This window comes from Aerococcus suis (assembly GCF_900176325.1).
GTDB classification, from domain to species: Bacteria; Bacillota; Bacilli; order Lactobacillales; family Aerococcaceae; genus Aerococcus; species Aerococcus suis.
In genome coordinates this window covers 1-115,343 of the sequence record NZ_FWXK01000003.1, presented here as the reverse complement: position 1 = coordinate 115,343, position 115,343 = coordinate 1, and the positions used below count along the sequence as shown (strand labels likewise).

Genomic DNA, 115,343 nt, shown 5'->3' with positions numbered 1-115,343 from the left:
TAGGTTGATGTTCCCCGTCCTAATTCATCAAAAAGTAATAAACTATTATCAGTAGCTTGTTGTAAAGCATGATTAGCTTCCATCATTTCTACCATAAACGTACTTTGACCAGCTAATAAATCATCAGCTGCTCCAATCCGAGTAAAAATTTGATCAAAAATTGGCAACTTAGCTTCTTTTGCGGGAACAAATAACCCCATCTGAGCCATAATCACAATTAAGCCCAATTGACGCATATAAGTCGATTTCCCAGACATATTAGGTCCTGTAATCATTAGTATTCCTGTATCTTCAGGCATATTGATATCATTAGGAACAAATTGATGTTTCCCAATCACGCCTTCAACGACTGGGTGACGACTCGCTACTAAATGAATGTCGCGTTTATCCGTCAAAATTTCTGGACGGGTAAATTGATGACGTTCACTCACTTCAGCAAAACTTTGTATCACGTCAATTTGTGCAACCCCTTGTGCAATACGTTGTAAACTAGCTTTGGCTTCTTTAACTTGCTCACGGACTTGAGTAAATAACTGATACTCTAAAGATAACGAGTGTTCTTCAGCCTCTAAAATCGTATTTTCGACTTCTTTTAATTCAGGCGTAATAAATCGTTCCGCATTTGTCAGCGTCTGTTTTCGTTCATACCGTCCTTCTTCTAGTAAGTGTAAATTAGTTTTGGTGACTTCAATATAGTACCCAAATACTTTATTATAACCAATCTTCAACGAATTAATGCCGGTTTTTTGTCGTTCTTCTGCTTGTAAATTAGCAATCCAATTTTTTCCATTATGCATCGCTTCACGATAGGTATCTAATTGTTCATTAAAACCATCACGAATAACATTTCCATCTTTAAGCTGTGGTTTAGCCTCAGGATTAATGGCTCTTTCAATCAAATCAACAATTTCAGGGACCGTTTCTAATTGGTTTAAAATATTTTTCCAAGTCCCACTTTTGTTATCAATCGTCTCTAATTCTTCAATTAAATACGGCAACTTAGCTAATGATGTTTTTAATTGGATGAGTTCGCGAGGATTGACTGTTCCCATAGCCACTTTGGCAACTAAACGTTCCAAGTCATATACGCCATGTAGTTGTTCTTTGATTTCCATGCGGCTAAAATAATAATCAATCAGTGCTTCGACTTGATTTTGACGTTGAATAATTCCTGCTTTGGAAATTAAGGGACGGTCTAACCATTGTTTCAATAAACGAGACCCCATCGCCGTTTCCGTATGATTAAGAAAATGAAGTAAACTGCCTGATTTTTTCTCTTTTAATACAGATTGCGTTAATTCAAGATTTTTTTTGGCATAATAATCCATATGTAAATAGTGTGAGACTTCATAATGTTCTGGTTGTTGCCAATGGTCAATCGCATGAGGTTGAATAGTATCCACATAAGAAATTAATAATTGTAGGATGTTTCGTTCGCCTTCATCAGTAATCGCTTGTTTAAACTCTGTTGATAAAGCGGTTAACTCTCCATCATATTGTGACCTAGTAAAAGCATGAACATTTTCTAGCTGGTTAATAAAGGCATCTGGAACATTATCAGCAACTAGCAATTCATTAGCAGAAATTTGAGAAAATTCGGTAATGACACTATCTTCATCAGTTAAAGTCGTTACTTTTACTTCACCAGTTCCAATATCACTATAAGCAAACTGCCAATTTTCTTGATGAGATAAAGCGGCAATATAATTATTTTCCTGCATCCCAACCTCATCATTCATATAAGTTCCCGGAGTAATGACTTGGATAACGTCACGTTCTACCATTCCCTTGGCTTGTTTGGGATCTTCCATTTGCTCAGCAATTGCCACTTTGTATCCATGTTCAATTAAAACTTTGATATAACTAGATGCTGAATGATAAGGAACACCGCACATTGGAATAGGGTCATCAGCATTTTTATTACGACTGGTTAATGTTATTTCTAAAATTTGTGCAGCACGGGTAGCATCTTCATTAAATAGTTCATAAAAATCACCTAAACGGAAAAATAAAAAAGCATCACTATATTTGGATTTTAGTGACTCATATTGTGCCATCATCGGTGTTGTTTTCGTTTTTTGTGGCATAGAAGTCAAGATTCCCCTCTCACCAATAAAATTAATAGTTTAAAATTGATTCATCATTTATCTTACTATTTTAACAAAAAAATGAACTCACTTCAGTAATTTATCCACTATAAAAAAGGCCAGAACGACATGTTCTGACCTCTTAGTATTTATTTCTATTTTGCGTAGGCAACTGCGCGTTTTTCGCGTATTACCGTTACTTTAATTTGACCTGGATAGTCAAGCTCTGATTCAATTCGTTTTGAAACATCATGTGAAAGTTTAATTGCTTCAAGATCATCAATATCGTCTGGACGAACCATTACCCGAATTTCACGACCTGCTTGAATAGCAAAGGCATTGTTAACACCTTCGTATTCATTTGCAATTGCTTCAAGACTCCGTAGTCTTTGAATATAATTTTCCAATGATTCACTTCTTGCACCTGGACGTGCCGCTGATAACGCATCAGCAATAGCAACGATACTAGCAATTGTACTCGTTGCTTCAACATCTCCATGGTGACTGGCAATGGCATTAACAATCGTATCATTTTCATGATATTTCATTGCTAATTCAGAACCAATTTGAACATGTGAACCTTCAATTTCATGATCTAAAGCTTTACCAATATCATGTAGTAAGCCTGCACGTTTAGCTAAACTAATATCTTCGCCTAGTTCAGCAGCCATTACACCGGATAATTTTGCTACTTCAATTGAATGATTTAATACATTTTGACCATAACTTGTTCGATAGTTCAAACGACCAATAATCTTGATTAAATCTGGATGTAGGGAATGAATACCTAATTCAAAAGTAGCTTCTTCACCAGCTTCACGAATGGTTGAATCCATTTCTTTTCGTGCTTTATCCACTGCTTCTTCAATCTTAGCTGGATGAATTCGACCATCAGAGATTAAACGATCTAAAGCAATTTTCGCAATTTGTCGTCTAATAGGATCAAATCCACTTAATACGACTGCTTCTGGTGTATCATCAACAATTAAGTCGATTCCCGTTAACGCTTCTAATGTTTTAATATTACGTCCTTCTTTACCGATAATACGTCCTTTCATATCATCATTAGGTAAATGAACAACAGTCACAGAATTTTCTGAAACCGTATCTGCACCACTACGTTCGATTGCTTGTAAAATAATATGTTTGGCAATACGTTCAGATTTTTCATGCGCTTCTTGTTCAGACTGACGAATCATCACAGCTTTTTCATGTGCCAAAGTCTCGTCCATTTCTTTCAGCAAGAGATTTTTAGCATCTTCACGTGACATTGCTGCGACTTCGACAACTTTTGCTTCACGCTCATCAACAAGTGATTCAGCTTTCGCCTCTAACTCTTCCAAGTTTTTTTGGCGATCACGAAGAGATTGCTCGCGTGAGTCTAAGTGCCCTTCTTTATCAGAAAGAAGGTTATCACGACGTTCAATATTTTCTTCTCTTTGATTTAAGCGATTCTCTTGTGCTTTAACTTCACTACGGCGTTCTTTTAAGTCATCCTCCACATCATTGCGGTAATGTTGCGCCTGCTCTTTAGCATTAATAATAATTTCTTTACTTTGTGCATCCGCATCACGCTTAGCTGTCTCAATAATTGATTGTGCAGAATATTTTGCCTCATCAATCTCCTTAGCTTGTTGCGCTTTTAGCTTCTTAACACCAAAATAGGCACCTAATACTAGGCCAATAATTAAAGTAACGATAGCGAAGGCAATTTCCATAAAACCCATAGTTTCACCTCCGTATCTATTTAATTGTTAAAAGATTTATTTAATCACTATATGTCGTAACATACAATTACAATTGTATATTTGTCGTCATAGAATGTCAATGTGTAAGCAAGGGAACACGAAAAGTGTCATACCGTAATTACGCACCTAATTTCAATAAATAAAAGCCATTTGAATCTAATTCTACTCACAAATTTCTCTAAAAATAAAACAGACGCTATGAAATTAACGTCTGTTTTAAATCATTATTCATCTTCAGCTAAGTCTAAATGACTTTGGCCTGCTTCTTCGTTATTCTCATTTTGCATCGCTTCGAGCTCTTCAGGTGTTAATTTACCATCTGCACCGATACCGAAGTTTAAGCGAACTTGACGATCGACTTCAGCTAAAATTTCTGGATTATCTTTTAGATATTGTTTCGCATTTTCACGACCTTGGCCAATTCTATCTTCTCCGTATGAATACCAAGATCCTGATTTTTTAATAATATCTAAGTCAGCAGCTAAATCTACAAGTTCTCCTTCTTTAGAAATTCCTTGTCCATACATAATATCAACTTCAGCCACTTTAAATGGTGGAGCTACTTTATTTTTGACAATTTTAATCTTAGTTCGGTTACCAATGACATCGCCAGACTCTTTAATTTGTTCCGCACGACGAACTTCTAAACGAATTGTGGAATAGAACTTCAATGCCCGTCCACCTGGTGTGGTTTCAGGATTTCCAAACATAACCCCAACTTTTTCACGAATTTGGTTGATAAATAAGGCAATTGTCTTTGTTTTATTGATTGAACCTGATAATTTACGAAGGGCTTGTGACATCAAACGCGCTTGTAATCCAATATGTGAATCACCCATTTCGCCTTCGATTTCAGCACGTGGAACTAATGCCGCAACCGAGTCCACAACCACCATATCAATGGCTCCAGATGACACTAAGGCATCAGCAATCTCTAACCCTTGTTCACCAGTATCCGGTTGAGACAATAATAGTTCATCAATATTGACGCCTAAATTAGCTGCATACTCAGGGTCTAATGCATGCTCAGCATCAATAAAAGCCGCAATTCCACCACGTTTTTGAACTTCAGCAATAGCATGTAAAGCTACCGTCGTTTTCCCAGATGATTCTGGTCCGTAAACTTCGATAATCCGTCCTTTAGGATAACCTCCTACACCAAGTGCAATATCTAGGGAAAGGGAACCTGAAGGAATCGTCGATACTCGCCGATCTCCTTGTTCACCTAAACGCATAATTGATCCTTTTCCATAATTTCGTTCAATTTTTTTCATTGCTTCGTCAAGTGCTTTTCTGCGGTTTGCATCATCTGAATTTGTACTCATTAATCGTACCTCCTTGAATAATCATAAATCTCATGTAGTCCATTGTAGCATAATCATTTCCAAAAAGCGAACAAACGTTCTAGTTTGTTATATGTAAAAAAGCGGTATAAATAATTCGTTTGCGAACGGCTTCTCGATTACCTGTTAGTTGATACTTTATGACCTCTGTCGGTTTATGACGAAAAGCATAGCCTACGTAAACCGTTCCTGGCTTATGTCCCTCCATTTTACCTGGTCCAGCTACACCAGTAAAACTAATCGCTACATCTGTATCCAATTTCTCTAAGGCTGATTCAGCCATTGCTTTGGCACATGGTTCACTTACCATACCATCAGTATCTAATATTTCCTGAGGAATTCCTAAAATTTGATGTTTAATTTGGCTTGAGTATGCCACAATACTACCTGCTAAAACTTTTGAGGCTCCTGGGACATTCACCAATGTGGCACTTGCTAATCCTCCTGTTAAACTTTCCGAAAAACCAATTGTTTGATTAGTATCCACTAAGTAATTTTTGAGTGCATCAGCCGGTGTCATTTCTTTTCCTTCCGCAAATAAATACTCTCCAACTCGCGATTTTATTTGCTTAACGGCTGTTTCTAATAAATCTGTCACTTCTACTAAATGGTTTCCACTTGCTGTTACTCGTACCATGTTTATATAGTCACTAGCATAAGTGGCTACTGTTGGATTGTCTTGAATCGTTAAATCATCTAACTTATCGGCTAATAGAGATTCGCCTATACCAAAAAAACGTAAAAAACGCGATTTAATCACTTTAGTTTCAGATTCTTCAAGTAAATAATCTCTCACATACTGCATAAACATCGGGCGCATTTCACTAGGAGGTCCTGGTAAAATAATATATTTATGTTTTCCTTTTTCAATTATCGATCCGATAGCTTGTCCACTATGATTAGGTAATGTCGTTCCATGAGTAAACGCTAGCGCCATTTTTTTATTGCTATCGACCATTATCCGTCCTTTAAAAGACGCTTGAATCGATTGCCAAGCTTCTTCATCTATTGCTAAAGGTTCATCAAGATACTGAGCAAGAGTTTCTTTAGTTAAATCATCACGAGTAGGACCGATTCCACCAGTATAAATAATAATATCAGAGCGTTTCTCTGCTTGCTTCGTTACTTGAATTAACCGTTCAGGATTATCCCCAATTACAGTTTGAATATAATGACTAATTCCTAGTTCATTCAACTGTTCGGCAATAAATTGGGCATTAGTGTTAGAAATTTGTCCCATCAATAACTCTGTTCCTACAGCAATAATTTCTGCTTTCATATCTGGCTCCTAACTATACATACGTAATATATTCTCAATTTAAAAGTTTAGAGCCGAGAATAATTCTCGGCTCTAGTCGACTATTGGTTTTTTAATTATAAACCATCTTTAAACACATGTGTATTTTTAATAAAGTAATCAAATCCTGAATAAAGTGTAAAAATTAAAGCGATATATAATAAAACTGTTCCAATTGAAAATGAGAAATGACCAAATGGAAAGTCTCCAGTTAATAGAAAAATAATCGCTAACATTTGGGTAAATGTTTTAATTTTTCCTGGCCATTTTGCTGCCATAACTTCGCCAGATTGCACAAGTAATAAACGCAATCCTGTGACTGCTAATTCACGCATAATAATTAAACTCACTACCCATGCAGGCGCCTGATCTAACGCTACTAGTTGAATCAATGCCGTAGCCACTAACATTTTGTCGGCCAACGGATCAGCAAATTTCCCAAAATTTGTGACGATTTGATCACGACGAGCAATATAACCATCAAGCCAATCCGTAATACTAGCCACCGCAAAAATAAGTGCTGCTACAACCATTGGAATATTCATTGAACTACCAAACACGAGATAAGTATTCGCAGCTGCTCCCCATTCAGCAAAAATACAAAAGATTGGAATCATAATAATCCGAATAACTGTTAATAAATTGGGCAAATTCATCCTGCCACTCCGTTCTATATAATCTTTGTTACAGTTTACCATTATTAAGCAGTTTTATAAACTTTTTAACTTTCCGACTCTTCGTCATTAATTAAGACCTGACGAGGTTTACTTCCATCTTGAGGGCCAACATAACCATGGTTTTCTAAATCATCAACTAATCTTGCCGAGCGATTATACCCGATTCTAAATTGACGTTGGAGCATAGATATTGAGACAGTATCCCGACTTTTAATAAATGTTAGAACCTCATCCCATAAATCATCTAAGTCCTCTCCTTGAACTGTTTGAGGTGCTTCTTTAGGCATCATTGCCTCAACATAATTTGCTTCTTGTTGATTTTTAACAAAATTAACAACTTTCTCTACTTCATGATCAGAAATAAATGCCCCTTGAACTCGAACTGGTTTTCCTTCACCCATCGGCATAAAGAGCATATCTCCACGGCCTAATAATTTTTCAGCGCCATTTTGATCAATAATTGTTCGTGAATCGGTACCGCTTGAAACAGCAAAAGCAATTCGTGATGGCACATTAGCTTTAATAATTCCGGTAATAACGTCTACTGATGGTCGTTGAGTAGCTAAAATCATATGGATTCCTGCAGCCCTTGCCATCTGTGCTAAACGCATAATAGCAGCTTCTACCTCTTTAGAGGCAACCATCATTAAATCTGCTAATTCATCAACGATGACAACAATATAAGGTAATTTAGGCAATGGTTCATTGGTTTCAGCATTGTGTTCTCTAATATAATCATTATATCCATCAATATTTCGCTGTGATGTCGTTGCGAATAATTCATACCGACGTTCCATTTCTTCAACTACTTTATTCAAAGCTTGAGCGGCTTTTCTAGGGTTAGTAACAACTGGCGTTAACAAATGAGGTATCCCATTATATACATTCAATTCTACTTTTTTAGGGTCAATCATCATTAATTTCACTTCATTAGGCTTAGCTTTCATTAATAAACTAATAATCATGCCATTAATCGCCACAGATTTACCAGATCCAGTCGATCCTGCGACTAATAAATGTGGCATTTTAGTTAAATCAGCACTTTGAATATTTCCTGAAATATCTCGTCCTAATGGAACAGTTAATAAACTATCTATTTTTGCTTGATTTTCAATAGAATCTCTGAACGAAACCAGACTGACTTCTTGATTCGGAACTTCTATCCCAATAAAAGATTTGCCTGGAATTGGCGCTTCGATTCGAATATCTTTAGCTGCTAAAGCGAGAGCAATGTCATCAGCTAGATGAACGATTTTACTAACTTTCACCCCAATAGCAGGCTGAACTTCATATTTTGTTACTGCTGGGCCTAAGTTAGCTTTAATTACTTTAGCATCAACATTAAAACTATCGAACGTTGCTTCTAACTTTTTAACATTTTGTTTAATCACATCATATTCACTACTTTGATCAAACGATTTAATAGGATCTAATAATTTAGCAGTTGGCAACCGATAATCAGGATTATCATGTTCAGCGTCCATAGAAATAGTTGCTAACTCTGAAGCACTTAGTTCATCATTCTCATCATCTTTGGAGTCATTGTCATCAGTCTCTGGGCGAGGTTTAATGCGATTTTTTTTAACTGGAATGTCGTCAACTTCATTCAATGTCTCTTCAGAATCTTCATTTATATTTTCAGTCGGATGTGGCGATTGGGGACCAATAATCTCAAAGTCATCATGATCACCATTGTTTTCTTGAGGTGCTGCTTCCATTTCTTGAACAGCTTGTTGACGTTTTGAACGCCGTTTTGAAGATGAAGATTCGCTTTTTTTACTTTGTGTTTGCCGTTGTTCTCGATAATCAACCAATTGATCTTTCGTTGCTTTAAAAAACTCTTTCCCAAACTGGCTAATCGTAGCTCCTATCATCCGAAAACCATCCATTAAATCCTGCCATGTAATGGCTAATAACAAGCATAAGATAAACACAAAACCGATACCTAATAAGATATAAGTTCCTAATTGACTAACAGTAAAGTAGGTAATCAAATAAAGTAAAGCGCCAAGTAACCCCCCACCTAGAAACAAGGTTGGCTCGGTGGTAATAAAATTAGCAATTCCTCGTTGCCAAGTCACATAAAAGACGTTTTCATTGCCTTGAGCCACTTCATAATATGTCCAAGCATGTAGTAACAAAGCGACTAAAGGGACACCAAAAGCAATCGCTAAAACTAGCCGATTACGAAGTTTTGGTGGACGCCCTTTGAATAAAAAATAGACAGTCATTATAATCATTAACACGAATAATATGAGGGCAAGTTGCCCCACCAATAATTCCGCTAAATGAAAAATAAACCGTCCAATAAAACCTAATTTAGCTATACCAAGAATACTTATGAACAGCAATAATCCGGCTGTCAATTCTTTAGAAAAGTTAGGTTTTCTAGACGTTTTCTTATTCGTTTTTTTCCTAGTCTTTTTCCTTTTTGCCATATCATAACCTCTTTAATCATTTAAATATTGGAGTGTTTGCAAGTCTTCATCAGATAGCGTGCCTTGGTCAGTTTGAATAAAAATTCCTGTATATAATTGCTCATCATTTTCACAAGGGATACAATACGCGACATCCCCTTTATTCCAATAAGCCGCCATATGATTATTTCGTTCTGAACAATGCGTATGTTGTTGGCTAAGTCGACTCTTTTCCACTGTATACTGGTGATAGGCTGCCTCTAAGGTAGTAAACTGTTGAACATCTAAAATATTGTTCTTCCAATCATCATTTAACCACCATGGTTCTTCAAACCCTTTTGTTTTATAGACACAATAAGTCATAGTTTCCTCCAATCAGTAGCTAATTATAGCAAAAATAGCCCATTTTTTCATTAGTAGGTGGTTGGCTTTACCATTTGATAATAAGAAATTTTTGGCATCAGATTAAACAATCGTTATAATAGGTAAGAAACGAGGTGAAAGTATGGAAACTGAAAAATATTTAATTTCTGGACGTGTACAAGGTGTTGGCTTTCGAGCAACCGCGCAATCGATTGCTAAACAAATGGGGTTAAGTGGCTCAGTCGCTAATTTATCTTCAGGTGATGTCGCTATAGAATTACAAGGGAATCGTCAAGAACGTGATGACTTTTTTAAAAACTTAAAAAATTCTCAACAAAATCGAGCATTGCAAATCGACACCATTGAATCACAAGGTATCACTGACAAAGAAGACTACCGACGCTTTCTGATAAAACATTGATATTTTAAGGATAATCCGCTAAAATATCACTATTGCTTTATCGCGAAAAAATAAATGAAGGAAGTGAATGTGTGTCAACTAAACACAAAAACTCACGTGGTCTTTTCTATACCATGTTGATGGGTCTTGTTCTTGTACTCGGCGGTTGCGCCAATCCAAATAATCCAGATGGTATCGTCTATCGGACAATTGGTGTTCCAATCGAAAGCTTAATTGAATGGTTAGCCGAAACCTTCAATGGAAATTATGGTATTGCGATTATTGTTGTGACGTTACTTATTCGTTTATTGTTACTACCGTTAACACTTAAACAACTAAAAAGTACTACGAAACAATCAATCAAGATGCAAAAATATCAACCTTACTTAAAAGATATTCAAGAGCGTCAAAAAAATGCTTCGACTCAAGAAGAAAAAATGGAAGCCGCTATGGCTCAACAAGAATTCTTTAAAGAAAATAATATTAGTATGTTCGGTGGTATGGGATGCTTGCCATTAATTATCCAATTACCGTTCATTACCTCTTTATATACGGCAATTAGAGTAAGTGATTCCATTAATAATGCTAGTTTCCTTGGCATGCCATTAGATTCACCTAGTATCATTTTAGGAATTTTAACCATTTTACTTTACTTTGTTCAGTCTTGGATTTCTGTTCAAGCTATGCCACAAGAACAACGTAAACAAATGTCTATGTCCATGTATATGATGCCTATTATGATGGCATTCATTGTCTTTACGACACCCGCTGGATTAACGCTTTACTTCTTTACTGGAGCAATCTGGGCAATTGGTCAATCAATGTATACCACATATATCTATCGTCCAAAAATTGCTTCTGAAGTAGAAGAAGAGCTAGCTAATAATCCTGTCAAAGTAAAAAATAAAACACGTAAAGATGTGACAAATACTGGCCAAAAACCAGCCAATGAAAAAGCTCAAAAAACCATTTCACATCAAAAAAATCGTAATCAAGGTAAACAACATAAATAATAAAAAAAGACGCCTAGTCAACAATAATAACTAGGCGTCTTTTTTATTCATCATTTAATCGTAATATAGGCAACCGCACATGGAAATTAGACCCCGCTCCAGGAGCACTTTCTACAAAAATGCTTCCTTTATATCCATTAATCAATTCTTGAGCAATGGATAAACCAAGGCCATTTCCCCCGCGTTCTCTAGAACGTGCTTTATCTACACGATAAAATCGATTAAAGACTTTTTTTTGATCTTCACGGCTCATCCCTTCACCAAAATCTTGAATCGCAATTTCAATATAATCAATGGCTTCAACAGAAACCGTAATATGAATTTCCTTCCGATCTAAGGAATATTTCACCGCATTATCTAATAATATCACTAAGATTTGTTCTAAATGATTTCTGTAAATCTGGATTTGATATTCTTGTTTTAAGTCATCTTCCAAAAAGAAATTAAAGTCTGGATATAATATTTGGAAATTTTGATACACACTTTGAACAACATCTCTAACTGGGGTTTGTTCGTCAGCAAATTGAACATCTACTTGACCAGCTCGAGTTAAGTCAAGCATTTCCTGAACCAGTACTTTCATTCGCTGAATCTCATGTAACGATGCCGTTAGCGATTCATCTAAAACTTCTGGGTCTTCTTTCCCCCAACGATTCAATAATTTCAAATGACCTTCAATAACCGCAACAGGGGTGCGCAACTCATGAGAGACATCTTCCACAAAACGCGTTTGATGCTCAATAAACGCACTCATTTTATCAAGAAGAACGTTAATACTTTCAGATATTTCCGTCATTTCTCCTTGGTAGTGATTCCCATTTAATCGTAAATCACTAATATTGTCGGCATTTATTGTTTTTAATAACCGTTTCATTTTTTGCAACGGGCTCAAAAAACTTAAAGCAACAATAAAAGCAACGATTAAGCAAATAAAAAGTAAACACCCTAGAGTAATGAGCAAGTGTTTAATTAAATTTTGCTTCACTTCTGACAGATAATTTCCTGACGTTTTTCTGACATAATATAAAAATGGTTGGTCTTCATGATAAATTGTCTCAACGCGTACCGACTGGTTTTGCGTCTTTTCAAGAGCTTCGGCTCCCTTATCTATTGCAGGTTTGAGATTTTCATTAAAACTGTGATATCGCTGTGTTTGATTTTCGGAAAATACCTGAACATTCATATCTTTATTGTGTAACTCATCTTGTAATGATTCTTCCGTAATCGTCACTTTTTTTTGAAAAAGGTCTTCGATATCCGATTGACTATCTTCTGATAATTGATTGAGACGTTGGATGATATATTGATCAATTTGAGAAACGTCTTCTTCATACTGATTTTTATCTTGCTGCCATGAATTATAAGTTGTCGCTATCGGCCAAATAGCTGCTATTAAAAATAAAATAATTGTTAATAGGAAACCCCATTTCCAAACTAATGAAAAGGGGTTTCGATATTTATTAATTTGCTTTTGAATAAATTTTTTCATTAGACTGACGTCCTCATGACATAACCAGTACCACGTACCGTTTGAATATAACCGACTTCATTAGGAACATCAATTTTATTACGTAAGTACCGAATGTAAACATCTACCACATTCGTTTCGACTTCAGCTGAATATCCCCAAACTTTATTGAGTAATTCAATACGTGGTAAAACGACATTGACATTTTCCATTAACATAACTAATAATTCATACTCACGTTTGGTTAAATTAATGATTTCATCCCCACGACGCACAATCCGATTTTCTTTTTCTACTGTTAAATCTCGGAAAGTTAAAACAGTTTGTTTTTGACTTTGTTGCGTCTCTTCAACTGAGATGCGACGTAATAAGGCACGAATTCTAGCTAATAATTCTTCAATGGCAAAAGGTTTTACAATATAATCATCAGCCCCATGGTCTAATCCTGACACACGGTCAATCACTGAATCACGGGCTGTCATTATAATAATTGGAACATCTGAAGTTGGACGCAATCGACGACAAACTTCTATCCCATTTAATTCAGGTAACATTAAATCTAATAAAATTAAATCCCAGTCACCTTCTAATGCTCGTTCTAACCCTTTACGTCCATTGATAGCAATTTCAGTTTCATAACCTTCATGTTGCAATTCCAGTTCAACAAACCGAGCTAAGTTTTTTTCATCCTCAATGATTAATATCCGTTGTTTTGTCTCATCTTCCATACATATTCTCCTATTCTATTAATCACTAGTGAAAAATGGTTTAGGCCTCTTCTTCTATTTCTTTATCCCATAAGAAGTGATAAGAGCCTTCGTTATCCACACGTTCATAAGTATGTGCTCCAAAGTAGTCCCGTTGTGCTTGAATCATATTCGCTGGCAACGTTTCACTACGATAACTATCATAATAAGCAAGAGCTGATGTTAATGCTGGAACTGGAATTCCATGAGTTAAAGCTTCAGCTGCCACTTCTCTAGTTGCTTTTTGATAGTCTTTGGCAACATCAATAAAGTAGTCATCAAGTAAGATATTATCTAAATTAGGATTTTTATCATAAGCATCCATAATTTTTTCTAAGAATTGTGCACGAATAATGCATCCTGCTCGGAAAATTTTAGCAATTTCTTTATAGTCTAAGTCCCAACCAAACGTTTCACTTGCCACTCGGTATTGAGCGAATCCTTGGGCATAAGACATAATCTTACTAAAGTATAAAGCTTGGCGAATTTTTTCAACAAATTCGTCTGCTTCCACTGGTGTTTTTTCAGCATTTGGTCCAGCCAAAATTTGACTAGCGTGGATACGTTCATTCTTAAGTGCTGAAATATAACGTGCATAAACGGATTCTGTAATAGTTGGTAATGGAACACCTAAGTCTAATGCACTTTGAGATGTCCACTTACCGGTTCCTTTATTGCCCGCACGGTCTAAAATAACATCAATCATAGGTTGTTTAGTTTGTGGATCTTTTTTTGTTAAAATATCAGCAGTAATATCGATTAGGAAACTATCTAACTCACCTTTGTTCCATTCTTGGAAATAATGAGCGATTTGATCCACTGATAATTCCACATAGCGACGCATTAAATCATAGGCTTCAGCAATCAGTTGCATGTCTCCGTATTCAATCCCATTATGTACCATTTTAACAAAATGACCTGCACCATTTGGTCCAATATAAGCAACACATGGTTCCCCATCTTTTGAAGCTTTTGCCGCAATTTGTTTCAAAATAGGTTCGACGAGGTCATACGCTTCTTTTTGTCCACCTGGCATTAAGCTTGGTCCTTTTAGAGCGCCTTCTTCTCCACCAGAAACACCCATACCAATAAAATGAATGCCTGATTCCGCTAATTCTTCTTGACGACGCATCGTTTCTTTGAAGAAGGTATTTCCGCCATCAATTAAAATGTCTTCTTTATCCAATAATGGTAAAAGATTTTGAATCATTTTATCTGTTGGTGCTCCAGCTTTAACCATTAAAATAATTCGACGAGGACGTTCTAATGTTTCCACAAATTCTTCTAATGAACGAGTGGGAACAAAATTCTTATCCGGATGCTCTTCAATCACTGCTTCCATTTTAGAAGTTGTTCGGTTATATATCGCCACATCATAACCCCGACTTTCAATATTTAAAGCCAAATTTTTTCCCATTACTGCCATACCCACTACACCAATTTGTACTTTGGACATATATGTTCCTCCTTGTTAAAAAACGATTATAAATACTTCATCTATAGTATCAAAAAATAAGAATGTTTAAAAGTTTCTATTCTTGATTTAATACTATTATAGCATCTATCTCAGAATAATTATGATATACTAGTCGTGAGCTTTTAAGGAAAGGAAAATATTATGGCTAAACGTCAAAAGAAACAATTGACTCAAACAAAAACAAAGAGTCAACGAAAAAAAGAAAAACGTGAAAAAAGAGGAAAAGTGTTTACTTGGGTGATGCTAATTGCGATTTTAGCACCTATCTTAATTAGTGCCTTCTTCGCATTAGCTGGTTATTTCAATATTCTTTAATACAAAAAACGGTTAGGAAAAATCCTAACCGTTTTTTAGTCATTCTTATGAAAACTATTTAATATCATCAACAGCTGCAAAGGCTTCATCATAATTCGGTTCATCTGTTCCTTCAGCAACTAATTGTTTATAAGCTAATTTTCCTTCTGCATCCAAAATAAAAATTGAACGTGCTAATTTATCCATATCTGCCATGTAGACACCGTATTTTTCACCAAATTCTTGGGCATCATTATATAATGGAATATTCGCATCATTGGCTTCAGCCCAAGCTTTCAATGCTTCACGTTCATTATTAGCAATTGTAACTACGGCTACTGAATCATCAACGCCTTTAGCCCAATCATTCACTTTGTCAGATTGAATCGAACAAACGCTAGTATCAATATCAGGAACTACTGAAATAAATAATGTTTTGCCAGCAAAATCTTCTTTAGTGACATCTTTACCTTCTGCATCTTTTACTGTAAATTTAGGAGCATTTTGGCCAACTTCTGGTAATTGTCCAGTTAATTCGACCGTTTCTCCACCAAATGTAATTGTTGCCATAATTTGCATCACTCCTTCTAATAATTACGTTTAGTATAACAAGATTTCACAAATCATGCGAATAAATCGATTATAATAAGTGATCAAATGAAGAAGCTTCTTGCTTAGCGTTATCGTGCAATCTTAAACGTTCGGTTTTGATACCTTGTACCGCTCTATTCACAAGACCTTCAATATCTAAGCGTTCTTCGAAATACGCAATTTCATCTAACCGTGGCTTCGTCTTTGGCGAAGCAGGAGCAAACACGGTACAACAATCTTCAAATGGTTGGACAGATAAGTCAAACGTATCAATTTTTTGGGATAGTTCAATAATTTCTAATTTATCCATGGTAACTACTGGACGAATAATTGGTGTTGATGTTACATCATTAATTGCATACATGCTTTCTAATGTTTGTGAAGCTACTTGTCCAATAGACTCCCCATTGACAATCGCTAATGCTCCAAATTGATCACGTAGCGCATCAGCAATTCGCATCATCATTCGTCGCGTAATCGTCATCAAATACCGATCTGGAACGTTTTCTTTGATAGCTTCCTGTGTTTCGGTAAATGGAATTTCCACAAAGTCTAACCAACCACTATAATGGGTCAATTTATGCGTTAAATCTTTGGCTTTTTGTAAGGCTTGCGGACTCGTATAAGGTGGTGAAGCAAAATGGATAGCTGTAAGTCGGATCCCACGTTTCATAGCTAAGTATCCAGCTACTGGAGAATCAATTCCCCCTGATAGCATTAATAAAGCATGTTGGGAAGTGCCCACTGGTAGTCCACCACTTCCTTTATGCCAATCAAAACTAACAATAAACTCATCAAATCGAACTTTTACTCTCACCGTTAAATCCGGTTTTTTCATTTTAACAGCTAAATGTGGAAAGGCTTCCGATACTGCCGCTCCCAAATCGCGATTAATTGCCATTGTGTCTCGTTCATATTGATTATCAGAACGAGAAGCCGCTATTTTAAATGATTGAATGTCGGGACGAGCTTCCAATTCTTCGGCAACTAGTTGATTCACTTGTTCAATCAAAACGTCAAAATCACGAGGTATCTCGTAAGCCACAGAATAGCTTTGAATACCAAAAACTCGTTGCAACCGTTGCTCAACTAAATCAACATCGGCTCCATTTAAATTAATAAACATAAAGTCATGTTCCCGATGAATGGTGATTTCAGGAAAATCACTTAAATGCATTTTTATATTTTTTTGTAAGGATTTCGTAAAATCTTTTTTATTCTTTCCTTTAGTCGATAATTCACCATATCGAATCAGTATTTTTTTATCCATAATTCCTCCTATTGTATCCGTTCAAAATGTTCGAGATGTTTCGCTAGAATGTCTAAAAATTCTTCCATTTCTGAAATGGTATTATCCGTTCCTAAACTGACGCGCACTGCATTTTGTGCCCATTTTCCATCAATATGCATCGCTTCTAATGTGGTAGAATTTTTACCTGTTGCCCGACTAGAACATGCAGAAGTCGTTGAAATATAGATGCCATCTTCTTCTAGAGCATGAACCATTACTTCGCCTCTAACACCTTTCGTCGCGAAGCATAAAATATGCGGAGCTGCATCAACAGGACTAAAGATTTGACAAGCTGGTTGTTGACTCAAAAAGTCACGTAACATCGTCATCATTTTTTGATGTCTTGCATTCTCTTCAACACTACGATCAAGAGTTAAGCGAATCGCTTTGGCAGTGGCGACGATACCTGCTAAATTTTCCGTTGAACTCCGTTGTTGTTTTTCTTGGCCACCACCCGTTAACAATGGATCTAATACCCGATTGGCTTTTTTGTATAAAATCCCCACACCACGAGGGCCATTAAATTTATGAGCACTCAATGATAAAAAGTCAACACGTGGGTGAATAAGTACCGGATTAAATTTTCCTAAACTTTGAACGCCATCAACATGAAAATGAATTTTTGGATAGTCATTTAATAAATCTCCAATTGCTTCAATAGGTTGAATCGCACCAACTTCATTGTTAATTGCCATAACACTGACTAAAATGGTATCTGGTCTAATGGCAGCTTGTAAATCCTTAACTGAAATTTTTCCTTCTTTATCAACCGGTAGATAGGTCACTTCAAACCCTAATTCTTCCAACGCATTCATCGTATTTTGAACAGAGGGATGTTCCACTTGAGTCGTGATAATATGTCTACCAAACTCTCTCTTAGCTGTTGCTGTGCCTCGTAATACCCAGTTATTGCTTTCAGTCCCTCCGCTAGTAAAATATATTTCATCTGCTTCACATTCAAAAGCATCGGCAATTTGTTGTCTAGCTGCTTGTAATAATTGATTCGCTTCAGTCCCTAATGAGTGCAAACTAGAGGGATTGCCGTAATAATTTTCCATTGTCTCGACCATTGACTGAATCGCTTCAGGAAAAATTTTAGTTGTGGCACTATTATCAAAATAAATATTTGTCATTATATGAATCCTTTCCATTGTGTTTGAAACGAAACAACCCTTCTGCTAACTGCATAAGGGTTGCTCTAATTTTAAATTTGGTTATTTGCTTTAGCTTCTTGATAAAATTGAATAATACGTTCCCGGGCACCCGGTTCAAATTTTTCAATCTCATCGGTAATGCAATTAAATGCTTCTTCATATTGGAAATCGCGATGAAATAGCTCACTCGCCTGACCAATCGTACGTTCAATTTCTGGATGATCTGGACGATAACGATTAGCATATTGGATAGCATCTTCAGTTAAGATAGCATAATCAATAAAGGCATCAGCTTCTTTATCTAATTGATCAATATCCTCAGCAATTTGTTGAGATATTTTTTCAATATCATTTATATCTAAACGAACACGATTTAATTTTTTGCTTAGATCAAGAACCATATCCTCAGTATAGAAAAATCGGTCCAAATACTCATCAGGTAATCCAGGTAAATGATATTTTTCTACAGAACGTTTAATATTACGTAAATCTAATTCATAAACATCTAAATCATCTTTGGCATCTCGTTCACGTTGTTTTAAATCAGATAACGAAATAACAATTTGAGTTTGTCCTTTCTCAATAGTATCTAAACGGCTATCGATAGCTTTGTAACGAGATTCCATATCAGAATAGGCAATTTGATGCTCTGCTATTGCTTGATTCGTATCATCAAGTAAATTCTTTTCACGTTCGATTTGATCAGTATACTCCTGCATTTTACCCATTTCATTTTCATAAAGCAGGTAACTTTGTGACACACGATCAACTTCTAAAATACCGTAACGATTACTTTCCATAATTTTATCAACTTTACGTTGAAGTGCGCCCTGATGTTTACCGATATAATCACGAGCGTAGATTTCTTGTTCCATTAAAGAATATGTTTTATCAATTTGAACTTCTGCTTTATTCATTAATGTTTTGGCTTCAGATAAATCGACGTCTGTCACAGCTTGTTTCGATTGTTTAACAAACTTTTCAGATTTTTCAATTTCGGCAGGAATGTCCATATCATTAGGGAAAACAAATTGTTCATCTAACATTTGTTCATAGCCAGCTTGCATATCTTCTAATTGTTCGACATATTCTTCTGATATCGTATGCTGTAAATCTGGAATTTCATCCATCATGACTTCAAGTTCATCAATATCTTCATTCACCTGAACTAAAATTTCCTTAGCCTCTAAAAAATCACCGTCATTCATTGTTTGATTAAATTTTGTAAAATCTAATTCAATATAAGAGAGGTTTTTTTCTAGAATTTCAACTGAAGAACCGTAATTGTAACTGTGAGCCAATAGCTGTTTTCTGATAGCAGCATACCGATCATAAGTTGTGCTATAAGCTTCCTCATTCGCTTTTTCACTGGCTAGAATATCTTCTAAGCGTTGATTAATACCTGATACAGTATCTTCTGTTTCATCCAACAGAGATTCCACTTTATTAGCCGTTTGGCGGGCTTTAATTAAGCTATACTTCTCAGCATCAGCTTGAGCAGATACCAAAGCTGCTTCAATTTCAGGAAGTTTATACCGGGTAATTGTTTGCCAATTAGCTTGTTCTGTCTCAAAGCTGCGTCGTGTTTTACCACTCACATCTTTGTTTTTTAAAGTATATAGCTTATCAGAAACCGGGATAGCCATTATTTCCTGTTTGCGTTCATCTAATTCCATATTGGTTTTGGTTTGCTTGCGACCTAAATAATAAAGTAGTCCATAACCAATCAACACAATTAAAATTAAGATGAGCAATGCAATTAAAAAGTCCACATACGCTCCTCCATTTCCTTTATCAACTTTTCTATACTGATCATTAATAATCAATAAAAAAGCTTTTTAAATGTATGTATACAGGCTTAATTATAGCATACTGTTGTCATAATATTAATATAATGATTTAGATTTTGCCTTACTTGAAAACTCATTAAGCCATACTTTTTATCGGTTAACAAACTATTTGTTACACTGAATACAACTACTCAATATAATTTTAGATAGGAGCTAATTATGAGATTATGGCATGAAGATTTATTGTCTAATTTACCCAGACAACAACTTTTAGGTCAACATCGAGAATGTGCCGCTTTAAGGGGTAATGGGTGGGGAAAACCGCACGCAACGATTAATTATATTTTTGATTACTCTCCTTATAAACTCTTCCAATATCATATGCTAGTTATCACTGAAATGGAAGAAAGGGGTTATCATCCTGATACCCTATGGAAAAATGCAAATTATCGTGGGAAAAACTGCCTACCTTTCCATGATTTACAACCTCTTCAACTTACTCATCCCATTTACCCCGAACACAATGATGCTTACCTTAGTGAATGTATTCAAAATTTGAAAACAAAAGGTATTTTTCTCTAATACATTAGAGAAAAATAAAAAACACTCCATAATACTGGAGTGTTTTTTAATCTGATTATGTATAAATTAGCCTAATTTGTTGTAGTATTCAACGATTAGGGCTTCATCGATTTCTGGATGCATTTCATCACGTTCTGGTAAACGAGTTAATGATCCTTCTAATTTATCTTCATCGAATTGTACGTAAGGAACATGTCCATAAAGTCCTTCAACAGAATCTTTAATAACTTGTAATTCTTTAGATTTTTCACGTACACCAACTGTTTGTCCAACTTGTACTGAATAAGATGGAATATCAACACGTTTACCATCTACAGTGATATGTCCATGGCTTACTAATTGACGTGCTTGACGACGAGTTGATGCTAATCCTAAACGGTAAACAATGTTGTCTAAACGTTGTTCTAGTAAAATCATGAAGTTAACACCGTGTTTACCTTCTTTAATTTTACCAGCTTTAATGAATAAGTTAGCAAATTGTTTTTCAGTCATACCATATAGGTAACGTAATTTTTGTTTTTCTTGTAATTGAGTACCGTATTCAGATAATTTTCCACGACGACCATTTCCATGTTGTCCTGGTGCGTATGGACGACGAGCTAATTCTTTACCAGTACCAGAAAGTGAAATACCTAAACGACGTGAAACTTTCCAGCTTGGTCCTGTATAACGTGACATAAAATAAATTCCTCCATATAAATAAATTTTGGAGTAAAATAATTTATCAGTATGACCGCATTCGTGCAGTTCTGCTTGACTTTCCCCTATTGCAGCCGCAGGGTACTCGTTCACCAATTAGGTGCCTAACTGTTGACGAGCTTGCTTCATACTTGCTGCATTATTTTACACAACGACTATCATACCAAATCAGACCAATAAAGTCAATATTTATCCTTTAATTAACTCCAGTGTGGCTTCTCCACTTATTTTACCAGCTTTTTCGATAAATTCATCAAACAATACAGCAGCATCCATTTGTGCTGTGTCAGAAATAGCCCGTACAATTAAGCAGGGAAGATTAAATTGATAAGCTACTTGAGCAATAGCTGCTCCTTCCATTTCTGTACATTGAGCCTCAGGAAACTGTTCGGCTAACTGTTCAACTTTTTGGGTGTCAGCGACAAATTGATCAGCAGTTAAGACTAATCCGGAAACTGCTTGATAACCCTTTGCTTCATAAATTCGTAATAACTTATCTGACCACTCTTGAGCACTAGGATAGACAAATGGCATCTGTGGAATCTGCCCAACTTCGTAGCCAAAAGCGGTGGCGTCCGCATCATGGTAAATGGCACCATCACTAACGACAACATCTCCAATTTCACGATCAGGATGGATAGCTCCAGCTGATCCAGAATTAATGATTAAATCAGGTTTTTCCAAACTCATAATTGTTGCAGCAATAGCAGCATTTACCTTCCCTATTCCTGCTTGTGTAATCAATAAGTGATGATTTTTATATTCAGCTTCCCACCACTCAACTTGTGCAACTTGCTTATGAGCGGTAATGGTTAATTGTTCCAGATAATAAGCAACTTCTGGCTCCATAGCGGCTATTATTGCTACCTTCATAATTCCTCCTAAATAAAAAATGCTATCAATGTTAAAATGACAATTCCAATAAGCAAAGATGTGATTCCAATATTTAAAAAACGTTCAACTTTTGTTTTACCCCAAAAATCACTAACTGTATCTTGTGTCGGTTCTGGTTGTTCATCTTGTTTTTCTAATGTATCAGGTTCTTGTTTTTGACGTCCCCATTTCAATTGCCAAAAATGATTATTATTGTTTTTTGAGTCAGTTACTGTTTCTTGATCATTCGTGTCAGTTGAATCAAATGTATGAACTGGATTTTCATGCATTTCATTATGACTCGTTTCGTCATGCTGTTGCATACGTTTTAAATGTTCTTGAATTTCATGTTGATCTAACTTGATTTCCCGAGTATAAAAACGTGTTTTATTAGGTTCGTATTGTTTGTCGCGATTTTTAAAATGAAATTCAGGAGTATTTTCTTTTTTACCACCTTCATGTGTGGTCTCTCTACTTTTAAATTTATTCTTTGCTTTTTGCTCACGATAAGCTTTACGAGTCATTATCGTTTCATTATGATCAGACATTTTATTCATTCCTTAACTCTTCAATTTCCCATTGATTAATTGCGTAAATCGTCTTCATATCCCTTATTAGACCGTCTTTAACAGCTTGTTGAGCTGCTGCTAACGATAGTTCCACTAATTCAACATGCTCATCGTCATCTTGTGCTGGAGGATTATCTAATTGTGTCACTTCACGACAGCTAAACATATGAATTTCTTCATCTAAAAAACCAGGTGAGACATAGAAATGATTTAATGTTTTCCATTTGGCGCCTTGAAGTTGTGTTTCTTCAGCTAGTTCACGCTTCGCCGCAGCTAGAAAGTCTTCTTCAGGTTCAACTAATCCAGCTGGTACTTCTAAAATAGCTTCCTCTACGGCTTTACGATATTGTTTTACTAAAATAATTTTATGGTCTTTTATTACTTGAATGCCAACTCCAGGTGCATGATGGACAATTTCTCTAATGGAATGATTACCATCATATAGACGAACCTCATGACGTTCTAAATTAATTAACTTACCAGTATATAGTGTTTCTTTATTAAGAGTTTCTTCATTGAATGTCACTTTATTCCGTCCTTTCGTATTGCATAATGCTATTAATAGTTTTATTTTAACATGAATCCCTCTACTAGAATGGGTCTAAAGACTGATTATGTCTTCCTTAGCCTTTGGTATGATTATAACTAGAAAGTAGGTGAAGAAATGTTTCGAAAAGTTATCTATCCTAGTATACTCTTTCTAATCATTTTAAGTTTCATTTTATGGCAAGTTGATTCGCCAATTATAAAAATTACTTTAGGAAGCATCAGTTTTATTATTATTTTTTCATTCTACTATTTTTTCACAAAAAAAGATACTCAGTCTGCTATTCCCAAATTAACGACTTCTAAGCGAGATTATTATACGGCACATGGATTATCACCACGCGAAATAACATTTTTTCGTCACGAAATGAATACATTAAAACAATTCATTATAGAAATTATTGCTTGGTCTCAAAAAGACAAGCGTCTATCTATGTTGTTTAAAAGATACCAAGGGGAAGCGTTATTGAAATCATATTTCCATTCAATCGTTCAATATCCTGAACATTTGAACAATGCTGGTAAATTTATTTATCAATCAATCCCAAAACTCCATCAATTAATAAAACATTATAATCAACTATCTATACCAAACACGACCAATAACATCAAAGAACAACATGTTTTACGTCGAGATATTGATCAATTAATGGCACGAATACAACAAGAATATACTCAATTTAATGTAGAAAGGAAAATAACGAATGACAACAACAAAGAATAATGACTTACTTAATGATTTACTCGATCATCCTTTTGATCAATTAACGCCCTCTTTAAATGAGTCAGCAAATCAAAGTGGATTAGATTTTTATGATCAACTACCTGAAGAACGTCAAAAACAAGCTCAAGCTCTAGCATCTAAAATTGATGAAAAACATGCGGATTCTATTGTCAGTTATGGATCACAAGCACAGAAACAATTGAGTGAATTTAGTCATCAAATGATTAATGATGTTAAAAGTAAAGATCTCGGCGATATTGGTTCTACTCTTAGAGAGTTAATGACTAAATTAGAAACGACCGATCCTAAGGAGTTATCCACTCCTCAAACTAAAAACCCACTTGTTCGTTGGTTTAAAAAACAAAAGGCTTCCTTCTATGAATTAAATGCCAAATACCAACAAGTGGGGTATCAAATTGATGCTATTTCTGAATCTCTAAGCAAACAGAAAAATCAATTATTAGCAGATAATCATCAGTTAGAAGATTTATACCAACAAAATTTCCAATATTTTGAAGCACTAAACGTATTTATTGCCGCTGCCCAATTAAAACTAAAAAAATTACAGCAGGAAGATTTGCCAAAACGATATGAACAAGCTCAAGAGACACAAAATCAAATGACGATTCAAGAAGTCAATGATTTAAAACAGTTTATCAATCGGTTAGAGAAACGGATTTATGATTTACAGTTATCCAGACAAGTTACGATTCAACAGGCACCACAAATTCGCATGATCCAAAATACTAATCAAAATTTAGCTGAAAAAATTCAATCGTCAATTAATACGGCTATTCCATTATGGAAAAATCAAATTGCTATCCAACTCTCACTACATCGTCAACAAGATGCTCTCGAAGCACAAACTGCTGTTACCAATACTACTAATGACCTATTAAGAAAAAATGCAGATATGTTAGAACAATCAACTCTTGAAGCTGCACGTCAAAATGAGCGTGGCGTTGTTGATATTGAAACCTTAGAACACACTCAAGAAAAATTAATGCATACGATTGAAGAAACATTAGCCATTCAGCAAGAAGGTCGACTAAAACGAGCGGAAGCAGAAAAAACGATGCTACAAATGGAAAATGATTTGAAACATAAATTATTAAAACCAGACGATAATAGTACGAATCATTCGCCAAATTCAATGAAATAATATATACTTGGTATAGACATTTATGATATAAATGTCATATATCATATAAGAATGGAGGTTTTACACATGATTTGGTCACTAATTGTCGGTGGATTAATTGGTTGGTTAGCTGGAATTATTCTAGGCCGTGATGTCCCAGGAGGCGTTATCGGTAACATTGTAGCTGGTCTTGTTGGTTCATGGTTAGGTACAGCATTATTATCTGACTTTGGCCCATCATTAGGCGGAATGGCAATCATCCCTTCATTAATTGGAGCAGTGCTAATTATTTTAATCTTCTCATGGATTGCACGTAAAATGGGTTAAGATAACTAAAAACCAATGAGTGAACGATTGTTAAAATCCACTCATTACCAAGAAAAGCGGAAGTTCTGATTGAGAACTTCCGCTTTTTTCATCTTCTATTATTAGTCATCATTTTGAACGTTAACTGCTTGAGGCCCAGAATGTCCTTCTACTATCGAAAAACGTACGGCTTGTTCAGGAATTAAAGCTTCTTGTCCAGTTGCTTGAATCGCACTGGCATGAACAAATACATCTTCTTCAAACGGAAAATCAGGTAACGAAATAAATCCAAACCCTTTTTTCTCATCATAAGAATCAACAATTCCGTAATATTGGCGCATTAGGCGTCACTCTCCTCCGTTAGTAATTCTGGGAAGTCGTTAACAACAATATCAGCACAACGCGCACATAAGTGAGGGGCTTTTTCATTAGAACCAACATCTACACGATAAGCACGGCACCGTTCACAAACATCACCATCTGCATGGTCAACTTCAATAGCATAATTTTCATAATTATCAGCTTCTGCTGGTGCGTCAGCTAATGAATGAAGTTCCACTTGGGAAACAATCAAGTAAGTAGCTAATTGATTGCCAACTTCAGACATTAGTGTTTGATACTCATCATTTAAGTATAAATGTAACTTAGCTTCTAAAGACTTACCAATCACTTTTTCATCCCGAGCTTTTTCCAATGATTTATTCACATTATTACGGAATTCTAGGAATGGTACCCATACTTTATTTAGCTCATCTGTATTAGCATAATTTTCAACTTCAGGAAATTCCGTTAATTGCACATAATCTGCGTCTTCTTTTAAATATGACCAAATTTCTTCTGTTGTATGAGGAATAATTGGTGTTAACAGAATTGTTAATTTTTTAACAACTTCATACATAACGGTTTGCATATTACGACGTTTTGGATCGTTTTGACGTTCAATATATGTCACGTCTTTTGAATAATCCATATAGAAATTAGACATTTGTAGAGTTAAGAAATTTAAAATGTCGTGGTTGATTGTCATAAAGTCGTATGTATCATAAGCATGGCGAACAGATTTTACTACTTCGTTTAATTGATTTAACATAAATTGATCAATTGGATCTAAATCTTCGTAAGCGACTTCATGTTCGGTTGGTTCGAAATCAGCAATATTTCCTAACATGAAGCGGATTGTATTACGGATACGACGATAAGATTCTGCAACTTGTCCTAAGATATCATCTGAAATCCGAACATCATAGAAAGAGTCCACTGATGTTACCCATAAGCGAAGAATATCTGCTCCACGAGTATTCGTGACATCATTAGGTGAAATGGTATTGCCTATTGATTTACTCATTTTACGACCTTCACCATCGTTTACAAATCCTTGAGATAAAACAGCTTTATATGGTGCTTGGTCATTTACTGCAATAGAAGTTAACAAGCTAGAGTTAAACCAACCGCGATATTGGTCTGATCCTTCTAAATATAAGTCAGCAGGGAAGCTTAACTCTTCTCTTGTTCTTAATACCCCATGATGTGAAGAACCTGAGTCGAACCAAACATCCATGATATCTTTTTCTTTAGTAAATTGTCCATTCGGAGAATTTGGATGTGTAAATCCTTCTGGTAATAAGTCTTTAGCTTCTCGTTCAAACCAAACATTTGATCCATATTCTTCAAATAATTTTGCGACATGTTCAATCGTTTCAGGCGTACAAATAGCTGTGCCATCTTCTGCATAAAAGATTGGAAGAGGAACGCCCCATACCCGTTGACGTGAAATGACCCAATCACCGCGTCCTTTAATCATATTGTAAATACGTGGTTCACCGGAAGGATGAATCCATTCAATATCATTTTCAATAGTATTTAAAGTATCTGCTTTTATTTTATCAACCGAACAGAACCATTGAGGGGTTGCACGGAAAATAACCGGTTTTTTAGTCCGCCAGTCATGTGGATAACTATGAACGAATTTAGAACTTTTTAGTAGGACGCCTTCATCTTCTAACCATCCAACAACTTTTTCGTTAGCATCTTCATAGAAAATACCTTCTAATCCTGGAGCTTCGTCAGTAAATTTACCTTCACCATCAACTGGGCTTAAAATTGGTAAATCATAAGCTTTCACTGCATAATAGTCATCTTCACCATGGCCACCAGCTGTATGAACTAATCCAGTACCAGAATCTAATGTGACGTGTTCACCTAAAATAACAAGTGATTCGCGATCATAGAAAGGATGATTAGCGGTCATATATTCTAATTCTCGACCAGTAAATGTTTTTTCAACTTCAACATCTTCCCAACCAAATTCAGCTTTTAAGGTCTCTAGACGTTCCGCAGCAATCACATAATGATTATCATTAACGGTTACTAATTGATATTCAAAATCAGGATGTACTGCAATCGCTGTATTAGCAGGTAGAGTCCAAGGTGTTGTCGTCCAGATAATGAACTTCGCATCATCAGGTAATTTCCCTTTGCCATCACGGACAGAGAAAGTAATGTAAATTGAATAAGACTCAACATCTTTATATTCAATTTCGGCTTCAGCTAACGTTGACTCAGAGGAAGGTGACCAATAAACAGGTTTTAATCCTTTGAAAATTAATCCTTTATTGAACATTTCACCAAATAAACGGATTTGTTGCGCTTCAAATACTGGGTCTAAAGTCACATAAGGATGATCCCAGTCACCAGCAACACCTAAGCGTTTGAAATCTTCGCGTTGTTGATTTACTTGTTTCCAAGCATACTCTTCACAAAGTTTTCTAAATTCTGATAATGAAAGTTCTTTACGATTAACGCCTTCATTTGTCAACGATTGTTCGATTGGTAATCCATGAGTATCCCAACCTGGAATATATGGCGCTCTGAATCCTGACATTGATTTTGCTCTTATGATAATGTCTTTAGTAATTTTATTCATTGCGTGACCGATATGAATGTTCCCGTTTGCGTATGGAGGACCATCATGTAAAATAAATGGTGTTTTATCTTTATTTAGTTCTTGACGACGTTCATAAACGTGTTGGTCTTCCCATTCTTTTTGACGTTCAACCTCTTTAGTTGCTAATTTCCCACGCATAGGAAATTTCGTTTTCCCCAAATTAAGGGTATCTTTCATTTTCATCCTTCATCCACTCCTTTTTATAAAAAAAAGACTTCATCCCAAGGGACGAAGTCTTCGCGGTACCACCCAAATTATTGTTATATATAACATCTCTCAAAACTTTAACGCAGTTATACGCTTAGCAAAGCTAAGTCACTCCTGGCTGATAATAAACAGTGATTAATATCCCCTTTCCACCTCTTGAGGGAACTCTCTGCAAAAATCGTTAGTGCTTATCGTGGTCCAATCTTCGTGATTTGATTTAGACATATCTTACAACACTTTGTTTTTAAAGGCAACCATCGATTACCAATTTGTCAGACAATTTATTCTGATTCTGTCGTCTGATTATCAGACTCTACGAAAGTAACATCGTCTTTATTAGTAGGTGAAGATTCTTCGCTATCTTCGGTATTGTTAGAAGGTGCTGCCGAATGATTATCAGAAGTTATCTCATCATTATTAGATGGCTGTGTTTGATTGGTTTGAGATTTATTTAATTCAGCTTTTCTTTCAGATTCTAGAATACGTTGCACTTCTTCAGGGAAAACAGCTGGCTTATCATTATCATTAAAGAATGCTTCTTTATCTTTTTCCTTATTTACAACGTCTTCTTCACTCGCATAAATTGCGTGGCCTTGTTGATTTCGTATCGGTAAGTCAAGGTCTTTCAATACTGAATCCAATTCTGGCGTTTCGACATGCTCATGTGGATTTTTATCAAAAGCTTCCGTCCATCTCGAATCTTGAAACATATCTCTTGCTTGTTTAGCCATACCGATACTTTGATGTAAGTACATACGACTCGCTTCTTGCAAATGAGTCGTTTCTTCATTCACTTTACTTGCGCGATCAGCTGCTTCTTGTAAAATTCGTTGTCCCTCTTCTTCAGCTTTTCTCACTATTAAATCCGCTTCATCTAAAGCAGACTGGCGTAGATGATCAGCTGCTTCTTGAGCAACAACAATAGAACGATTCAATGTTTCAATTTTTCCATGAAATTCATCTAATTCGGCATTCCGTTCATATAATTCTTGCTGTAGACGTTGGTTATCCGTTTCTAAATTATCTAGTGAACGACTCGCTTCCAATAGAAATTCATCAACAGCTTCACGATCATAACCTGACATTTTTTTCTTAAACGTTTGTTTTTTAATATCTGAGGCCTTCATTGTGATACTCCTTAATTATTTTTAATACGTCCTATTTTAACACGGTACTTACCTTTTTTGGTGATTAGTAATTCTGAAGACAGTTTTAAACGACCATGACCACGTAAAGAAATGATATCGCCAATTTTAACTTCATGACTTGGATTAGATATTGCCTGCCAATTAATTTTACATCCACCTTTTTCAATTGCCTGCTTAGTTTTTGTCCGAGATAAGTGAAATCCCTCCGCTAATACAGTATCTAATCGATAACTACTAATCGTTTGTTCACTCATTTGCCACTGACTAGGTGGATTTAAAATTTCTTTTTCATTAGCAATCATTTTTAAAGTGACAGGCGTTCTTCCCATTTTAGTCACTTCAATTTTTAAGAAGTCAACTAATGTCTTATCAACAAATAATTGCCAAGTATCTCCTTCAGAAATAATATCACCGATACGATTACGATCGATTCCGGTTCCTAGCAAACTTCCTAAGATTTGCCGATGAGCTAGTTGATTAAATTTACTGGCATAATGAATAGATAATGGCATGATTTCAAAATCATCTTTTTTTATTTCAAAATACGGTGGATAAATGAGCACTCGACATCGTTCAGCGTGTTCATGCCCACCAAAAAACGCAAAGTCATAGTCATCAGAATGTCCTAGCAATGAATTAACAATAACTTGTTCTCGGGGATTCAAAAAAGGGGTAAGGACTGGTCGATATTGATTAATGACTTGTGTTCGCCAATCAAGGACTTGGTCAATAAATGGGGCCTCTTCCTTATTAAAATGTTGTAAAACATCTTCATTAGGCACAATGACACCCTCCTATAGCAATAGACATTAAGTAAATACAAGTAAACCTTGAGAAGCTAAATTTAGAACTAATATACCAACAATCACATTAAAACTTACGCCACCAATTGTCGGTAAAATAGCATCAAAAATACTTAAATAAGGTTCGCATAAACGAGCTAATAACTGCCCCAATTTACTTTCTCTAGCTTGAGGAAACCAACTGAATAAAGCATAAATAACAAGTAATAATGAATAAATATGAATAATTTGTTGCAGTAGCGCAATAATCATTAAAATATTAATCTTCCTTTCGATCCCACGTTGAGGTGCGGTTCGTCATCTGTAGTTCTTCTCTTTCTCCAGAAATGACAAAACCTTTTGTAGTGGCAATAAAGACATCAGTAGAGACCCGTTGCATATCCCCTTCGATGGCATATACAATACCAGCTAAATAATCGATAAAGCGTCGAATATCGTCATCTTTCATTCGTTCGAAATTTAACACAACTGCTCGTCCGTCAAGTAATACTTGTCCAATACGCTCTGCTTCAGAGAAAACACGTGGATAATATACTTCAATGGCTTGGGCATTGCCATTTTTATTTGCTTTTATGTTCACAACATTATCTTTTCCCATCTTAGACGTTGTCTTCATCTCCTCTTCCTGATAAGGCTGTTCATAAGTGTTATATTCTTCTGTATCATAAGATGTCGTCTCCATCTCATCATCTGTTTCAAATAAAGCATTCCATTTATCTTTAATACTCATTATCTATTCATCCTTTAAAAAATGCTTGGCCAATTCTAACAAAATTTGCCCCTTCTTCAATAGCAATATCATAATCATTACTCATCCCCATACTTAACTGTAAGGGACGATTAAGTTGACACATCTCAGCAGTAAGTGTTTCGCTTAACTGTCTTAACTCTACAAATGTTTGACGAATTTCATTCTCATTTGCCATTTTGGGAGCCATAGTCATCAGTCCTACAACGTTAATCTTATCTAATGCGTTAATTTCCTGAATAAAATTCTTCACATCATCAGGATGAAGCCCGTGTTTCGACAATTCACCGGACACATTAACTTGGATAAAACAGTTAATAGGATGGATAGCTCGCTTCTGAATTTCTTTTGCTAATTTTAAACGATCTAACGAATGTAAGTAATCTATTCGATTAATCACTTGTTTTACTTTGCGTGTTTGTAGGCTGCCTATATAGTGCCATACAATATCATCAGGTAAATACTGTTGTTTTTCTATTAACCCTTCTGGTCGATTTTCAGCAAAATGACGCACACCTGAATCATAAACTTCCTTAGCTTCATCGACTGAATGGTACTTAGAAACACAAATCAGCGTGACATTCGGTTGTGAATGGCGCGCTGATTGAGTTTGTGCCTCTTTCATTCGTTTTTGAATGACGAGCACATTATCATTAATCGTCATTATCTTAACGACGACGTTTTCTAAAGAATGGTGGTGTGTCTAATTCATCGTCTTCTTGATCAAAAGCATCTTGATTATTGTATGAACGTGGTGCGTCATAGTTATCTTCATTTGGACGGCTATTCATACTTTGACGGTTGTCTCGAGACATATCCCAGTCTCCAAAGCCACGTCGTTCTTCTGCCTGTGGACGAGAAGCTGTTTGTTTTTCTTCAAATTGATCTGGGCGATTTGAAATTTCGCGGTGTGAAGAACTATTTGATTGGAAAGCTGAACGGCCACCATTTCGTGCAGCTTTTTTATCTTCACGACGTTTTTCAGCATCAATACCAGTTGCAATAACTGTAACAACCACTTCATCTTCTAATGAATTATTGATTGTTGTACCGAAAATAATATTAACTTCAGATGAAGAAGCAGCAGCCACAATATCTGCAGCATCTTGAGCTTCGAATAATGTTAAGTCTTCGCCACCAGTAATATTTAATAGAATTTGTTCAGCACCATCAATAGATACTTCTAGCAGTGGAGAAGAAATAGCTTTTTTAGTTGCATCAGCTGTACGGTTTTCACCGTTAGACATACCAATACCCATTAAAGCTGTTCCTTGATTTTCCATAACAGTGCGAACATCGGCAAAGTCCAAGTTAACATATCCAGGAGCTGTAATTAAGTCAGAAATTCCTTGTACCCCTTGACGTAGTACATTATCTGCTTCACCGAAAGCTTCACGCATTGGTGTTTTCTTATCAACGATTTCTAATAAACGATTGTTAGAAATTGTGACTAATGTATCCACGTGTTGCTTCATTTCCGCAATACCTTCAGCAGCTGAACGACCACGACGAGGGCCTTCAAACGTAAATGGACGTGTCACAACACCTACAGTTAAAGCACCAATTTCTTCTTTAGCAATGCGTGAAACAATAGGTGCTGCTCCAGTACCAGTTCCTCCACCCATTCCAGCAGTAATAAAGATTAAGTCAGCGCCTTCTAGTGCTTCACGAATTTGATCTTCACTTTCTTCAGCAGCTTTTTTACCTACTTCTGGTTGAGCTCCAGCACCAAGGCCACGAGTACTTTTAGGACCTAATTGAATTTTTACATCTGCATTAGAATTTTTAAGTGCTTGAGTATCAGTATTAGCGACAATAAACTCTACTCCACTAACGTTTTCAGCAATCATACGGTTAACAGCGTTGTTACCACCGCCACCAACACCTACAACTTTAATGTTAGCATTATTTTCATCAACAACTTGGTTATCGTATTCGAATTCCATCTATTACCCTCCTGAATATTCTTTATTAACTAAATAAATCTTCGAAGAAATCTTTTGCTTTTTGCATTAAGCTAACGTCTTCTTGTCCTTCGTTAGCATGATTGTTACCTTCATGATGAGGCTCAATATGTTCTTGTTCAGAATGCGTTTCTTCTGGTTTCATATTAAACATTGAGTGACTAGCAATTTCTTGAGAATCATCAACTCGTTGCGCCGGCGTTTGATGTGTACGCCGTGGTTTTTGATTAGCTTCTTGTTTTGGTTGAGCGACATGATGAATATCATCTAGGTGTGCCGCATACTCTACTAAGCCAACCGCTGTCGTAAAAATAGGATTACGTAACCCAACATAATCTGGAACGTAAGCTCTAACTTCAACACCAAGAACTTCTTCTGCTAAATCTAGAGCACCTGGTAATGTTGCTGCACCACCCGTAACAACCACTCCTCCTGGTAATTGGAAAGCTTCAATTTGATCAAGAGGTTGTTTAATCGTCTCAAAAGTTTGACGTAGTCGTGCTTCAATAATTTCTGATAGATAATGTTCATCCACTTTAACAGGTTCTCGTTTCCCAATTGTTTCAACTGGGAAACGTTCGGTTTCACTCGTATCGGCAGGAATCGCGTATCCATATTCTCTCTTAATGCGTTCAGCACTTTCATAAGAAGTGTTAAGTACAGTAGAAATATCTTTAGTGATGTACTCTCCACCTTCATGATCAACAAAGGAGAATTTCAATAAATCATCATGGAATACACTAACAGTCGTTTGACCGCCACCCATATCGATTAATATGGTTCCAAACTCTCTTTCGCTTTTGCTTAATGCTGCATAAGCATTTGCATACGGTTGTACGACAAAATCTTCAACATCTAATCCGGCACTTTCGACACAACGTTTAATATTATGTAAAAGTGTTTTAGGACCGGTTACTAAATCAGCATAAAGTTCAAGGCGAACACCAATCATTCCTCTAGGGTCTTTAATTCCATCGAATCCATCTACGATAAATTCTTCAGGAATTACTGAAATGATTTCTCGTTCTGGAGGAACTGCTCTGACTTTTGCAGCAGAGAAAACATTGTCCACATCTTTGTCAGTAATTTCACGATTTTCACTAGCTACTGCTATCATTCCATAGCAAGGTTCAATGTTTACTTGATTGCTAGGAACTCCTACCACAACTCGTGAAATTTGTTGGTTTGATTTTTGTTCCGCCTGTCTAATCGCTTTTTGAATAGCTTCTACTGTCTTATCAATATCAACGATTACACCACGGCTCAAACCTTCTGATTTTTCACTACCTACTCCAATAACATTCAATTGTTGATTCATATATTCCGCGACGACAACTTTTATTGAAGTGGTTCCAATATCTAAACTAACATATATTTCTGGCTGAACCATGTTATTGAAACCTCCTAATTTTTTAATTTTAGATTTAGTCCGTATCGTATACATTTTAACATAGGAAATCATTTTGCCAAAGTGATTTTATCCATTTATACAAACTTACAACATCTTAAATGCTTTATCTGATATTGTAGTCTGCTTGCTTTTGTTACTGGTTACATTGGAAATGAAAAAAGCCAAGTGTATATTGTGACACCTTGGCTAATTCTATTAATTATCTTCTTCATTTGTTGAATCAACGATTGATGAATTTGACGTATCATTTTGACCGTCATTAGTAGCAGATTGAGTATCTGAAGAATTAGTAATATCATTAGGACTAGTTGACTCTTCATCACCAGCTGAGTTTTGACTTGATGACGCATTATCTGATTCTAAATCCAATACTTTTGATTCTTGATCCTCAAGTTCTTTTTGTTCTTTCTCGTATTTTTCTTTCTCTTCATTGGTTGCAAATGGATTATTACCTGGATTTAAAGGTTGATAAAAAGCACCTACTTGCAAGTCAATTAATCCTTTATTTTCTTTTAATTGATCAGTAATACTATCATAATATGCTAATCGTTGTCCTAGAGTCGGTAATAAACCTAAAACAATATTTCCATCACGCATTTTTAACGCGACACGATCATGCTGTTCTGGAGATGATTGATATTCAATATAAGATATTTTACTAATTACATCATCAGATAAACTGGCTAACTGCTCACTTAATAATTGCAGCGAGTCTTCATCAAATTCTCCAACTAATGGTTTATTATCGGGAACATTTAATGTTTCTTCTGAAATCACATTACCATTCTCCAACATTGGGTAATAGAAATCTTCATTTTTTACATAACCTAATGTTCTGAATTCTTCGACAACGATTTGTGCATCACGAAATCCTTTACGTTGAATCGTTGCTGTCTTAATTAAAGGCATGTCGTTAACAATATGTTGCTCTAAATCCGGACGATTACGATATAAATGCCATTTCGTCATTTTACGATTGACACCAGATGTTGCAATTAAATCTTTAGATTCGACTTGTTGATTGCCCTCAACAGTCACCTTATTTAAATGATGCAGCGGTGATAAAACATATAATGACGCCACTAATAACAATATAAATAGAAGTAAAATAAGCAAACGTCGCCAAGACAAATGAAAATTATTTTGCTGATATTTTTCGCTATTATGAAACGAAGGAAAAGACTTATTGTTTCTCTTGGTTCGTTTTTCTTTATTAAATCGTCCTCCCCACCACTTATTTAAGTGATGAGATGTCGCTTTGTCTTTGCCATTATTCTTATTCTGTTGGTAAGGACGTTTGCTCATTTCTCGTTCACTTGTATCTTCTGTTTTGGGTGAAGCGTTATTTTCAAACTGTTTTTTTTCTAGACGTCGACGTTCACTTGGTCGTAATACTTTTTTTGATGAAGATTCTTTATTTGTAGAATGAAAGTCTGGTGAATTTTCATTCTCATGATTCCTCGAGTCAGTATTTCGGTTCATGACGATTCTCCCTCTATATTACGATTTTAAGACAGACTCAATCACATCAATTAACAAGTCACCTGCATTAGGATATCCTAATTTTTTCGACTGTACGCTCATTTCCTGTCTTAGCGTGTCGTCTGCCATTAATCGATCGATTGTTTCTAATAATCTCTCGCTCGTTAAGTCATCTTCGACAATCATTTCGGCTGCCTGATGATCCGTTAAACTACGCGCATTATACTCTTGATGATTTTCCGTGACATTAGGACTCGGAATTAGAATACTTGGTGTACCTAAAGCCGTCAATTCAGTTAAAGTAGTTGCTCCACTGCGGCAAACTACTAAATCAATGGTATTAAACAGCTCCGGCATATTAGCGATATAATCAACAACTTGTACATTTTTCCATTCGTTAAAATCAGAAAATGCATTTTTAAATTCTTCATAGTATCGCGCACCAGAAGCAATTAACACTTGATAATCTCGCGTCACAAATTTAGGGATTAACTGTTCAAGTGTTTGGTTGATTTTTTGAGCGCCCCCACTTCCACCAAAAATAAGCACGGTACGTTTCCCATTTTGTAAACCAAACGCTTCTAAATCAGCTTGCGTATTGACTTTAGCCACTTCCTGAGCTCTAGGATTACCAGTCATAACCACTTTATATTGATTTTTACCAAAATCTTTTTTCACTCTTTCAAAAGCGATACCAATTTTATTGACAAATCGGCTTAAAAATTTGTTAGTAATGCCTGCTACTGAATTTTGCTCATGAATAACTGTTGGAATGTGTAGACGACTCGCCGCATATAATACAGGCGCACAAACATATCCTCCAGTACCAATTACGACATCTGGATTAAACTCGCGAATTAATCGTTTAGAATCTTTAATTGCTTTGTGCATCATTGAGAAGAGTTTCATATTATCCCATGAAAAAGAACGTTTTAACCCCTGAATCGTAATAGTTTCAAAACGTAATCCTACTTCTGGAACAATTTTAGCTTCTAATCCACGAGCAATACCTATATATAAAAATTCAGCATCAGGATATTTTTCTTTGATTTGTTTCTGTAAAGCTAGTGCTGGGTAAATATGTCCACCAGTTCCTCCGCCTGATAATACAACTCGCATATTATTCTCCTTTATCCTTTTTCCATTGTTCAAATGCTGAAATAAATTTATCGCCTCGCTGCTCAAAACTATCATATTGATCCCAACTAGCATGTGCTGGTGATAGCAGAATCGTATCTCCTTCTTGACTATTAGTCATAGCAAGATTAACCGCTTCATCCATATTTTGAGCTTTTCCTAAAACCGGGATATTGTTTGCTTCAGCAAAATCGCTAACAGTTTCTGCCGTTTCGCCTAATGCTACTACTGCTTTAACAGGTTCTAAATAAGGAGCAATTTCTGTGAGTGAAATCCCTCTATCTAAACCTCCCGCTAACCAAATCACTGGTGTGGTAAAACTTTTTAGCGCTGTAATTGCTGCTTCATTATTGGTTGCTTTTGAATCATTGAAAAAATTACGATGATTAATTTTACCAATATATTGTAGTCTATGGTCTACCCCTTGATAATGTTGTAACGTATGGCGAATACTAGCATTCGAAACGTCTAACAATTTAGCAATCGCTATGGCTACTAAGGCATTAGCCAGGTTGTGTTCTCCAGGTAGTGGGAAATCTGAACGATCTGCAACTTTTTCCTCTTGCCACATAAATACTTGGTGATCGTAATCAAACCACGCATCCGCTTGTTTATTTTTATCAGTTGTAAAATAAATGCGTTTGGCTTCAGTATTCGCATCATCGAAGTAATGCTGATCAACATTTAAAATAAGATAGTCTTCCTTCGTTTGATTTTTAGTGATTTGCCATTTTGCTGACATGTAGCCTTCTAGTGACCCATGATAGTCTAAGTGAGAAGGATAAATATTCAAAATCGCTGCAATATGCGGATGAAATTGTTGTGTTCCCATTAGTTGAAAACTTGATAATTCAAAAACTAAACGATCTTCTGATTTCGACTCATCAGCCACATCTAAAGTAGGAATTCCAATGTTACCACCTAATAACGTTTTTCCATTACTATTATCTGCTTCACTTAAAATATCATATGTTAATTGAGTCGTAGTAGTTTTACCATTAGAACCGGTAATACCGATAATCATCGCTTCACCTAACAAATTAGCCAACTCAATATCTGTGATAATAGGTAAGCCTTTTTCTTGAGCTTTAACGACCATCGGATTAGAGTAAGGAATCCCTGGATTTTTCACCATAAAAGCAAAGTCTTCTTCTAATAGTGATTGGGGATGGCCACCACTAATTACGCGAATATTTTCTTGCACTAATTGTTGAGCATCCGGATTTTCATCTAAAGGAGCCCAATCATTTACCGTTACTAAGGCTCCATGTGATTTTAAATGTCTAGCAACACTCATCCCTGTTTTGGCTAATCCTAATACCAATACTTTCTTATTCTTTAATGCTTCTAACATTGTTGTCATCTCCTAAAAAATAAACCACGCGATTATTGAAGCCACCATTTGAGTTAACCAGAATACGATATCAATCTTCCATTCTGACCACCCTTTCATCTCAAAATGATGATGAATTGGACTCATTAAGAAAATTCGCTTCCCGGTCAGTTTGAATGACGTGACTTGTAACATCACACTAAGAGTTTCAATAATATTGATTAATGCCACTAATAATAATATCCAAGGGTTTTGGAGTAGCATAGAGATAATTGCTAAAACAGCTCCCATAGCTAATGAGCCAGCGTCACCCATAAATATTTTTGCCGGTTTTTTATTAAAGATGAGAAAACCCAGTAATCCGCCCACAATTGCAAAACAAGTCATTGCAATCGATTCTTGCTGATTTCTCAAGGCAAATAAAGCTAATGTCACAAAACTAACAATTCCAGTCCCAGATGACAGACCATCTAGCCCATCTGTTAAATTAAATGCATTAGAGAAGCCAGTAATCCAAATTAATAAAAAGATGAAAATAACCAATCCATTGGTAATAGAATCAAAAAAAGGCAGAGGCAAGCTTAAAGGGACATTATCTATTAATAATATCCCCATAATAATGGCTGAACCAATAACTTGTGAAAGAAATTTTTGTTTTGATGTCAATCCTTCATTTTGCTTTTTGAAGATTTTTAAAAAGTCATCCGCAAATCCAATTCCTCCGAAAAAGAGTAATCCTAAAATAATGACAATGACTTTACTATCAAATTGACCTTTAGATAACATGGTTAGCAATACCGCTACAATAATTGCTGCAATAAATACTAATCCTCCCATTGCCGGCGTCCCAGATTTTGCCTGATGCCATGACGGGCCTTCTTCTCGTGTTACCTGACCAAACTGTCGCTGGCGCATAAAGTGAATAAAGAACGGCATAAATAATACAGTTAAAATTAAACTTAATAGAAAAGCTTGTAACATTTCTTGACTCCTTTTATGTTTCTTGTAATTGAATCACTATCTCAGTATTTTTACCGAAAGCAGCTCCAGGTTTAATTGATTGAGCAACGACAACGCCATCACCTTCAAATTCAAGCTTAATTCCTAACATCTGAGCAAGTGATTGTGCAGAATTTAAATCTAAACCAGTGAAGTCTGGCATTTGTACTTTCCCATCTGTCAATAGATAAACAGGTACATTAGAATTAATCGTTTGATTGGCTTTAGGCACCTGATCAATTACTTTTTGCCCATCTCCTAACACATTAGCTTGTAATATTCCAGCTTGAGAAAGTTGTTGCTGAGCCGCGTTAATATCTGTTCCTTGAACATCCGGTATATCAACTTGTTCATCTCCAGAATGCGTATCTAATTTACCATAATCTAATGCACGCGTCATTAGAGGATTAAAGATTTCACTAAGAATCGTTGGAGCTGGTACTTGAGTATTCTTTTGTGGTCGGCGTAACGTAATGTATAAAATATATTGCGGATCATCTGCAGGGGCAAAACCAGCCACTGAGAATAAGTAATTAGATCCACCTTCTAAATAGCCACCTGAATCTTCATCATAAATTTCAGCAGTCCCTGATTTAACGGCTAATTCATGACCTTCAATTTGATACATGCTTGTTGTCGATCCATCAATTTTCATTGATTCATTCAAGTATTTTAATGTTTTTTGGGCAGTCTCTTTTGAAATCGGTGATTGTTTGCTTTCTGGTTTCGTCACCTTAATATTTCCTGACTCATCTTCATAACGATCAACCGTCTGTAACTTCATAACTTTACCATCGTTCGCAATCGCAGTAAATGCTTGAACTAATTGCCATGGGGTCACATAGATTCCTTGACCAAAACTAGTACTTACTTTTTCTGGTTCATAAGTATAGTTCATTGAGCCACTTGCCTCATTAGCCAACCCAGATTGTGGTTTTTGAAGTAAACCAAATTCATAGAGATATTCTTCCCATTTATCATAGCCGATTTCGCCAACTAACTTCACCATTAAAACGTTACTAGAGTGAGCCAATCCTTCTAAATAGCTGATAGTTCCCCAACCAACTTTGTTATAGTCTCGAATCGTTTGATTACCAACTGTTACGGCACCTGATTGATAATAATCATTAGGATCAAAAACCCCTTCTTGAATAGCAGCAGCCACTGTTAAAACTTTAATGGTTGACCCTGGTTCATAAGGCGTTTCCACTAATAAATTTTGCCACATATCTTCAATTCCCTCTTTAGTTTGAGCATTGAAAGTCGGGCGTTGTGTCGCTGCGGCAATTTTACCAGTTTTAGGATCAACCAGCATCCCAGTCATTGACTCCGGTTCATACTTTTCATAAGCTTCAGTCATTAATGACTCCATATAAGTTTGTAACCGTGAATCTAAAGTCGTGTAGACATCTTGGCCATCTTTAGGCTGGTTACTGGTATCATCTTTATCAGTAACAAAATTCTCATGGTTAGTTGTAAACGACTGACCACCATTTTTACCTTTTAATTGATCATCTAGGGACATTTCTAGTCCTAAATCCCCAGCAACACGACTTTCTAATTTATTTTGAGCTTCTTTAAAACTGGCATAACCAATTAAGTGAGAGGCAAATACACCATTAGGATAAAGACGTGTAGGCGTTTCCTCAAAGGTAATTCCTTGTAATTTTTCCTGTTCAATTGAGCGCATTTCTGCATAACTCAAGTCTTTTCCAGCATTTCCAAATTCAACTTGACTTGCATTTTTTGTATTTAATGTTTTTAAAATGTCTTCTTTTGACATATCAATATGTTTACTTAGAACTTCAGCTGTTTTTTCTTTATCTTCTACATGATTAGGCTTAGCATCGGGATCGACCCATTGATCAGTAAGTATTGCTAATAATGAATAAGAAGTAGCATCCATGGCAATCGGATTCCCACCAATATCATAAATGGTTCCCCGTTTTGCTTGTAAAGTGCTACTTCTCTCATGTAGTGCTACCGCATTTGATTTTAAATCTTGATGATTCACTTCACCAAGTAACATAATTTGTCCGAAACGACCTACAAAAATGATAAATACAAATAATAATAAGCCAAGCATCCCTTTTAAAAAACTATGCCGATTTTTTTTGGATTCTTGTGCTAGCTTCATTTGTCCACATTCCTTATATTATCTTCATTCATTTCTAATCCATGTTCTTTTGCTATATTCATTACTCGATCATAGCGAGACAATTCTTGTGCCTCTTGTGTTAAGTTACTTTTATCTGTCGCCATATCATCGAGGCGACGTTCTGTTTGTTGTAATTCATTAGACGTTTGCGTTAAATGATTTTCACTAGCAATCAAGAAGAAAATACACAACCCACAAAATAATAAACTACTTACAATTAACATAATATCCTTACCAGTTATAAAACTACTAGCCTTAGCTTCATGGTTATATTTTGGGACAGTAGTTATCGGATGCGATTGAGCTAATGATTCTTTGCGCTGAGCAGCAGCCTGTTCTGCTGGCATGGCATATTTCATCATTTGTTTATCTTGCGCAAATATAAATACAGCCATAATGTTATACCCTCTCTATGATTGTTTGTTCCGCTGAATAATACGTAATTTAGCACTTTGCGCTCGCGAATTATTAGCTAACTCTTCTTGGTTAGCTAATATTGGCTTACGGTTAATCAATTCATAGTCAGCTGCCGCTTCTTCAGCAATAATCGGCAGTTTAGCAGGCAATTGTTCAGCAGTCGCGGCATCTTTAAACATTTGTTTTACAATCCGATCTTCTAAAGATTGGAAACTAATTGCCGCAATTCGGCCTTGAACGTTTAGCAACTCCAGAGCTTGTTCAATAGAATCTTCTATCGCACTGAGCTCATCATTAACAGCAATTCTGACAGCTTGAAATACCCGTTTAGCAGGATGTCCGCCTTTACGTCGTGCTGGAGCAGGAATGCTGTCTTTAATTATGGCTACTAATTCTTGTGTTGTTTTAATTCGATGATTTTGACGTTCAGTTTCTATCTGTCTGGCAATTTGTTTAGAAAATTTCTCTTCTCCATAGCGGAAAAAAATCCGCACTAAATCAGCATATGACCAATCATTAATAATAGTTTCAGCTGTCAATGTCTGAGTCTGATCCATTCTCATATCTAATGGTGCATCTTGATGATAGCTAAATCCACGTGCGACTTCATCAAGTTGCGGAGAGCTAACCCCCAAATCATATAGAATGCCATCCACATGATAGACGTTCCTAACCGCAAGCTCAGAAGTCATTTCACGAAAGTTATTATGAATCAATGTCACTTTACCTGCAGCAATTTCCTCAGCTAAAACGTCCTTAGCATGTTCAATTGCTGTTAAATCTTGATCAAATGCATAAAGATGTCCTTCATCATTTAATTGCGATACAATCGCTCGACTATGTCCAGCGCCTCCTAATGTACAATCCACATAAACACCGTCTGCTTTAATATTTAATCCCTTTACGGCTTCATTTAGCAACACGGGAATATGATGAAATTGTTCTGTCATAATACTTAATCGACGCCTTTCTAAATTTATTAATGATTAAAATCCAAAGTCAAGCATATCTTCAGCGATATCTTCAAAATTATTTTCAACTTCATCTGCAAAATTATCCCACTTATCAGCGCTCCAAATTTCAATCCGATCTGAAACGCCAACAACTCGACAAACTTTGCTTAAGTCTGCATAGTCAATTAATGTTTGTGGAATATTGATTCGGCCCTGTTTATCAAGTTCTACTTCACTAGCCGCCGAATAAAAAAAGCGAGTAAATACCCGAGCTTCTTTTTTAGCTAGTGGGAGTTTTTTTAATTTTTCTTGGATGATTTCCCATCCACTAATTGGATAGCCAAAAATACAGCCATCAAGTCCACGAGTAATGACAAATTTATTGCCTAAATCTTCGCGAAATTTGGCTGGTACTATGAGACGCCCTTTAGCATCAATATTATGCTTATATTCTCCAATTAACATAAATAAGCACCTCTACCCAATTAATACTCTTAGTCTACCATATCTCCCCACAATTCACCACAAATCCCCTACAATTTTCAAACTTTTATCACAACCTTTTTATCTCATTAAAAAATAACCGAAATTAAATTTAGACATAAAAAAAAGACCAAGAAAAAATTCTTGATCTAACATAACATTAGGCAACAATCACTTGAATTATTCGCCAACATACAAAGAAATAAAATCCAATAAAGGTTATCAATCCAGCTAAATTAGATAAATTTCTTAAATAAATCCGCCAATTAATCGCATCATATTTTTTAAAAGATTGCCATAAATAAAACAGACTCCATAAACTAAATAGCATAACAAGTACAGGAATCAAACTGAAATAAAAAATATATAAAGTGACAAAATGAAAGCACACCCATAGTAGAGGATGCATCACATCTATTACCGCTAATTTGATTCGTTTCCCATCAGTTAAAAATGGACGCCCATATTGAGAAACCAGCCAAAGTTGCAGAGCTGGTAACACGTAGAGAATGATTTCTTGCCAATGAAAAGGATACATCGCTATCATCCTCCAATCTAATCATTATTCTCATTATCAAATAAATCTTTTAATTTAGCGAAACGCGGATCACCTTCATTGTTTTCTTCTTGTTCGTGTTCTTTATAGTTGTCTTCACTGACAACTTGCCACTCATTTCCCTGTGGATAATCATCATTCGCCATTTCTTCTTCTGTGTATACTTGTACTGGAATATGCGTAACGACATTATCAATTAGAATAGTATTTAAATCGACCGTTTCTGTCGCTAAAGGAACAGGAATCGTATCATCTTCATCAACAATATCTGTAGTAACGCCTTCTGGAATCAATCGTTCTCTAATTTTAAAAGCTAAGGATTGTTCTACAGGAGTTAGAGAGCGTGTTGAAGGTAGTTTTATCATTCCTGCAACATCAAGTTGAAGTAGGACCGTTTCTTTTTCATAAAGTACTAGCCCAGTTACAGATAGTGGAGAGAGCCCTAATACATCAGCTTGTTTTTGTTGAACTGATTTCTCAACATCAACAGTTTCATCAATCCACATAGGATCTGCTGCAATAATCCGTAGTTCACGTAATGCCCATTTCATAGACATACTCCTTCCATTATTTTATTATGATTGGTTGATGACTAAAATTTTCATCGTGTTCATCTTGGTAAACGATATGCCGATATATGCGATCAGCGATTAGCCATTCTGGCCATTTTCTTTCGCATTCTTGGTTCACACGCGAAATGATTTGCCAAGAATCTTCTGTTTCAGCTTTTTTTAATTGTCGTAAATACTTTTGTCCTTTTGCGGTCATTCCTAAAAGTAATAATGGTTGTGGATGCTGATAGTCCATTAACTCTTTTATACGATTATTTTTAATATTTAATAAAATCATAAGTGCGGTTCTTTTTAAACGACCTTCTGACCAATTTCTACTTCGACAAATATCCAGCCATTCTTCCATAGTCGATGCTTTTTTAGCCGCCTGCTTTAATAAATGTTCAATTCCTTCATCCACTTGATAGATAAGCGACAACTCTTCTAACGAAGCAGTGAGTAATCGATATCTTAGTAAAGGATAAAATATTTGCCAAGTTCCCGCACAAGGTAAATCATCGACAGCTTGAATTAATTCCAATGGCATTTTACCAACATGATCTTGCTTTCCACCTAATATGGATGCCCGAATTTGTGATCCACTTAAAAATTCCACTTCGTTGCTATTTGCCGTCTCCCTATGCTGAGCTCCCAAACGAGCAATAGGTAATGGTTCGATTGGTAAATTCCACGTTGCAATTTCTCGACAATAGATATAGCCTAACAAATTATTACTTTTCATTTGAAAATCAAGATTCAACGACGCTAAACAAGGAACTTCATTTTGTGCCTGCTTAAGAGCTTTGAAGTAACGCTCAGTAGCACTTAAATTGGGATTGTTTAGCAAAAATTGCCTCATTTTACGTTGGATAATCTCAGGATGTTTTCCTTCCCAATTAGCCATTGTTACATAATCGTTAAAAGGGAATGATTCAACACCAAAAAAAAGGCCATCTACACCTAAAGAAGCTAAGGCATTCACTCCACCTCGAGCAAAATAATCAGCTGGTTGGGTGGCATACCATAGCGGTAACTCAAAAACTAAGTCAGCTCCATAATTTAAAGCTGACTTGGCACGTTCCCATTTAGAAATAAGGGCAGGGTCTCCCCTTTGCACAAAATTACCACTCATCACCGCAACAATTGGGGTATCCGGTGACAGTTGCTTAACAGTTTCTAATAAATAGCGATGCCCATCATGGAATGGATTCCATTCTGCAATCACCCCTAACGCTCTCATTATTTTACCCCTTTCGACAAGTAAAAAAGATTCGTTTGCTAGTATCATTAGGACCGTCTGTAGAAAAGTCAGCAGTGACTGTCACTTCTGTAAATCCAATAGCAGTTAGGCTCGATACATAATCTTCAATCGGGGCAACAAATTGCTCATGAAGCTCTTCATAGCGTTCATAACGGCCATCCTCATCTTCTAAGAACATATTTAATGAATGATCAATCGTATTTTCGCCTCTAAATTGATCACTCGTCCATGTAAACACGACATCATCCCATTCATGAACAAACGTATAGCCTGGGTATTGATAATTTATCCAATTAGGATGAATAATATCAAATATAAAGACTCCATTTGCCTTGAGATGATGATAGACATTTCTCATGACCTGTTCTTGTTTAGAATACTCATTTAGATACAATAAACTATCACAAAAGCAAGTAATAAGCTGTGGGTGATAATCTTCAAAATGAAAAGTTAACATATCCGCTACTTTAAATGGGATATTAACCTTTGCTTCTTGAGCACGGGACTGCGCACGTTCAATCATCGTCGGCGATAGATCAACTCCCGTAATGGAATAATTCGATTGTTTTGCTAGAACAGCTAATTTCCCATCGCCACAGCCTAAATCCAACCAATCAGTCTTCGATGTTAATTCAGGAACGACTTTTTCAGTAAACGATAACCACTGGGGATACAAACTGTCATCAAAAAGACTATCGTATACCTCACAAAATGTTTCATAAATTCCCATTATTTAATCCAATCAGTTAAATCAACTAATGGCGCATCTACCCACATTTTTTCTAAATTATAATAATCGCGTTCGCTATATAAGAAAACATGGACAATAACATCATAGCAATCCATTAAGATCCATCGATTGCCATCTCGTCCTTCAATTCCACGAATATCAAATCCGGCCTTTTCAACATCTTCTTCGATGTTAGCAACAATTGCTTGGACTTGACGCTCATTATTACCACTCATAACAACAAAATAATCACTTAACGGTGTTAGTTCATGAACATCCAAAGCGACAATATCATCCGCTAATTTATCATCCGCTGACAAAATAATCGTTTCTAATAATTTATTATTTAATTGTTCAGTCATTTAATTCTCCTTTTTAACCCAGTCATTATAAATTAAAATTGTTTTCGGATAAATCATCTGTTCTTTTTCGATGAGATGTTGAATGGAATTTTTTATTTTATAATTGACTGCCTTATCTAAATCTTTAAAAGCCATGGCTCGAACATCTTCAACGCCAGGAAAGTCTCTTCCCTCTTCAACATAATCGGCAATAAATAGAATTTTTTCATCTAGCGTCATATCAAACTCTCCAATAGTATGTCCCCATACTGCTTTAAGAATTTGCTCATCAGTAATACCAAATTGATCATTGCCAATAAAAGCAGCTAACGGCCCATGCCATATAGCACTGCCATAATTTAACCATTCACTATCAAACAATGGATGATCTTTATACGCAAGTAAATCTGTTTCTGACATTTCCTTTGCATAATCATGTAGGAGTGCACTAATAGACGCACGCTCTTCATCCGCTTGATAATGATCAGCCAACTTAAGAGCCATCTCTTCCACTCTAAGCACATGTTCGAATCGTTTTTTAGATAATTGTTTTTCCAATTTATTAATTAACGTTGATCTAGAAATTTGAATGTATTGATCTGAAAATTCTTTAACCAAGGTATAACCCCTTTTCTTTAATGAATAATGCGACTTGATCAGGAACTAAATAACGAATTGATTGGTTCAATTGAACACGATGTCTAATAATTGAAGAGCTAACATCACTTCCTACAATATCGACAAAAGTTACCGGAAATGGAGTCTCTAATTGATAGCCCGAACGTTTTACTCCTACAAATTGAACGAGCTCTACCAAGTCAGCAATACGGTACCAGCTGGATAAATCCATAACCGAATCGGCTCCAATAATAAAGTAAAATTGCGTGTTAGGATAACGCTCAGTTAATAACTTCATCGTGTCATAAGTGTAACTCTTACCTTCGCGCTCCCACTCCACTAAATCAAGGGAAAAGTGGGGATTATTAGCAATTGCTTGAGTCAGCATTGCTAATCGTGCGTTTTGCGAAGGCATTTGTGGAGCAATCTTATGTGGCGGTATTGCATTTGGCATAAAAATAATTTCATCTAGCTGTAAACTATCATAAACCTGTTCAGCTATCGACAAATGCCCATTGTGAATAGGATTGAACGTTCCTCCAATAATACCGACATGGCGCTTAGACTGAATCGCTTCTTTATATTTAGGAATATTAGCTTTTACCATTGTCGAAGTACGCATAACTACCTATACATCCATTTCTATTTAACAGCTTTTAATTCTTCTGAAATTTGACGATATTTTGACTCGCTACTTTGTCGATATAATGTCATTACTCGACCAATTGTCTGCACGACTTCAGCTGATAATGCCGAACTAATTTCATCTGCTGCTTCTTCTACTTCTTCATCTGAATTTTGTAAAATATGCACTTTAATTAGTTCACGTTTTGTTAATAAATCGTCCAATTGATTCACTAACTCTTCGTTAACACCATTTTTACCAATTTGAAATAATGGTTTCAATTCATGTGATGCTTTTTTTAAATATTTCTTCTCTTTATTTGTTAACATATAATCTCCTTCTTAAATCATCGGATCACGTAAGTAAACAGATATCCCTTCCGGAACGTGAATGGTTACTTCACTGGCAATGGAAACATTAAACCATCCTAATCCAGAAATCACAACATCTGTCGGTTGCTTAATTTTAATCGTTTTAGCTACGAACTTCGCCGTATCCTGAGGAATTGCAGGTGTTAACAATTCACCAGCATGTTTCAAATAGAATTCATCTGCACCCGCTAATTTACGGCGATGGATATTTAGTCGTTGGCTAAAATAAGCAGTAACACTCATACGTTCACCAGAAACAAAATCAAATTGAGTTAATCCCCCAACAAATAAGGTTTGTTGCGGATTTAATTGGTACGTTCTCGGCCATAATTCTGATTGCGGCATCACTTGTTTCAATTCATCAAGTGAGAGCAATGATGTCATCTGATCATTATGAATAATTCCAGGAGTATCAATTAATGAACTATTATCATCAAATGGTATTTCAATAATATCTAATGTTGTTCCTGGAAATCGACTCGTCGTAATCAAGTTAGTATCTAGACCTGTACTTTGTAATATTCGATTCACCAACGTTGATTTCCCAACATTAGTAACCCCTATAATATAAACATCTTTTCCATCACGCATCGCTTCAATTTTTGCTAAAACGTCATCAACATAATGCCGTTTTTCTGCGCTCACTAGCATAAAGTCATCAACATGAATGCCTAATTGTTTTAATTGTCCACGTGCCCAATTACTTACTCGTTGATCATTTAACGCTTTCGGTAAAATATCTCGTTTATTTCCTAACATCAAGAGCTTGTTATTTCCAACAAAACGATTGAGTCCATGAATTAAGGATCCAGAAATATCAAAAAGGTCGATAACGTTGACAATTAAAGCATCCTTATCACTTAATGTATTTAAAATTGCTAAAAATTCATCTTCAGTTGTCGATACCTTTTCTAATTGATTATAATGTCTTAATTTGAAACATCTTTGACAATATAATTCTCCTGTTTCAATTCCTTTTTGATAGGCAGATTGAGGGGTATAGCCTCGTTTTTGCTTATCTTCAGTTTGTATTTTTGCTCCGCATCCAATACAGTATAGAAATTCATTTGCTTCAGTCAATCATTTTCCTCCATTTCAATTCAGGATTTCGTCTTCTAACACGTTTATATATTTTCAATTCAATATTGCGATTAAATGTTGTTATTATGCCATCTGATTGTACAATAGGCTTCACTAATATGGAACGTAACCCTAACCGATTAGCACCAAAAATATCCGTTAATAGTTGATCACCTACCATAACAACGTCATCCTTAGGCATTTTTAAAATCTCTAAAGCTTTTCTCATTCCACGTCTAGATGGTTTTTTAGCGACTGCTAAATAGTGGATACCGAAATTATCAGCTACGCGTTGTACACGCTTTTTAGAGTTATTAGAAACAATCACTACGGGAATATCTGCGTCAGTCATAGTCTGTAACCATTTGGCCATTTCAGGTGTCCCATCTAAACTGTCCCAAGCAATTAAAGTATTATCTAAGTCCGTAATAATACCAGAAATATGACGTTTTTTTAACTGCTCAGGAGTTAATTGATAGACAGATTCTACCATCCATGTGGGTTTAAAATAATTTAAAAACATTGGATACCTCCAACCTATAGTCGTGTATAGTATATCATAGTGATTTCAAAACCACACGAAAACCATATGACCCCATTACAATAAAAAACTCTCGACTTAACGTTATCGAGAGTTAGAAATCATTATTTTGATTGATTATATCGTTTTAAATAATCTTTCATAAAATCAGAATCCGATTGATAAGGTATTTTTTCACCATTAATCAAGAAATAATCATCGGTTCCTTTACCGGCTAATAACACGACGACATCACTCGGTTCCTCAAGTGCGTCATTTAAGGCTTGTTTAATCGCTCGTTGGCGGTCATCAGTCATCATTAAAATATCAGCTGTTGGATTTTCAGTTAAAATAGCCGTTTCAATTTCTTTTGCAATATCATAGGCACTTTCAAAGTTATTATCATCAGCCGTTAAATAGCTTTTATCGGCTAAACGACCAATAACTTCTCCCATATCTTTTCTACGGCTAACACCTTTTCCACCTGCTGACCCAGTGACGACCCAAACTTTTGCCATTGGGAATAGCTTACGAGCAGATAAAATCAATTGTTCCATACTCAACTTATTATGGGCATAATCAACAATTGCTTTCACTTCATCATCATCACTCACAAAGACTTCCATTCTTCCAGGGGCTTTCACTTCAGCTAACGCTTCGGCGATGGTTTCCCAGCTCACCTCATAATGTCTCGCCATTGCAATAGCCATTAGTGCATTATCAATATTAAATTCTCCAGGCATGTCTAACATTAAAGAATGAGCTGAACTTCCTTCGTGGACCACAAACTCTTGCCCTTTTGGCGTTGAAATGATCTGGTCAACCCAATAATCAGCATCGGCTGCTTCGCGACTAAATGTAATAATGTCATCAATTGTTTCGCTAGCTTGCGCTGCCGCTAAGACATCATCGAAGTAATCGGTATTACAATTAATCACAGCATATTGTCCATGTTGGAAAATCCGCAATTTACTCTGTAAATAGTCTGCAAAGTCAGGGTGCTCATTCGTCCCAATATGGTCTGTCGAAATATTTAAAAAACCAACCATTTCGAACATCACTTCATCTACTCGGCGATATTTTAAAGCTTGACTAGACACTTCCATCGTTAAGAAAGGAATTCTAGAATCACGAACATTTGCTAACTGTTGGAACAATGGAATTGATTCTGGCGTTGTTAACTGAGAAGGGCCACGGTTAACTCCATCATAAGTCGTTGTTGAAGAAAAATAAGCGGTTTCTCCTTGTTGGTGTTTCATCTGATGTTTATCCAAAATTGCTTTTAGAAAATGGGTCGTTGTTGTTTTTCCTTTAGTACCAGTCAATGCATTAATATGAATTGCTCGCCAAGGTTCGTGATAAAAGTAATTAGCTACTAGCGGCATTGCTTGCCGAACATCAGAAACGATAAGTCCTGGAATCGTCACATCAAACGGTTGTTCAGCCACATAAGCAATTGCTCCATTAGCTTCTGCTTGTTTTAAATAGTCAGATTTAAAATTTTCCCCTTTACAAAAAAAGAGCGTACCTTCAGACACTTCACGAGAGTCATATGTTATATGAGTAACAGTTCCCTCTTCTTGAGGTAATTGAGATAATAATAACTGACGCTCCTGTAAAATTTGTGCCAGTTCTAAAATTGTATTTGACATCTTGTTCTCCTTTTAGTAGCGAAAGAAAAGAGCCGTGGGTTACACGACTCTCAGTTGACGCTCTTCACACCATAACATTGTTCTATCAATATAAGAGGGTCCCTATTTGAGAGTCACAATCTTATTGTAATAATTCAAAAATCTCCATTGCAACGACATCTAAATCGTCGAATTGGAACGTTTCATTCACTTCGTGGTCATCTAACTCAAAACTATCTGTTTCACGATCATAGCGAACTAAACATTTTTCAACGCCTTCTTTTTCGAAACGGCGAACTTCAATCGCTGAATCATCAGCAGTCATAGCCTCTAAACGTGAAATAATAGCTTTTAATTGTGATGGTTTCAATATGACCTCTCCTTTCAATATTACCTAACTATTGTAACGAATTAAGACACAAATAAAAAGAAAAAACTGTGTTTTTTATAAATTCTCAACCTAATATTTTAAGAGTTTAAAATGTCCCACCAAAGATTTTCGTGGTTCAACTGATTGATACAGCTCGTACAATGACTCATAAAATGTTTCAGACGATACGATAGAAACCAAGTCGGATAATGATGCTTTAGCTTGCGGTAAGTGATGAGCAACATCCAATACTGCTTCGGGAAAAGCTGCTTCAGTATCCACTAAGCGACCAACAGGGGCGATGCCATTTAAATGTTGCAAATATTCAGAAGCATAAGCCACAATAGACAAGTGATTGGTGATAGCTTCAAGAAATGTTAATCCTTGTGTCTCCGTAGTGGATAAATTGACATATAAATCCGCCATTTGGTAATACTGATTAACAAATTCGTGAGGTACTGCTCCTGGGAATAACACAACCGATTCTAAGTTGAGAGTTTGAACCCGTTCCTTCAACGCGTCTTCCTCAGGTCCCGCTCCAACTAATACCAGTTTTGCTTCTGGTTTTTCCATTAAAATATGTGGCATATAATCAATAAGAGCTTCTAAATTTTTTTCATGAGCTAAACGATTGATAGATAACATCACAAAGTCATCAGCTGTTAATCCCAACTCATTACGTAAATTTTGTAATTGAGAGTTAGGTAATTTTTCTGGGATTGGAACCCCTGTAGGAATTGTCACTATTCGTCTGGTGACATGATAATCTCTCAGGACATCTTTAATGGTATCACTCGGTGTAACAACCACGGAAGCTTGTTGACAATATAAACGTGATAAACGTTTCACGGTTTCTTTGCTAACCAGTTTCCCGTTCATAATATAGTGAAGATATTTTTCATACCAAGTATGGTAAGTATGAACTAACGGTAAATTTAGTAAGCGACTAGCTGTAATCCCTAATAGCCCCATAGAAAACTCCGTTTGCGTATGAATCACATCGATTCCTAATTCCTTCACTTTTTTTACTACGGGACCAAAAAATGTTAAAGCAATCCGACGTTCTTTGAAAAACAAGAAAGGAACAGATTCATAGCGAAAGACATTCGTTTCTTCCTTAGGTGCATTTGGATCTGTCGTAGTAAAAATATACACTTCATGTCCATGCTTAGTAAAGGTCTCTTGTAAGATTTTGATTGAAGTGGCCACACCGCTAACTTGTGGGAAATATGTGTCTGTAAATATGGCAATTTTCATATGTTCCCTCCTCTCAACCATAGTATTATAACCCCATCTAAAACTCAATATTTTTTAAACAAATTTAAGAGAGTTTAGTGTTAAAGAAAGACAAATTTAAAGAGGCTGGGAAAAGTCCCAGCCTCTTTATTTGTTCATCAATAAAATGACTAAAACATTATGAGGAGATTAGCCTTCAATAATGTCTCCTACAGTATCGTGAACTAAGTTAGCTACTTCATCTGAAGTTGTACATTCAGTTAATGCTTTGTTAACTAATGATTCCATTTCAGATTTGTTTAATTTAGACATTAAACTACGTGTTTTAAGAATTGATGAAGCTGACATTGAGAATTCATCTAATCCCATACCGACAAGTAATGGAACAGCTGTTTGATCTCCAGCAACTTCTCCACACATACCTGTCCATTTACCTTCTTTATGACTAGCATCAATAACTGATTTAATTAGACGTAATACGGAAGGGTTATATGGTTGGTATAAGTATGAAACATGTTCGTTCATACGGTCAGCAGCCATTGTGTATTGAATCAAGTCGTTAGTCCCAATACTGAAGAAATCAACTTCTTTAGCAAATTGATCAGCTAAGACCGCAGCTGCAGGGATTTCAATCATAATACCGATTTGAATATCATCCGCTACTGGGACACCATCATCAACTAATTTTGCTTTTTCTTCTTCAACTAACGCTTTAGCTTGTCTAAACTCAGCTAAGTTAGAAATCATTGGGAACATAATCCGTAATTTACCATAAACTGAAGCACGCAATAATGCACGTAATTGAGTACGTAACAATTCAGGTTGATGTAATCCAATACGAATCGCACGGTAACCTAAGAATGGATTCATTTCTTCTGGTAGAGGTAGATATGGTAAGTTTTTATCGCCACCAATATCCATTGTACGAACAACAACTGGACGTTCTCCCATATCTTCTAAAACAGTTTTATAAGCTTCAAACTGTTCTTCTTCAGTAGGCATTTGATCAGAATCCATATATAAGAATTCTGTACGGTATAAACCAATACCTTCTGCCCCATTATCGTTAGCACCTTCTAAGTCTTTCGGTGTTCCGATATTAGCTACCAATTCGAATGTTTCACCATCAGCTGTTTTAGATTCTGCATTAACAAGTTGTGCCCATTCAGCTTTTTTAGCTAAAAAGTCAGCTTGTTTTTCTTCATAAGCCTTAACAGTTTCTTCATCAGGATTAATGATGACGTCCCCTTCAAGACCATCGATAATGACTAAATCTCCAGCTTCAGCAGATTTAGACACATCTTTTGTTCCTACTACTGCAGGAATTTCTAAACTACGTGACATAATTGCTGAGTGAGAAGTTCGACCACCAATATCAGTAGCAAAACCTTTAACATAACGTTTATCTAATTGAGCTGTATCACTAGGTGTTAAATCATAACCTAATACAACAACTTCTTCATCAACTGTTGATAAGTCAGGCATTTGAACACCGAGTAAGTGAGCAATCACGCGATCTGTAACATCTTTGATGTCAGCAGCACGTTCTTGCATATATGGATTATCTTCCATATTTTTAAACATAGTGATAAACATATCAGCAGTTTCACGAACGGCAGATTGTGCATCATAAGATTGTTCTTTAATTTTATCAACAAAAGCATTTTTCATTTCAGGGTCAAGTAAAATTGATAAATGCGCATCAAAAACAGCTGCTTCTTCTTCAGATAAGCTTTCAGCTGCTTTGGCTTTAATTTGTTCAATTTCAGTACTTGAAACTGAAATAGCATCCTCAAGGCGAGTGACTTCCGCCTCAGGATCGCTATTTTTACCTAATTCAAATGATAAATCAGGTTCAACTAACAAGAATGCCTTTGAGATTGCAATACCATCGCTTGCGGCAATTCCGTTTAATTTATTCATGGTTATTCAGATAACCCCTCTTTTTTCATAGTTTCTTCAATTGCTTTGATTGCTTCTTCTTCGTCTTCACCTTCAGCAGTGATTGTAACGTCAGAACCTTGACCAACACCTAAAGACATAACACCCATGATTGATTTTAAGTTAACTGATTTTTCTTTGTATTCTAAATTAATTTCAGATTGGAATTTGCTTGCAGTTTGAACTAATAAAGTTGCTGGACGCGCGTGGATTCCTGTTTCTGCTGTTACGTTAAATTCTTGTTTTTTCATTACTGAACAACTCCTTGTATTAATTTATAAAGTTAATAATTAGCTTTTGAAAAGAAAAGCCTTTCACATAATAATTTACCACGAAATCGTTATGTGAGCAACTATTTTATACCAAATACTTATATTTAAGCAAGGTTATTTGTACTAAAACGCCTATTTTGTACACCATTTCACAATAATTAAGACTTATTCTTCAGTTTCTAGCAAGCTTTCTAATTCAACATCTGGATATTTACCCGTAAACCAATTTAAGGCAAATTGATTTTCAAATAAAAATACAGGATGACCAAAACGATCTTTACATAATAGATTTCGACTTGAAGACATTTTAGGATCTAAATCTTCCGGTTTAATCCATCTAGCCATTTTACGTCCCATTGGCTCCATTGTCACCTCAGAGTTATACTCATTAAGTAAACGTGCTTGGAAAACTTCAAATTGTAGTTGCCCGACAGCACCTAAGATATAATCCTCTGTATGCCAAGTACGATATAACTGAATAGCCCCTTCTTGAACTAATTGTTCCATACCTTTATGGAAGGATTTTTGTTTCATCACATTTTTAGGCGAAACTTTCATAAATAATTCGGGGGTAAACTGAGGCAATGGTTTAAATTGAACCGCATTTTTCCCTGTATAAATGGTATCGCCAATTTGGAAGTTACCTGTATCGTATAATCCGATAATGTCCCCAGCTACCGCTTCTTTTACATTTTCTCGTGCATCAGCCATAAACTGCGTCGTATTATTTAAACGAATTTTCTTATCGGTCCGGGTCAATTTAACTTCCATACCTTCTTCAAAGGCACCAGAACAAATTCTAACAAACGCAATCCGATCGCGATGTTTAGGATCCATATTCGCCTGAATTTTAAAAACAAATCCGGTTAACTCTTCTTGCAATGGATCGACCTTTTCATCTTCAATAGTTTCTACTGGACTCGGAGAAGGTGCATAATCAACAAAAGCATCTAAAAAGGTTTCAACACCAAAACCAGTTAAAGCTGACCCAAAAAATACCGGTGTTAATTGACCATTCATAATGGCTTCCTCATCAAAAGGATTTCCTGCTTCTTGCATCAGTTCAACATCCTCTAATGCTTGAGAATAGATAGTGGATGCTTTAAAGTCAAAGTCACCAATTGCTTCACCATTATCATCAATAGCGACCATCCGTTCTTCGTTAGCTGTTTCGTCATTTAAGTTTCGTTCAATACGTTGATTATAAATGTCATAAAGTCCAATTAAATTTTTCCCCATACCAATTGGCCAGTTCATAGCATAAGCATCGATACCTAAGACATCTTCTAATTCTCCAATTAAATCCATCGGTTCACGTCCGTCACGGTCGAGTTTATTCATAAAAGTAAAAATAGGAATGCCACGCATCGCACAAACTTGGAATAATTTTTTCGTTTGTGGTTCAATCCCTTTACTTGAGTCGATAACCATTACCGCCGCATCTACCGCCATTAAAGTTCGGTAAGTATCTTCAGAAAAGTCCTCGTGTCCTGGAGTATCCACAATATTAATTTGATGACCATCGTAATCAACTTGCATGACTGAACTTGTCACAGAAATTCCACGTTTTTGTTCAATTTCCATCCAATCTGATTTTGCAAATTTACCTGACTTTTTCCCTTTAACGGTACCGGCCTGTCTTATAGCACCAGAAAATAATAGTAATTGCTCGGTAATTGTTGTTTTCCCAGCGTCGGGATGCGAAATAATTGCAAATGTTCGCCGTTTATTTACTTCATCTTTTAATTTCATCAGTAACATCCTTTATTTCATTAAATCTCTTATTAAATGCCTGTTTATCATAACACATTTTTACCCGAAACTATACGTACATTCATCTCCCACTGAAATCATGTTATAATAAGCAAAATTACTATTGTGAGGAAGAAATATGGATATTTTGTGGACCACTCATTTAGAAGACACCATTTATAAAGATGCATTAAGCATTCGCTCAGCTGTGTTTATAACTGAGCAAGAAATTGATCAAGCAATTGAAATCGACCAAAATGAAACCAACTGTATCCATGGTGTTGGTTATATTAATGGGCAACCTGTCTGTACTTTGCGATTACTTCCTCAGTCAGCTCACCATTTAATTATTCAACGTGTTGCGGTTCTCAAGGCTTATCGTCATCAAAGATTAGGCTTAAAACTCATGATAGCTGTCGAGGAAAAAGCAAAACAAGAAAATTATTCTAAACTGTCTCTGAGTGCTCAACTACCGGTCATACCTTTTTATCAAAAATTAGGTTACTCACTTACTGATAATTCCACATACAAAAAAGCAGGTATTCTACATAAAGATATGTATAAAATAATAAGTTTATAAAATAACAGAGGTAATCAGATAGCTATGTCTGATTACCTCTGTTTAATACTATTTATAATACTTTCCGGAGAAGTCGCTTCACATACGAATTGATACTGTAGAGGGTTAGCCAACCATTCACTAAGAACTTGTAGAATCTTTAAATGTTGCTTCGCATCTTTCCCTTTAAAGACAATTACTATTTTTAAAGGATGATTCGTTTGATCAAGCAAATAGACTGGTTCTTGCAGCTTTAATAAGGAAATCCCCCACGATTCATTCTCCTCAGGTCTAGCATGCATGAATCCAATCCCACGACCGACATCCATATATGGGCCTAAAAATTCAGCAGCAGCTTCAATTTGCTTTAAATAATGACGAGAAATAATATTCGCGTGCAACAATGGTTCGCCTGCTAAATATAAAGCTTCACGCCATGAAGGTAAAGAATCATAAATTTGAATATACATTTGATCTAAAAAATCATTTTTTGTCATCATGCTACCCTCCTGATTAAAACGCTACCATCACATTTAACCCAAGCATAGCACATTCAATAATTATTGCAAATATGGCATAAAATACGCAGCGATACTGAAATAAATTAAAACACTCGTTAAGTCACTTAATGTGGTTATAAATGGTCCAGAAGCGACTGCAGGATCAAAACCTAAACGATCCATTAATAACGGAATCAAACTTCCTGCCAAATTTGCGACAGTAATAGCAGCTAACATTGCGATTCCAATGACTAAACCTAAGGCAAAGTTTTGTTGCCAAAAACCAATCACAGCAAAAATGACAATACCAGTAATCGCTCCTGAAAGTAACCCGGTCACAATTTCTCTCATTACCATACTAACAAACCCTTGATCCTCATCATCAGGATTTGCTAAACGTCGAACCGCCACGGCTAAGGATTGCGTCCCCGCATTACCAGCTGTCCCTGTAATTAAAGTAATAAATACAGATAAAATAGCGACTTGAGCAATCATTCCTTCAAATTGGCTGATTAAGGTTGAAGTCCCCATACCAAGGAATAATAAGGTAATTAACCATGGCAAACGTGATTTAGCTGATTTTAGAGGACTTTCATACTGATTATCAACATCAACCCCGGCTAATCCAGAGTAATCTTGCATCGCTTCATCGTCAATAACATCAATAATATCATCAACCGTCACAATACCAATCAGTTCGCCCGTTTCCTCAACGACTGGAATCGCAAGAAAATCGTAGTCTTTAATAGTTTTAGCTACGTTATTTTGATCTTCCTTAACATCAACAAACACAATTCGATCTGACATTAAGTCATAAATCATTTCATTCCCTTGACTAATGATTAAATCACGTAAAGATAGTACCCCGACTAAGCGGTTATCATCGTCAACAACGTATAAATAGTAAATCGTTTCAGCAGAATTAGCTTTAGCTCGCAATAAAGTCATAGCTGACTTAACGGTTTGATTTGCCTTGATACTGACGAACTCTGTCGTCATAATAGCCCCAGCCGTTTCATCTGCGTAATTCATTAACGTTTTAATATCATCAGCAGATTCTTTGGACATTAATCGCATATAAATACGCACTTGATCTAAAGATAATTCATTTAGTATATCAACTGCATTATCAGTATACATATAACTCAATAAATTAGCGGCATAAGCATCATCCATATCAAATAAAAACGTAAAAATCTGTTCTTCATCTTCTTCATCGATAATGTCATAAACTTCGGATAATTCTTCCGGCGTTAAGAAATCATGAACTTTACATCGTTGTTCAACCGTTAAATTTAAATAAATTTGTGCTTGGTCGAAACTATGGTTTTGAAAGAATTCTTCTCGAAACCCTTCTTTATCATTTACAGCTAAAGTATCTATAATATGTTTAGCAATATCCTCTTCAGTGAGAACTTTTTTTTCATAAACTTCATTATCTTCATTTGTTACAAGTTCTTCTTTATTCGTCATTGGTTCCCCTCACATTCTAATTAATTGTATTAAATGGCAATAAGTCTTCAGGTAACGGCGCGGTAATATAAATGGTTTCCTTAGTGATAGGATGATTGAAAGATAGACTTTTGCAATGCAATGCTTGACGATGCATTGTCGGTCGCAATGGTCCTCCATATAAATCGTCACCAATCAATGGCGCTCCTTCATATGCAAAGTGTACCCGAATTTGATGGGTGCGCCCAGTATGCAATTGAACTTGGTACTGATAACTGTCTTGAAGTTGACCTTTTAACCAATACTCAGTTAACGCTGGCTTGCCATCTGAAGTCACTTGTCTCTCAATAATGGAATGCGGAGATCGACCAATAGGTTCATCAATATAGCCATGTTTGTCCTGATTTATTGGCTGCTCAGTAAATGCCCAATATTGCTTAACTATGCGTTGGCTCTGTAATTCACGATCGATTAACCCATGAGCATAAGCATGTTTTGCAAATAGCATAACGCCACTTGTATCACGATCTAATCGCGTAACGACATGTATCACTTGATTTTTATATTGTTGCTTTTGGTAATACGCTTTTAACATATTGGCAAGCGACCCTTGAGGATTATACTGAGATGGTATAGAGGTGAAACCTGCTGGCTTATTAATTGCAATATAGTGATCATCCTCAAACAAAATGTCGATCTCTTTATCAATAGGTGTAATAATATCTTGAGTTCCTTCTGGAGGTAAATAGACAGTGACAAGGTCATCTATTTTTAAAGGAGTTTTTACAGTAGCCGGTTCGTGATTGACTAACAAGTGTCCCCCATGAAATTTAATCCGCACTAATAAGCGTCTAGATATTCCTTGTTGCTGTAAAAACTTCTTTAGTCGTTGTTCTTTTTCTACTCGCCATTCAAATTTTAGCATCTTTATTGCTCCTAAATTTCATTATCCACCAATAAAACTATTTTTGACACGATTCCAAAAGTGAGTATGCCGATAGCGAGCAAAATGAACGCGTTCTTTGGCTACTTGAAATTGAATTTCCACAATTTCTTCTCCTGGATATGTTTCCTGATCAACTGCTAACATCACACCACTCATTTCGTCTGTTTGCGGATATAAACGGATATACTCATCAGCTGGTATTAACATCGAGCTACTCAATGTCCGATAGACACGATTATTGAGTGAAGCAATTTCAGTTAGTTGAATCGCATCAAGTCGTGGATGAATCACTGCACCACCTAATGACTTGTTTAGCCCCGTTGATCCTGTTGGAGTAGAAATACATAATCCATCCCCTTTAAACAGCTCAAATAGACGATCTTTAATGTAAACTTCAGTAGTCATCGTACCTTCGTACCGCCGTAAAGCTGCTTCATTTAGCGCAATATGGTGCTGTTTTGATCCGTCTTTTAATTTAACGTTAACTTCTAATAAAGGATAGGAAATACTATCAAACGCTTCATTCGTTTGCTCTTCTCGTAAAGCTAGTAAGAAATCATCTAATTCTTCAACAATCCAATCCGTATAAAATCCTAAATGTCCCGTATGGATTCCTACAAAGCGAATATGATCTAGTTGGTCTTCATAACGATGAAAAGCTTGTAATAATGTGCCGTCCCCGCCAACAGAAATCACCATATCAGGAGACTGATCATCTATGGTTAAACCTTGACTTTGACACGCTGCTTGGATTCTTTTTTTTACTTGTTGAGAGGGTTTATGGGTACTAGTAATAATTGCTGCTTTCATAACTTACCTCCTTGCTATCCTTTATTAGTTTTAAAATAATCCTGTGCAATTTGAATGTCTTCTCTAATTTCAGACATCTCTTTGTCTAACTGAAAGGCTGCCTCTGCAGCACGTTCCAGCCGTCGATGCAACGTTTTAGGATAGTCTCCCGCATACTTATAATTCAATGAATGCTCAATAGTTGCCCAAAAATTCATCGCTAACGTTCGAATTTGAATCTCAAGTAGAACATGTTGAATCCCATCAATTTTTTCTACTGGATAGCTAATAACGACATGATAAGATCGGTACCCACTTGCCTTTTTATTAAGTATATAATCTCGTTCCGTTACAATTTCAAAGTCTTGACGTTCTCTTAACAATTGAACCACATCATATATATCTTCAACAAATTGACACATTACCCGTAGACCGCCAATATCCTGAACTTCTGTTTCCAAATGATTTTTATCTAAATGACGAACACGAACTTTTTCAGCAATACTCTCTGGTGTCTTTACCCGTCCAGTCACAAATTCAATGGGGGAATGTATATTTTTTCTTGTGTATTCTCGACGAATTCCTTTTAACTTTACTTTTAATTCTTCTACCGCTTGATTATAAGGGGCTAGCATTTCTTCCCATTCGATCGTCACAATTTAGCCTCCGTATCTACCCAATTCCTATTTCTTAACCTCTAAAGACATCCGTTATATTTTACCATCTTCCAAAACGATTTCAAAAATATCTTGCCAATCTCATAAAGTTCATATCGTATTTATGTTAGCAAAATTTAAGATATTTGTGTAAAGGATCAAAATAATTGCAATCTCTTTTTTTTATTTTTAAAATAGTATTTGTGAAATGTTTTTTTAAAGGAGGAAAGTACGATGTCACAAGCACTTGAAATCGAATTTAAAAATATGCTAAGTCCAGATGAGTATCAAACACTCTATCAAGCGTTAAGATGTCGGGATCTTACTCCCATAAAACAAGAAAATATTTATTTTGATACCAAAGATGGGAAACTCGAAAATAAAAAAATTGGCTTAAGAGTTCGCATAACCGATAATTATGTCCATCTTACTATGAAACAACCACACAGAGATGGCAAACTAGAAACAACCGAAAAATTAACTACTGACCAAGGACGAATCATTAAAGAAACTGGGCATATTCCCGTGGCAGGTAAGCTCAAAGATATCTTGAATAAGCAGGATATCGCATTAAATGACCTAATCATTATTGGTCATTTTAAAACGACCCGTTATGAACAAAAATGGCAGAAAAATCTCATTGTTCTTGATCATGTTCAATTCAAACATTTTGAAGATTATGAGTTAGAAATGGAAGTTCCTGAAGTTGAGCAAGGAGCTATTGACTTCCAACAATTACTTGACTACTATAAGATACCTAAACGTGCTTCCAAACAAAAAATTGTACGGATGAAACGTCATCAGCCACTTTATACTTTTTAATCAATATTAACTTTATATTAATTTTGATTCATGATACAATGGTCTACGCTAAAAATCGACAAATAAAAAGTAGCCAGAAAAGAAGAAAGGAGTAGCTGTATTGGCTCAAAACAAACAAACAAATAATAAAACACTTGAGTCAGATGCTCCTCACCACATTTTCGAGTTATTTTTATTTGTAAATCCAATCGGAAAAACTTGTTTAAATTGTGAACGTGAAGTGATGCAATTTGTTCATGACACGGATAAAAAAGTTTATATTCGTTTCATTGCTAGCAACAATTTCCAAGTGTTTAGTAATTCATTAAAAAATAAAGAAAATAAACCGCATTCCTTACATGAGCGTAATGATATGTATTATTCTGCTCATAAAATTGCGATGGCTTTTAAAGCTGGACTGTTACAAGGGCGAAAAAAAGGACGTCGTATGTTAATGAATATGCAAGAACATTTTGGTAAAAAAGGTCATCCTTTCTCACAAGATGAACTTATTCGAATTGTTAAGCAAGATCAAACGCTAGATTTAGATATGTGGTTAGAAGATATTTCTTCTCCTTTAACGCTAAGTAGTTATCAAGATGATCAAAAACTAACGAAGCAAATGTCAATCGAAACGACACCAACGTTGGTTATCTTTGACAATTATAACTATCAATATGGTTTAAAAATTGATCGTGATATTACCGCTAAAAATATTGAAAAAGTTATCAATCATATGTATGAGATGTCTAAAACTGACTATCATAATCAACCGAGACAAAAAGCAAACCTTCGATGTATTTCGAAAACAAGTAAATAATTTACTAATTAAAAAAGGTGTGAGTCAATATCGACTCACACCTTTTTGTTGTTATTGATTTAAACGGTCTTTTAATTCAGCTAAGCGCTCAGTAAATTGATCCATAGCCTCTTCAATATATGTTGAATTTGTCATATCAACGCCTGCTTTTTTCATAACCTCAATTGGATAATCACTTGATCCAGATTGTAAGAAAGTTAAGTAACGATCCCTTGCTTCAGTATCTCCACTAGCAATATGTTTTGCTAAACTATTTGCTGCTGAAAAACCTGTTGCATATTGATAAACATAATAATTCATATAGAAATGAGGAATTCTAGACCACTCATATTGAATCGTACGATCTTCTCCAACAGCAGGACCATAATATTTTCTATTTAAATCATAATAAGCATTAGATAGGAATTCTGCACTTAATGGTTGCCCTTTCGCATCAGCTTCATGCATAAATTGTTCAAACTCAGCAAATTGCGTTTGACGGAAAATCGTTCCTTTAAATCCATCCAAATAATGATTTAAAATATAAATTTGGGTATCTTTGTCTTGAACATTTTTTAGTAAATAATCGGTTAATAGATTTTCATTCGTCGTTGATGCAATTTCAGCCACAAAAATTGAATAATCTCCATAAACATATGGTTGATTTTTTTGTGAGTAATAAGAATGCATTGAATGGCCTAATTCATGAACTAACGTATATAAGTCATTCAATGAATCTTGCCAGTTTAATAACACATAAGGCATCGTATCATAAGCTCCTGATGAATAAGCACCAGAACGTTTACCGATATTTTCATAAACATCAATCCAACCATCAGAGAATGCTTGTTTTAAATCGTTTAAGTATTGTTCCCCTAGTGGCGCTAATGCTTTGAAAACAATGTCTTTCGCTTCATCAAAAGTAAATGATAATGGTGCTTCTCCTGTTAATGGTGTATACATATCCCACATTTCCAGAGTATCTAAATTTAACATTTCTTTACGTAAGCCAACATATTCATGAAGTAGTGACGTATGTTTAGAAACTGTCTCAACCAAAGTATCATATACTGAAACTGGAATATTATTTTGAGCTAAAGCAGCTTCTCTCGCACTATTGTAATGTCTGGTATTAGCAATAAAATTATGATGTTTAATATTCCCACTCATCATTTGAGCGATGGTATTAATATAATTATCATATTGCGCATATAAGGTTTTAAATGCATTTTCGCGAACGTCACGGTCTTTATTTTCTAACAATACCCCATACGTGCCATGAGTTAGCTTAATAGGCTGTCCATCCGTATCTTTTACTTCGCCAAATTTTAAATCAGAGTTGTTAAAAATAGCAAACGTTTGACTGGCATTATCAAATACTTCACTCGCTCCAGCTAATAAATGCTCTTGTTCAGGCGCAAGAACATGGTCTTTAGTAGCTAATAATTCTTCAAAGAAATGGCCATATTCTTCATCTGCTAATAATTGATCTAAAATCTTTTGATCAAGATGAATGACTTCAGGTTCAAACCAAGCCATTTTTTGCCCTGCTTGAGCAGCTAATGATTGCATTTGACTTTGCAAACCTAAATAATAGTTATTTTGCGTATTTTGATCATGTTTTAAGTGTGCATATACATATAATGTTTCTAATTCCCGACTAATTGTCAAAATGGTTTCCAATGCTTTAATTACTTGGTCTGGTCCTTGATCTAAGGTTCCAATATATTGATCAGCATCGTCCATTTTTTGTTTAAATTTATCTAGAGCCTCTTGGAAATCATCATCCGTTTTAAAAATAGCATCAAGTTTCCATTGATATTTCTCATCGATAGCTTCTCTTGGTTTCGCTTCAATAATTTTTCCCATCACAATTCCTCCTTATACTTGACACTATTTTAGCATATCCAATAAAGATTGCATCAATTCTCTCATTTATTTGCCACATTTATCTTGAATTTCTAATGCGTAGCTAATTAATTGTCTTAACCAAGTCCGTGTCATCGTTGGCTGTAATGTTCCATACGGTAAAAGATATGATTGGTTAACAAGAAACTGATAATAATACTCAAAATCATTCAGGGACAACTGTTGAAATTCAATCAATACTAGCACAATAATTTCCCAATCTTTATATATTGTAAATATACTTTGTCCTTGTAAACTTAAATAGGGACAGGCAACTTGCGCAAATATCATTTTATTCATATAACACGCTTCAAGTATGAAACGACGCTGTTTATTATGTTGATAACGCGTAATCATCTGTTGCTTTGTTGACGATAATAGTGGTGTATATGGAATCTCTTCTTTATTTAGCTCACCTTTTAAGATTGGTTGCTGAATAATCAGCTGACCATTAATTTGTAAATATTCATCAATAGTGACATACGCATGTAGTGTACATTGCCGATAATAAGAAATAAATTGTAAATAAACCAATTGTCGTTTTTCACACCAAAACGGAACATATAACCCATATTGAGAATGATAATGTAAAAACTGTAAGGCCATGTTAGGAATATGTTGGTTGGGCTTATAATGGATGGACGCCCTTCCTAGCAACCACCTTACTGGAACCTGAGCTTGATAGTAATCTTTCGTTCGCATCGTCAAATCTACCAATGATATAGGCGAATATTGCAATTCAATCGCTAACTTTTGATTACCGACTGTAACATAGATATCAGCACGACGTTGACTCAATTTTATTCTTTCTTCGACATGACAAGAATAGCCATTTCGATATAATAACTCGGCAATTATCAACTTATTTTTTCGATGAAGTTCCCCTTCATTATTAAAAATCGTTTGAGAGGTTTTTGACTGCTTATGGGCAAAATAAGGACGTATTCGTGGTCCTTGCTTAAAAAGTAATGGCTGATGACATTTTGGACAGTAGACAGCTAACTTGACTTGTTCTTTATAACTTTTTCGACTAAATTCTTCAGCACTAATCCACTGCTCTGAGGCTAATTTTGCTAGTTTCATCGTATCTCTCCTTCATTAATAGATACGAAAATAAAAAAGAGACAAGTTTCCTTGCCTCTCTAAATATCAACTAGCGAATTCCCATGACTCTTTCCATTTCAGCTAACGTTTTATTGGCTTCTTCATTGGCGCGTTTAGCCCCTTGTTGAAGAACATCATCTAAAGTATCACTCGTTAATAATTCATTGTATTTTGTTTGCATAGGTTCTAAAACAGCAATCACAGCATCAGCAATATCTTGTTTAAATTGACCGTACCCAGAATCAGCATATGCTTCTTCCAATTCAGAAATCGTTTTGTCAGAAAATGCTGAATAGATACTCAATAAATTGGATACCCCTGGTTTATTTTCTGGGTCATAAGCAATCACTCCTGAAGAATCAGTAACTGCAGATTTCACTTTTTTAAGAATTTTTTTAGGATCATCAAGAACCGAAATAAAAGCTTTTTGGTTGCTATCAGACTTACTCATTTTACTTGTTGGATCTTTTAAGCTCATAATTCGACCACCAGATTTTGGTGTGAAATGAGCAGGTAAGGTTAAAATATCTTCTTTATAACGATGATTGAATCGTTGAACAAAATTACGTGTTAATTCCAAATGTTGCTTTTGATCTTCTCCAACTGGAACGAGATTTGTTTGATATAAAATAATATCAGCAACCATTAATGGCGGATAAGTTAATAATCCAGCCATAACAGATTCTTGTTTTTGTGCTTTATCTTTAAATTGGGTCATTCGTTCTAATTCTCCCAGAGGAGTTAAACATTGGACTAACCAAGCCGCCTTCGTATGGGCTGGTACATCACTTTGAACGAAAATAGTGGCTTTATTAGGATCAATTCCCATAGCTAAATACAGTGCAGCTAATTGTCGAGTTCGTTGTCTTAATGTATCAGGATCTTGTGGAACGGTAATCGCATGTTGATTAACGACACAATAAAAGGCATCGTAATCTTCTTGTAAGTCAATAAATTGTTTCATTGCTCCAACATAATTTCCTATCGTTGGAATCCCACTTGGCTGTACCCCTGAGAAAATTCGTTTCATAATATCGTCCTCCTAAGCTTCCTCATTATAGCATACTATCTCTTAAGTTCTGAAGGCTACTGGATAAAAACCTCAAGTAGTTTCAACATCTACAAATTGAATTCACGAATTTCACAAATTAAAACAATTAGCGCTTATATTGCGATTCTAATTGTGCTATAATGTTTTATATGAAGGTTACTACTAGACACTCAAGAAGGAGAGATACAATGATTAAATTATATACGTCTCCAAGTTGTACTTCATGTCGGAAAGCACGCGCATGGTTAGAAGAGAACAATATCGCTTATAGTGAACGGAATATTTTCCAAGAACCACTATCAGTTGATGAGATTAAGGATATCCTTCGTATGACTGAAGATGGCACGGAAGAAATTATTTCAACTCGCTCAAAAGCTTTTCAAGATCTAGATATAGATTTTAATGAAGTCGGCTTAAATGAGCTGTTTAAATTAATTCAAGAAAATCCTGGCTTATTACGCCGGCCGATTTTAACTGATGAAAAACGCCTTCAAGTGGGTTATAACGAAGACGAGATTCGTCGCTTCTTACCACGCGAAGTTCGTGCAATCGAACTTCAAGAAGCCCTATTAGCTATGGGCTAATAAACGATATGCTAGACAAAACGACCGAGAATTATCTCGGTCGTTTTTGTCGTTCTATGTACTTTTTTGTCACACAATTAAGCCAATAAACCGCCATCTGCTATAAATTCAGAGCCTGTTGAATAGCTTGAATCATCTGATGCTAGGAATAATACCAATTGTGAGATTTCTTCTGGCTCAGCCATTCTTCCTAACGGCAAGGTTTGGACCATTTGTTGGATACGATCATAATGCTCATTATTTTTTACCATTGGCGTATTTATGACGCCAGGATGCACACTGTTCACTCTAATATGATACTTCGCTAATTCTCTTGCTGCTGCTCGAGTCATTCCTCGTACCGCAAATTTTGTATCAGAATAACCAATAGCTCCCCCACTTAAACCATTAATCGAAGAAATATTAATAATGCTTCCTTTTTCTGCTTTTTTCATAGAAGCGACTGTATATTTCATTCCTAGGAAAACCGAAATTTGATTGATATTAACCACTTGTTGATAATCATCTAAACTAGAATATTCTACCGATAATGATGTGGAAACTCCTGCATTATTTACTAAAATACTTATCGGTCCAAAAGCCTCTTCAGCTTTCTTTACAACTTGTTGCCAATCCGTTTCAGAAGAAACATCATGTTTAATAAACATCGCATGATTTCCTAACTCTTTTGCTAGGGCTTCACCCTTTTCACTATCGATATCCGTAATGACAACTTTTGCTCCTTCAGATACAAATAGACGGGCATGCGTCTCCCCCATTCCATTTGCTCCACCAGTAATAATTGCTACTTTTCCCTCTAATTTACTCATAATGCCCTCCATATATGATAATGCTTTCTTATGGGTAATATAGCATATCTTGGAGATAGAGGCAATATCTGATTTCCCACTAAATATTAAGGCGTCCATATGTATTCATTTCTATTACTAGACGTTTTTGATTTAACGTGTTATCATAAGGAATTCCTAATCATTCTTATTTACTATTATCAATTTTTTTATTACACTATAGATGAGTAATAAAGTGGGGTGACTGCTATGGAAATGGAATATATCAACGAAAATTTAATCCGTGTTTATATCGAAACAGGTGATTTAATTGAACGTGGCATTTCCTTTTTAGATTTAATGAGTGATCAAGAAGAAGTTGAAAAATTCTTCATGACAATTTTACAAGAAGTAGACGTTTCTAATGAATTTAAAGATACTGAAGCGATTACTTTCCAAGTTTTACCGAAAAAAAATGGGTTTGACCTATATATTAGCAAAGCCCAAGATGAAAATGGTGAATTTCATCTTGATGCCTTAGAAAAAATTATTAGTGAAGATCAGAAAAGACAAAAACGTACTTCTAAAGGATCAATGGACTCTTCAGATACTGATATGTTAAGTCAATTAAGTGACCGTTTAAATGATGAAAAAAAACGATCTATAAAAGATGACATGAGAGAATATGCTTTCCATTTTGCTTCTTTCACTGATGTGGTCCAATTCGCTAAAGACTTTACTTTTGAAGCTTTTAAAACGAGTCTATATCACTATAAAAATGAATACTACTTAACTTTAAAAGCAGATCATTTATCACCTGAAGATATGACCGAAGCATTAAAAGACTTAGTCATGATGTTTGAATTTAGCACCTTTGCTAATTATAGCGTGCCATTCTTAGAAGAACATGCGGATTGTTTAATTGAGTCTAATGCTGATAAAATTATTAACCAATACTTTACCAAATAATCAAACAAAAAGCGGGCTAACCAAATCGGTTAGCCCGCTTTTAATGATGTATTAGTACATTAAATCGACTAATTGTTCAACCGTTAAATCACCAAAATATTTATTCAAATCAATTTGATTTAACGTATCCGTTAAACTTTCTTTAGTATACTCTGTTCCACGTAATTTATCTTCGACATCACTAATTTCTCCTAATCCAAAGAAATCACCATAAATTTTAATGTCTTTAATATGTCCTTTAGAAATATCAAAATGAAATTCAATTTGACCGGCTGGAGTCCGTCCTTCACGCACTAATTCATAGTCTGGGTCTTCACCATAATTCCAGTCATAATTTCCTGTATATTCTTCACGGAAAGCAATAATATGTTCCCAATCTTCATCAGTTAATTGATATTCTTTAACATCATCTAAACTATCTACATTGTAAATATTTAATAGTAAGTATTCACGGAATTTTTCAATCGTCATATCTTGATATTTTTCATCCATATAAGGTTTAATATTCGTTACACGACTCCGAACGGATTTAACCCCTTTTGATGTTAATTTCTCTTTTTTCGGACGTAATACATTTAAAGTTTCCTCTGTATCGACATCAAACATTAACGTTCCATGAGCTGTCATACGTCCATTTTTACTATACATCGCATTACCAGAGAATTTTTTACCGTCAATTAATAAGTCATTTCGACCTTCTAATTTGGCGCCTTCTACCCCCATTTTATGCAACGCTTCGATAACTGGAGAAGTAAATTTTTTGAAATTACGGAAGGAATCATCATCATCACTTGTAATAAAGCAGAAGCAAATATTTCCATAATCATGATAAACAGCCCCACCACCTGATAATCGACGAACCACTTCGACATTATGTTCGTTTACATAGTCTTGATTAATTTCAGCACGGGTATTTTGGTTTTTACCGATAATAATAGATGGTTTATTGATATAGAATAATAAAATAGGTTCGTCTAATTTTTTTTCATTTAGTAAATAATACTCTATCGCTAAATTGGTTTGTGGATCATAAATCTCTTCACCGTTACGTTCATTTTTTACGTAATACATATCTTCAAGTCCTTTCTCTACAAGAAAACAGTTTCATTAACATTTATAGTCTACCATATTAACTATAAAATATTAAATATTCTTCTCATAAACTAGTCGCAGACCGCCATCCCCTACTATTGTCGTCCCACAATACTTAAAATTTTCTCTCACGATAATATGTTGCATTTTAGAATTATCAGGATGGGTATCAATCCGTAAAATTTGGATATCTTGAGAATGTGCTATCTGTTGAATATCAGAAAACATTTGTTTCGTCACTCTTTTACCTATCACTTTATCACTAACCATTACGCGATGAATCGCAAAATAATCTCCATGGAATGAAAATTTACCACTTTTTAATTGTCGATAATAAGGATCTGTTGATTGCAGAAGTGCAAATCCGATAATTTGATTGTTTAATTCCCAAACATAAGGTTGTGACACTATCGATTGTCTTTCAATAGCCAATTCTAAATCTTGCTTAGTCACAGAATGATTTTGCCATTGGTTAACACCTTGTTGTTTTAAAGCTATGACAGCCTGATGTAATATGTTATCTAAAGTAGGTAAATCGCTCAATTTAGCTAATCGATAAGTGATTGACATGTCAGTTTTCTCCTTTTAATAAAAAATGGAGGTGACGAGCACCTCCAATTATTTTAATTATTTTCTTGAATTTTAGCAAAGTCTTCCGCAATATTATCATTATCAGACCATGCTTTATCGTCAGCACCATCTGTCACTTCTTTTATTTTCTCTTCGGTTTCAGGACTTTGATATTCAGCGACGACTTTTTTCACCCAATCCGCATCTTTATCTTCTGGTTGAACAGCAATCACACATTTATATTGTGCACCCACTTGACTCAAATCATCAGTGTCAACGTAGATACCATCATCGTGAGGGTTAAGTCCAAAATCAACGGCATAATTGGTATTAGCAATTACCACATCTGCATCGTCTAAACTACGTGGTACTTGTGCCGCATCAACTTCTTCAATATCAAGATTTTTATCATTTTTTTCAATATCATCTACAGAAGGGGTAATACCAGCATCATCGTTCACTTCAATTAAACCAGCTGATTCTAATAATAATAGCGCTCGGCCACTATTAGTCGCGTCGTTTGGAATAATGACTTTAGCGTTCTCTTTAATCTCATTAATATCATCTAAGTCATTAGCATATGCTGCCATTGGTGACACATAAGTATAACCTACTGGTGTAATCTCTTTGTCACTTCCTGAAACATAATCATTTAAAAAGGCAAGATGTTGAAAAGCATTTAAATCTAAACTTCCGTCTGATAATCCATTATTAGGTTGGACATAATCATCAAAGACAACAACTTCTAAGTCAATGCCTTCTTTATCTTTTAGACGGTCTGCAACATCTTCCCATACTTCACGTTCAACATCTCCAACGACTCCAACTTTGTGTGTGGCATCATCTGCAGTATTTTCACCTTCGCTATTTTGATTACTACAAGCTCCCAAAACTAATGAAAATAAAACCGCCCCACCAAATTTAACCCATTTTTTCATACCCATTTCCTCCTTAATTTAATGTTCAACTTTTTTCATCATATAATCTGATACTGCTTGCGATATAAATACTAAAACTAAAATAATTAAAGTTGAAACCAAAGTCACATCTCCTTGGAAACGATTATAACCTCGAGTAATCGCTAAATTACCAAGACCTCCGCCACCAATTGTTCCCGCCATTGCTGTAATTCCAATCACATTAATAATTGACAAAGCAGAAACTCGAATGATAGCTGGTAAAGATTCTTTCAAATAAACACGATAAACAATATCCCAAGTGGATAATCCCATTGCCTCAGCTGCTTCAATAACTCCCGGATTAACTTCAACTAACGCATTTTGAATTTGGCGGGCATAGAAAGGGACCGTCGCAAAAACTAAAGGGACGATAGCTGCTGTTGTCCCGATAGATGTTCCCACTATTCCACGAGTAACATTCACTAATAGGGCCATCATAATAACAAAAGGAATAGAACGGAAGATGTTCACAATTTTATCTAATATACTATAAAAAATACGATTCTCTTTTAATCCATTCGGTTGTGTCAATACCAGAATAATTCCAACGATAATTCCCAGAATAAAAGCAATCAGACACGTTAGTACCGTCATATAAATCGTTTCTAAAGTGGCTGTCACAAATTCATCAGGAATGCGCATCACATTTTCAAAATAACTAATAGCTAGCATTATTTAACTCCTCCTTCGTGTGTTGATAATTCAAGGCGTTGAACACTAATTTGTTGATTATCCATATAATCAATTGCTGCATCAATCGCCTCTCTATCACCTCTTAAACTTAAGAGAAGTGTCCCAACTGGTGTGTCTTGAAGAATTTCAACTTGGCCAAATAGAATATTAGGTTGAACACCAAATTTATTAGCTAATGTAGCAATTAAAGCATCCCCTGTACTTGTCCCAGCAAAACTTACTCTTAAAATTTGATCATCGGCATGAATATTTAATAGATGCGCATGCTCAATAACTTTTTTTATTCCTTTTTCAACTGGACTTGCAGATTCAATAAAATCTCTAGTTAACGCATGTTGTGGTTCAGAAAAAATATTAAAAATACTACCTTGTTCAATGACTTTACCACTCTCCATTACTGCTACTCGATCACAAATTTCTTTGATAACGGTCATTTCATGCGTAATGATAACAATGGTAATACCTAGTTTTTGGTTAACACTTTTTAATAATTCCAATATAGACGTCGTTGTTTTAGGATCGAGTGCACTTGTCGCTTCATCACATAGCAAGACATTCGGATCATTCGCTAATGCTCTGGCAATAGCTACACGTTGTTTTTGTCCCCCAGATAGTTGGGACGGATAGGCATTTGCTTTATCATCAAGACCAACTAATTTCAATAAACTTAAAACTTTTTCACTCTTTTCATTTTTTGATAAATGAGAATGTTTCAAAGGGAAGGCAACATTATCAAAAACATTCCGAGCATTCATTAAATTGAAATGTTGGAAAATCATTCCTATTTTTTTACGAACTTGTCGTAATTCTTTCACCGATAATGTCGTTAAGTCTTGCTGGTTTACTTTAACGTGACCTTTAGTAGGTGGTTGCAACATATTAATCGTACGAACTAAAGTACTCTTACCAGCACCTGAGTAACCAATAATTCCAAAAACTTCACCATCGTTAATAGAAAGATTGACATTATCCACTGCATGAATCGGACCTTTATTATCGAAAATTACTGACACATCTTGTAATTCAATCATCGCTTCACTTTCCCTCTATATCAATTTTTACTTTTGATTTCTTAATTGATGTTTTTTATTCTAACAGGCTTTTTATCATTTAAAAAATACTAATAACTTATGACTTGATATAGTCTTAAACTATACCAAATCTCGTCCATTCCTTCTTCTTATATCTAACTGATTGAATTCATAAAAAAAGGATCAGAAACTTGTTCTGATCCTTTTAATAGCAATATCTTATTTCATTGCTTCTTTAGCTTGGTCAACAATAGCTGTAAAACCTTCTGGGTCATTAACAGCTAAGTCAGCAAGCATTTTACGGTTAATATCAATATTGGCTTGTTTTAAACCATTGATTAATTTGCTATAGCTCAAACCGTTTTGACGAGCAGCTGCATTAATACGAGTAATCCATAGACGACGGAAGTCACGTTTTTTCTGACGACGGTCGCGGTATGAATATTGATATGATTTCATTACTGCTTGTTTTGCAGTTTTGTATAATTTAGATTTTGATCCAAAGTAACCTTTAGATAGTTTTAAATATTTTTTACGGCGATTGCGAGTTACAATGCCACCTTTAACACGTGCCATGTCTTTTCCTCCTTGTGTTTAAATCCCTATAATTAGACTTCTAATTATAGTACTTCTTGAACTGTCAATATCGTCTAAGCTTATGGAAGCATTTGGTCGATACGTCTCATATCGCTTGCTGATACCATAGCTGGTTGTTTATGTTGACGACGTTGCTTTTTAGTTTTTCCGTGGAAACGGTGAGAACGTTCAGAATGACTACGTTTTAATTTACCACTTGCTGTACGTTTGAAACGTTTAGCAGAAGCTTTATGTGTTTTTTGTTTAGGCATAACTATATCCTCCTATAAATTTCATCTATTTGTCGGTCTTAGGAGCTAATTGTAAGAACATTGAACGTCCTTCCATTTTAGCTTTTTGTTCGATTTGCGCAACATCTTCCATTTCACTGGCAAAACGTTCTAAAACATCACGACCGATTTCTTTATGTGTAATTGCGCGACCGCGGAAACGAATAGATACACGGACTTTATCCCCTTTTTTAATGAATTTACGACCTTGACGAAGTTTAGTGTCAAAGTCATTTTGTTCGATTGTAGGGCTTAAACGCAATTCTTTTACATTAACGGTTTTTTGATTTTTACGTTGTTCACGAGCTTTACGTTGTTGCTCATAACGGTATTTACCATAGTCCATAATCCGAGCGACTGGTGGTTTAGCGTTAGGTGAAATTAATACTAAGTCTAATTCCGCTTTATCCGCTGCTTTAAGGGCCTCATCTTTTGATAGAATTCCAATTTGATCACCATCTGAATTAATCACACGTAATTCACGTGCACGAATACCATCATTTACACTGACATCTTTTGCGATAGTGTTCCACCTCCAAAAAAATTTTCAGAGAAGATTATCGTAAATAAAAACGACGGGTAGATACATTATCCACCCGCCGAAAACTACAGACTTAATCTGTAATAACTGTATTTATCAACCAAAGGACGTAATTGTCAACTCAGGTGAGAAACGGGTGTTTCTACTTCTTCTCTCAACTCATCTATCATATCAAGTTAATTGGTCACAGTCAAGGATTATTTATATTCTTCGATTTCTTTTTGCATACGTGCTAAGAAATCATCTAAAGGCATTGTTTCAGTTTTTTTAGAGCCATAATGACGAACAGTTACTGTATGTTCAGCAATTTCATTATCCCCAAATACTAATTGATAAGGAATTTTTTGTGTTTGAGCGGCACGGATTTTATAACCCATTTTTTCGTTACGGTCATCTACGGATACACGCATACCCATTTGATCCATACGGCGTTTCACTTCATAGACATAGTCACCATGTGCTTCTTCGTTAACAGGAATTAACACTGCTTGTTCAGGTGCTAACCAAACTGGGAAAGCCCCTTTATATTCTTCAATTAAGTAAGCAACGAAACGTTCCATCGTAGAAACAACACCACGGTGAATAACGACAGGACGGTGCGTATCTTGGCCATCTTCACCAACATAAGTTAAGTCAAACCGTTCCGGTAATAAGAAGTCTAATTGAACCGTTGACATTGTTTCTTCTAAACCAAGTGCTGTTTTAAATTGGACATCGAGTTTTGGACCATAGAAAGCGGCTTCGCCTTCTGCTTCAAAATAATCCAAACCTAAATCATCCATTGCTTCTTTTAGCATTGCTTGGGCTTTTTCCCACATTTCATCATCGTCAAAATATTTATCTTTATCGTTAGGGTCACGATAACTTAGACGGAAGCGATAATCTGTAATGTTGAAGTCATCATATACTTCTTGAATTAATTCTAGAACTCGAGTAAATTCTTCTTTAATTTGGTCAGGACGAACAAAGATATGTGAATCATTTAATGTCATTTCACGTACACGTTGTAATCCAGATAATGCACCTGATTTTTCGTAACGATGCATTTGACCAAGTTCAGCAATTCGAATTGGTAATTCACGATATGAGTGAACATCATTTTTATAAATCATCATATGATGAGGACAGTTCATTGGACGTAAAACTAATGACTCGCCATCTCCCATATCCATTGGTGGGAACATGTCATCTTGATAGTGATCCCAGTGGCCTGATGTTTTATATAATGAGGTATCAGCTAATACTGGTGTATACACGTGTTGATAACCTAAAGCGACTTCTTTATCCACAATGTAACGTTCAACAATACGACGAATTGTGGCACCTTTTGGTAACCAGAAAGGCAATCCTGAACCAACTTCAGGAGATACCATGAATAAGTCTAGTTCTTTACCAATTTTACGATGGTCGCGTTCTTTAGCTTCTTCACGCATTTTTAGGAATTCTTTTAAATCTGATTTTTTGAAGAAAGCTGTACCATAAATACGTTGCATCATTTTATTATTAGAATCACCACGCCAATAAGCACCAGCTAGAGATAATAATTTAAATTCTTTAATGCGTCCAGTAGATGGGACGTGTACCCCACGACATAAATCAGTGAATTCTCCTTGGCTATAAACAGTAATCGTCTCATCTTCAGGAAGATCTGTAATCAATTCGACTTTATATGGGTCAGTGTCGAATAATTCTAATGCTTCTTTACGTGAGACTTCACGACGAACAATTGGGAAGTCTTCTTTCACAATTTTACGCATTTCTTCTTCGATACGAGGCAATTCTTCTTCTGTAATTTGTTGTTCCTTATCCGTATCATAATAGAAACCTGAATCAATAGCAGGTCCAACCCCAAAATGAATATCTGGATACAAACGTTTCATTGCTTGAGCCATTAAATGAGCAGTAGAATGACGCAATACTCCTAAAGCATCTTCATGTTTTGGATCAACAATTTCAATATGACCATCTGATTCTAATTCGCGAGTTAAATCGATTAACTCATCATTGTATTTAGCTGCCACGGCATTTTTAGCTAAACCAGGGCTAATAAATTTCGCAACATCTAAAGCTGTTGTTCCGGGTTCAAATTCATGAACAGCACCATCTGGGAATGTAACTTTCATCTTATTTCCTCCTTAGTTAATAAAAAAGTCCCTATTAGATAAATTATCTAATAGGGACGATAAGTCATTATTATCGTGGTTCCACCCACATTTAATATCTCGCGCGAGATACTCTCTTAAAGTAAGTTAACGATTACTAAACGGCTCTTTTTCAAAAAAGCATCTAGAGAGTGGTATCCCAAAATACTTGCGAATTTTTCACCAACCAATTCGTCTCTAAAACAAGTTATCTTGTTCAGTCTCTCATTATTAATTATCGTAAATATAGTCTAGCACATTTTTTTGTAAAAAAAAAGCCTGGATAATAATATCCAGACTTAATTTATTAAATTATTATTGAACGCGAGATCCGTCGCTGTATTCACCGTTTTGGTTAGCTTTACGACGTTCTTCAGCTTTTTTACGTTCTTCTTCTGATTTGCTTTTTTCGTATTCAGCACGAGAAAGCACATCGTTAACGTTCATGTTTACTTCAACAACTTTTAAACCAGTCATTTTTTCAACATTTTTAGTAATTAATTCAACAGCTTTGTCAAAAGCAGTTGGAATGTTTTTACCGTATTCAGCAACGATTTCTAAGTCAAGTGCAACTTCTTTAGAACCTACTTCAGCGTTAACACCTTTAGTTTCGTCACCATTTGAGCTAAAGAAATCTTTGATTCCTGAAGTGAAATCACCTTTTAATTCTAAGATACCGTCTACGTTATCTACTGTGTAAAAAGCAATTTTTTCTAATACTTTGTCAGCGAATGTTAATTCGTTTGAGTGTTGTACATTTTCTTGTTCTGCCATGAGATTCCTCCTTAAAATACCTTCATTACTAACGATTTGATTATAGCAAATCTAAGATTTAAAAATCAACTAATTTATAATTAGCGTAAAAAGAAATTAAACCAACTATCCACGTCTAGTTCGCCATCGATATAAGCACCAATAAGATAACCAATAACGGTAACGATAGCAACTAATAACGCCTCGCCAAATCCTACCCATACCCAAAGAAAAGTGAATAGAAAGGCGATAATTAGACCGATTATACTATAACGATATTTATACCATGATTTTGGTGGTTGTTCCATTTATAACACCCTCCTTACTTCACACGAGGCCGTGATGTTGCTGCCACTTGACTATTTTCATTCGCATCATAAGGGTTAGCTTTTACGTTAACGCCTTTGATGGCTTCACCGAAGAACTCTTCAATCGCACGTTGAACACGTTCTTGAATGGTATTACTTACGGCAACAGCATCTTTATTTTCATCGATATCAAATTCAATATCTACTTTTGTACTGCCAGGATTAGATCCTAATTTAGCTTTCACTTGTTTATTTTGTGCTTCTTTAATATCGTGAATAGCATCGTGAGCGTATGTCTCAACTGTTTCACTTTCTACAACGATATCTCCTTTATCATTACTTAGACGCATCGTTTTATTTTTAGAACGTGCAAATAATGCATAAAAGAAGGCGGCTACAAAGTAAACACCTGCTACACCTAATACGACTGCTACTGCAATACTCAAGTTCATATTTGTTAAAATATGATTTTGTACGAAGTCAGTAACATGAGGAATAGGGAAGAATAGTGAAATACCAAACAGAAGCCCAAGCATAACAATTAATGCCACAATCGCTTGGACATATTTTCTAAAACTACTCATAATGTGCCCTCCTTGACTCATTAAACATTTAATGTCATATATAAAGAATAAAACGAACCGTTTAAAATAGCAACTAATATGACTACCATAACAAATCCTTATTTGTCACTAAATTTAAAATTAGTTATAAGTACGACGTCTATTTCCCCCGTTAACAAAAAAAGCCTCACTCAACCGTACGCGTTGCATCAACCGTCTGGCTTTTACTTCTTCTCTCCCATCCTTCGACTCAGCAAAATGTTCTTCTAACTCATTAAAATTCAAGTTTGACGTGAAGAAAGTTGGCAATCCTTCATCCATTCGAAATTGCATAATAATGCCCAAGACACCATCCCGCATCCAAGCAGAATTAGTTTCGGCACCGATATCATCAAGGACTAAAATTTCAGCTTGCTTAATATCATCGATTCGCTTGCCGTTAACATTGTTATTATCACCAAAATTTCCTTTTAACCGTTCGACAAACTCAGGAAAATGAATAAGCGTTGTACGATGGCCATCTTTAGCCAATTCGATGGCCATAGCTGCCATCAAATGCGTTTTACCAACTCCAAACGGACCATGTAAGTATAAACCACCTGTCGGTTTTTGAGGGCTATCTACGTAGTCCATCACAAACTCGCTAACTGCATCGACAGCTTCCTTTTTACTTTTACTATCTATCTCTAAATGTCTAAGAGACGCTTTACGTAATTCCTTAGGTAAATAAATCAAGTCCACCCGTCGTTGTTTGTCATAAGTTAATTTTTGGTCTTTGTATTTTTTATTTGGAACATAAACGACATCAATATAATGATAATTCATTATCAATTTAGGCGTGTAAAGAGGGAATTTAGTTGGCTCCCCTTTCGCCATTTTTTCTTTTTCGCGAACAAATTCATACAACTTCGATAAACTTTTAGTCACTATTGGATCATTAGTCCCTATGTTTTCTTGAGCTAAAAACGCTTGAACACTGTCATCATTTAGAACGGTTTGCCGAATATTCGTTAATTGTGAATATAAATTTCCCCGTTGCATGGTTTCTTGCATAGCTTCTCCAATATTTTCCATCTACTCATCACCTCGTTCCAATAATTTTTTATAATTTTCCATATCATCTAAAGAAAAGTCTGTTTCATCTTCTGTTTGTTTATTCTCTTGATTAGAGGTATTCTGACTATCGGTTTGATCAAACCAATCAGGTTTTTTCTCAACATAACGTTTTTTATTAGTCCATGGTTTCGCTTGTTGGCGTTTTTCTTTTTTAGCTTTTTGACGTTGCTTACGATTTTTGACATAGCGAATAGCCTCTTCAGGTGTATTGATTTTTGCTTTACTCCAATCATTGGCGGTGGTCTCTATCCATTTCGTATTTAAAGACGAATTGTTCATCTGAACTAAATATGTATGGATCAACAAATTAATAACTGGTGGTGTTAGTGACGTCTCCTCTACTAATGTGTGGATTAATTTGGCTTCATCATTAGTGACACGCATTTGGAATTGTTTCTTAATACTACGGATAAAATCAATCGGTGAATATTGCCGTGCTTGGTTAGCAATTTGTTTTTCCATTTCTGATAAATCACTTTGTTGAGCTGAAGAAGTTTCTTGAGAGATTGGCTGATTTTCCATATTATTTTGGATAGACACACGGTCGCTTTCTTGAGCTTGCCGAATCGCATTCTCTTGAAGTTTTTCGAGACTAATTTGATTTGTGCGTGAATAGTAAGACATTTGCAATAGACGACTAATTTCAATCTCGTCATATCCATACATAATATGTAATGTTTTAACCATCTTTTTAACATCTGATGTAATCACTTTGTCATCAAAATACACTTTACTCATTAAATCAAAGAAAAATTCCCAGTCAAAGCGAGGAGTTTCTAACGTCGCATCCAAACGTTGATTATTTTCTCCAATTAATGATGAATCATCTTCTGTAGTCAATGAATAGATTTGACTAGGTAAATGATAGACGTCTTGAAAACTTGCCGTTTCGTTTGTTAAATGCTCCGTATCAAAATCTGGGGTATAAGAAAAGCGTTCTTTAACACGTTTATAATCGACCTCACCTAAACGATCCATTAATAATGTGCTCATCATTGTATCCTTAAAAAATTTATCTGGCGCAAGGGGAGCAAGCAAAAAATAATAAGATTTCATACGGTCAGAATCTAAATAAGATGCTAATAGCCCAATTGCTTCCAGCCGACGTCTCGCTTTAATATATTCTTCTTTACTTAAAACAAGTTGCTCAATAAAATCTCTATGATGGTAAACCAAAGATTTCGCCGTCCCTGGTTCAATAATCCCTAATAATTTCTCGTATAAAGCATAAGATGTCGGTCCGATAATAGGTAAATAACAGTGTCTTAAAACATATTGGTCAAGATCAGAAATCCAATGTTTTTGAATCACTTCGACTTCATCTTTTGGATTTAATTTTTCCCAATGAACGACCACTATTATCTACTCCTCTTCATTTTGCCGATTTTTTAAACGTTCAATCTCTTTCAAAAAGACAGTTGGATCTTCGAAACGTCGATAAACACTCGCATAACGAATATATGCTACTTCATCTATTTTAGGAAGTTTATCCATGACGATTTCCCCAATATCAGTTGAAGACACCTCATTTTGTCCTGACTCACGAACAATTAATTCGATTTCTGCTACTAATCGCTCTAACTGTTCTAAAGCAACGGGACGTTTCTCACAGGAGCGAACTAAACCTCGTAATAATTTCTCTCTGGAAAATTCTTCTCGATTACCATCACGTTTGACGACTAATAATGGCCGTTGCTCAATTCGTTCAAACGTGGTAAAACGATGACCACAATTAAGGCATTCTCGGCGGCGTCTAATCGAATGATTATCTTCAGCTGAGCGACTATCTATTACTTTCAAATTCATTTGATGACATTTTGGACATTGCATCATAATCACCTCTTATCCCCAACAATTAATACTTATATTATACCACAGCTAAACAATCGCAAGAAAGTTCATTAGTGGAAAGCTATAATAGAAAAGACCTAGAGGTATCCTCCAGATCTTTAATTTAAATTATATATTCATGTGACTAGCTAACCAATCATCAATTTGCTGATATAATGATTCCTTAGTCGTAGAATTATCAAAAACGCTGTCTGCCATTAATCGTTTTTTATCTAGTGGCCATTGAGAAGCAATTCGAGCCTCCGCTTCATCATCACTATAATGATTACGTGCTTTTAATCGGTTAAGTTGCGTTTCTCTTGGAACCCATACAACAATCGTTTCATCACATAATGCATAAAAAGACGCACTTTCAAACAATAGTGGCACATCTAAAATGACTAGAGGTTCCCCATTAGCCGATAACATACCAAGCATTGACTTGATTTTTTGTAAAATATAAGGATGCATAATGTCATTGGCTTTTTGGCGTGCTTCAGGTTCATTAAAAATGATTTGCCCTAACTTCGAGCGATTTAACTCGCCGTCCTTTGTTAAGATTTTTTCTCCAAAAATAGCCACTATTTCTTTTAAAGCGGGTTGCTCGGGTTTGACAACGTCACGCGCTACTTGATCTGCATCAATAACAGGAAGTTGCCGTTGTTTGAAATATTCGCTGACTGTCGTTTTACCAGAAGCAATGCCTCCTGTTAAACCGATAATTTGTGTCATCTTATTCTCCTATTCGTTGACAATATGGACAGAAATGTGTGCCTCGCTGAGCAACTTTAATTTTCTCAATGGTATTGTGGCAACGAGCACATGGTAGTCCTTCACGTCCATAAACTTTTAACTCATCTTGATAGTGTCCATTCTCACCTAATGCGTTAGTATACGTTCGGACGGTTGTTCCACCTTTTTCAATGGCACGTTTAATAATCGTTGCCATTGCCGCTGCTAGCTGCACACATTGTGCTTCGGATAAATTAGCGGCTAGTGTTTCAGGATGGATTTGGCTCTCCCAGAGAATTTCATCGGCATAAATATTGCCTATTCCAGCAATAATATGCTGATCTAATAAACATGGCTTAATCGCACGTTTCGTTCGCTGAAAGGCATTAAATAATTCTTCACCTGTCACTTCCTGTGGTTCTGGGCCTAAATGTAATGCATTAATAGCTGCCTCTTTTTGCTGTTTTGGATAGCATTTAATTCGCCCAAATTTTCTAACATCGCGATAGCGTAAATCTCTACCGTCTTCTAATTCTAAAATGACATGAGTATATTTATCCACAACTTCTTTATGTTCTGGCAGCAAATATTTTCCTTCCATTCGCAAATGACTCACCCAAATGACGTCTGACCAATTAAAAATCAAAAATTTTCCTCGCCGTTCAACATCTTGTAGGGTTTGCCCTCGCATCGCTTGCCGAAAATCTGTAAGTTCATCAGAAATTTGAACAATTGCTGGCCAAGTTACTGTGACATCTTTGACGCATATTCCTTGTGCTAAACGATTTAATCCCCGTTTAACAGTTTCCACTTCTGGCAATTCTGGCATCAAATTCCTCTTTTCTAAGCTTCATACCAATTATCACCATAACTACTTTCAACAGTTAATGGAATAGCTAATTCAACCGCATGCTCCATTACTTCAGGAACTAATTTTTCTAATTTTGGAATTTCTGATTCTGGAGCTTCAAAAATTAGCTCATCATGAACTTGCAATAACATATTTGCTTCCAAATTTTCTCGTTGAAGTGCTTGATCCATTTCTAACATAGCAAATTTAATAATATCAGCAGCTGTCCCTTGGATAGGTGTATTCATCGCATTTCGTTCAGCGAACGACCGAACATTATAGTTTTTAGCTTTTAAATCAGGTAAATATCTCCGCCGTTTAAATAGTGTTTCAGCGTATCCTTTTTCTTTAGCACTTTGAACAATATCATCCATATACGATTTAATTTGTGGGAAATTTTCAAAGTAAGCATCAATAAATACTTGAGCTTCTTTCCGAGAAATATTCAGATTTTGACTTAGCCCATAATCTGAAATACCATACACAATCCCAAAATTAACAGCTTTTGCACTCCGTCGCATATTGCTAGTGACTTCATCACGAGAAACATTATAAACTTTCATCGCCGTTGACGCGTGAATATCATCTCCCGCTCTGAAAACTTCCTGCATATGTTTATCTCCAGAAATATGGGCTAAAACTCGTAGTTCGATTTGAGAATAGTCGGAAGAAAAAATCTTCCACCCTTTATGTTCTGGAACAAATGCTTTACGAATTTTTCGTCCTTCTTCAGAACGAATCGGAATATTTTGTAAATTGGGATCTGCCGAACTCAATCGTCCTGTTGCCGTCAATGTTTGTTGGAAGCGTGTATGAATTTTTCCATCCTCATGAATGAAATCTTGCAATCCAGCAACATAAGTTGATTGCAATTTTGATAATTGACGATAATCTAAAATATAGTCAATAATTGGTGACTTCCCTTGTAATTTTTCTAAAACTGATTGAGCGGTTGAATATCCAGTTTTCGTTTTCTTAATCACTGGAAGTTCTAACTCTTCAAACAAGACTTTCCCCAACTGTTTAGGAGAATTTAAATTAAACGCATGCCCAGCTATTTGGTAAACATCATTTTCTATTTCCTGCAACTTAATAGCAAACTCTTTTTCCATCGCTTGTAACTGTTCTCGTTCAACAGTAATTCCTTGCATTTCACATTTCGCTAATACAAGTGCTAACGGTAACTCCAAGTTCTCATATAAATTCATCATTTCATTTTTCTCTAATTGCGCTTTTTCCATCGCTTGAAGTCTTAAAATAACCGTAATTTTACGTGCTACATGTTCTTCCATTCGCTGCTTATCTTCAGGAATACCGCGTTTAGCTCCTTTGCCATAAATAGTTTCATCAAATGGTAACTCATCAATATCAAACTCTCTAGCGACTTCAGCTAAATCCTTAGAGTGATCCTTAGCATTTAATAAATAGGATCCAATTAAGACATCATCACGTACTCCTGAAAAAGTTAAATGTTGACGCGCTAACATGACTTTCGTACGTTTCGCATCGAAGACCACTTTTTCTTTCTCAGAATTTTTTAACCACTGAACAAATAAATCCGATTGAAATAGAACGTCAGGATAGCCAACATAGACATGTTCTGCAGTTCCCCATGCAACAATGACCGGGGTGCCTTCATGATAATTAGGAATTAACATTTCTACATATAATCCTTGATTATCTTCAGCAAACATTGATTCCTCTAAATCATCAGTCGTATGAATCACTGTATAATCAACAGTTAATTGCTCTGGTTCCGGTAAATCCGTTATATCAGTATCTGACACTAAGTCACTCATAAATCGGTTAAAATTCATATCTTTGTAGAAGGACATTAATGCTTCAACATCTGTTTCTTTAACAATGATATCGTCAAGTGATAAATCAACCGGAGCATCTAAAGCAATACGAGCCAGTTTTTTAGATAAAAAAGCCTGATCTTTGTCATTAATCAAATGTTCTTTACGTTTAGAAGGCTTCATTTGGTCAATATTTTCATAGACCCCTTCCATTGACTCATATTCTTTCAATAATTTAATAGCTGTTTTTTCGCCAACTTTTGTCACGCCAGGGTAATTATCAGAACTATCACCCATTAACCCTTTCATATCAATGATTTGTTCCGTAGTTAGCTCATATTTTTCACGAATGACTTCTGGAGTATAGGACTCAAGCTGACTAACACCACGTTTAGTAATATCAACGCGCACATTGGGACGAGCTAATTGAATGAGATCTCGGTCTCCAGAAATAATAACAACCTCAAACCCGTCATTAGCTGCCTTCATCGCTAACGTTCCAATAATATCATCGGCTTCGTAATTGACAAGTCCGTAATGACTGATACCAAAGCCATCTAGTAGTACATTAAAGAACGGCATTTGCTCTTTGAATTCTGATGGTGTGGATTGCCGACCACCTTTGTACTCATCATACATTTCTGTTCGAAATGTCGTTTTTCCAGCATCCCAAGCCACTAATGCATGGGTAGGATTTTCCTTATCTAATACAGAAGTCATCATGGCGTGAAAGGCATATAAGGCATTCGTATGTAAGCCATTCTTATTCACAAAACTTTCCAAATTTTGAATAGCGAAAAAAGCGCGAAAAGCTAATGAGCTGCCATCAAATAAAACTAATTTTTTTTGCTTAGTAGTCAAGTGTTTCCCCTCCAGAAATGCGTTGAAATATCCCAGCATCAATCTTATTTGTCATATCATCAAGATTTTCTTCGGGTGGTAATACCGTTAACATGACATCTAACACACGTTCAGAATTTGGTTGATTAGTATGATACCCAATCACATGAATGGTGATAAATTGTTTTAATTCTTCTACTCTAATAACTTCAAAGTCAAAACTAATTGTTGAATTATGAGGAATAGGCTTACTTACATTCATATTCATTTCAACTAATCGAGAGCCAGGACCAGGAAAGTTCATAGAAACCGTTCGAGTAATCACTCCCATTAAGGCAATTGGCGGTAGAACAGTATCCATCTCACGTTTTTGAGCTTGTTTCAAATAAGCAGGATTCGAATCCCCTGTCACTCCCATATATAGAAGAACATCACGTTCTTTGAAAGATTCCGTTACAGAGAACGTATCCCCCACTGAAATCGCATGGATAGATTTTCCTAGTTGTTGATCATTTTGTGTCATAATAAGTCTCATTCCCCTCTTAAAGTCTTCTTCAGTTTACCAAACCCCTAGCTTTAATACAAAAGCCAAGCGCCTCAATTTAGGTTTCTATTATACAACATTGGGAAACATTCCCAAAAGATGTGTAAGCGGTATCTTTACCGGCTTTTTTGTGCTATTATATGTTTAAAATAATTGCTGAAAGGTGTATCATCCGATGAATAAAATTAATTATTACTTTGTACGGCACGGCGAAACAGCGGCTAATGCAGAGGGAATTATTCAAGGTTGGACAGACTCTCCTTTAAACGCTACAGGTATTAATACAAGTCACCAACTAGGAGAAACGTTGCAACAAATTCCCTTTCACCTCGCCTATAGTAGTGATCTAAAGCGTGCCAAAATGACCGGTGAAATTATCTTAGATTATCAAAAAGACCCTCCACAATTACTGACGATGGAAGGATTCCGCGAATTTAATTATGGTGGCCTGGAAAATGAATTAATTGAAAATGTATGGACAGAATCCTTAACAGATAAAGTCAAACGCCTAGAAAACGAAAAAGTCCCTTCTACTTCTTTTGTCCCAATTATTATTGAGGACTTGATGCGCTACGATACCGTTGGGGAATCAGAAGATTTTACAACTTTCTGGGCTCGAATTGAAGAAGCTGTCTTAAGTATCCATGATGAAGCTTTAGAACAACGTATTGAACAAATGCTACCGGAAATTAATGTCTTAATTGTTAGTCATGATTTCCCTATTCGCTTTTTATTCCATGAACTATTGCCCAATTTTGATTTAACTCAACTTTTGGAACCCTCCCATTATGCTCAGCTTTTATATTATCATGGTGCCTATCACTTAGAAGCCTGGAACCAAGCATAATCATAAAAAGACGCTTACCATAGCGTCTTTTTATCTTGGAGAATAAACGCTCAATGTTAATCCTCCCATAACATCAACCGATTCTAACTGTAATGGTAATGGCTGATCTTGAGGATAGAATAACCGTCTTCCAGACCCTTGAATATAAGGAACTGTTCCAATAACATATTGGTCAATCGCATTAGCTCGAATAAATGGACGAACTGCTAATCCACCGCCAATTAATAATATATTTTTCCCTTGTCGTTTTTTAGCCAACATTAATTTTACAATACGGGTTGGGGTTACAAAATGAATCCGACCGTCATTGCGTTGATTTTCTCGAGAGATGACGTATATGGTTTGCTCAGGATAGGCCTCATGATACCCCTGTTCAAACGTTTTGTGCCCCATAACAATCATTTCAATGTCGTTAATTTTTGCAAAATCAAACCCTTCTTCTAAAGTGGAAACATCAGATAATTGACTGCCTCCATAACCCTCTAAAAAATCCGAGTGATAATTTTTATCGGCAATATAGCCATCTAGACTTTGCATAATACTTAAAATAATTTTCCCTACCATTTGTATCACTAATCCTCTCAATATAAACGCTTTACACAGTGTCTAGCATAATACAGCTGGGGATTTTATATCAACCCTATAAATTAGCAGAAAAAAAGATTAGCGCATATCACACGCTAATCTTTTATATTCTTTTCTTATCATTTTATTTATTAGCTTGTCGCATTTGAATACGGTTAAAGTCTTCTAATTTCATAATATCTTGAATATTAATATTGACTTCAACAACATCTAAACCTGTTGAATGTTCTACTTTGTTTTCGATATTATTCACGGCTTCATTAAAGATTTTTGGAATTTCTTTGCCATATTCAACGACAATATCTAAGTCAATTGCAACTTCTACTTCGCCCACGTCAGCTTCAACGCCATCTAAGCCATCGTCTTTTTCATCAGTTGCTTGTGACACTTGATTTTTCATTTTATTAAAAGCGTCTCCTTGAGTAGCTAATACACCATCTACCTCAAGAACAGCATCATTAGCTAAATGTTCAATGGCTTGGGCATCAAAGGTTAAATCTGTCTTTTCTTGGCTCATGATTATGCTCCTTTCAAAAGCTCTATAGTTATATTATAACGAATCCTTCAGTAATTGTCTTTTATTTCGATTCTTGTTGAAATTGAAGCAAATCTTTTCGCAAATTTCCCACAAAATAAAAACTTCCAAATAACGTAAGCATTTTTTCACAATTAATACGAGACAACCATTGTTTTGCTACTGCTAATGTTTGATTGAAATCAGGTTCAACAATTATATTTTCAGTCGCTATTAACTGCGTCTCAGCAATTTTATGGGCCAGTTCATTTGCTGGCATAGCTCGATGATTATTAGGTTCCGTAACAATAATAGCATCAAAAACAGGTAATATCGTTTTTAGAACGGTATCAATATCCTTATCAGCTACCATACCCATCACCCCTAATCGATAGGTATCCGGATAATATCTTTCTAGGTTACGACGCAATCCCGTTATCCCATCGACATTATGAGAACCGTCAATAATAATATCTGTATCCAAAATATGGAAGCGTTCAAAGCGTGCCGCCCACTGCGTTTGATATAGGCCATCGTGTAATGCCCTATTGGAAATATTCCATCTCATATTCCGTAGATTATGAATAATTTCGATAACCACTGTTGCATTCATAATTTGATGTTCTTCTAATAAAGTAATGGTGTAGCTCTCATCTTTATACTCAAAAGTTTGTTCCAATGAATTATCGATAGCATAGTGAAGTTCTTTCTCATCAACTACCGTTAGTGGTGCTGCTAATTCTTCAGCACGTTTTGCGATAACTGGTGTCACTTCGTCATCTTGTGGATAGGAAATAACTGGCCGGTGCTCTTTAATAATCCCAGCTTTTTCTCCAGCAATCGCTGCTAATGTATTCCCTAAAATATGAACATGATCCAGAGCAATTTTAGTAATAACAGATATTAACGGATGGGTAATGATATTAGTCGCATCTAAGCGTCCTCCTAACCCAACTTCCATGACAACAATATCAACATCTTGTTGCCAAAATGCCACCCATGCTAATGCTGTAAACATCTCAAACTGCGTAGCAACAAAATCTTCTGGCAACCGATGATTCACCCAATCAATTAATGAGCTGAGAGCCTCATCGCTAATAGGCTCACGATTAATTTGAATCCGTTCATTAAAATCGACTAAGGACGGAGAAGTAAATAATCCGACACGATAACCCGCTTTCTCCAAAACTGTTGCCGTCATTTTTGCAGTTGAACCTTTTCCATTAGTTCCGGCAATATGAATAATAGGTAATTCTTCTTGAGGATTTCCTAGATGCTCCATTAGCATCCGCATATTATCAATACCTAATTTAGCTGTACCAATCGGTGCCATATTAACGCGTTGCTCTAATTCTTCATATTCCACAATATACCTGCTTCCTAATCCATTGATTCGTTAATAAAAGGTTCTGATTCAGCGATAAACCGTTTAGCATCTTCAGCAGCCAACTCAACACCTTGTTGCCAAAATTCAATTTGCGTTAAGTCAACATTTAAATGTTTTTTAGCTAAATCTTCTACAGTCATTTTACCTGTATCTTTTAACAAAGCAATATAACGTTCTTCAAAGCCATCCGTATCTTTTAGAAACTCTGCATATAAGCCTAAGCTAAATAAATAACCAAATGTATATGGGAAATTATAGAATGGAACATCATCAGCAAAGAAGTGTAGTTTACTTGCCCAGAAATGAGAATGTTTCACATCTAAAGCATCACCATAAGCTTCTTTTTGTGCGTCTTCCATCATTTGATTTAAGCGCGACTCACTGACAAAACCAGCTTCTCTTGCTTCATAAAATTTTGATTCAAATAAGAAACGTGCTCGAATATTTAAAAACATCGCCGTCGCATTTTCCAGTTTGACATTTAGAAGTTGCAACCGTTGTTTAGCAGTATCCGCTTTAGCTAAATTAGCATTTGCAACAATGGTTTCGGCTAGTGTACTTGCTGTCTCAGCAACATTCATCGCATAATTTCTATTCCAATATGGAGCATCTTTTAATACATCAGTATGGAAAGCATGACCTAATTCATGAGCTAAAGTGCTCGCATCACTAGCAGAACCCGTAAATGTCATAAAAATTCGTGATTCATTCACAAGTGGTAAATCGGTACAATATCCCCCTGGACGTTTCCCACTACGGTTTTCAGCTTCAACCCAACGATTTTCTAAAGCGTGTTTAGCAAAAGCTTGTAATTTAGGTCCAAAGGTTCCAAATTGTTCCACAACAAAATCACATGCTTCTTGATAATTATAAGCAACGGGTTCAGTATCCGTAAACGTTAATGGAGCATCCACATCTTGCCAATTTAATTGTTCCATGCCTAATAATTGTTGTTTCCGTTTTAAGAAGTCAATAAAAATATCTTTACTAGCATCTACTGCTTGCCACATTGCTTCTAAAGTGGCTTTTTGCATACGATTACATTCTAATGGTTCATCTAAATAATGGGTGTAGCCATGATTTTTTTGTGTTGTCCGACGATAACCAGCAAGATGATTTAAAATATCAGCAAAAATAGGGCCTGCTTCGGTAAATGCATCTTCCCAAGCAACGAAAATTTTGCGTCGATTCTCTGGATTAGGATCACCATACATGCGATTCATTGCTTGTCCAACAGAAAATTCATGTTTTCCGTCACTTAATTCAACTTTAATGGTTAGACTAGCACTCGTCGTATCATAAATAGAAGACCACCCATTTAAACCATCACTAGATAATTGAGCTAATAATGCTTCACTTTCATCACTCAGTAACCGTTTAGCCGCTGCTCGTTCTTCATTAAGGACAAAACGAATGTCATCTAGATAATCATCTTTTAATAACATTTGCCATTGTTCATCTGTTACAGACGTATATTTTTTTATAAACTGTTTATAGGCTGCTTGGAAAGGCTGCTCAATCATTTCCAAATAATGCACCATTTCAGTCGCTGTTTCATCACGCATATCCGCATCACCGACCATTTGTGCATAAGTTGCTGCATGTAAATGTCCAGCCGCAAAATGAGCAATTTCTTTTAATAACTGTACGAACGGTTCTGATTCATTCAAACTTTCTAAATCAAAGTTTGCCATTTTTTGCATGAGTTCATCGCGTTCTTCAATTAATGCATTTAAATGCGCTTTATAAGCTTCTCCTTGAAGACCACCTGGATATAAATCATCTAAGTTCCATGTTTCTTTAATTACCATAGTCAAATCTCCTTACTTTTTAAATACTAGTATAGTCTAAAACGCTTCAATGGTAAATTAGCAATCGGCCGATGCATGAGATATTGAATCGTTTTTTACTCAAATTAAAAAATATTTTTCATCTCTTCGATATTTTTTAAAATCATTCGTAAAGTGCCATCAGGGTTATTTTGAATTTCAATGACCTCTGGATCATTAAATAGTGCCATTGGTACGGTCATTTCTATACCATTGGATAACTTTAATTTTTGACGTTGCATACGATTGGGCATTAATTGGGCCGATGCTGGTAATGGGTGGTCTTGGTTAATCCCGTTATCTGAACTTGCTTCAATATATGCTGCTTTTTGACTAGCATTATTACCATAAACCTTATCAGCAAATTTTTGATTATCCAACAAATCATTTTCAGTAACTTCTTCAAAAATAGCTTGTTTTGCTACAGCTAACTGTTGATACTCTGACTCATTAAATTTTTTAGCTGTTTGACTGACTGCTTTTTTCATTTGTCGAATCGTTTCATTCATCGATGGTTTAGGAGCAACCTTTAAGAACTTCTCACTCAAATAAAAAACTTTTTCACCCTCATTTTCGAGTAAATGTTTTTTCTCAATGATTTGTATGTTGTCTGAATTTTCATTAAAAATAAATCCTTCTTCTATCGTTTGACTCATACTAGGGAGGATGACTTGATTCATAATCAGATTGTTTTTAATGCCATCCTCAGCATAATCAACAAAATGGGTAAGTTGTTGGGTATGATTTAGTTTTAACATCGCTAAAAATAATTGATCATCTTCTTCATACTCAATCCATAACAAATCTGCAGTTGGTATATCAGGATTCGGTGCCGTTAAATCATAAAACTGTTGACTAAGTGCTTGTGTTTGAGCAATAAAATTTTCTGGCACTTTTTTTAAAAACGAATAAACAACACTTTCATCAGTCAATTGACACTCTTTCTGCTTATCAGACTGTTTAATACGAGACAATTTCTTTTCGATATATTGCTTAATATCATAATGATCAATTGCCAATAAATTATTGGATAATATGGGTTCTAAACTCCCAGGATCAAAAATATGTAAAATTGCTTGCTTGATTCTAATCATAGACTCCTACTTCCTAAAAATATAAAAAGGAGATTTACAGTCCAACTGCCTAATCTCCTTAAAACAAAATATCATGTTATTTCAACTGAGGAATAATGTCTTCTTTTAAGTATTTTTTAAATCCTTCAGCCGTTTCTGGATGTTTCAACGCATATTGAATACTTGCTTTGACCAATCCAAATGGTTCTCCAACCTCATACCATTCACCGGTATATGAATAATTATAAATGACTTCTGTTTCTGCCATTGTATTTAAAGCATCTGTTAATTCAATTTCTTTAGAATATACATTAGGTTTTGTCTGGTCAATCACATTAAAAATATCCGGTGTTAAAATATATCGTCCACAAATGGCCTGCGTACTTTCCGTTTCTTGATTATTTGGTTTTTCGATTAGACGTTTAACTTCTTCAACACCATCATTATCTTGTAGTTCAACTACTCCATATTGTGAACGTTCAGATTCTGGAACTGATTGAGTAGCAATATGCATACCACCTAATGACTCAGCTTGATCAATTAACGTTTTAGATAGCGGTTTTTTATCGACAAGTAAGTCATCTCCCAACATTAGTAAGAAAGGTTCATCTCCTACAAATGATTCAGCTTCTAAAACAGCATTTCCTAAGCCATCAGGATAATGTTGACGTCTGAACTGAATATTGTAATGACTCGTCGCATCTACCATTTCCAACATAGCCGTTTTACCTTTTTGTTTTAAATTATCTTCTAATTCATAATTCGCATCAAAATGGTCTTCAATTGAACGTTTATTACGTCCAGTAATGATTAAAATTTCTTCAATTCCAGCCTCAATGGCTTCTTCAACAATAAATTGAATAATGGGTTTATCCATAATAGGGATAATTTCTTTAGCCATTGCTTTACTAGCTGGCAAAAAACGGGTCCCTAATCCTGCTGCAGGGATAACGGCTTTTTTGATTTTAGTCATAACTGGCCTCCTAAATATTAATGATGAGTTGATTGAATTTGTCCGAGTAATTCTTCATAAGCATAGGCAAATTTCATAATGTCCCCAGCTCCCATGAAGATTGCTACGGCATCATGATAATCTAATAATGGTGAAACATTTTCCAATGGTAAGACTTCAACTGGTTTCGTCACTTTTTCAGCTAAATCTTCAATTTTAACTTGGTGTTGATCAACTTCTCTAGCTGATGCAAAAATATCACATAAATACACTTTATCAGCTAAATCAAGAGCTGTCGCAAATTCATCCATTAGGGCAATTGTTCGACTAAATGTATGTGGTTGGAAAATAGCAATAATTTCTTTTGTTGGATATTTTTGACGTGCCGCATCAATTGTTGCTCGAATCTCTTGAGGATGATGCGCATAATCATCAATAATTGTCATATCAGAGATTTTTTTCTCAGTAAAACGTCTTTTTACCCCTTTAAAGGATAAACATTCAGCTGCAACATTTTGTGGATCAAAATCTTCAAAATAACAAAATCCGATAACAGCCAATGCATTTAAGATATTATGTTTACCATAGCTTACAATGTCAAAATGGCCATAGAAATTATTTTCGACATAAACATCGAAATGAGAGCCTTCAGTATCACGAACAATATTTTTTGCTTGAATATCATCTTGGTCTGAGAATCCATAATAACTAACGTCTGCTACTTCATCTTTAAATCGTTGAAGATAAGGGTCTTCCCCAAAAGCAATCACTTTTTGTTTCACTTGTTTAGCGAATTTCAAGTTAGCTTCATAAACTTGTTCGATGTTTTCATAAAAATCAGGGTGGTCAAAATCAATATTCGTAAAGATGGCATATTCTGGATAGTATGCATGGAAATGTTCCCGATATTCATCAGCCTCTAAAACAAAATATTCAGCATCTTTGGCTCCTTTACCTGTTCCATCTCCAATAAGGTAACTTGTTGGTTCTAATCCGCTCATTAAATGTGCCATCAAGCCAGTTGTTGATGTTTTACCATGTGAACCTGTAATTGCTACACTTGTAAATTGTTCAATAAATTTTCCAAGGAACGTATGATATCGAGTCACTTCTAACCCTAATTCTTTAGCACGGACAACTTCTTCATGATCGTCCGTAAAAGCATTCCCACAAATCACGGTCATATTTTCTTTAATATTATCTGCACTAAATGGAAAAATTGGAATACCTGCTTCTTCAATCCCTTTTTGAGTGAAGAAATAAGTGTCCACATCTGATCCTTGAACTTGATAGCCAGAATCGTGTAAAACTAATGCTAAAGCACTCATTCCAGATCCTTTAATTCCAATAAAGTGAAAAATTTGTTGTTTATCCATTCTTATAACTCCTGACATCTAACATTCCTAAGCACTTCAAATCATCGGCACTATGAAAAGAAACGAGAATTCCCTTTATGCGTTTGCTCCTGTGACATAATCGTTTCTAATCCTTTATTTAAATGATTTTTAGGCTTTATTTTATTCTTCGGTTGCTTTGGCGTTGACGATTGCACTTGCTTTGATTGTTCTGGTAGCGAATCACGACTTTTAGAGGCCATTGACTCGTTGCAACGATGAGATGATTGACTGCCTTTTGGCTCCTGCCATATCGATGGGGTCGGTGTACGCTTAAATGGTTGCCGCATTTGATAAGTTTGATACTCTGCTAAATCTTGACGAATTGCTTGGTGCCGTAATTTTCGTCGTTGCATCATCTCTTTATCATCCCGTTGGACTTCATCGGTCACTATTGCTCTTCCATTAGTAGACGTTTGAGGCCGTGACCAATTCATCGGTTCTAAATCTCGCGACGTTTCCCGATTATCAGCCGAGCCTGATTGAAAATGAGATGTCTTTTTAGCATGATGTTCTCGAGTCGTTAACTCTTCTGGAACATACCAATTCATATAATTTGGGAAAGAAACAGTACGAGCTTTTTTTGAAAGACGTTCATCATTATGTTTCTCAAAAAAAGGAACAAATTCTTTTCGTACCATCTTCTTTTCCCCCTTATCTAAAGCATTTCGTCGGAACTAATATCAGCAAATGGTGTCCCTGTTTCTACATCTGCACGAATTTCTAAAATCCCTTTTTTCTGATGTTCAGGATCAGCACCTAATTCATAAGCAGAACATAGCATTCCATAACTTGCAACACCTCGTAATTCACCAGGCCAAATCACTTGACCATCTGGCATGACAGCTCCAGGTAAAGCGACGACTACACGCATATCAGCATGAACATTAGGCGCTCCACAAACAATCTGATAAGTTTCATTTTCAACTCGTGTTTCAGTAATATGAAGATGGTCAGAGTTTTCATGATTCACACATGATACCACTTCACCTACAACAATTCGCGGACGATTGTCGTACGGGATAGGTTCATATCCTTGTTCATAAATCATTTGATTCAAGGTATCCATTTGAACATCGCTTAAATGAACTTGACCATTTCCTTCAATTTCAAGACGATCGGAAATATCATGAAAATTGTAACCAAACGTTTCTCCAGTTTCCTTATCAAAGATTCGTGTCACGTTGGCTACTGTTTGAACGCCAACCTTCTCACGCTCTAAATTTCCCTTAGTGAACATGAGCACATCGCCCACGCCTTTTTTATTATAAAAGCTAATCCACATACGTATATATAACTCCTTTTTTATGAACGTGGTCTAAATAATTGCAATAACAAAAAACGTCTAGCATGACCTAGACCTTAACAAAAAATGTTCATATTCCCTATAAAATTATATAACGTCAAGTCCTTAAAAGCAAACCATTACTTGACCAATAAAAATGACCCAACTTTTCCTACTAGACAAAGCTCTGACTATATTTTTAATAAGGAAATTGCTATACTAAGGAGGATAAGTACGAAGGGAGTTTATAAAATGTTTCATTCAAATAAAAATTGGTTAGATAGTACCCGTGACAATAGTGACTATCTACTGGGCGGTATTCTATTTAGTTGCGGTCTTATTATTGGTGGTGTCACTGCTGCGCTTTATATGGGTCGCGAAACTTATGCAGATGGTAAAGATGTTCTAGAACATGTTAAATCCTTATTCGAAGCATCAGAAACAAATGGTCCAATCGAAGGTTCTTGGATTGAATTACAACCATTAGATACTGAACGTTATGGTCAAACACAAAAAGTGTTTTATGGCGGTGTCTCTAGATTAGAAAATAATCAAGTCATTCAATATGAATTTATGGCTAATGCATACACCGGTGAAGTGTTAGATGTTTATGCTGTGAAATAATCAAAAGGAGGAATCGTGAAGATTCCTCCTTTCAATTATGCTTTAAAATGTGCTAATAAATAGTTTATTCTTTGCCCTTTTTTAGAAAATTTTTCTTCATATTCTGTCATGACATGATTGTCAATATCACTATGATGTAAATCTAAAGAAATGTTATCAAATACCATCCCATATTGCGACATACTACATAATGAATATTCAAATAACCCTTGATTATCCGTTTTAAATTGAATACGACCTTCTTTAGGCAAGATATTTTCATAAGCAGATAAGAAATTTTTATGAGTTAACCGTCGTTTAGCATGGCGTTTTTTTGGCCATGGATCAGAAAAGTTTAAATATAATTGCTCAACTTCTCCAGAAGCAAAATATTCAGAGACTTTACGTCCATCGGTTCGAATTAACCTTAAATTCGGTAAATCTTCTTCTAGTGCTCGTTGCAGAGCTGTCACTAACACACTATCAAACATTTCAATTCCAATAAAATTAATGTCAGGAAATTTTTTAGCCATTCCAACAATAAATTGCCCTTTTCCTGATCCTACTTCTAGATGAATCGGATGAGTGTTTTTAAATTCACTTTCCCACTCCCCTTTTAAATCTTCAGAAGCTTGGACAACATATTCAGGATGCTCGTTTAATAAATCTTTCGCCCATGGTTTATGTCGTACACGCATAATTTTCCTCCTAAAAAAGGATTAGGTATCGCATCCTAATCCCATTTTTTTTACTGATAATACCGATTTTTAAAAATATGTTTTAATAACAGAATTTTTTCATTAACAGCAACAAATCGTTCTTCTTTAAAATCTTTTTTGATTAAAGTTAACAAACTCATTAAACTGTACCATTCCAAGCGGCAATAATGGCTGGCATTTAATTCAATACCGTAACGCTCTAACCATTCTCCCCAACTCTCCATTGGAACATATTGAACAAGAATTTGAGCAATATCTGACATTGGGTCAGCGATTTTAACCATTTCCCAGTCAACTAAATAAAGCCTATTCTGATCAGAAATTAAAAAATTACGTCGATTCAAATCACCATGACAAACGGTTTTTGGTGCTTGTTCAATATAAATAATGGTTTCTTCTAAATAATGCTTAACTTCTGATAAGAATGAATGTTCCTTTAAATGGGGGTGCAAGTCTCGATCAAAGTCATGAACAAAATCAATCGGATTATAAATAACACCACCGATTTTCATCAACATATTATTTAAGTACTCTGAATGATGATATTCATGTAGCAAATTAATCACTTGGTTATCTCGCATTTCATTATCAGATAACACTTGACAAGGGAGCCATTCTTGGGCAGTCAAAATATCTCCATTACTTGTGCGTTTTGTCCAAATCAATCGTGGTGCAATGCCTTCCATTGATAATACTGCTAAAAAAGGCGAAGAGTTGCGTTTCATAAACACTCGTTCATTACTATTACTTGCTAAAAAAGCTTCACCAGTATCTCCACCAATTGGTTCTAATGTCCAATTTGGATCTAATTGATAGTCCAAAACTCACACCTCCCATGTTTCTGAAAATAAAAAGAGCATTTTATATTGTATTAGCAAACATGTAAATAGTCAATTCAAATCATCAATGTTTTTTATGTTGACGTTTTTTTAATACCGTATACAAAATGAAATAAACAATGATTTGAATAATCCCTAATTTGACTGCAAATGCCCACGATAAGACAAACCCACTAAAAATAACTAAGAGAATCCCTTGAGTAACAAAGGGAACGATTAAAAAAGTCATAAACTCAGATACCATCTGTTGAGAGTGAATGGGTGCCGTTTGTAATAAAGGATGTTTTGTTCCCTGTTCAAACAAAGGTAAAATTTGAAAATGGCTAAAATAGCTAACAATTCCTACAATGATTAACGAAAGAAGATTGTTAGGTAATACCCAGATAAGCAATAGATTTAATAACAATAATCTAAACCAAATGACAACATATTCTGGCCCCCGCCAAAAACTACGTTGTAAAAGATAGCGATAAGGGGTGGTATCTAAAAAAGATTGAATAAATATATCGGTATACTTCCGTCGTTTAATCTTAGGCGTTAGCGTTTTAACATCAACAAATAAAGATAATAATTTGTCATTAGCTTGTTGTCGATTCACTTCATCACTTACCATTTGATTCCAAGCCCAAATCGTTTTTTTATTGCTAAATGGGGAATGAATAATTCCTATAGCAATAAGACCATAAATAATACTAATGCTTAATTTAACAATAGGACTAACCACAGTAAACCCATTAATTAGAAGTAAAGCCATACCATAGAGACCTATTTTTAATACCCGCATCCGTGAGTATTGAAAATGATAGCCATCATACGTCAATAATAAATTAACTGCCATTAGTATCCAAACACTAAAGCTAGTGAGTAATAATCCACTAATAGATAATTGATATATCGTATAATAATATGGATAAATAATTCCCATTCCTAAGATACCAAGGAGTGTTGGAAAAATAAGTGATAGCCAATACGACTGTCTAAACCAATCTGAAAATTGTTTTTCCATTGGCAACATAAAAACGGTGTCCGCTTCACGAATGAACGTTTTTGGTTTAGGTAAATAGATAAATAATAAGATAGCCAGCGTGACAATACTTTCTGCTATCCATTGTGGACCATGTAAATTTTTCAGCCATGCTTGATATTGAAAAGCTAGAGCTCCTAATAAGAAGAACAACGCTAATACTAAATGATCATTAAAAATATAACGACTATACTTCAAAAACTGAGCCTGTTGTTTTTGACGTCGTTTATGATAGAAAGACGTAATTTTCATTGTAAAGACTCCTTAGCTAGCGTTAGATATATTTCTTCTAACGATGCTTGAGGTAAACCAAAGTGTGTTTGTAACTCACTTAGTGATCCTTGAGCAATTAACCGACCTGATTGTAAAAATAAATACCGATCACAATATTGTTCTGCCCGTTGCAATTCATGCGTTGACATTAAAATGGCTGATCCTTCTTGTTTACGTTCTTCTAACAAATGAATAAAGTCATTAGTAGCGAGTGGGTCTAAGCCAAGAAAAGGTTCATCGACAATATATAGCGATGTATCCACTAAAAACGCGCAAACAATCATCACCTTTTGTTTCATCCCTTTGGAAAAATGAATAGGTAACCAGTCTAAACGTTCCCATAAACGAAATTGTTCAAGTAATGGTTGTATTCGTCTAATAGCCGTCTCCTTATCTAATCCATAAGATAAGGCAGTTAACTCCAAGTGTTCTCTTAATGTTAATTCTTCATATAAAACGGGTAATTCCGGTAAATAAGAAAAAGATTGCCGATAGGTTTGGTTATCTTCAATTAAACTCACATCATTTAAGTGAATACTACCAGACATTGGTTGTAATAACCCAATAATATGTTTAATGGTTGTACTTTTACCTGCGCCATTAAGTCCAATTAAGCCAACAATCTCTCCTTCGTTAATTTGAAAACTTAAATCCTTCAACACGGGTTCTCGAGAATATCCGCCCGTTAAATTATTTACATCTAATATCATGATAGCCATCCTTTTATATATTGATGCATTAAGTTTAACAAACTAAAACATTGATAGCGAATAAAACTTTACTATGCCTTAAATTGTCGCTACATAAGCAATATGTTAAAATAAAACTATTATACAAGATAGGAGTGACAACCATGTCAGAAACCATTTTTTACAAAATTGCTAAAGGTGAAATTCCTACAAATGTTGTTTACGAAGATGATGTTGTAATGGCTTTTTTAGATACTAGTCAAGTCACTAAAGGACATACTCTTTTAATCCCCAAAGAACCAATAAAAGATATTTTTGATTATGACGCTGAATATGCTGGACAAGTTTTATCTCGTTTACCTAAAGTAGCTAATGCCTTAAAACAAGCATTTCCTGATATGACAGGGTTAAACATATTAAATAACAACGGCGAATCTGCTTATCAATCCGTATTCCATTCTCATTTCCACCTTATTCCTCGTTACGATAAAGATAACGATGGTTTTGGTTTAAAATGGGAAACGCATGAAGATGATTATAGCGATAATGACATGCAAGAATTAGCAGATCATATTCGCCAATATACTAAAGAGGTGTAATTATGGCACGTTTAAGTAAGTTTATTACCGGTCTTATTTCAGGTGCAGTGGTTGCTGGAGGATATACTCTTCTTAATAACCCTAATACCGGTAAAGAAAATCGTGAAAAAGTAAAAAACTATGCAGATGGTGTTTCTCATGCAGCAACCGATATGCAAGGAAGCATTGCTAGAGCACAAACATCTGTTTCAGATCTTGTCAAACAAGGACAATCCTCAAGTCAAATTATTCGTAATGATATTGGGCAAGCCATTCAAGATTTCAAAAATTCTGCAGTTCCTCAATACAATGAAATGCAGAAAAAAATTAACCAATTAAATAATGATGTGGCAACCGCACAAATAACATTTAAGAAAAATTCATAACATTGAATTTTCTTCGATAATCCTTGTCGTTGCCTGTGAGAAATCTTTAGCCTATGATATATTTTAAATGAAAATGAAATTGAGGAGTGTACATACATGCAATTCACTAAGAAATTAAGTTTAGCCACTTTATCGTTAGCATCTATCTTCGCGTTAGCTGGTTGTGACCAGTTTAAAGGTGATTCTTCTACGATTGCTAAAGGTGACGGCATCGAGATTAAACAAGAAGACTTTAATGCCGAATTAAAAGATAAAGCTGGAGAACAAGTCATTCAACAAATGGTACTGAGTGACATTTTCGAAAAAGAATTGGATGGCGATAAAATTAAAGAACTAAAAGATCAAGCCACCCAACAAACTGCACTATTAAAAGAACAATATGATGATGACGATCAATTCCAAACCGTACTGGCATCATCAGGTTTCAGCTCTGAAAAAGCTTATGAAAAACAATTATATCTTTATTCTCTTATGAGCGAAGCCATTAGTAAAAATATTGATATTAATGATAAAGAACTGAAAAAAGCATATGATGATTACCAAGCCCCAATTGAAGCTTCACATATTTTAGTAGATGATGAAGACAAAGCGAAAGATATTATTAAACAATTGGACGATGGTGCAGATTTTTCTAAATTAGCCAAAGATAATTCTAAAGATACCACAGCTAATAATGGTGGCTCTCTTGGCGAAATTTCAAAAGGACAAATGGTTCCTGAATTTGAAGATGCTGCTTTTAAACTTAAAGAAGGAGAATATACTAAAGAACCTGTAAAAACAAAATATGGTTATCATGTCATCAAAGTAACGAAAAAAAAAGATAAAGGTTCGTTTGATGACGAAAAAGGTCAACTAAAAGAAAGCCTTCAACAAGAAAAAATGCAAGATCAAGGAACCGTTAATAAAATCATTAAACAATTAATTGATAAATACAATGTCAAAATTAACGATGATGATCTAAAAGACGCCTTAAATAACTTCATTTCCGAAAATGGTAGTGAAAATAAAGGTGGCGAAATTAACTCAAATCAACAAGATAACAATAACAAATCTGATGAAAACTCAGAACAAGATAACAACTAGATTAAATGAAAAGACCAATGCTTTTTATAAGCATCGGTCTTTTTTTAATTTTCTTTTGGTTTATAAAAATTACGATTATCTAAGCCAAAAATTCGTTCAGTAAACTGCCCCGGTTCTGTTCGATTATAGGCTTCACGCATCATTTCTATAGAAGCATCGAGATTATCAATATGATGTAGCACTTCTGCCTCAAGCAAATGTGGTCTTACTGGACTTCCCCATTCTTGTTTTCCGTGATGTGAAAGCACCATATGTTTTAATAATAAAACATCCTCATCATCTTCATCAATCCCTAATTCTTCTGCTGCTTTTGATATCCATTCAGAAATAATACTAATATGTCCAATTAGATTTCCTTTTAAGGTATATTCCGTTGTCACAGGATCTGACAATTCAATGGTTTTACCAATGTCATGTAACAATACCCCAGAATATAATAAGCTTTTATTAATTATTGGATATTGATTAGCGATACTTTGAGCTAATCGTAGCATTGAAATCGTATGGAATCCTAAGCCACCAACGAAGGCATGATGATTTTTTTTAGCAGCTGGATAAACAAAAAATTTTTTAGCACTTTGATTCAATATTTTTCTTACTAATTGATTCAAGGTAGGATTATCAATTTCATCTAATAACGTATGAATTTCATCAATCATTTCCTGTTTATCCATCGGTCCTTTATCGACATACATCGCAGGATCATTTGGTTCTTCATCAGTCGCTAAACGCAAGTGATTAATCCGTACTTGAGGTTTCCCATTATATGACTCCCGTCGACCAGCTAAATGAACTACTAAGCCACTTTGAAAACGTTCAACATCTTCCTCAGTAGCTCCCCAGTACATCCCCGAAATATCTCCTGACCGATCTTCAAAAGTAAAGGCGATAAACATTTTTCCATTACGATCTTGCCGTTTTTCAGCCACTTTAATTAAAACATATGTTTCAAACTGTTCGTTTTCTGGTATATCATAGATACGATTGTAATCCATGTAAACCCCTCTCTAGATTTCTTGTTTAGCAACGTGTGCTAATCCGTCCATATTTGGTTGATCTGTCGTTAGTAAAATAATTTGATTATCTACCCCACGATCAGCTAGAAAACGATAAACATTTTCTAAATGACCATCATCTAAGTGAGCAAAAGCTTCATCAATAAAAATTGGTAATTGAATTTGACCTAATTGCGCATTCAAGAAGGCAAAACGTAAAGCAATGAACATTAACGCTTTTTCACCACGAGATAATTGTTCAACTGGCAACCATTTATCGTCACTCGTATGGATTGTCATACCACTATCCGTGTATTGCAATTTATCAAATCGGCCATCAGTTAAATCGTGAATATAACGAACGGCTTGTCCCATAACCAAGCTATTAGCATCACCTGTCTCACCCATAGTCGCTTCTTCAAATACTTGAATAGCTACTTTTCTGGCCGCCCATTCGACGGCTGCATTTAATGCTTCAGATGCGAGTGCTTCATCCTGAGCACTTAACTCTTCCAGTTGTCCAGCATTTGCTAATCGTTTCATTTCAGAACGTGATTGAGATAAACGATCTGTTCGCATGGCAATTTCTTCGTTTAGAGCTTTAATTTCATCTCTTTTTTCCATTAATTGCTCATCAACAGATTCATCGGCTTCGATATATGATAGTAAACTTAAATCTAAATGATTAGCTAAAATAGTAAAACGTTTTTGTTTTTCCAACATTTGTTGTTGCTTGTCGGCTTTAGCTTCTAACTCATCAGCATTTTGCACATCATAGTCTTCCAATATTTGTCGTTGTCTTTCTTCTAACTGTTTAATTTGTTCATCAATACGATCAATTTTTTCTTTACTTTCTTGAGCAGCAAAGTCTTGGTAAGTTTTATTAGCACGTGCTTCTCGCCATGCTAAATAATCATTTTCAAATTGATGATAAATAGCTGCTTCAGATAAATGATTATCTGAAAGGGTTGCTTTATAATCTTCCCACTGATCTTTCGCAGAATCGGTGAAACTATCATTATCTAATAATAATTCCATTTGACTAATTTCTTTATTTAATTGATCAATTTGAGTTACGTAATTATCTTCTAACCATACTTTAGAATTAATCGATTCTGTGGCTCCATATTGTTGAGCTAATTCATCTAATTGTTTCTCAAATGTTTGATATTCTGCTTCGACATCATTGTTTTCAGGACGTGGAGCCACTGAGATAGCATTTTCTAATTGTTGCCGTTCGTCTTTGATATCGATAAAGTCTAACTCATAAGCTTTTAAATCATTACGATACTCTTTTTTATTTTTTTGTGTCAATGACATGCCAATTAGTGCAAAGATAATACCTAACGCAATTCCAGCGATGGCAACGGGGATTAGCCCATTTCCACTAGCAGCTAAGGCGACAATTAAAATAATGATACCTAGAATACCAAAAACAATTCCTAGGTAAACCACCCATGACATTCCAGGTGCCCCTGAAGCACGAAGTTCATTATATTCCTTACGTAATTGTTTCTCTTCATCATTTAAATCATTTAATGCTTGTTTATCTTCTGAGTAAGGTCCTGACTCATTTTCCAATAAAGCTTGACGATTTTGAATTTTTCGATATTCTTTTTGCCATTTTTCACGTTCATCATCAGGCAATTCATTTGGTAGCTCTTCATCATTGTCAGCACCTAATCGTTTCAATAATTGATCTTTTTCATAACGTTTTTTGACTAATTCTTCACTGACATCTGCATTTTGATTGAGATGGTTACGATAAGCTTTTGATTGAGCATACATAACATCAAGATTTTCTGGATGCGCACTTATCCAGTTAACACCCGCTTCGGTTCCTTGTGACATCTCATTAGCTTGGCTTTGTTTATCTACTTGATTAGTGACTGTTTTAGGTTGTAATTCTTGACGCTCATCATTTAAACGTTGTATGCGGTCACTAACTTGTCGCCATTTTTGAATCACTTCAGAATTATTTTCCGCAAAATCAAATCCTTGGAGTTCTTGATCTAGAGAAATATACTCATTTAAAGAATTTTCTTGGCCATGAGCTAATTCAAGTTGAATTTCTTCAGAACTAGCCATTTCATGTTCATGACGTAATGCATCAAGTGCATCAATATCTTCCGCCTGTTGATGTTCATATTCATAATATTGATCTTCATCTTGTTTAGCATCGTTAATTTGTTGATTATTATGTGCTAAACGATCTAGTTGTTGATTTAACACAGGATTTTTTCCATTTGGTTTATAAATTTTTTCAGCTTCGCTTTGTAAGTTTGGCGTAATTTTGCTTAATACTTGACGACCACTTACTCCTAAACTGACTAAACTTTTCGCAAAGTCTTCTTCACTTTCCCAGACGAAATCCATTAAGTCGGCTTCTGAAAAACCAAAGTAATTTAAATAATCTGCTTTAGATAAGCCGTTCAATAAATCAGAAAAATCATTGACTTGTACCCGATCTTTATCATTATCACGCTTCATATATAATAATTGTTTCCCATTTTTGCGGGTACGTTCAATCATAACATCGCCATACTTAGTTTCAGTTAAATATAAACGGCCCCCAAAATGATTTTCAGGATTAATGTCATAATCTCTTTGATGTTTACGACGTAGATTAGGAAAACCAAAAAGAACACTTAATACAAAACTCATTAAGGTCGATTTACCTGACCCATTACGTCCTGAAATCACATTTAACTGAGGTTGCAAATGAACCGTTTTATCAATCCAATGACCATATCCAAAAATTTCAATTTTCGTAATTTTCATTATTTACCCTCTCCGTTGTTCTTGATTATAATTTGCTTGCTCTGTCACAATCAATGTTCTCACACGACTAAGGACACGTTGTTTAAACGCTTCATTATCAATTCGAGGTCGTAAGAATTTTTGCCATTGGTCTTTATTATTTAAGTCTGCTAGTACAGTATCCAAATGATCATCTTCACTATATTTAGCATAAGCTTTTTTCAAAGATTCATTAAATGCTCGTGAAGGAGACCAATCCGTATCGCTAGTAATTTGCATTGCTAAGTCAGCTAAGTAAATTTTCTCTGTTCGATTATTATTTTGATTACTTAAACTCCATCTTAGCTGTTCACGTAATTCATCTCTATATTCATTCCACCAATAAAGCGTTTCTTGATCATTATTCGATTTAAATATTAACCGTGAAATCACATTAACGCCTTCTCTTTTAGCATACATAACATGCTCGTGAAGAACGCGTTCAATCGCATCTCGTAAAGTCTCTAGACTTGTAATCTTAGGTAATGGATTAATTGTTGAAATAAATTGCCAGTCGCTTGTTTCAACAAATTCATACTGAGGGGCTTCCCCTTTTTTAATTGAGACTAATAAAGCTCCTTTAGGCCCTTGCTCTTTAAAACTACTTCCTTGAAGATTACCAGGATAAAGCATTGGAGGATTAGCGCTCAATTGTTGTCTTAGATGAATATGACCTAAAGCCCAATAATCATAACCTTTTTCTCTCAATTCACTAATTGTAAAGGGCGCATAACGATTTTGTGAATCATTCTTTGCTTGTTCACCGTGATATAAACCAATATGGAAGTCGACGTTAGCGTCTCGTTGTGGAAATTCAGGTACCATACTATGATCAATCCAACGAGACATATAGCTAAATCCGCTAATTGCAACAACTTCCCCTGTTTTTAATGTTTCACGAATTGTTTCGACTTCTTCTCCAAAAGTATAAACGTTATCAGGCAATGCTAACCGATGTTTAGCATCCTTAATATAATCGTGATTTCCGTAAATCATATATACTAAGATGTCATGATCACTTAATCGTTTCATTCCTTCATTAAAGCGAAATTGTGCTTGTAATGATGCACGTTCTCCATTAAAAATATCTCCCGAAATTAATAGAAAATCGATTTTCTCATTAATTGCAATATCGATTAAACGCTCAAAACTGTCTTCAGTGGCATGATTTAATTGTTTGTATAATTCTTCGTTTTGTGAAGCAATATGATGAAATGTTTGATCTAGATGTAAATCAGCAGCATGCATAAAACGAACCATAGTCATCTCTCCTTAACTGCGTAGGTTATCATTATTATTCTAACATATTTAAAAGATATGCCGTATCTAACAACTTACGTTTCATGAAAATTTCATGTCTAGTTATCCCAGTATAGCGCGAATCACTATTTTTTTCTTTAAGTATTTTCACTTTTACAAGATTTTTATTATTTACTCACTAATTTATCCATAAAAAAAGCTGGATACAAGATCCAGCTTCTATCGATATGTCAAATCATTAATTTTCTTTCGTTTCGTTTGCTGCTTGATAAACTTCACGAATTGGACGAGTAACCGCAACATTAATATCTTCAATTAATTGATTTAGTTCTTTTTCTTTATCTAATAATTGAGAAATAATATCATTGGCTTCCATGTCTTTTTGAAGTTGTTGTGCTTTTTTAATTTCATCTTCAGACATTTCTTGTCCCATTTGAACTTTCATTTGAATTTCGCCTTGTAAACCACGAAAATCATTGTATAGTTTATTCGCTTCTTCATCGTTAGCTACAGCTTGCATAGCTTCTAGTAATCCTTTATAAACATCTTGTTCGCGAATTTCTTTCTCTAGATCATTAATCGTATCATAAATATTTGCCATCATAACACTCCTTTTCAATAGGCATAATATAACATATTATGCTAAGAATTTAAAATGTAAGCAAGCAAAAAGGCAGTTGATAGTAACCAACTGCCTTTTAAATTATGCTGCCTCATCATTATTACCAAATAATTGGTTAAAGAAGTCTCGTCCGCCGTCAATAATTCGATCGATAACGCCAGGTTCAGATGACTCATCGCTATTAGAGTCATCATTAGATTGCGATTCACTTGCTTCAGATTGCGACCGACGCTCTTCATATAGTTTCTTGGCTGACTCAATATCAAATGGTGTTTGTGGACTAACAGAAACAACATTATCCATAATATACCCTGCTAACTCATGGGATGTCGTTGGTGATCCCGTCCATAAGTAGTGATCAGCTGTTGTTTCGTCGAAACCAGTCCAAGTCGTTAATACAAAGTCAGGTGTATAAGCGACTTGCCATTGGTCACTAGAGCCGTCTGTCTGTGCATCATCAACTGAAAGCTCGACCGTACCAGTCTTACCAGCTAATTCAATACCATCTGGCTCAATTGTTGCACCCGTTCCGCCTTCATCATAAGTTGTCAATAGAATACTCGTCATTTCATCAGCAACTGCTTTTGATGTTGCTTCGTCTTGTTTAGGTTGTTGTTCATCAACGACTACATTGCCATCTTGATCGACAATTTTAGTAATGAAAAATCCTTCAGAACGTACGCCTTCATTAGCAAATGCGGTGTAGGCACTAGCCATTTGTAGTGGCGTTACCCCTTTGTTTAAACCTCCTAATGCACTAGATAGGTTCATATCATCATCAGTGTAAGGAATTCCAAACCCATCTAATGTTTTCATCGTCTTATCAACACCTAATTTATTCATTAACCATACAGCTGAAGTATTTTTACTTTTCGCTACCGCATCCCAGAGAAGAATGTCTCCTTGTGTTTGATAATCCGCATTTTGTGGTGTGTAATCATCTGAGCCATATGATTTCACTTCATCAGGTAAAACATCATCTGCATGATAACCGTTTTCTAAAGCCGTCGTATACACATTGAGTGGCTTAATTGCTGAAGCAGGTTGTCTATGCATTTGAGTCGCTCGATTAAATCCTCTGAATGAGTGCTCTCCTGTTCCTCCTACAGTAGCCATCACGCCACCTGTTTTAGGATTCAAAATAACAGTAGCACTCTGGGCAGTATCCCCATTAGGAGCCGTTGGAAAAAGATCAGGTTGATCATAAACCTCTTGCACTTTACTTTGATAATTAGGGTCTAGATTGGTATAAATTCGATACCCTTTATTCATCAAATCTTCTTCAGAGATTCCAAACTTATTAATCGCTTCCTCTATTACAGCGTCAAAATAATAAGGATAACGATAACTATCAGACTCAATAGGATTGTTTTCTTGAGGCATTCCGGTATTTATAGCCACATTTGCCTCGTCTTGACTAATAAATTGATTATCAACCATTAGCTGTAGCACCATATTTCGGCGATCCAGTGCTACATCATAATCATCAACTGGATTATAAACAGATGGTCCTTTAACAGCTCCGGCTAATACTGCTGCTTCAGAAAGTTCTAAATCACTAGCTGGTTTTCCAAAATATTTTTGACTAGCGTCTTCAATTCCATATACTCCATTACCGAAGTAACTATTATTCAAATACATTTCCAAAATCTGATCTTTTGAATAATGTTTTTCAACCTCTAGTGCTAGGAAAAACTCTTTGAATTTACGTAGTAACGTCTGGTCACTTGTTAAAAAGGCATTTTTAACTAATTGCTGCGTAATAGTAGAACCACCACCGACAATCTGTCCACCATTCAAAATATAACCAACACTCGCTCTACCAATCCCCATAATATCAAAACCCGGATGATCATAGAAACGCCGATCCTCAGTTGAAAGTAGCGCTTTTTGCATCGGCTCACTTACTTTGTCTAAAGTCACATAGGTCCCATTATCATCAGAAAGCTCACCAGCTTGTTCACCGTCTTTATCATAGATTTCTGTTGTAATTTGTAATTGTTCTTGCAAGGAACCAACATCAACTGATTTTGCGCGAATAATAAGATATCCTTCAAAAACAAACGTCACCGCTAATACGGTTAAAATTATCCATCGCGTTAAATGCCACTGTTTCCATTGATGTTTAAATTTTTCAAAAAAAGTCATCTCTTCCCATGACTTCTCTTCAAACTTTCTTGCTTGTCGTTTTTCTTGTGTCATTTTATAAAACCTACTTTATTTGGTTGAATTTAATATCATTTTACCAAAATTTCTATCATTTACCTCAAGCTTTAGTATGATTTAATATTAACTTAAACTGATTAAGGCTGGGATTAATCCCAGCCTCCTATCGTTTTAATCTAGTTTGTCATGCTCATAATGATGCGTTAAATCTAAATTAGGGAATCCTTGTTGCCGTAAAGCTTCATAAATAACAATTGCGGCAGTGTTTGATAAATTTAAGCTTCTAACATGCGTATCATCCATTGGTAATCGTAAACATTTCTCCTCGTTTTCCCGCATAAAAGCCTCAGGTAAACCCGTTGTCTCTTTGCCAAATAGGAAAAAAATGTCTTCATCCGTTGCTGACAAATCGACATCTGAATACGTTTGATGGGAAAATTTTGAAATTAAATAGAGGCGACGATTCCCTAGAAATTCCATAAACTCAGGTAAAGAATCATGATAAGTAATTTTGACGTGCTCCCAATAATCAAGACCAGCGCGTTTTAGCATTTTATCATCTGTTTTAAAACCTAATGGTCGAATTAAGTGTAATTCAGTATCAGTTGCGGCACAAGTTCTAGAAATATTACCTGTATTAGCAGGAATCTCAGGTTCAAACAATACAATATGATTAGTCATAAATTCCATTCTCTCCATTCTAAACCAATTCTAATTTAAAGAGAATTAGTAAATTCACTTAGAAATTATAGCACGCAGAAATTGATAAGTATACCTTTCACGTATCAACAAAAAGACGCGAAGCAATTTTTTACTTCGCGCAACCTAATTTCAAATAAATGACTTGGTTACGTTAGTCACACGAGATACTAGCATATTTTTCAGCCATTTGGATCACTACTCTTTTCTATTCTTCGGTTGGAATGTTTTCAAAATAGAATATCATAGGACACCGCCTTTCATAGTATCTTATAGACAGAAAAATCACGTGGAGAACCCCACGTGATCAATATGTTTATATAGGAAAAATATAATGGCTGCTATTTTATCCAAAAATGGTTTAATCAAAAATCGCCACATCATAATTCCTCCTAAACTTTCTCTCTACAAATTAAGTATAGCACGATTTACAAAAAAGTAATGTCAGAAAGGTTTAGTCAATAGAATAAAAGTTTTATGACTCCCATATTATCCATTGACTATATTTACAAACCCTTCCATAAGTTCCTGATTTTCAGTTGGCCAAAAATACAAGTAATTATTTTCATTTCCTTGATTTTGCTCTGTATATAAAATATTAGGTTCACCATTTCTTAAAACAAAGAGATAAACATGGTGTGGGCCATTTTGGTTAACTTGAGTATCATCACTGTATACAGCTACTACCGCATAGTCGGCTTCAGATTGTCCATCTTTTGACCACTCCAAGTCTAACGGCGAAACGGTTTCATTATATTCAGGTTGGCCTAAAACTGGTTGCATTTGCATATTGTCCCCTTTTAATATGCCATCAGGAATTTTAACACCATATAAATCAGCATTTTTACCAGGAGCATATTGGGTGTACTCCTGACCCATATCTTGCTCCCAACGATGAATAAACTCATCTAATTGTTCTGATTTACTATCATTCCATAACTCCATATTTTCTTCCTTATCTTCTCCATCGTTTAAGGAATTATCTTCTGAATTTTGCTCTTTCTCGTTATCAACTTCATTAGAAGATTCACTCACTACTTCCGTATTCGACTCATGGTGTTCGTTCTCATTTATTTCCTTATTATTTTGACACCCTATTAATAATAAACTGACGATAATAAGTAGGATAGCTTTCATGTTTTACCTCCAATTTTTTCTTTTCATCAAATAAAATATCACATACCAACCCAATGGCATAGTATAATCATCACATATCTAACAAAAGTTTATTGAAGTGAATTCATTTAATTTGAATGATATACTGAAACACAATTGTAGATATTAATATAATTTAGGTGGTGATTAGATGAATATAATCTATTGCTACTTTTACAAATATAAAAAGGAGAATATGTTAGATAAAAGCGACGCTAAAGACTCCAGTGAAGAGAAATAGCCATATAGCTTGTAAGTAGGAGCAAATCGCTCCCGCTAATCATATGATATCTAACATTTAATACTATGACTAAACTTTTACTTTTTTTTATAGCAACTATTTTAACTTTTTTAATTATAAAGGATTGAAAGAAATAGATGAGAATCGCAGCACAACAGCTACTGAATGCTAGTGAAGACTTTACACAAAAATTGCGATAAAAAAAGATAGAAATGTTGTATTAACAACATTTCTATCTTTTTAACACTCATATATATGTAATGCCGGTGGCCGGGGTCGAACCGGCACGCCCTAAACGGGCACAGGATTTTGAGTCCAGCGCGTCTGCCAATTCCGCCACACCGGCTTATTAAAAGAAATAAGGCGGTAGTCGGATTTGAACCGGCGATCAAGGTTTTGCAGACCCGTGCCTTACCACTTGGCTATACCGCCATTATATAAAAAAAACTGGGATAGCTGGATTCGAACCAGCGCATGACAGAGTCAAAGTCTGTTGCCTTACCGCTTGGCTATATCCCAATAAAAGGGCGATTGATGGGAATCGAACCCACGAATGTCGGTGCCACAAACCGATGCGTTAACCACTTCGCCACAATCGCCATAATAATATTTAACAGGGACAGTAGGAATCGAACCCACATCGACGGTTTTGGAGACCGTAGTTCTGCCGTTAAACTATGTCCCTATTGCTTCCAAAACTAATAATTAATGGAGGGAGAAGGATTTGAACCTTCGAACCCGAAGGAACGGATTTACAGTCCGCTGCGTTTGGCCACTTCGCTATCCCTCCATAATGGTCCGAGACAGAGTCGAACTGCCGACACCGTGAGCTTCAATCACGTGCTCTACCAACTGAGCTATCGGACCAAAAGGTCAAAACATATATACACCTTACGGTCCCGACGGGAATCGAACCCGCGATCTCCTCCGTGACAGGGAGGCGTGATAACCGCTACACTACGGGACCAACGTTAAATGGAGAATGAGGGGTTCGAACCCCCGACATCCTGCTTGTAAGGCAGACGCTCTCCCAGCTGAGCTAATTCTCCAATAAACAATGACCCGTACGGGACTCGAACCCGTGTTACCGCCGTGAAAGGGCGGTGTCTTAACCGCTTGACCAACGGGCCAACTCATTATTATTTATAATACGGAGAGTAAGGGATTCGAACCCTTGAAACAGTTTCCTGTTTACACGATTTCCAATCGTGCTCCTTCGGCCTCTCGGACAACTCTCCAAGAAACAGCTCAAAGAATATACTCCATTTAAACTCCGCAAGTAGGACTCGAACCTACGACATCTTGATTAACAGTCAAGCGCTACTACCAACTGAGCTATTGCGGAATAATAATCATTGCACGGCGACGTCCTAGTCTCACAGGGGGAAACCCCCAACTACATTCGGCGCTAAGAAGCTTAACTACTGTGTTCGAGATGGGAACAGGTGTGACCTTCTTGCCATCGTCACCGCACAATTCATATTATATTGAGCATTATTCGCTCAAAACTGAATACTACAAGTTTTCCCTTTAACCATATCATACAACTTACCTTCTTTGGATAAGTCCTCGACTCATTAGTACTGGTCCGCTCC

116 protein-coding genes, 12 tRNA genes, 1 rRNA gene and 1 other annotated feature (1 of these 130 running past the window's edge) are annotated in these 115,343 nt (G+C 35.5%); of the genes, 17 read left to right on the top strand and 112 right to left on the bottom strand.

What is annotated here, in order from left to right; all coding sequences use genetic code 11:
- From mutS to B8955_RS03955, 7 genes are all read right to left on the bottom strand, one after another.
- Positions 1-2,087, bottom strand: the 5' portion of a protein-coding gene (gene mutS / locus B8955_RS03985) for a DNA mismatch repair protein MutS (RefSeq protein WP_084098835.1). The gene continues 481 nt to the left of window position 1, outside the view; only the first 2,087 of its 2,568 coding nucleotides appear in the window; it begins with the start codon at positions 2,085-2,087; its stop codon lies off the left edge, out of view.
- A 155-nt stretch (positions 2,088-2,242) separates the two neighbouring features.
- Positions 2,243-3,799: a ribonuclease Y gene (gene rny, locus B8955_RS03980; protein ID WP_200804263.1), complete on the bottom strand. Its 1,557-nt coding sequence runs from the start codon at positions 3,797-3,799 to the stop codon at positions 2,243-2,245.
- Positions 3,800-4,059: 260 nt separating this feature from the next.
- The gene (recA, locus tag B8955_RS03975) at positions 4,060-5,160 is read right to left on the bottom strand and encodes a recombinase RecA (RefSeq protein ID WP_084098831.1); all 1,101 of its coding nucleotides are present in this window, start codon (positions 5,158-5,160) and stop codon (positions 4,060-4,062) included.
- A gap of 79 nt (positions 5,161-5,239) precedes the next feature.
- Positions 5,240-6,457, bottom strand: a complete 1,218-nt coding sequence (locus B8955_RS03970) for a competence/damage-inducible protein A (RefSeq protein ID WP_084098829.1) — start codon at positions 6,455-6,457, stop codon at positions 5,240-5,242.
- 95 nt (positions 6,458-6,552) lie between these two features.
- Positions 6,553-7,131 (bottom strand): CDP-diacylglycerol--glycerol-3-phosphate 3-phosphatidyltransferase, encoded by a 579-nt coding sequence (gene pgsA, locus B8955_RS03965; RefSeq protein ID WP_084098827.1) that lies wholly within the window; start codon positions 7,129-7,131, stop codon positions 6,553-6,555.
- 65 nt (positions 7,132-7,196) lie between these two features.
- Positions 7,197-9,590: a DNA translocase FtsK gene (locus B8955_RS03960; protein WP_084098825.1), complete on the bottom strand. Its 2,394-nt coding sequence runs from the start codon at positions 9,588-9,590 to the stop codon at positions 7,197-7,199.
- Between the two features lie 12 nt (positions 9,591-9,602).
- Positions 9,603-9,932 carry a DUF1033 family protein gene (locus B8955_RS03955; RefSeq protein WP_084098824.1) on the bottom strand — a complete coding sequence of 110 codons (330 nt, stop codon included), beginning with the start codon at positions 9,930-9,932 and terminating at the stop codon, positions 9,603-9,605.
- A 142-nt stretch (positions 9,933-10,074) separates the two neighbouring features.
- Here B8955_RS03955 and B8955_RS03950 point away from each other — a divergent pair, with 142 nt between their 5' ends.
- Positions 10,075-10,353, top strand: coding sequence for an acylphosphatase (locus B8955_RS03950; protein WP_084098822.1), 279 nt, complete (start codon positions 10,075-10,077; stop codon positions 10,351-10,353).
- A gap of 71 nt (positions 10,354-10,424) precedes the next feature.
- Complete coding sequence (gene yidC / locus B8955_RS03945) at positions 10,425-11,345, top strand: membrane protein insertase YidC (RefSeq protein WP_084098820.1); 921 nt, start codon at positions 10,425-10,427, stop codon at positions 11,343-11,345.
- A 43-nt stretch (positions 11,346-11,388) separates the two neighbouring features.
- On the opposite strand, the gene B8955_RS03940 is transcribed toward yidC, so the two are convergent.
- From B8955_RS03940 to gndA, 3 genes are read right to left on the bottom strand one after another with little or no spacing between them, the layout of a single operon-like run.
- The gene (locus B8955_RS03940; protein ID WP_084098818.1) at positions 11,389-12,834 is read right to left on the bottom strand and encodes a sensor histidine kinase; all 1,446 of its coding nucleotides are present in this window, start codon (positions 12,832-12,834) and stop codon (positions 11,389-11,391) included.
- Complete coding sequence (locus B8955_RS03935; RefSeq protein ID WP_084098816.1) at positions 12,834-13,541, bottom strand: response regulator transcription factor; 708 nt, start codon at positions 13,539-13,541, stop codon at positions 12,834-12,836. Before B8955_RS03935 ends, B8955_RS03940 begins: the two co-directional genes overlap by 1 nt.
- Before the next feature lie 40 nt (positions 13,542-13,581).
- The gene (gndA, locus tag B8955_RS03930) at positions 13,582-15,015 is read right to left on the bottom strand and encodes an NADP-dependent phosphogluconate dehydrogenase (RefSeq protein ID WP_084098814.1); all 1,434 of its coding nucleotides are present in this window, start codon (positions 15,013-15,015) and stop codon (positions 13,582-13,584) included.
- Between the two features lie 162 nt (positions 15,016-15,177).
- Between gndA and B8955_RS06800 the strand changes: the two genes are divergently transcribed.
- Positions 15,178-15,351 carry a MerR family transcriptional regulator gene (locus tag B8955_RS06800; protein ID WP_143238373.1) on the top strand — a complete coding sequence of 58 codons (174 nt, stop codon included), beginning with the start codon at positions 15,178-15,180 and terminating at the stop codon, positions 15,349-15,351.
- A 54-nt stretch (positions 15,352-15,405) separates the two neighbouring features.
- On the opposite strand, the gene B8955_RS03925 is transcribed toward B8955_RS06800, so the two are convergent.
- From B8955_RS03925 to B8955_RS03910, 4 genes are all read right to left on the bottom strand, one after another.
- A complete protein-coding gene (locus B8955_RS03925) occupies positions 15,406-15,900 on the bottom strand; it encodes a thiol peroxidase (RefSeq protein ID WP_159444430.1) in 495 nt (164 codons plus the stop codon).
- Between the two features lie 70 nt (positions 15,901-15,970).
- Positions 15,971-17,194, bottom strand: coding sequence for a tRNA uracil 4-sulfurtransferase ThiI (gene thiI, locus B8955_RS03920; RefSeq protein WP_143238371.1), 1,224 nt, complete (start codon positions 17,192-17,194; stop codon positions 15,971-15,973).
- A 5-nt stretch (positions 17,195-17,199) separates the two neighbouring features.
- A complete protein-coding gene (locus B8955_RS03915) occupies positions 17,200-18,345 on the bottom strand; it encodes a cysteine desulfurase family protein (RefSeq protein ID WP_084098808.1) in 1,146 nt (381 codons plus the stop codon).
- Positions 18,346-18,416: 71 nt separating this feature from the next.
- Entirely contained in the window at positions 18,417-20,138 is a 1,722-nt protein-coding gene (locus tag B8955_RS03910) for a septation ring formation regulator EzrA (protein WP_084098806.1), read from the bottom strand.
- A gap of 237 nt (positions 20,139-20,375) precedes the next feature.
- Between B8955_RS03910 and B8955_RS03905 the strand changes: the two genes are divergently transcribed.
- On the top strand, positions 20,376-20,738 hold the full coding sequence (locus B8955_RS03905; RefSeq protein WP_084098804.1) for a TIGR02328 family protein: 363 nt from the start codon (positions 20,376-20,378) through the stop codon (positions 20,736-20,738).
- A 66-nt stretch (positions 20,739-20,804) separates the two neighbouring features.
- Here B8955_RS03905 and rpsD read toward each other — a convergent pair whose 3' ends face one another.
- The 4 genes from rpsD to B8955_RS03885 all read right to left on the bottom strand — a co-directional run bounded on the left by rpsD (position 20,805) and on the right by B8955_RS03885 (position 23,405).
- Positions 20,805-21,416, bottom strand: coding sequence for a 30S ribosomal protein S4 (gene rpsD / locus B8955_RS03900; RefSeq protein WP_084098802.1), 612 nt, complete (start codon positions 21,414-21,416; stop codon positions 20,805-20,807).
- Positions 21,417-21,626: 210 nt separating this feature from the next.
- Positions 21,627-22,310 carry a 5'-methylthioadenosine/adenosylhomocysteine nucleosidase gene (locus tag B8955_RS03895; RefSeq protein WP_084098799.1) on the bottom strand — a complete coding sequence of 228 codons (684 nt, stop codon included), beginning with the start codon at positions 22,308-22,310 and terminating at the stop codon, positions 21,627-21,629.
- A gap of 8 nt (positions 22,311-22,318) precedes the next feature.
- A complete protein-coding gene (locus B8955_RS03890) occupies positions 22,319-22,867 on the bottom strand; it encodes a hypothetical protein (protein WP_084098797.1) in 549 nt (182 codons plus the stop codon).
- On the bottom strand, positions 22,860-23,405 hold the full coding sequence (locus B8955_RS03885) for an NUDIX hydrolase (RefSeq protein ID WP_084098795.1): 546 nt from the start codon (positions 23,403-23,405) through the stop codon (positions 22,860-22,862). The genes B8955_RS03890 and B8955_RS03885 overlap by 8 nt, the downstream gene beginning before the upstream one ends.
- Before the next feature lie 138 nt (positions 23,406-23,543).
- Here B8955_RS03885 and B8955_RS03880 point away from each other — a divergent pair, with 138 nt between their 5' ends.
- The 3 genes from B8955_RS03880 (at position 23,544) to B8955_RS03870 (ending at position 25,617) form a co-directional block, all read left to right on the top strand.
- Positions 23,544-24,149 carry a 5-bromo-4-chloroindolyl phosphate hydrolysis family protein gene (locus B8955_RS03880; RefSeq protein ID WP_084098794.1) on the top strand — a complete coding sequence of 202 codons (606 nt, stop codon included), beginning with the start codon at positions 23,544-23,546 and terminating at the stop codon, positions 24,147-24,149.
- Positions 24,130-25,311, top strand: a complete 1,182-nt coding sequence (locus tag B8955_RS03875; RefSeq protein ID WP_084098792.1) for a toxic anion resistance protein — start codon at positions 24,130-24,132, stop codon at positions 25,309-25,311. Before B8955_RS03880 ends, B8955_RS03875 begins: the two co-directional genes overlap by 20 nt.
- A gap of 66 nt (positions 25,312-25,377) precedes the next feature.
- Complete coding sequence (locus B8955_RS03870) at positions 25,378-25,617, top strand: GlsB/YeaQ/YmgE family stress response membrane protein (RefSeq protein WP_084098790.1); 240 nt, start codon at positions 25,378-25,380, stop codon at positions 25,615-25,617.
- A gap of 101 nt (positions 25,618-25,718) precedes the next feature.
- Here the strand turns inward: B8955_RS03870 and B8955_RS03865 are convergent, their stop codons facing one another.
- From B8955_RS03865 to B8955_RS03705, 33 genes are all read right to left on the bottom strand, one after another.
- Positions 25,719-25,937 (bottom strand): cold-shock protein, encoded by a 219-nt coding sequence (locus B8955_RS03865; protein WP_084098788.1) that lies wholly within the window; start codon positions 25,935-25,937, stop codon positions 25,719-25,721.
- The gene (gene ileS, locus B8955_RS03860) at positions 25,937-28,723 is read right to left on the bottom strand and encodes an isoleucine--tRNA ligase (protein ID WP_084098786.1); all 2,787 of its coding nucleotides are present in this window, start codon (positions 28,721-28,723) and stop codon (positions 25,937-25,939) included. Before ileS ends, B8955_RS03865 begins: the two co-directional genes overlap by 1 nt.
- Positions 28,724-29,028: 305 nt before the next feature.
- The gene (locus tag B8955_RS03855; RefSeq protein WP_084098784.1) at positions 29,029-29,874 is read right to left on the bottom strand and encodes a DivIVA domain-containing protein; all 846 of its coding nucleotides are present in this window, start codon (positions 29,872-29,874) and stop codon (positions 29,029-29,031) included.
- A gap of 11 nt (positions 29,875-29,885) precedes the next feature.
- A complete protein-coding gene (locus tag B8955_RS03850; RefSeq protein WP_084098782.1) occupies positions 29,886-30,677 on the bottom strand; it encodes a YlmH family RNA-binding protein in 792 nt (263 codons plus the stop codon).
- 27 nt (positions 30,678-30,704) lie between these two features.
- A complete protein-coding gene (locus B8955_RS03845; RefSeq protein WP_084098779.1) occupies positions 30,705-30,950 on the bottom strand; it encodes a YggT family protein in 246 nt (81 codons plus the stop codon).
- Positions 30,951-30,957: 7 nt separating this feature from the next.
- Positions 30,958-31,428, bottom strand: coding sequence for a cell division protein SepF (locus B8955_RS03840; protein ID WP_084098776.1), 471 nt, complete (start codon positions 31,426-31,428; stop codon positions 30,958-30,960).
- Positions 31,429-31,435: 7 nt separating this feature from the next.
- The gene (locus tag B8955_RS03835; RefSeq protein ID WP_084098773.1) at positions 31,436-32,110 is read right to left on the bottom strand and encodes a YggS family pyridoxal phosphate-dependent enzyme; all 675 of its coding nucleotides are present in this window, start codon (positions 32,108-32,110) and stop codon (positions 31,436-31,438) included.
- A gap of 4 nt (positions 32,111-32,114) precedes the next feature.
- Positions 32,115-33,392 (bottom strand): cell division protein FtsZ, encoded by a 1,278-nt coding sequence (gene ftsZ, locus B8955_RS03830; RefSeq protein WP_084098770.1) that lies wholly within the window; start codon positions 33,390-33,392, stop codon positions 32,115-32,117.
- 25 nt (positions 33,393-33,417) lie between these two features.
- Positions 33,418-34,800 carry a cell division protein FtsA gene (gene ftsA / locus B8955_RS03825; RefSeq protein WP_084098767.1) on the bottom strand — a complete coding sequence of 461 codons (1,383 nt, stop codon included), beginning with the start codon at positions 34,798-34,800 and terminating at the stop codon, positions 33,418-33,420.
- A gap of 216 nt (positions 34,801-35,016) precedes the next feature.
- Positions 35,017-36,303: a cell division protein FtsQ/DivIB gene (locus B8955_RS03820; RefSeq protein WP_084098764.1), complete on the bottom strand. Its 1,287-nt coding sequence runs from the start codon at positions 36,301-36,303 to the stop codon at positions 35,017-35,019.
- 18 nt (positions 36,304-36,321) lie between these two features.
- Positions 36,322-37,422 (bottom strand): undecaprenyldiphospho-muramoylpentapeptide beta-N-acetylglucosaminyltransferase, encoded by a 1,101-nt coding sequence (gene murG / locus B8955_RS03815; RefSeq protein ID WP_084098761.1) that lies wholly within the window; start codon positions 37,420-37,422, stop codon positions 36,322-36,324.
- 1 nt (position 37,423) lies between these two features.
- Positions 37,424-38,794, bottom strand: a complete 1,371-nt coding sequence (gene murD / locus B8955_RS03810; RefSeq protein WP_084098758.1) for a UDP-N-acetylmuramoyl-L-alanine--D-glutamate ligase — start codon at positions 38,792-38,794, stop codon at positions 37,424-37,426.
- Between the two features lie 12 nt (positions 38,795-38,806).
- Positions 38,807-39,754, bottom strand: a complete 948-nt coding sequence (mraY, locus tag B8955_RS03805) for a phospho-N-acetylmuramoyl-pentapeptide-transferase (RefSeq protein WP_084098755.1) — start codon at positions 39,752-39,754, stop codon at positions 38,807-38,809.
- 13 nt (positions 39,755-39,767) lie between these two features.
- Positions 39,768-41,909 (bottom strand): penicillin-binding protein, encoded by a 2,142-nt coding sequence (locus B8955_RS03800; protein WP_084098752.1) that lies wholly within the window; start codon positions 41,907-41,909, stop codon positions 39,768-39,770.
- Entirely contained in the window at positions 41,906-42,325 is a 420-nt protein-coding gene (gene ftsL, locus B8955_RS03795; RefSeq protein WP_084098750.1) for a cell division protein FtsL, read from the bottom strand. The genes B8955_RS03800 and ftsL overlap by 4 nt, the downstream gene beginning before the upstream one ends.
- A 15-nt stretch (positions 42,326-42,340) precedes the next feature.
- The gene (gene rsmH / locus B8955_RS03790; protein WP_084098748.1) at positions 42,341-43,297 is read right to left on the bottom strand and encodes a 16S rRNA (cytosine(1402)-N(4))-methyltransferase RsmH; all 957 of its coding nucleotides are present in this window, start codon (positions 43,295-43,297) and stop codon (positions 42,341-42,343) included.
- A 36-nt stretch (positions 43,298-43,333) separates the two neighbouring features.
- Positions 43,334-43,765, bottom strand: a complete 432-nt coding sequence (gene mraZ / locus B8955_RS03785) for a division/cell wall cluster transcriptional repressor MraZ (RefSeq protein ID WP_084098746.1) — start codon at positions 43,763-43,765, stop codon at positions 43,334-43,336.
- Between the two features lie 178 nt (positions 43,766-43,943).
- Entirely contained in the window at positions 43,944-44,321 is a 378-nt protein-coding gene (locus tag B8955_RS03780) for a DUF3397 family protein (protein ID WP_159444429.1), read from the bottom strand.
- 17 nt (positions 44,322-44,338) lie between these two features.
- The gene (locus tag B8955_RS03775; protein WP_159444428.1) at positions 44,339-44,890 is read right to left on the bottom strand and encodes a YceD family protein; all 552 of its coding nucleotides are present in this window, start codon (positions 44,888-44,890) and stop codon (positions 44,339-44,341) included.
- Between the two features lie 16 nt (positions 44,891-44,906).
- Positions 44,907-46,130, bottom strand: a complete 1,224-nt coding sequence (locus B8955_RS03770; RefSeq protein WP_159444427.1) for a tRNA(Met) cytidine acetate ligase — start codon at positions 46,128-46,130, stop codon at positions 44,907-44,909.
- Positions 46,131-46,134: 4 nt separating this feature from the next.
- Positions 46,135-46,881, bottom strand: a complete 747-nt coding sequence (locus B8955_RS03765; protein ID WP_084098738.1) for a class I SAM-dependent DNA methyltransferase — start codon at positions 46,879-46,881, stop codon at positions 46,135-46,137.
- A complete protein-coding gene (rsfS, locus tag B8955_RS03760; RefSeq protein ID WP_084098736.1) occupies positions 46,881-47,243 on the bottom strand; it encodes a ribosome silencing factor in 363 nt (120 codons plus the stop codon). Before rsfS ends, B8955_RS03765 begins: the two co-directional genes overlap by 1 nt.
- Positions 47,244-47,840 (bottom strand): bis(5'-nucleosyl)-tetraphosphatase (symmetrical) YqeK, encoded by a 597-nt coding sequence (gene yqeK, locus B8955_RS03755; protein ID WP_084098733.1) that lies wholly within the window; start codon positions 47,838-47,840, stop codon positions 47,244-47,246. It lies immediately after the preceding gene.
- A complete protein-coding gene (locus B8955_RS03750) occupies positions 47,833-48,462 on the bottom strand; it encodes a nicotinate-nucleotide adenylyltransferase (RefSeq protein ID WP_084098730.1) in 630 nt (209 codons plus the stop codon). Before B8955_RS03750 ends, yqeK begins: the two co-directional genes overlap by 8 nt.
- Positions 48,463-48,482: 20 nt before the next feature.
- Positions 48,483-48,794, bottom strand: a complete 312-nt coding sequence (gene yhbY / locus B8955_RS03745) for a ribosome assembly RNA-binding protein YhbY (protein ID WP_084098728.1) — start codon at positions 48,792-48,794, stop codon at positions 48,483-48,485.
- Positions 48,795-48,806: 12 nt separating this feature from the next.
- Positions 48,807-49,916 (bottom strand): ribosome biogenesis GTPase YqeH, encoded by a 1,110-nt coding sequence (yqeH, locus tag B8955_RS03740; protein ID WP_084098726.1) that lies wholly within the window; start codon positions 49,914-49,916, stop codon positions 48,807-48,809.
- Positions 49,909-50,439 (bottom strand): YqeG family HAD IIIA-type phosphatase, encoded by a 531-nt coding sequence (locus B8955_RS03735; RefSeq protein ID WP_084098723.1) that lies wholly within the window; start codon positions 50,437-50,439, stop codon positions 49,909-49,911. The genes yqeH and B8955_RS03735 overlap by 8 nt, the downstream gene beginning before the upstream one ends.
- A gap of 122 nt (positions 50,440-50,561) precedes the next feature.
- Entirely contained in the window at positions 50,562-52,088 is a 1,527-nt protein-coding gene (locus B8955_RS03730; protein ID WP_084098720.1) for a Mur ligase family protein, read from the bottom strand.
- Positions 52,089-52,209: 121 nt separating this feature from the next.
- Complete coding sequence (locus B8955_RS03725) at positions 52,210-52,437, bottom strand: YkuJ family protein (protein ID WP_084098717.1); 228 nt, start codon at positions 52,435-52,437, stop codon at positions 52,210-52,212.
- Between the two features lie 90 nt (positions 52,438-52,527).
- Positions 52,528-53,694 (bottom strand): glycosyltransferase, encoded by a 1,167-nt coding sequence (locus tag B8955_RS03720; protein WP_159444426.1) that lies wholly within the window; start codon positions 53,692-53,694, stop codon positions 52,528-52,530.
- Between the two features lie 168 nt (positions 53,695-53,862).
- Positions 53,863-55,596 carry a phosphoenolpyruvate--protein phosphotransferase gene (gene ptsP, locus B8955_RS03715; protein WP_084098711.1) on the bottom strand — a complete coding sequence of 578 codons (1,734 nt, stop codon included), beginning with the start codon at positions 55,594-55,596 and terminating at the stop codon, positions 53,863-53,865.
- Between the two features lie 2 nt (positions 55,597-55,598).
- Positions 55,599-55,865 carry a phosphocarrier protein HPr gene (locus B8955_RS03710; protein ID WP_084098708.1) on the bottom strand — a complete coding sequence of 89 codons (267 nt, stop codon included), beginning with the start codon at positions 55,863-55,865 and terminating at the stop codon, positions 55,599-55,601.
- A 186-nt stretch (positions 55,866-56,051) separates the two neighbouring features.
- Complete coding sequence (locus B8955_RS03705) at positions 56,052-57,638, bottom strand: peptide chain release factor 3 (RefSeq protein ID WP_084098705.1); 1,587 nt, start codon at positions 57,636-57,638, stop codon at positions 56,052-56,054.
- Between the two features lie 139 nt (positions 57,639-57,777).
- Here B8955_RS03705 and B8955_RS03700 point away from each other — a divergent pair, with 139 nt between their 5' ends.
- The gene (locus tag B8955_RS03700) at positions 57,778-58,218 is read left to right on the top strand and encodes a GNAT family N-acetyltransferase (RefSeq protein ID WP_084098702.1); all 441 of its coding nucleotides are present in this window, start codon (positions 57,778-57,780) and stop codon (positions 58,216-58,218) included.
- A 32-nt stretch (positions 58,219-58,250) separates the two neighbouring features.
- On the opposite strand, the gene B8955_RS03695 is transcribed toward B8955_RS03700, so the two are convergent.
- Genes B8955_RS03695 through B8955_RS03675 form a run of 5 tightly spaced genes read right to left on the bottom strand, consistent with a single transcriptional unit; the run spans position 58,251 to position 62,540 of the window.
- The gene (locus B8955_RS03695; protein ID WP_084098699.1) at positions 58,251-58,697 is read right to left on the bottom strand and encodes a PTS sugar transporter subunit IIA; all 447 of its coding nucleotides are present in this window, start codon (positions 58,695-58,697) and stop codon (positions 58,251-58,253) included.
- A 60-nt stretch (positions 58,698-58,757) separates the two neighbouring features.
- Complete coding sequence (mgtE, locus tag B8955_RS03690; RefSeq protein WP_084098697.1) at positions 58,758-60,170, bottom strand: magnesium transporter; 1,413 nt, start codon at positions 60,168-60,170, stop codon at positions 58,758-58,760.
- Between the two features lie 16 nt (positions 60,171-60,186).
- Positions 60,187-61,074 (bottom strand): RluA family pseudouridine synthase, encoded by an 888-nt coding sequence (locus B8955_RS03685; RefSeq protein WP_084098694.1) that lies wholly within the window; start codon positions 61,072-61,074, stop codon positions 60,187-60,189.
- 21 nt (positions 61,075-61,095) lie between these two features.
- Positions 61,096-61,905: an NAD kinase gene (locus tag B8955_RS03680; RefSeq protein WP_084098692.1), complete on the bottom strand. Its 810-nt coding sequence runs from the start codon at positions 61,903-61,905 to the stop codon at positions 61,096-61,098.
- Between the two features lie 14 nt (positions 61,906-61,919).
- Positions 61,920-62,540 carry a GTP diphosphokinase gene (locus B8955_RS03675; protein WP_273310604.1) on the bottom strand — a complete coding sequence of 207 codons (621 nt, stop codon included), beginning with the start codon at positions 62,538-62,540 and terminating at the stop codon, positions 61,920-61,922.
- A 234-nt stretch (positions 62,541-62,774) separates the two neighbouring features.
- On the opposite strand from B8955_RS03675, the gene B8955_RS03670 reads away from it, so the two are divergent.
- Together B8955_RS03670 and B8955_RS03665 are read left to right on the top strand one after the other, a co-directional pair.
- Positions 62,775-63,362, top strand: coding sequence for a CYTH domain-containing protein (locus tag B8955_RS03670; RefSeq protein ID WP_084098689.1), 588 nt, complete (start codon positions 62,775-62,777; stop codon positions 63,360-63,362).
- 100 nt (positions 63,363-63,462) lie between these two features.
- The gene (locus B8955_RS03665; RefSeq protein WP_084098686.1) at positions 63,463-64,161 is read left to right on the top strand and encodes a DsbA family protein; all 699 of its coding nucleotides are present in this window, start codon (positions 63,463-63,465) and stop codon (positions 64,159-64,161) included.
- Between the two features lie 51 nt (positions 64,162-64,212).
- On the opposite strand, the gene pepF is transcribed toward B8955_RS03665, so the two are convergent.
- The 3 genes from pepF to trpS all read right to left on the bottom strand — a co-directional run bounded on the left by pepF (position 64,213) and on the right by trpS (position 68,182).
- Positions 64,213-66,009 carry an oligoendopeptidase F gene (pepF, locus tag B8955_RS03660; protein ID WP_084098682.1) on the bottom strand — a complete coding sequence of 599 codons (1,797 nt, stop codon included), beginning with the start codon at positions 66,007-66,009 and terminating at the stop codon, positions 64,213-64,215.
- A 66-nt stretch (positions 66,010-66,075) separates the two neighbouring features.
- On the bottom strand, positions 66,076-67,131 hold the full coding sequence (locus tag B8955_RS03655; RefSeq protein WP_084098679.1) for a competence protein CoiA: 1,056 nt from the start codon (positions 67,129-67,131) through the stop codon (positions 66,076-66,078).
- Positions 67,132-67,201: 70 nt separating this feature from the next.
- Positions 67,202-68,182, bottom strand: a complete 981-nt coding sequence (gene trpS / locus B8955_RS03650; RefSeq protein ID WP_200804260.1) for a tryptophan--tRNA ligase — start codon at positions 68,180-68,182, stop codon at positions 67,202-67,204.
- Between the two features lie 209 nt (positions 68,183-68,391).
- Between trpS and spxA the strand changes: the two genes are divergently transcribed.
- Positions 68,392-68,787 carry a transcriptional regulator SpxA gene (gene spxA, locus B8955_RS03645; RefSeq protein ID WP_084098673.1) on the top strand — a complete coding sequence of 132 codons (396 nt, stop codon included), beginning with the start codon at positions 68,392-68,394 and terminating at the stop codon, positions 68,785-68,787.
- A 77-nt stretch (positions 68,788-68,864) separates the two neighbouring features.
- Here spxA and B8955_RS03640 read toward each other — a convergent pair whose 3' ends face one another.
- Positions 68,865-69,596, bottom strand: a complete 732-nt coding sequence (locus B8955_RS03640) for a glucose 1-dehydrogenase (RefSeq protein WP_084098670.1) — start codon at positions 69,594-69,596, stop codon at positions 68,865-68,867.
- 228 nt (positions 69,597-69,824) lie between these two features.
- On the opposite strand from B8955_RS03640, the gene B8955_RS03635 reads away from it, so the two are divergent.
- Positions 69,825-70,523, top strand: coding sequence for an adaptor protein MecA (locus B8955_RS03635; protein ID WP_084098667.1), 699 nt, complete (start codon positions 69,825-69,827; stop codon positions 70,521-70,523).
- Positions 70,524-70,574: 51 nt separating this feature from the next.
- Here the strand turns inward: B8955_RS03635 and B8955_RS03630 are convergent, their stop codons facing one another.
- The 19 genes from B8955_RS03630 to B8955_RS03540 all read right to left on the bottom strand — a co-directional run bounded on the left by B8955_RS03630 (position 70,575) and on the right by B8955_RS03540 (position 87,730).
- Positions 70,575-71,594, bottom strand: a complete 1,020-nt coding sequence (locus tag B8955_RS03630; protein ID WP_084098664.1) for a lipoate--protein ligase — start codon at positions 71,592-71,594, stop codon at positions 70,575-70,577.
- A 72-nt stretch (positions 71,595-71,666) separates the two neighbouring features.
- Entirely contained in the window at positions 71,667-72,185 is a 519-nt protein-coding gene (locus tag B8955_RS03625; RefSeq protein WP_084098661.1) for a GNAT family N-acetyltransferase, read from the bottom strand.
- A gap of 53 nt (positions 72,186-72,238) precedes the next feature.
- Positions 72,239-73,123: a MetQ/NlpA family ABC transporter substrate-binding protein gene (locus tag B8955_RS03620; RefSeq protein WP_084098658.1), complete on the bottom strand. Its 885-nt coding sequence runs from the start codon at positions 73,121-73,123 to the stop codon at positions 72,239-72,241.
- A gap of 18 nt (positions 73,124-73,141) precedes the next feature.
- Positions 73,142-73,816 (bottom strand): methionine ABC transporter permease, encoded by a 675-nt coding sequence (locus B8955_RS03615; RefSeq protein ID WP_084098655.1) that lies wholly within the window; start codon positions 73,814-73,816, stop codon positions 73,142-73,144.
- Positions 73,816-74,868: a methionine ABC transporter ATP-binding protein gene (locus B8955_RS03610; protein WP_084098652.1), complete on the bottom strand. Its 1,053-nt coding sequence runs from the start codon at positions 74,866-74,868 to the stop codon at positions 73,816-73,818. Before B8955_RS03610 ends, B8955_RS03615 begins: the two co-directional genes overlap by 1 nt.
- A gap of 219 nt (positions 74,869-75,087) precedes the next feature.
- Positions 75,088-75,444: a 50S ribosomal protein L20 gene (rplT, locus tag B8955_RS03605; RefSeq protein ID WP_084098649.1), complete on the bottom strand. Its 357-nt coding sequence runs from the start codon at positions 75,442-75,444 to the stop codon at positions 75,088-75,090.
- A gap of 80 nt (positions 75,445-75,524) precedes the next feature.
- A complete protein-coding gene (rpmI, locus tag B8955_RS03600; protein WP_084098646.1) occupies positions 75,525-75,716 on the bottom strand; it encodes a 50S ribosomal protein L35 in 192 nt (63 codons plus the stop codon).
- Between the two features lie 25 nt (positions 75,717-75,741).
- Positions 75,742-76,257 (bottom strand): translation initiation factor IF-3, encoded by a 516-nt coding sequence (gene infC, locus B8955_RS03595; protein ID WP_084098643.1) that lies wholly within the window; start codon positions 76,255-76,257, stop codon positions 75,742-75,744.
- A 38-nt stretch (positions 76,258-76,295) separates the two neighbouring features.
- Positions 76,296-76,429 (bottom strand) — a sequence feature (ribosomal protein L20 leader region).
- 43 nt (positions 76,430-76,472) lie between these two features.
- Complete coding sequence (gene thrS / locus B8955_RS03590) at positions 76,473-78,398, bottom strand: threonine--tRNA ligase (RefSeq protein ID WP_084098641.1); 1,926 nt, start codon at positions 78,396-78,398, stop codon at positions 76,473-76,475.
- Between the two features lie 333 nt (positions 78,399-78,731).
- A complete protein-coding gene (locus B8955_RS03585; RefSeq protein WP_084098639.1) occupies positions 78,732-79,190 on the bottom strand; it encodes an Asp23/Gls24 family envelope stress response protein in 459 nt (152 codons plus the stop codon).
- Between the two features lie 80 nt (positions 79,191-79,270).
- Positions 79,271-79,477 carry a DUF2273 domain-containing protein gene (locus B8955_RS03580; protein WP_084098636.1) on the bottom strand — a complete coding sequence of 69 codons (207 nt, stop codon included), beginning with the start codon at positions 79,475-79,477 and terminating at the stop codon, positions 79,271-79,273.
- Positions 79,478-79,491: 14 nt separating this feature from the next.
- On the bottom strand, positions 79,492-80,061 hold the full coding sequence (gene amaP, locus B8955_RS03575; protein ID WP_084098632.1) for an alkaline shock response membrane anchor protein AmaP: 570 nt from the start codon (positions 80,059-80,061) through the stop codon (positions 79,492-79,494).
- 120 nt (positions 80,062-80,181) lie between these two features.
- Positions 80,182-81,114 carry a primosomal protein DnaI gene (gene dnaI / locus B8955_RS03570; protein WP_084098628.1) on the bottom strand — a complete coding sequence of 311 codons (933 nt, stop codon included), beginning with the start codon at positions 81,112-81,114 and terminating at the stop codon, positions 80,182-80,184.
- Entirely contained in the window at positions 81,115-82,512 is a 1,398-nt protein-coding gene (locus B8955_RS03565; protein ID WP_084098625.1) for a replication initiation and membrane attachment family protein, read from the bottom strand.
- A gap of 6 nt (positions 82,513-82,518) precedes the next feature.
- Positions 82,519-82,986 (bottom strand): transcriptional regulator NrdR, encoded by a 468-nt coding sequence (nrdR, locus tag B8955_RS03560; protein WP_084098622.1) that lies wholly within the window; start codon positions 82,984-82,986, stop codon positions 82,519-82,521.
- A 129-nt stretch (positions 82,987-83,115) separates the two neighbouring features.
- Complete coding sequence (coaE, locus tag B8955_RS03555; RefSeq protein ID WP_084098619.1) at positions 83,116-83,718, bottom strand: dephospho-CoA kinase; 603 nt, start codon at positions 83,716-83,718, stop codon at positions 83,116-83,118.
- A gap of 1 nt (position 83,719) precedes the next feature.
- Entirely contained in the window at positions 83,720-84,547 is an 828-nt protein-coding gene (gene mutM, locus B8955_RS03550) for a DNA-formamidopyrimidine glycosylase (RefSeq protein WP_084098616.1), read from the bottom strand.
- Positions 84,548-84,561: 14 nt separating this feature from the next.
- Complete coding sequence (polA, locus tag B8955_RS03545; protein WP_234983518.1) at positions 84,562-87,228, bottom strand: DNA polymerase I; 2,667 nt, start codon at positions 87,226-87,228, stop codon at positions 84,562-84,564.
- On the bottom strand, positions 87,218-87,730 hold the full coding sequence (locus B8955_RS03540; RefSeq protein ID WP_234983517.1) for a hotdog family protein: 513 nt from the start codon (positions 87,728-87,730) through the stop codon (positions 87,218-87,220). The genes polA and B8955_RS03540 overlap by 11 nt, the downstream gene beginning before the upstream one ends.
- Positions 87,731-87,926: 196 nt before the next feature.
- Between B8955_RS03540 and B8955_RS03535 the strand changes: the two genes are divergently transcribed.
- Positions 87,927-88,598: a histidine phosphatase family protein gene (locus B8955_RS03535; protein WP_084098607.1), complete on the top strand. Its 672-nt coding sequence runs from the start codon at positions 87,927-87,929 to the stop codon at positions 88,596-88,598.
- A 30-nt stretch (positions 88,599-88,628) separates the two neighbouring features.
- On the opposite strand, the gene B8955_RS03530 is transcribed toward B8955_RS03535, so the two are convergent.
- The 9 genes from B8955_RS03530 to ytpR all read right to left on the bottom strand — a co-directional run bounded on the left by B8955_RS03530 (position 88,629) and on the right by ytpR (position 97,617).
- Positions 88,629-89,162 (bottom strand): dihydrofolate reductase family protein, encoded by a 534-nt coding sequence (locus tag B8955_RS03530; RefSeq protein WP_084098604.1) that lies wholly within the window; start codon positions 89,160-89,162, stop codon positions 88,629-88,631.
- A 145-nt stretch (positions 89,163-89,307) separates the two neighbouring features.
- Complete coding sequence (locus B8955_RS03525) at positions 89,308-89,700, bottom strand: Asp23/Gls24 family envelope stress response protein (protein ID WP_084098601.1); 393 nt, start codon at positions 89,698-89,700, stop codon at positions 89,308-89,310.
- Between the two features lie 61 nt (positions 89,701-89,761).
- Entirely contained in the window at positions 89,762-91,063 is a 1,302-nt protein-coding gene (locus tag B8955_RS03520) for a bifunctional folylpolyglutamate synthase/dihydrofolate synthase (protein ID WP_084098598.1), read from the bottom strand.
- 14 nt (positions 91,064-91,077) lie between these two features.
- The gene (locus B8955_RS03515; RefSeq protein ID WP_084098595.1) at positions 91,078-92,895 is read right to left on the bottom strand and encodes a M3 family oligoendopeptidase; all 1,818 of its coding nucleotides are present in this window, start codon (positions 92,893-92,895) and stop codon (positions 91,078-91,080) included.
- A gap of 104 nt (positions 92,896-92,999) precedes the next feature.
- Positions 93,000-94,007 (bottom strand): nucleoid-associated protein, encoded by a 1,008-nt coding sequence (locus B8955_RS03510; RefSeq protein WP_084098592.1) that lies wholly within the window; start codon positions 94,005-94,007, stop codon positions 93,000-93,002.
- Between the two features lie 76 nt (positions 94,008-94,083).
- A complete protein-coding gene (locus B8955_RS03505; RefSeq protein WP_084098589.1) occupies positions 94,084-94,959 on the bottom strand; it encodes a UTP--glucose-1-phosphate uridylyltransferase in 876 nt (291 codons plus the stop codon).
- A gap of 17 nt (positions 94,960-94,976) precedes the next feature.
- Positions 94,977-96,314: a UDP-N-acetylmuramate--L-alanine ligase gene (gene murC / locus B8955_RS03500; RefSeq protein ID WP_084098586.1), complete on the bottom strand. Its 1,338-nt coding sequence runs from the start codon at positions 96,312-96,314 to the stop codon at positions 94,977-94,979.
- 50 nt (positions 96,315-96,364) lie between these two features.
- Positions 96,365-96,973 carry a hypothetical protein gene (locus tag B8955_RS03495; protein ID WP_084098583.1) on the bottom strand — a complete coding sequence of 203 codons (609 nt, stop codon included), beginning with the start codon at positions 96,971-96,973 and terminating at the stop codon, positions 96,365-96,367.
- 17 nt (positions 96,974-96,990) lie between these two features.
- A complete protein-coding gene (gene ytpR / locus B8955_RS03490) occupies positions 96,991-97,617 on the bottom strand; it encodes a YtpR family tRNA-binding protein (RefSeq protein ID WP_084098581.1) in 627 nt (208 codons plus the stop codon).
- 252 nt (positions 97,618-97,869) lie between these two features.
- Here ytpR and B8955_RS03485 point away from each other — a divergent pair, with 252 nt between their 5' ends.
- Complete coding sequence (locus B8955_RS03485; protein ID WP_084098578.1) at positions 97,870-98,241, top strand: hypothetical protein; 372 nt, start codon at positions 97,870-97,872, stop codon at positions 98,239-98,241.
- A gap of 35 nt (positions 98,242-98,276) precedes the next feature.
- Here the strand turns inward: B8955_RS03485 and trmB are convergent, their stop codons facing one another.
- From trmB to B8955_RS03465, 4 genes are all read right to left on the bottom strand, one after another.
- On the bottom strand, positions 98,277-98,918 hold the full coding sequence (gene trmB, locus B8955_RS03480) for a tRNA (guanosine(46)-N7)-methyltransferase TrmB (RefSeq protein ID WP_084098575.1): 642 nt from the start codon (positions 98,916-98,918) through the stop codon (positions 98,277-98,279).
- A gap of 50 nt (positions 98,919-98,968) precedes the next feature.
- Entirely contained in the window at positions 98,969-99,760 is a 792-nt protein-coding gene (locus B8955_RS03475) for a phosphotransferase family protein (protein ID WP_084098572.1), read from the bottom strand.
- 82 nt (positions 99,761-99,842) lie between these two features.
- Complete coding sequence (locus tag B8955_RS03470; RefSeq protein ID WP_084098569.1) at positions 99,843-101,054, bottom strand: ABC transporter permease; 1,212 nt, start codon at positions 101,052-101,054, stop codon at positions 99,843-99,845.
- Positions 101,051-101,785 (bottom strand): ABC transporter ATP-binding protein, encoded by a 735-nt coding sequence (locus B8955_RS03465; protein ID WP_084098566.1) that lies wholly within the window; start codon positions 101,783-101,785, stop codon positions 101,051-101,053. Before B8955_RS03465 ends, B8955_RS03470 begins: the two co-directional genes overlap by 4 nt.
- A gap of 143 nt (positions 101,786-101,928) precedes the next feature.
- Here B8955_RS03465 and B8955_RS03460 point away from each other — a divergent pair, with 143 nt between their 5' ends.
- The 3 genes from B8955_RS03460 (at position 101,929) to B8955_RS03450 (ending at position 103,811) form a co-directional block, all read left to right on the top strand.
- The gene (locus B8955_RS03460) at positions 101,929-102,363 is read left to right on the top strand and encodes an HIT family protein (protein WP_084098563.1); all 435 of its coding nucleotides are present in this window, start codon (positions 101,929-101,931) and stop codon (positions 102,361-102,363) included.
- Between the two features lie 2 nt (positions 102,364-102,365).
- The gene (locus tag B8955_RS03455) at positions 102,366-102,728 is read left to right on the top strand and encodes a YtxH domain-containing protein (protein ID WP_084098560.1); all 363 of its coding nucleotides are present in this window, start codon (positions 102,366-102,368) and stop codon (positions 102,726-102,728) included.
- Positions 102,729-102,824: 96 nt separating this feature from the next.
- On the top strand, positions 102,825-103,811 hold the full coding sequence (locus B8955_RS03450) for a peptidylprolyl isomerase (protein ID WP_084098558.1): 987 nt from the start codon (positions 102,825-102,827) through the stop codon (positions 103,809-103,811).
- A 44-nt stretch (positions 103,812-103,855) separates the two neighbouring features.
- Here the strand turns inward: B8955_RS03450 and B8955_RS03445 are convergent, their stop codons facing one another.
- From B8955_RS03445 to rrf, 20 genes are all read right to left on the bottom strand, one after another.
- Entirely contained in the window at positions 103,856-104,806 is a 951-nt protein-coding gene (locus B8955_RS03445) for a 3'-5' exoribonuclease YhaM family protein (protein WP_084098555.1), read from the bottom strand.
- A gap of 12 nt (positions 104,807-104,818) precedes the next feature.
- Positions 104,819-107,587, bottom strand: a complete 2,769-nt coding sequence (locus tag B8955_RS03440) for an ATP-binding protein (protein WP_084098552.1) — start codon at positions 107,585-107,587, stop codon at positions 104,819-104,821.
- 3 nt (positions 107,588-107,590) lie between these two features.
- A complete protein-coding gene (locus B8955_RS03435) occupies positions 107,591-108,865 on the bottom strand; it encodes a metallophosphoesterase family protein (RefSeq protein ID WP_084098550.1) in 1,275 nt (424 codons plus the stop codon).
- Between the two features lie 238 nt (positions 108,866-109,103).
- Positions 109,104-109,466, bottom strand: coding sequence for a YlbF family regulator (locus B8955_RS03430; RefSeq protein WP_084098547.1), 363 nt, complete (start codon positions 109,464-109,466; stop codon positions 109,104-109,106).
- A 102-nt stretch (positions 109,467-109,568) separates the two neighbouring features.
- A complete protein-coding gene (locus B8955_RS03425) occupies positions 109,569-111,689 on the bottom strand; it encodes a transglycosylase domain-containing protein (RefSeq protein ID WP_084098544.1) in 2,121 nt (706 codons plus the stop codon).
- Between the two features lie 135 nt (positions 111,690-111,824).
- On the bottom strand, positions 111,825-112,334 hold the full coding sequence (trmL, locus tag B8955_RS03420; RefSeq protein WP_084098918.1) for a tRNA (uridine(34)/cytosine(34)/5-carboxymethylaminomethyluridine(34)-2'-O)-methyltransferase TrmL: 510 nt from the start codon (positions 112,332-112,334) through the stop codon (positions 111,825-111,827).
- Between the two features lie 507 nt (positions 112,335-112,841).
- Complete coding sequence (locus tag B8955_RS03415) at positions 112,842-113,489, bottom strand: DUF4767 domain-containing protein (RefSeq protein ID WP_084098541.1); 648 nt, start codon at positions 113,487-113,489, stop codon at positions 112,842-112,844.
- A gap of 520 nt (positions 113,490-114,009) precedes the next feature.
- Positions 114,010-114,094, bottom strand: a tRNA-Leu gene (locus B8955_RS03410).
- Positions 114,095-114,109: 15 nt separating this feature from the next.
- Positions 114,110-114,180: transfer RNA gene (locus B8955_RS03405), tRNA-Cys, on the bottom strand.
- Between the two features lie 15 nt (positions 114,181-114,195).
- Positions 114,196-114,267: transfer RNA gene (locus B8955_RS03400), tRNA-Gln, on the bottom strand.
- 7 nt (positions 114,268-114,274) lie between these two features.
- Positions 114,275-114,347 (bottom strand) — tRNA-His (locus tag B8955_RS03395).
- 15 nt (positions 114,348-114,362) lie between these two features.
- Positions 114,363-114,433 (bottom strand) — tRNA-Trp (locus B8955_RS03390).
- Between the two features lie 24 nt (positions 114,434-114,457).
- Positions 114,458-114,538: transfer RNA gene (locus B8955_RS03385), tRNA-Tyr, on the bottom strand.
- A gap of 4 nt (positions 114,539-114,542) precedes the next feature.
- Positions 114,543-114,615, bottom strand: a tRNA-Phe gene (locus B8955_RS03380).
- 27 nt (positions 114,616-114,642) lie between these two features.
- Positions 114,643-114,715: transfer RNA gene (locus B8955_RS03375), tRNA-Asp, on the bottom strand.
- Between the two features lie 9 nt (positions 114,716-114,724).
- A tRNA-Val gene (locus B8955_RS03370) sits at positions 114,725-114,797 on the bottom strand.
- Positions 114,798-114,806: 9 nt separating this feature from the next.
- Positions 114,807-114,878: transfer RNA gene (locus tag B8955_RS03365), tRNA-Glu, on the bottom strand.
- Between the two features lie 21 nt (positions 114,879-114,899).
- Positions 114,900-114,986: transfer RNA gene (locus B8955_RS03360), tRNA-Ser, on the bottom strand.
- A 33-nt stretch (positions 114,987-115,019) separates the two neighbouring features.
- Positions 115,020-115,093: transfer RNA gene (locus B8955_RS03355), tRNA-Asn, on the bottom strand.
- Positions 115,094-115,105: 12 nt separating this feature from the next.
- Positions 115,106-115,221: ribosomal RNA gene (gene rrf / locus B8955_RS03350) — 5S ribosomal RNA — on the bottom strand.
- Positions 115,222-115,343: the final 122 nt, after the last annotated feature.

Coding starts and splice junctions, on each gene's coding strand:
- B8955_RS03435 (WP_084098550.1), bottom strand. CDS start 108,865: ATGGTTCGTTTTATGCATGCTGCTGATTTACATCTAGATCAAACATTT.
- B8955_RS03700 (WP_084098702.1), top strand. CDS start 57,778: ATGGATATTTTGTGGACCACTCATTTAGAAGACACCATTTATAAAGAT.
- B8955_RS03925 (WP_159444430.1), bottom strand. CDS start 15,900: ATGGCAACAATTACATTTGGTGGAGAAACGGTCGAATTAACTGGACAA.
- trpS (WP_200804260.1), bottom strand. CDS start 68,182: ATGAAACGAATTTTCTCAGGGGTACAGCCAAGTGGGATTCCAACGATA.
- B8955_RS03875 (WP_084098792.1), top strand. CDS start 24,130: ATGACAACAACAAAGAATAATGACTTACTTAATGATTTACTCGATCAT.
- B8955_RS03670 (WP_084098689.1), top strand. CDS start 62,775: ATGTCACAAGCACTTGAAATCGAATTTAAAAATATGCTAAGTCCAGAT.
- spxA (WP_084098673.1), top strand. CDS start 68,392: ATGATTAAATTATATACGTCTCCAAGTTGTACTTCATGTCGGAAAGCA.
- rplT (WP_084098649.1), bottom strand. CDS start 75,444: ATGGCACGTGTTAAAGGTGGCATTGTAACTCGCAATCGCCGTAAAAAA.
- yhbY (WP_084098728.1), bottom strand. CDS start 48,794: ATGTTAACAAATAAAGAGAAGAAATATTTAAAAAAAGCATCACATGAA.
- B8955_RS03610 (WP_084098652.1), bottom strand. CDS start 74,868: ATGATTGAATTACAAGATGTGTCAGTAATTTTCGATAATAAAGGTCCG.
- trmB (WP_084098575.1), bottom strand. CDS start 98,918: ATGCGTGTACGACATAAACCATGGGCGAAAGATTTATTAAACGAGCAT.
- B8955_RS03970 (WP_084098829.1), bottom strand. CDS start 6,457: ATGAAAGCAGAAATTATTGCTGTAGGAACAGAGTTATTGATGGGACAA.
- B8955_RS03775 (WP_159444428.1), bottom strand. CDS start 44,890: ATGAAATGGGCATTACGTGAACTACGGATTATTGCAGCAGATCCTATG.
- B8955_RS03855 (WP_084098784.1), bottom strand. CDS start 29,874: ATGAAGGCCTCAGATATTAAAAAACAAACGTTTAAGAAAAAAATGTCA.
- B8955_RS03635 (WP_084098667.1), top strand. CDS start 69,825: ATGGAAATGGAATATATCAACGAAAATTTAATCCGTGTTTATATCGAA.
- mraZ (WP_084098746.1), bottom strand. CDS start 43,765: ATGTTAATTGGAGAATATAAGCATAATATTGATGCTAAAGGGCGTCTC.
- B8955_RS03445 (WP_084098555.1), bottom strand. CDS start 104,806: ATGGATTACAATCGTATCTATGATATACCAGAAAACGAACAGTTTGAA.
- mraY (WP_084098755.1), bottom strand. CDS start 39,754: ATGTTACAAGCTTTTCTATTAAGTTTAATTTTAACTGTATTATTTATG.
- B8955_RS03720 (WP_159444426.1), bottom strand. CDS start 53,694: ATGAAAATTGCCATATTTACAGACACATATTTCCCACAAGTTAGCGGT.
- B8955_RS03615 (WP_084098655.1), bottom strand. CDS start 73,816: ATGCTAGCTATTAGTTATTTTGAAAATGTGATGCGCATTCCTGATGAA.
- B8955_RS03960 (WP_084098825.1), bottom strand. CDS start 9,590: ATGGCAAAAAGGAAAAAGACTAGGAAAAAAACGAATAAGAAAACGTCT.
- B8955_RS03955 (WP_084098824.1), bottom strand. CDS start 9,932: ATGACTTATTGTGTCTATAAAACAAAAGGGTTTGAAGAACCATGGTGG.
- B8955_RS03820 (WP_084098764.1), bottom strand. CDS start 36,303: ATGAACCGAAATACTGACTCGAGGAATCATGAGAATGAAAATTCACCA.
- B8955_RS03515 (WP_084098595.1), bottom strand. CDS start 92,895: ATGGTAATTAAAGAAACATGGAACTTAGATGATTTATATCCAGGTGGT.
- thrS (WP_084098641.1), bottom strand. CDS start 78,398: ATGAAAGTTACATTCCCAGATGGTGCTGTTCATGAATTTGAACCCGGA.
- B8955_RS06800 (WP_143238373.1), top strand. CDS start 15,178: ATGGCTAAACGTCAAAAGAAACAATTGACTCAAACAAAAACAAAGAGT.
- mutM (WP_084098616.1), bottom strand. CDS start 84,547: ATGCCAGAATTGCCAGAAGTGGAAACTGTTAAACGGGGATTAAATCGT.
- B8955_RS03655 (WP_084098679.1), bottom strand. CDS start 67,131: ATGAAACTAGCAAAATTAGCCTCAGAGCAGTGGATTAGTGCTGAAGAA.
- B8955_RS03905 (WP_084098804.1), top strand. CDS start 20,376: ATGAGATTATGGCATGAAGATTTATTGTCTAATTTACCCAGACAACAA.
- B8955_RS03765 (WP_084098738.1), bottom strand. CDS start 46,881: ATGGGAATTTATGAAACATTTTGTGAGGTATACGATAGTCTTTTTGAT.
- murD (WP_084098758.1), bottom strand. CDS start 38,794: ATGTTAGAAGCATTAAAGAATAAGAAAGTATTGGTATTAGGATTAGCC.
- B8955_RS03950 (WP_084098822.1), top strand. CDS start 10,075: ATGGAAACTGAAAAATATTTAATTTCTGGACGTGTACAAGGTGTTGGC.
- B8955_RS03640 (WP_084098670.1), bottom strand. CDS start 69,596: ATGAGTAAATTAGAGGGAAAAGTAGCAATTATTACTGGTGGAGCAAAT.
- B8955_RS03540 (WP_234983517.1), bottom strand. CDS start 87,730: ATGACACAAAATGATCAACAACTAGGAAAATCTATCCATGCGATTTCA.
- B8955_RS03495 (WP_084098583.1), bottom strand. CDS start 96,973: ATGGTACGAAAAGAATTTGTTCCTTTTTTTGAGAAACATAATGATGAA.
- B8955_RS03780 (WP_159444429.1), bottom strand. CDS start 44,321: ATGTATCCTTTTCATTGGCAAGAAATCATTCTCTACGTGTTACCAGCT.
- B8955_RS03620 (WP_084098658.1), bottom strand. CDS start 73,123: ATGAAAAAATGGGTTAAATTTGGTGGGGCGGTTTTATTTTCATTAGTT.
- pgsA (WP_084098827.1), bottom strand. CDS start 7,131: ATGAATTTGCCCAATTTATTAACAGTTATTCGGATTATTATGATTCCA.
- B8955_RS03735 (WP_084098723.1), bottom strand. CDS start 50,439: ATGTTTTTAAATTATTTTAAACCCACATGGATGGTAGAATCTGTCTAT.
- ileS (WP_084098786.1), bottom strand. CDS start 28,723: ATGAAAATGAAAGATACCCTTAATTTGGGGAAAACGAAATTTCCTATG.
- gndA (WP_084098814.1), bottom strand. CDS start 15,015: ATGTCCAAAGTACAAATTGGTGTAGTGGGTATGGCAGTAATGGGAAAA.
- B8955_RS03455 (WP_084098560.1), top strand. CDS start 102,366: ATGGCACGTTTAAGTAAGTTTATTACCGGTCTTATTTCAGGTGCAGTG.
- B8955_RS03935 (WP_084098816.1), bottom strand. CDS start 13,541: ATGGAAGATGAGACAAAACAACGGATATTAATCATTGAGGATGAAAAA.
- B8955_RS03465 (WP_084098566.1), bottom strand. CDS start 101,785: ATGATATTAGATGTAAATAATTTAACGGGCGGATATTCTCGAGAACCC.
- murC (WP_084098586.1), bottom strand. CDS start 96,314: ATGGATAAACAACAAATTTTTCACTTTATTGGAATTAAAGGATCTGGA.
- B8955_RS03730 (WP_084098720.1), bottom strand. CDS start 52,088: ATGTCAAATACAATTTTAGAACTGGCACAAATTTTACAGGAGCGTCAG.
- B8955_RS03510 (WP_084098592.1), bottom strand. CDS start 94,007: ATGATTAGAATCAAGCAAGCAATTTTACATATTTTTGATCCTGGGAGT.
- amaP (WP_084098632.1), bottom strand. CDS start 80,061: ATGAGTAGTTTTAGAAAATATGTCCAAGCGATTGTGGCATTAATTGTT.
- ytpR (WP_084098581.1), bottom strand. CDS start 97,617: ATGTGGATTAGCTTTTATAATAAAAAAGGCGTGGGCGATGTGCTCATG.
- B8955_RS03430 (WP_084098547.1), bottom strand. CDS start 109,466: ATGGCAAATATTTATGATACGATTAATGATCTAGAGAAAGAAATTCGC.
- B8955_RS03845 (WP_084098779.1), bottom strand. CDS start 30,950: ATGATTATTGCGCTACTGCAACAAATTATTCATATTTATTCATTATTA.
- rsmH (WP_084098748.1), bottom strand. CDS start 43,297: ATGACAGAACAATTTCATCATATTCCCGTGTTGCTAAATGAAGCCGTA.
- coaE (WP_084098619.1), bottom strand. CDS start 83,718: ATGACACAAATTATCGGTTTAACAGGAGGCATTGCTTCTGGTAAAACG.
- B8955_RS03770 (WP_159444427.1), bottom strand. CDS start 46,130: ATGAGAGCGTTAGGGGTGATTGCAGAATGGAATCCATTCCATGATGGG.
- rpmI (WP_084098646.1), bottom strand. CDS start 75,716: ATGCCTAAACAAAAAACACATAAAGCTTCTGCTAAACGTTTCAAACGT.
- B8955_RS03470 (WP_084098569.1), bottom strand. CDS start 101,054: ATGAAAATTACGTCTTTCTATCATAAACGACGTCAAAAACAACAGGCT.
- nrdR (WP_084098622.1), bottom strand. CDS start 82,986: ATGCAATGTCCAAAATGTCATCAAATGAATTTGAAAGTAATAGATAGT.
- pepF (WP_084098682.1), bottom strand. CDS start 66,009: ATGGGAAAAATTATTGAAGCGAAACCAAGAGAAGCTATCGATGAGAAA.
- B8955_RS03440 (WP_084098552.1), bottom strand. CDS start 107,587: ATGAAAATTACGAAAATTGAAATTTTTGGATATGGTCATTGGATTGAT.
- recA (WP_084098831.1), bottom strand. CDS start 5,160: ATGAGTACAAATTCAGATGATGCAAACCGCAGAAAAGCACTTGACGAA.
- rsfS (WP_084098736.1), bottom strand. CDS start 47,243: ATGACTGAACAATTAAATAATAAATTATTAGAAACGATTATTTTGTCA.
- ptsP (WP_084098711.1), bottom strand. CDS start 55,596: ATGAATAAATTAAACGGAATTGCCGCAAGCGATGGTATTGCAATCTCA.
- B8955_RS03525 (WP_084098601.1), bottom strand. CDS start 89,700: ATGAGCCAAGAAAAGACAGATTTAACCTTTGATGCCCAAGCCATTGAA.
- rpsD (WP_084098802.1), bottom strand. CDS start 21,416: ATGTCACGTTATACAGGACCAAGCTGGAAAGTTTCACGTCGTTTAGGT.
- B8955_RS03680 (WP_084098692.1), bottom strand. CDS start 61,905: ATGAAAGCAGCAATTATTACTAGTACCCATAAACCCTCTCAACAAGTA.
- B8955_RS03505 (WP_084098589.1), bottom strand. CDS start 94,959: ATGACTAAAATCAAAAAAGCCGTTATCCCTGCAGCAGGATTAGGGACC.
- ftsA (WP_084098767.1), bottom strand. CDS start 34,800: ATGGTTCAGCCAGAAATATATGTTAGTTTAGATATTGGAACCACTTCA.
- ftsL (WP_084098750.1), bottom strand. CDS start 42,325: ATGGCTGTATTTATATTTGCGCAAGATAAACAAATGATGAAATATGCC.
- B8955_RS03425 (WP_084098544.1), bottom strand. CDS start 111,689: ATGACACAAGAAAAACGACAAGCAAGAAAGTTTGAAGAGAAGTCATGG.
- B8955_RS03940 (WP_084098818.1), bottom strand. CDS start 12,834: ATGAAAAAATTTATTCAAAAGCAAATTAATAAATATCGAAACCCCTTT.
- B8955_RS03870 (WP_084098790.1), top strand. CDS start 25,378: ATGATTTGGTCACTAATTGTCGGTGGATTAATTGGTTGGTTAGCTGGA.
- B8955_RS03450 (WP_084098558.1), top strand. CDS start 102,825: ATGCAATTCACTAAGAAATTAAGTTTAGCCACTTTATCGTTAGCATCT.
- B8955_RS03750 (WP_084098730.1), bottom strand. CDS start 48,462: ATGCGTACTTCGACAATGGTAAAAGCTAATATTCCTAAATATAAAGAA.
- B8955_RS03535 (WP_084098607.1), top strand. CDS start 87,927: ATGAATAAAATTAATTATTACTTTGTACGGCACGGCGAAACAGCGGCT.
- B8955_RS03630 (WP_084098664.1), bottom strand. CDS start 71,594: ATGTATTACGTAAAAAATGAACGTAACGGTGAAGAGATTTATGATCCA.
- B8955_RS03890 (WP_084098797.1), bottom strand. CDS start 22,867: ATGAATAAAATGTCTGATCATAATGAAACGATAATGACTCGTAAAGCT.
- ftsZ (WP_084098770.1), bottom strand. CDS start 33,392: ATGGAATTCGAATACGATAACCAAGTTGTTGATGAAAATAATGCTAAC.
- B8955_RS03695 (WP_084098699.1), bottom strand. CDS start 58,697: ATGATGACAAAAAATGATTTTTTAGATCAAATGTATATTCAAATTTAT.
- dnaI (WP_084098628.1), bottom strand. CDS start 81,114: ATGGAAAATATTGGAGAAGCTATGCAAGAAACCATGCAACGGGGAAAT.
- B8955_RS03895 (WP_084098799.1), bottom strand. CDS start 22,310: ATGAAGGTAGCAATAATAGCCGCTATGGAGCCAGAAGTTGCTTATTAT.
- B8955_RS03880 (WP_084098794.1), top strand. CDS start 23,544: ATGTTTCGAAAAGTTATCTATCCTAGTATACTCTTTCTAATCATTTTA.
- B8955_RS03800 (WP_084098752.1), bottom strand. CDS start 41,909: ATGAAGCTAGCACAAGAATCCAAAAAAAATCGGCATAGTTTTTTAAAA.
- B8955_RS03485 (WP_084098578.1), top strand. CDS start 97,870: ATGTTTCATTCAAATAAAAATTGGTTAGATAGTACCCGTGACAATAGT.
- B8955_RS03710 (WP_084098708.1), bottom strand. CDS start 55,865: ATGAAAAAACAAGAATTTAACGTAACAGCAGAAACAGGAATCCACGCG.
- B8955_RS03585 (WP_084098639.1), bottom strand. CDS start 79,190: ATGGCAGAACAAGAAAATGTACAACACTCAAACGAATTAACATTCGCT.
- B8955_RS03705 (WP_084098705.1), bottom strand. CDS start 57,638: ATGAAATTAAAAGATGAAGTAAATAAACGGCGAACATTTGCAATTATT.
- B8955_RS03835 (WP_084098773.1), bottom strand. CDS start 32,110: ATGACGATTAATGATAATGTGCTCGTCATTCAAAAACGAATGAAAGAG.
- B8955_RS03415 (WP_084098541.1), bottom strand. CDS start 113,489: ATGAAAGCTATCCTACTTATTATCGTCAGTTTATTATTAATAGGGTGT.
- B8955_RS03625 (WP_084098661.1), bottom strand. CDS start 72,185: ATGTCAATCACTTATCGATTAGCTAAATTGAGCGATTTACCTACTTTA.
- murG (WP_084098761.1), bottom strand. CDS start 37,422: ATGCGAGTTGTATTATCAGGCGGAGGAACTGGTGGACATATTTACCCA.
- B8955_RS03580 (WP_084098636.1), bottom strand. CDS start 79,477: ATGGAACAACCACCAAAATCATGGTATAAATATCGTTATAGTATAATC.
- B8955_RS03685 (WP_084098694.1), bottom strand. CDS start 61,074: ATGCTAAAATTTGAATGGCGAGTAGAAAAAGAACAACGACTAAAGAAG.
- B8955_RS03840 (WP_084098776.1), bottom strand. CDS start 31,428: ATGAGTATTAAAGATAAATGGAATGCTTTATTTGAAACAGATGATGAG.
- B8955_RS03530 (WP_084098604.1), bottom strand. CDS start 89,162: ATGGTAGGGAAAATTATTTTAAGTATTATGCAAAGTCTAGATGGCTAT.
- B8955_RS03865 (WP_084098788.1), bottom strand. CDS start 25,937: ATGCGCCAATATTACGGAATTGTTGATTCTTATGATGAGAAAAAAGGG.
- B8955_RS03460 (WP_084098563.1), top strand. CDS start 101,929: ATGTCAGAAACCATTTTTTACAAAATTGCTAAAGGTGAAATTCCTACA.
- trmL (WP_084098918.1), bottom strand. CDS start 112,334: ATGACTAATCATATTGTATTGTTTGAACCTGAGATTCCTGCTAATACA.
- mgtE (WP_084098697.1), bottom strand. CDS start 60,170: ATGACGAATAAAGAAGAACTTGTAACAAATGAAGATAATGAAGTTTAT.
- B8955_RS03915 (WP_084098808.1), bottom strand. CDS start 18,345: ATGACAAATATTTATTTTGATAATAGTGCCACAACTAAAATTTTTCCT.